The organism is Algihabitans albus, assembly GCF_003572205.1.
Classification (GTDB): Bacteria; Pseudomonadota; Alphaproteobacteria; order Kiloniellales; family DSM-21159; genus Algihabitans; species Algihabitans albus.
This window is the reverse complement of sequence record NZ_QXNY01000011.1, coordinates 56,247-144,830: the sequence shown is the minus strand read 5'-3', so window position 1 is coordinate 144,830 and position 88,584 is coordinate 56,247. Positions and strand designations below refer to the sequence as shown.

Sequence of the window (88,584 nt, the reverse complement as noted above, 5' to 3'; positions counted from 1 at the left end):
CCAGCCACGTCGTCCCAGTGATGGTGGGCGACCCCGTCCTCTTCTAGCAGGACACGGCGCCCACCGAGATCTACACGCGTTCCCTCCACCACCCGCTCCCGATCTTCTACGGCCCGCGCGGCAGCGAGCGCCTACGCATCACACCCGGACCGCTCCACAGCGACCAGGACCTCGACAATCTCATAACAGCCCTCACAACCATCTGGAAACAGATGGACGTGATGCGGAAGGTCGCCGCCGAGTAAGTTTTCCCCGACGTCCCGCCGCGATCTGCAGGATCAAACGTGAGGCCTCTCGCGCCGTCTTGCAGTGATGTCTGACCTGTTGCCCTTGTCTAACCGCGGCGCTTTCCGGGCGCGTCTCTTGGCGTCCCGAGTACAGCCCTCTGCACATTTTTTGACCATAAGTAGATTAGTTCTCGAAATCTTCCCGCATTAACTGCCGGTTCACATAAACCTCCGATCATAAATGTGCGCTGAATCAGCGGTGTCGCAGCTGTAGGACAGTCGTGCCTCTGCTGTCTTCCCGCTGTTCTCCGGGCAACGAATTACCCCGAGGTGAGGTGTCGCCTCTTTCCGGTCAATTTTGGGACTTGCGATGTCGAAGCTGCAAGATTTGCGGGTTGGTCTCAAACTCGCAGCCGCTCTCACCTGCATCTTGATGATTGTCATGCTTCTCGGCGGCAAGTCGCTGTGGAGTCTGGATCGTATCGACACCGGTTTTCGGAACTACGAGTCGGCCGCCGAGCAAGCCATGGCGACGGAGGAGCTTCGGCTCGCCGTCTTCGACTTCGTAGGTGCTGCGCGCGAGTATGTCGCGCGCGATTCCGGCGCGCGCCTTCAGGTCGCATTCGATCTCTACGATGAGATACAGACGCAGGTTCTAGGCGCAGTCGATCAGAGCAGAGATCGTTACGGCGATGCCGTCAAGGCAACGGCGGAGGAGATCGATGCCTTCCGAACCTCTTTCGTCCTTTTGACCGAACTACGGACGGAACGGAACAGGCTCGTTGCCGAGCATATTCGCACTCCGGGAACGGAAGCGCGCCGCGGCCTTGCCGACTTCTCCGATCGAGCTTTGCAGGCTGGCCGGGCGGAGATCGCAGCGCGAGCCTCGAAAGCCGCCATGCATCTCTTGCTCGCACGAGACTATGCCGCTCGCTACCTGGAAAGCTTTCGCCAGGCCGACTTGGATCGCGCCCGCCTGGAGATTCGGCAGGCGCAGGCACAGAGCGAACCGCTGGGACTGCGTGGTCTTGATGCCGGCGTTACCGAGCGTTTGGCAATCATGGCGGCGGCATTGCAGGAAATCTCTACTGTCTATGAGACAGAACGTGCCGCGGCAGACCGTTTCTTCGGTTCTGAGCTGGATGTCCTGGAGTCGCGCACCGCCGAGATGCTTGCGGCCGCAGAAGCGGTCGAGGCCGACAGCCGTGATGCACTGGCCGCAGAGAGGCGTGGCGTCTTTTTCACGGTTCCTATCGCAATCGCTTTTGCCGCGTTGGTGGCCTTGCTTGCGGGGCTTTGGCTGACGCGCAGCGTTGCCCACCCAATCCGAGGCATGACGGCTGCCATGGGACGCCTCGCCGACGGCGATACGACCGCGAAGATTCCGGCAATCGGACGAAGAGATGAAGTAGGTCAGATGGCACAGGCCATGCAGGTCTTCAAGGAGTCGATGATAGAGGCCGAGCGTCTGACGGCCGAACGGACCGAGGCACAGGAAGCGCAAATTGCACGGTCCAGGCGCGTCGAGGACCTAACAGGAACCTTCGATGCCGCCGTAGCGCAGGTGCTGCGAGGCGTCTCGGAAGCGGCCGAGGAAATGAATGCGACGGCTCAGTCGATGTCTTCGATTTCCGAGGAGACACGTGTGCAAGCCACATCGGCTTCCGGAGCCTCGACGCAGGCCTCCGCGAACGTTCAGACCGTGGCTTAGGCGGCGGAGCAGTTGAGCGGCTCGATCTCGGAAATTTCACGCCAAGTCGAGCAGTCGGCCAGGAGTTCGCGTGAAGCCGTCAATCAGGCAAATGAGACTCAGGAGACCGTTCATCGCCTGGCGAGCACTGCCGAGAGAATCGGGGAGGTGGTGAGTCTGATCTCCGACATCGCCGAGCAGACCAATCTGCTGGCGCTCAACGCCACGATCGAGGCGGCGCGAGCCGGTGAAGCCGGAAAGGGTTTCGCGGTGGTTGCCGCGGAGGTGAAGTCACTGGCAACCCAAACGGCAAAGGCAACCGAGGAGATCGGTGAGCAGATCGCGGAGATCCAGGGTGCCACCGGCGGAGCCGTCGAGGCGATCGAAGTGATCGCGAAAACCGTGGAGCAGCTCTCCGGCATAGCCGGGTCGATTTCGGCTGCGGTCGAGGAGCAGACGGCGGCGACGGGCGAGATTGCGCGCAACGTGCAGGAAGCGGCAAGCGGTACCGGTGAGGTGACCCGAACCTTGGCAGGCGTCAACGAAGGCGCCGACGAAACCAGCCGGGCCGCCGGCCAGGTGCTCTCGGCGGTGGAGGAGTTGACCCGCCAGACCGAGAGTTTGCGCTGCGAGGTCGATGGCTTTCTGGAGGGTGTGAAAGCCGCATAGAGCGAGACCGCGGGCGGGCTCGACCGCTCCGGCTCACCGCTTCACGGACTCAGTCGAGCCGCCGGTCGATTCGGCCGAGACGCTCGATTTTCTCGAGACTCTGCCGATCGAGACGTGGGGTCATCACGAGAGTCGGCCCTGCCTGAAGTGCAGCGAAAAGGGCCGTCAGTCCAGTGCGACTGGCCAAGGGGGTAGCTAGCAGCCAGCGCTCCTCCAAACCGGCCTGCGCTCTCAGCGAACTGCTATCCGCGACCAATTCGGCTTGTTGGATCTCACCGGTCGGCAGGACCAGCGGACCCGACCAGGTCCGATCCGGATCGGGTGATGTCGCGGGTGCGGTCTCCAGACGTGCGAAGCGGGGGTCGTTCGGCAGGTTTGCCAAACCTCCACCCCGAAGCAATGGGAACAGCAGGTTGCGGGGGAACGGCAACTCGGTGGCGAAGCGAGCGACCCGGATCTCAGCATGAGGCACGGCAGGCTGCAGTTGCAGGAGCTTATCCATCACCGTGCCGATGTCGATGGTGACGATCAGGGCCGGCTGCTGTTCTACGAGCGCCGGCTCCAACTCCTCCGGCGGCCGGCGAGGGTCGACCAGAACGGGCTGTCGTCCTGCCCCGAGCACCGCGAGCAGAACGCGGACCCATACCGGCACGTTCGGCAGGAAGAGCAGTACCTTCGCGCCGGCGGGAACGACCTGCGCCAAACGGCCGCCGAGAGATCCCGCGGTCACCAGCAACTGCTTGCCGGAAACCTGTCGGCCCAGAAAGTCGAGACGGCCGGGCGCACCGTCGGTCAGCAGAGGTCCGAGCAGGGGGCTCAGGAGCCTTTCCCCTCCTCCGAGGTGCGATCGTCGGTCACGTCATCCAGCGGCTCGCAGCCCCCTTCAAAGGCCTCGCCATCCGCACCGACATCGTCGCCCGACTTTCGGGGCGCCGCTTCGGGCGCCCAGCCGGGCAGGGTCAGGCGGATCACGCCTTTGATGGGTTTGCGAGGGTCCTGGCGGGCACCGCGGCGCAGGATGTCGATTCGGCCTTGCCGCGCCAGATGCAGCGCCTGTTGCCGCACGGCCGGCAAGTAGCGGCGCCAGAGATCCGTTGGATCGCTTTTCTTGCGCTTGGTTTCGGCAAAGGCGCGTGCCGCGTCGCTCGGGCAGATCGACTTACCCGACCCCCGCGCGGTCACCAGCGTCAGCAGAGTTTCGGCTACCGGGTCCAGCTTTTCATGATTCTCGCTCATGGCGCCGGTGGTATCACGGTGCCCATCGGCTGTCATGCCGCCGTTGGGATTGGCCCGCTGCAGTTGTGACGTTCGCTCCTGAGCGGGTTGGGTAGCGCAGCTCTAAATATCTGATTCTAAGATGGATTCAGCCTATTCCTCGACTTGACCTCAGTTCTCGGGAATCACGATCCGGTCTGGACGGAATTCCAGGTACGCAAGTAGACTGCGGTTCATGCTGGAGGGGATCAACTCGCTACTCGCCGCCACGGTGGTCTTCGTTGGGGGGCACTTCTTCCTGTCGAGCCTTCCGGTTCGCGCTTGGGTGACGGACCGTCTAGGGGCGGGGGGTTTCCGCGGGCTCTACAGCCTGGTGGCCGGGGGTAGTCTGGTTTGGATGCTAATCGCCTACGGCGCCGCGCCCTACATCGAGATTTGGCCCGAGTTGCTGGCTTTACGCTGGATCGTTCTCGTCGCCATGCCGATCGCTTTCGTGTTGGTTGTCTGTGGGCTGACCACGCGCAGCCCCACTGCAATCGGCGGTGAGGCACTTCTCGATACGCCGCAGGTTCCGATTCCCGGTATCCTGCGCGTGACGCGTCACCCGGCGCTCTGGGGCGTGGCGATCTGGGCCGCCTCTCACCTCATGGTCAACGGCGATGCCGCCAGCGTCATCCTGATGGGCGGTTTCCTGGTGCTGACTTTGGGGGGCATGCAGCACATCGATGCCAGGCGCGAAGCCACTCTCGGTGCTGCCTGGGGACCGATCAAGCTGCGTAGTTCGGCCATTCCCTTCGCCGCCCTGCTGTCGCGGCGGACCGAGATGGATTGGTCCGGCTTCGGCTGGTGGCGTCCGCTGCTGGGTCTCGTGCTCTACGCCGTCTTTCTCGGCGGCCACACCTACTTCTTCGGCGTTAGCCCTTTTCCGCTGGCGCTCATGTAGTCGGGCGCTGGCCGGTTCGGATGTCTTTAGGCTCTGCACCGCTGGATGCTAGGGCAGGGAATCCGGGCTCCGGGGGGGGTGACGACACCGTTAGGTGCATGCTAGCGTCTCACGTCTTCCAACAACTTTTCGTCCGGTCTCTCACGGCCGGCCCTTTCACGGGAGGTGCCGTATGGCCACTCACGCACAACTTGCTGCGCATTTGATGCGCGGCGCCGCCGAGTTTTTCCGCAACGTCGGCAAACAGAATGCCCAGCTCAAGGCCGAGATGGATCAAAACGCCCGAACCTTCGAGCTGGTGGCCGAGCAGGTCGAGGCCGATCCGAACGGAGAGGTGGACGTGGAGCAGTTCGAAGCTCCCTCCTGAAGCTCCGGCTCGGACGCGCCGTTAAATCTCCGCCGCGTCCATCTCGCCGCTTTCCAGACCGTAGAAGACCACCCAAGTCGCGAAATCTTCGGTGAATTCGACGAAGCGGTGGTCCAGGCCGGCCGGAACGAACAGCACATCACCGGGCTCGAAGGTTATGCGCTTGCTACCGCGCTGAAACCGGCTGCTGGCGATCAAGTAGATCTCGTCCTGGTCGTGGGGCGTCTGGTCATCGCACCCTTCGGGAGCGTACCAGCGCAGAGTCTTGCTGCCATGCTTCAGCAGCAGCGTCGACAACCGGCCTTGCTCCGGCGCGCTTGCAGCCGCCAAAGCGGCCGGCCAATGCCAAGGGGACAGGTCTTTCTGGCTCGAAACATCGTGCATTGCCGCCGCCTTCCTTCGCAGGCTGTCGGGATGACGGACTCCAGGCCTGGAGCCAAAGGCCGGACGTCTCCGGATTGCTTGCCTCACTGGTCGAGAGGTTCGCGTAGCGCCATCTCGGTGATATGACGCGCCTACTGCATACTTGGTTCCGCCGAACCGGCTTGATCGCAGTCCTGAGTCTGGCCGCTCTCGGCCTTCTCATCGCTCGGGCGCCCGAGCGAAGTTCCGAAGACCCGGATCCGGCCGCGCTGACTCGAATGGTAGCGGAGCGGGCGGCGACCCTGGCGAATTTACCGGCAGACGCCGGTCCGCTGCGCCGCGCCGAAGCCGAGACCATGTTGGCGGACGCTCAGCGTACCCTGGCGCAGTTGGATGGCGCACCGGGTGCCGCGGAAGCGGCACTCGAACTCTACGTTCTTGCGGGCCGGCGGTTGCGCTCGGCGGCCGGCTCGAGACAGGACTTGCTCGGCCATGTCGAACTGCATCGCGGAGAAGTTCTGACTCTGCTCGGTCGGCATCGCCGTGCCGCGGCCGCATACAGGTCTGCGATCGGGGCCTTCTCGGCCGCCGGTCAGCCTGTGCTGGCGGAGGTGGCGCAACGGCGCCTGTCCGAGCGGTCGCCGTGAAACCTGTCTTGTCTCAAGCGCCCGCCTGACCGTCGGCCGGGGGGGTGGTACTCGGCTGAGCCGGAGCGCCGGTCCCAGTGTCGACCTGCTGGACTCGACGCTGTTGATAGAGTTTCGCGAAATCGAGACCGCCGATCATCACCGGCGGGAAGCCGCCATCTCGAACGACGTCCGAGATTACACGCCGCGCGAAGGGAAAGAGGAGGCGCGCGCCGTCGATGGCCAGGACGGCTTCGATCTCTTCCTGCGGAACGTGGTTGCCGACCGTCATCAGTCCGGCATAGTCCAACTCGATGATGAAGCAGGTCTGCGCCTCGAGCGTCGCGTTCAAGGTCAGCTTCAGTCCCAGTTCATAGAGCCTCTCCTGCATCGCCCGTATCGGCATCTCGATGCGGAGGTCGACCTTCGGGCTGGTCTTCATCTGTGCATAGATCTGAGGGGCGCTGGGGTTTTCGAAGGAGAGGTCGCGCACATACTGGGTATGCACGGTCAACAGGCTGTCTTGTAGGCCGCCGCTCTGTCCGTCGGGCTGTTGGCTCGGCTGCGGTCCGGTCTCGCTGTCGCTCATGGTCTCGGGTCTCTCTCGCATGGCTCCGGGCGGTCGGAAGCGGCGCCCTCGCAGATCTGGTCTGGAAGTTTCAAAAATTGCACGATCTTTGCCTCAAAGAGGCACGGGGACATACTTCGGCCGCCGAGCTAACACGGCGACGGCGCGGGAACAAGCGGCCCTGTCGCCTAACGCGAAGGCCGCCCGTAGGATCATCGTTGCCCGTCGTTCGGCCCAGGGCCCGCCGCGCCATTCGATCCACTGGGGCCATTCGGTTCTCTGGATGGGTCGTCGTCTGAGTTGCGGTCGGGATCAGGGCGCTTTGAGGTTTCGGGGCCGGTCTCTTGCTGGCCGTCGGTCAGGTCGCGGAAATCGCCGTCGATGGTCGTCCCGCCGTTGGGTGAGGGCCCCCAGCCTCGGCCTGGGCGCGGGGGCGGCTTGACGCCCGCGTCGCGATGCGGATCGGGCTGCGCTTGCCGCGCCGGGTCGTACGGGCCGCCCGCCGCGAGGTCGGGATTGACGTAAACACCTGCCGTCCCGTGCGTCTTCACGTAACGAGCAGCAATTCCGCGCAGAGCAGTGCGGACAGCCGGGACAAACAGCGCCAGGCCGACGGCGTCCGTAACGAAACCGGGAGTCAGCAGCAGCGCCCCGGCGAAGACCAGACAAAGGCCGTCGAACAGTTCATGTGTCGGCATCGCCCCCCGATTTATCTGCTGACGCGCCCGATTCAGGGTAGCGATTCCCTGCAAACGCAGCAGCCAGGTGCCGACGACCGCCGTTATCACAACGACGGCGAGGGTCGGCCAGAGGCCGATCAGGCCGCCGACCTGAATGAAAACGGCGATTTCGATCAATGGGACGGCGATGAAGGCCGCCAACAGAAGCAGACCCATTCTTGCCCTTTCTTCTAGGCTCTCCTATGTAGTGGGAGCGAGGCTGCTGCCAGGCAAGGCCTCCGTTTCGCCATGCGACGCGGAAGTCGTTCCAAAAGCTCAGGTGGAGGTTCGTGGTGGGGCGCAACCGCTCCGTCTGAAAAATACACACTGTCCGCCAAATCCGACCCCTCGAGACGCACGGACGACCCTTATGGGCACAGGTCTCCTCGACATCATCATCCTCGGCGCGATCGCCGCTTTCTTGGTGCTGCGCTTGCGCAGCGTGCTCGGTAAACGGACCGGGCACCAGGGCGGACGCGAGTACGATCCTTTTCATCAGGAGCAACTGCGCCGCCAGCGGGAAGAGCAAGCCCGTGCCGGCAAGGAGGGCGGTGAGGAGGAAAAGGTGGTTCAGCTGCCGGACGGTCGGCCCGGGACCCCAGCAGAAGAGGTCCCGGCGGACTTCGCCGAGCGACCTGGCGGCGGCGGTCTGACGCAAATCAAGCTCGCGGACCGCGATTTCGATCCCGATCAGTTCCTGGAAGGCGCGCGCGGGGCTTTCGAGATGGTGGTCGGAGCCTTCGCGCAGGGCGACGTTCAGATCTTGCGACCGTTGTTGGCCGATGATGTCTATGGCGATTTCGCCGGCGCCGTCGAGCAGCGGCAACAGGCCGACGAGCGGCTGGAGACGACGCTGGTGGGCATCAAGTCGGCCGATATCATCGACGCCGACCTGCGAGGCACGACGGCGTTTGTCACGGTCAAGTTCGTGTCCGAGCAGGTTAACGTGACCTACGATGACGAAGGTCGAGTGGTCGACGGCGACCCCAGCGAAGTCGACACGATCACTGACATCTGGACCTTCGCGCGCAACACCCGCAGCCGAGATCCGAACTGGAATTTGGTGGCCACTGCCGCGCCGAACTGAGTTATCCGTAACTCAGCCATGGTGATTCGCCGGCGTCTGTCGGCCGAGTCGACCGATCCAGCGTTACGTCACGAGGGTTAACGTCTCTATGCCGCTCGCCCGTTCGATCGCCCTGCTTCTGAGCGGTGCGGCGCTCGCGTTGGCTCTAAGCGGCTGTAGCGACGAAGACGTGGGCGAGCGGGTGGAGGCGCCAAGCGAGTCCCCCGTCGAAGCACCCGGCGAGGATTTGGCCGGAGCACCGCCGATCCTCTTCGAGCCTGTCGATTTTGCGGATCTGCCGGGCTGGACCGAGGACTCCCATGCGGAGGCTCTGCCGCCTTTGCGGCGCTCTTGCGACCGGCTTCTCAGACGTGACGACACTCTGTCGGTCGGTCCCGACGGCCTGGCCGGCACAGTGGCGGACTGGCGAGGGCCCTGCGAAGCCTTGGCGCTGGTCGATGCCGACTACGCCCCAGGTTTCTTCCAGGACTGGTTCCGTCCCTTTGCCGTCAGCGAGCCGGGCGACGATACGCCCGACGAAGGCCTCTTCACCGGCTACTACGAAGCGGAACTGGCTGCCAGCGAAAGCCCCGGTGACGGCTATGACTACCCGATCTTGGCCTTGCCCGAAGACCTGGTGACCGTGCGGCTGCGGGACTTTCGGGCCGATCTGCCGCCCGAGCGTCTGGTCGGCCGGGTCGAGGGCGGCAGCCTGGTGCCCTACCACGACCGTACCGCGATCGAGACCGGCCGGCTGGATGGCCTGGCAGAGCCGCTGCTCTGGGCGAAAGATCCCGTCGACTTGCATATTCTGCAAATCCAAGGCTCCGGCCTTGCCACGCTGCCGAATGGGGAAACGCTGCGCATCGGCTTTGCCGGCTCCAACGGCCAGCCCTTCGTCGGGTTCGGCCGGGTCATGTTGGACCGCGGGCTGGTGGAGCCCGGCAAGGGCTCGATGCAGGATATGCGCGCTTGGCTGAAAGCCAACCCGGCGTCTGCGACTGAAATCATGCGCGAGAACCCGCGCTACATCTTTTTCAGGCGAATCGAGGGGGAAGGGCCGATCGGGGCGCTTGGCGTGCCGTTAACGCCGCAGCGCTCGCTGGCGATCGATCCCAGGCTGCTGCCGCTCGGCGCGCCGATCTGGCTGGCCACCACCCGCCCCGGTCCGGACGAGACGCCGTTGCGCCGCCTGATGGTCGCTCAGGACACCGGCAGCGCCATCGTCGGCGCCGTGCGAGGGGATTTCTATTGGGGTACCGGCGAGGCGGCTCTCGACGAGGCCGGCCGCATGGCCGAACGCGGCCGCTACTGGCTGCTGCTCCCCAAGACGGTAGCCGAACGCCGCGAGGCGACGGGGTAGCGACCTTTTTCATGTCGCGTCGTGGAAGATCACCCCGAGGGTCAGGCGCTGGCCGCGTGTCAGGCGGCTGACGCCGTGGCGCAGGGTCAGGCGGTAGGGGCCGCGCTGACCTTCGGCGGGGCGGTCGCGGACCGGGAAGATCACCGCATCGCCTTGGGCCAAGGGCACCACCTCGGCGCGGGACTGGCTGCGCGGACGCTGCTCGGTCAGCAGGAAGCTGCCGCCCTCGAAGTCGCCGCCTTCGGCCTCCGGACCCGGTCGGCTGAGCAGGATGGCCATCTGCAAGGGAAAATGCAGAGCGCCGTAGAGGTCCTGGTGCAGGCGATTGTAGTCGCCGGATTGGTACTTGAGCAGGAGCGGCGTGGGACGAGTCTGCCCGGCGGCGTGGCAGTCGGCCAGATAGGCGTCGAGCGTCTCAGGCAGCGCCGCCTCGCCGAGCCGGGCACGCCAACGATTGGCGATGTGGGCCAGCGGCGGATAGGCGGCGGTCCGCAGCGCGGCGATGGTAGCCGGCAGCGGATAGGCGAAGTACTGGTACTCCCCTTCGCCGAAGCCGTGACGGCGCATGACGACACGGCTGCGAAATCGCTCCGGCTGGTCGTAAAGAGCCGCGATTTCGGCGCAGGACCCCGGGTCGAGCAAGCCTGGAAGCCGGGCAGCGCCCCAAGCGTTCAGCTCCGTTTCCACCTCGTTCCAGTCGATCCGTCTCCAGTCCAGAGCTTGCGGCCGACTCGCGACAGCGGTCATGACGGCGCGATTCCCTTGGTTCCAGACCTGAACAATGAAAGGACTTCGACGCGCATGTACATCTCCATGCAACTCCTCCAGCCCCTCATCGCACTCGCGGCCGGCGTGACCGTGCTGCTCTTCCCGCGCATTCTGAACTACGTGATCGGCATCTACCTCGTCCTGATCGGTGTGCTCGGCCTGCTCCCTCACATCGGGTGACTGCGCGACGGAGTATCGCCTACTGGCGCTGTAGCCCCTCCGCGCCCCTTTCCAGTTCTTCGGCCGCACCCTCGACTGCTTCGTCGATGCGCTCACCGGCGCGTTCGAGCGGGCCTTTGTCCTCTTCGGCGACCAGCAGGCCAACGACGAAAGCGGCTATGACGGCGGCGGCTACGAGACCGCCGATGATTACGGGTCGCATAAACAGATGACTCCTTGCCATGACGTGATCCACACCCGGGTCGTCGCGACCCGGGCTGCGGCCTCATTCTCACGGCAAGACGCGACGGTCCAGTCTCCAGCGTCCTAAATGGACTCGCCCTGAGCCTCGCGGGTCAGCAGCTCCGCCTTTCGCGTGACGCCCCAGCGGTAACCGGCCAGGTTGCCGTCTTCACGCAGAGCGCGATGACAGGGAATCACCAGGCTCACCGGATTGATGGCGCAGGCTCGACCGACGGCGCGCCAAGCGTTCGGCCGGCCCAACAGTTCGGCGATCTCGCGGTAGGTGCGGGTTTCGCCATAGGGAATGGCGATCAACTCGCTCCAGACGCGACGCTGGAAGGCGGTCGCGCGGACGTCGAGCGGCAGGTCGAGGTGCGGCGTCGCGCCGGCCAGATATGCCATCAAGACCTCAAGGGAATCCTGGATCGCCGGATCGTCGCGTTCGATCGAGTCGGCGGTCGGGAATTCCGCCCGCAACTCGGCCTCCAGGGTTGTGTCGTCGTCGCCGAGCGCGAGAAAGCAGAGGCCCCTCTCGGTGGCGGCGGCAAGCAGCCGGCCGAGCGGCGAGTCCGCGAGCGAGTAGACGATACGCGCGCCGGCGCCCCCCTTGGCATAAGTCGCCGGGGTCATGCCGAGCGTGCGGTCGGCGTTCTCGTAGACTCGGCTGGAGGACCCGTAGCCGGCGCCGTAGGTGGCCTCGGCCACACGGCCATGGTCGCGCAGCTCGGCCCGGAAGCGTTCGGCGCGGCGCGCGGCGGCGTAGTCGCGCGGGCTGACGCCCAAGGCCTTCTTGAACAGCCGCTGCAGATGCCAAGGACTCAAGCCGACCGCTTCGGCCAGACTGGCCAGCGTCTGACGCGGCCCGTCGCCGTCGCTCTCGGCGTCGATCAGATGGCAGACACGCTCGACCGCCTGAAGCTGTGTCGGAGTCAGCCGCGCACGGCGAGTTTTGGCCAGTGCGGTATCGTTCGGAGGCGCAGGCGTCGACTCTTTGAAGTCCATGCTGTCCGGCCGGGGTGTCAGCTGCTGATCCATTGTTCGTGCTCCACTTTAGCTAGTTCGCTCTCAAAGTGGGCCAGAGCCGGTCATGGGGCTATCCGGATTTTGCACACTGAGCGCCATCGCGTTGGCGCAGCGCCGGAATTCAGCAGAGCCCTTGGGGATGTCTCGAGCGCAATACAAATGTAAAAATTCTGAAATCCTTGGGACGCGATGGCTGGCTAAAAGCCGGCGCAACCGTGCGGCACCAGGGAGGCGGTACGGTTCTTTCGTGCGTTCCGCACAACGACCCACCGGGAGGTTTCATAACGATGTCGCATCACTCGAAGCTGTTGGCAGGCGCTGCCGCCGTAGCGCTGCTGGCCGGCGCCGGCGTGGCGCAGGCGCAGACCGAAGTGCAGTGGTGGCACGCCATGGGCGGCGCGCTGGGCGAGAAGACCAACGCGATCGCCGAAGGCTTCAACGCCAGCCAGTCCGAGTTCAAGGTCACGGCGGTCTATCGGGGCAACTACACCGAGACCATGACCGCGGCCATTGCCGCCTTCCGCGCTGGCGAGCAGCCGCACATCGTCCAGGTCTTCGAGGTCGGTACTGCGACCATGATGGCGGCCGAGGGCGCGATCTATCCGGTCTACGAGCTGATGGCCGATGCCGGTGTCGATTGGAATCCGGACGACTATCTCGATTCGGTGGTGGGTTACTACACGACGCCGGACGGCGACATGCTGTCGATGCCGTTCAACAGCTCCACCCCGGTGATGTACTACAACAAGGAAGTCTTCGAGGCTGCCGGCCTGGATCCCGAGAGCCCGCCGACCACTTGGCCGGAGCTGGAGGAGGCGGCGCGCACCATTATCTCCTCCGGTGCCGCGACCTGCGGTTTCACCACCGGCTGGCAGTCCTGGGTGCAGCTCGAGAACTTCGGCGCCTGGCACAACGTGCCCTTCGCAACCGAGTCCAACGGTTTTGAGGGACTGGGCACGGAGCTGGCCTTCAACAGCGATCTGCATGTCGCCCACATCGGGGCAATGCAGGCCTGGTCCGAAGAGGGCGTCTTCAAGTACGGCGGTCGCCGCTCCGACAGTGCGCCGCTGTTCTATACGCGCGAATGCGCCATGTACATGAACAGCTCGGCCGCCTACGCCGGCGTCACCGCCAACGCCGAGTTCGAGTTCGGGGTTGCCAAGCTGCCCTATTGGCCGGACGCTTCGGGGGCGCCGCAGAACACCATCATCGGTGGGGCGACTCTCTGGGTTCTGCGCGGCCGTGATGCCGAGGAGTACGAAGGCGTGGCCGCCTTCTTCAACTACCTCGCCAAGCCCGAGGTGCAGGCTCAGTGGCATCAGGATACGGGTTATCTGCCGATCACCAATTCGGCCTGGGAGCTGAGCCGCGAGCAGGGCTTCTACGAAGAGAACCCCGGGACCGATACCTCGATCGAGCAGATGACGCTGAACGATCCGACGCAGAATTCCAAGGGTCTGCGTCTGGGCAGCTTCGTCCAAATCCGCGACATCATCAACGAGGAGCTGGAGCGCATCTGGGCCGGTGACGTCACCGCTCAGGAGGGCCTGGATACCGCCGTCCGGCGTGGCAACGAGCTGCTGCGCCAATTCGAGGCCGACAACAGCTAAGGCATACGAACCTCCGAAGGTTCGGGCCGTCTGCCGGGTCTCTGCCGGCGGGCGGCCCGACCTCGTTTCTTAGGTCCTTTTCCGCTTTCAGGTCTTTCCTTGCCCCCATGGAAAAGCGCGTCGTCTTCCGCCACGCTTGGTTACCCTATCTTCTGCTCTTGCCGCAGTTGGCGATCACTCTGGTTTTCTTCATCTGGCCGGCGAGTCAGGCTCTCTACCAGTCGGTGCTTCGCCAGGACCCCTTCGGCCTGCGCACCAGCTTCGTAGGCCTGGAGAACTTCGCCCGACTGTTCCGCGATCCGCTCTATCTCGACAGCTTCCAGGTCACGATCGTCTTCAGCCTGGCGGTCACGGCGCTATCGATGGGACTGGCGCTGCTGCTGGCGGTCATGGCGGACCGCGTCATCAAGGGAGCGACCGGTTACAAGACGCTGCTGATCTGGCCCTATGCCGTCGCGCCGGCCGTAGCCGGCGTGCTCTGGTGGTTCATCTTCAATCCCACCATCGGCATTCTGACCTACGGCCTGGCGATCCTCGGCTACGACTGGAACCATGCGCTCGACGGCGGCGATGCCCTCACCTTGGTCATCATTGCCTCGGCCTGGAAGCAGATCTCCTACAACTTTCTGTTCTTCCTTGCCGGGCTACAGGCGATTCCGAAGTCGCTGATCGAGGCGGCGGCGATCGACGGCGCCGGTCCGGCCCGGCGTTTCTGGACGATCGTCTTCCCGCTCTTGAGCCCGACCACCTTCTTCCTGCTGGTGGTGAACGTCGTCTATGCCTTCTTCGATACCTTCGGCGTGATCCACGCCACGACCAGCGGCGGACCCGGCCAGGCCACGACAATCCTTGTCTACAAGGTCTTCAGCGATGGCTTCATCGGCCTCAATCTGGGCAGCTCGGCAGCGCAGTCCGTCGTCCTGATGTTCATCGTGATCGCCTTGACGGTCGTCCAGTTCCGCTATGTCGAGCGGCGTGTGCAGTACTAGGGGTACGGGACGGCAGGCCATGATCGAAAACCGCCCCTGGCTGATCTGGCTGTCCCACGGCGTGCTGCTGTTGGGGATCCTCATCGTCGCCTTCCCCATCTGGATCGCCTTCGTCGCTTCAACCCATCACGCCAGCGATCTGGTCAGCGGCGTGACCCCGCTCCTGCCTGGCGGATATCTATTCGAAAACTACGCCCAGGCGCTTGGCAGCGGGCATCAGGCCTCCGGTGCCGTGCCGGTCAGTCTGATGATGTGGAACAGCCTGGTGATGGCGCTGGCGATCGCGATCGGCAAGATCGCCATCTCGCTGTTGAGCGCCTATGCCGTCGTCTACTTCCGCTTTCCCTTCCGGATGCTTTGCTTCTGGACGATCTTCGTCACACTGATGCTGCCGGTCGAGGTGCGCATCCTGCCGACCTTCGAGGTCGTGGCCGACCTCGGCCTGCTGAACTCCTACGCTGGCCTGTCGGTTCCGCTGATCGCCTCGGCGACCGCGACCTTCCTGTTCCGCCAGTTCTTCCTGACCGTACCTGACGAACTGGTCGAGGCCGCGCGCATCGACGGGGCCGGACCTTTCCGCTTCTTCAAGGATGTGTTGCTGCCGCTCAGCCGCACCAATATCGCCGCGCTCTTCGTCATCCTCTTCATCTACGGTTGGAACCAATATCTCTGGCCGCTGCTGATCACGACCGACGAGTCTTTCTACACTATCGTCATGGGGATCCAGAGGATGGTCACCGTGGCCGATGCCGAACCGCAGTGGCCCCTGATCATGGCGACTACGATGCTGGCCATGGTGCCGCCGGTCTTCGTGGTGATCGCCATGCAGCGGCTCTTCGTCAAAGGCCTGGTCGAGACCGAGAAATAAAGCGAGTCGAAGACTCAATCGGGGATTTTTTGCAGATGGCCGAGATCGGCTTTTCCCAAGTCAAGAAGCGTTACGGCGGCACGCAGGTGATTCACGGCATCGACATGCAGATCGCCGACGGCGAGTTCATCGTCATCGTCGGACCCTCCGGCTGCGGCAAGTCCACGTTGCTGCGCATGGTGGCTGGCCTTGAGGCGATCAGCGAAGGCGAGATTTCCATCGGCGGCAGGGTGGTCAACGATCTGGAGCCGAAGGACCGGAACATCGCCATGGTGTTCCAGAACTACGCGCTCTATCCGCACATGAGCGTCTACGACAACATGGCTTACGGCCTGAAGATCGCCAAGCTCGATAAAACTCAGATCGAGGAGCGCGTGCAGCGTGCGGCCAAGATGCTGGAATTGGCCCAGCTTCTGCAGCGCAAGCCGCGCCAGCTTTCGGGCGGCCAGCGTCAGCGCGTGGCCATGGGGCGCGCCATCGTGCGCGACCCGGGGACCTTCCTCTTCGACGAACCGCTGTCGAACCTGGACGCCAAGCTGCGGGTGCAGATGCGCCTGGAGATCAAGCAGCTCCAGCGCAGCCTCGGGACCACGTCGCTCTACGTCACGCACGACCAGGTCGAAGCCATGACCCTGGCCGACCGGCTGATCGTGATGAACGCCGGCGTGGCCGAGCAGATCGATACGCCGATGGCGATCTACGACAGACCGGCCAGCCGCTTCGTGGCCGGCTTCATCGGTTCGCCGGCGATGAATTTCCTGACCGGCCAGGTCGACGATGCCGGCAGGGGGCTGATGCTGGAACGGGGGACGGGGCTGCGATCCGGCAATCTCAGACTCGGCCATCTGGCGGGCCGTCCGGTGACTGTCGGCGTCCGGCCGGAGCACCTGCAACTGGCTGCCAAGGACGCGGCGGAAATGCACCTGCTGGTGCGCGTGGTCGAAACTCTCGGTGCCGACATCCTGGCGCATGGCCATCTGGTGCCGGGCGACGGACCGCCGAGCGATGCGGTGAAAGAGATCCTGACGTTGCGGCTGCCGGGTGTGGCCCGCGTTGCGGAGGGCGACCGCCTGCCGTTGCGTGCAGCCGAGGAGACCCTGCATCTCTTCGACAGCGAGAGCGGACGACGTCTGGCTGACGTTTGATCACGACAGATTTGCGGCCGCCGATCTGGTCCTGCGCCAGCCTCGAGCCTATCATCGAAACCGAGAGCCGGTTACGGCCGCCACCTACCATAGGAGTCTTTGCACCATGCCCGACGCCGCTGTCACCGCAGCCACCGCGGCCAAGGAGATGCCGCCGTTCCACCTGGCCTTTCCCGTGGCCGACCTGGAGGCGACGCGGCGCTTCTACGTGGAGCTCTTGGGCTGCGATGTCGGGCGCGAGGCGGAACGCTGGATCGACTTCGACTTCTTCGGTCACCAGATCTCCGCCCATTTGAAGCCGGAAGAGGTGACGCGGGCCCAGACCAACGAGGTGGACGGCGATCAGGTGCCCGTGCGCCACTTCGGCGCCATTCTGGAGTGGAGCGCGTGGCAGGCGCTGGCCGCCCGTTTGGAGGCTGCCGGCACCGTCTTCATCGTCACGCCACATGTTCGCTTCAAGGGCGAAACCGGCGAGCAAGCCACGATGTTTTTCCTCGACCCGAGCGGTAATGCGCTGGAATTCAAGGCGTTCCAGGATCCTGATCAGATCTTCGCGCGCTAGAGCCGGATCGCTTTAGGCGCGGGGCGCGCTGCCGGGTCCCTCAGCCCTTCACCAGTTTTTCGAGCTCGGAGAACATCTCCTCCGGCGGCGTCTGGTGGGTGAAAGAGGTCACGAAGTCGCCCGCGGGATTCATGAAGTAGATAAAGCTCGAGTGATCCATCAGGTAGGTGGAAGCGGAGGCGTCGTCGACACGCTTGTAGTAGGCGCGGTATTCGCGCGCCGCTTGGGCGACCTGTTCGGTCGTGCCTGTGAGACCGAGCATGCGGGGGTGGAAGTGACTGACGTAGCTCTTCATTGCGGCGACGTCATCGCGTTCCGGGTCGACGGTGATGAAGATCGGCACGACCTTCTCGGCCTTGTCCGGATCGGCTTCCTCCAACATGTCCAGCGCCTGCGTCATCTCCCAGAGGGCTGCGGGGCAGACGTCCGGACAGTAAGTGAATCCGAAATAGATCAGCATGTAACGGTCGGAGAAGTCCGCTTCGGTCACGGTCTGACCGTCCTGGTCGACCAGTTGGAAGGGCCCGCCGATCGGCACTTGGCCGCCCGTGTCGACCGCTTGCAGGCGATCGCCGGGCTGAGAGCTGTACCACCAGCCGGCCATACCCATCGCCGCAAGCAAAAGCACTACCGAAAGCGCCATGCCGGCGCGGCCGATCCAAGTTTGCGGCATACAAGCCTCTCCGTCCGTTTGAATCCCTAAAGAGCAGCACACAGATAGGATGCCTTTGCAACCAATGCGAGGCAGCGCGACCTGCCGTCGCAATACCGCAGGCCGCCGAGTTCCGGATGGTGATGTCGCGGAACGCCCCAGGTCGCCAATGAGCTAGATCAGGCAGTCTTCGGTGAGATCGACAATTCGGCGTCACTGCGACGGTTGACCGCAGTTGCAGCGCCGTCGATGCTCGCACTCATGCCGAGCTTGCCGGGGGCCTTCGGCTCCGTCGATCCGCTGATCTTGCTGTTGCTCGCCATGGGGCTGGAGGGCTACCTGGGCGGTGCTTGGCTTACGGGTGTGTTGGCTGATCCAAGGGGACGGTTGGTGCGCGGTGCGCGCGAGCTTCAACGTCGTCTGGATCGCGCCGAACGGGGGGCGACAGCGCGTAGTGTTCGCGGTTGGATCGTTACGCTCGTTTTGCTGCTGCCGCCCCTGGCCGCCGGTATCGCTTTCGAGTTCGTCACGCGCAATCTGCCATATGCCGTTTTGCTCGAGCTTCCGCTGGTTGCCGCGCTGGTGCGGCAGCGCGGGCCTTGGCAGGCGACCGCTGCCGTGCGCGATGGTCTGGCCGTGGGCAGCCCGCAGCTTGCCGAGCAGGCTTTGCAGCGTCTCGATCCCGGCCTTGCGGCGCCTGTCGCTTTGCCGGTTCGCGCCGCCGACGCCCTGGGTGCGCGCTTTGCGGACGGAGCAGTGGGCTCGGCGCTTGCCTATCTGGCGCTTGGCTTGCCTGGGCTTCTGGTTGTCTCGGTGGTGCGGCTTCTGGCACGGCTCTATGGCCCGGACGGTCCCTTCGGACGGGCCGCAGTTCTGCTCGACCGTTTGCTGTTCTGGCCGGCGCAGCGGCTCGCGGCCCTGTTCCTCGCTCTGGCGTCCCTGTTCCAGCCGCAAGGCGACGGCGGTCGGGCTATCGCTCGAGCGCTTGGGGGCGGGGCGCCGGGCGCGGTGTTGCGGATCGGTCTTGGTCCGACTGCTCTGACGGCATCCTCTCCTGGCACGGCCGGAGGCGGATTGGATCGCGCGCTTTGGCTCTACGGTCTCGCTTGTTTGCTGCAGATCGGAACGGTCGCCGGGCTTCTGGTGCTGCGCCTCAATCTGGTTGGTGGCGGCTGACCCTTTGCCTGCCTGCCGATTGGTAAATGCCGGCGATTGAAGCTCAGTTAGGCGATTGCCTAAAGTTCTGTTCTCGCCTCGATAGAAATCGACTCATATACAAACAAACAAATACAAACAAACAAAGATCGGATTTATCTGAGAGATATTAATTCGAATTCAATGATTTTGAGTGAAATTTGCGAAGCTTCACTCATTCAAATTTCAAACAAAGCTCGGGACGTCTCAATGGCTCGCTTCGCATTGTGGATCAACAACATACCGATTGCAGGAAAGCTGGCAGCGATAGTTGCTGTGCCCTTGGTTGTGCTGTTGGCCATCTCGACGATGGAAGTGGTCCTGGAGTGGAGGGTTTCCAACGATCTGAACCGGCTCCAGTCTCTGGTCGGCACCAACGATTCCCTTGGGGCATTGGTGCACGAGCTTCAGAAGGAACGTGGACGTACCAGTGCTTTCCTGGCGTCCGGTCGTGCGGCTCAGCGAGCTGAAGCCCTCACACAACAGCGCCAAGACACCGATGCGGCTTTGCAGGCTTTTGAAGAGGCGATGGCCGGCCTTTCCCTGGATGATCAAGAAAGTCGCGTTGTCAATCAGATCGACGTGTCACGACAGCAGCTGGCTGTCGTTATGCGTGTTCGCGGCGAGATCGACAGCGATGGGATTGCAGGTCCCGACGCCCTTGCGGCCTACACGCGTTCTGTCGACGCACTCATTCGCATCGTCAATGCCATGATCCTCTCGGCAAGCGACAAGCATGTGGAGGAACAACTGCTCCTCCAGCATACGCTGATGCAGCTGAAGGAGTCGGCCGGGCTGGAGCGTGCGATGGGGGCTGCCGCCTATGGAGCCGGCGAGGCGACGTCCGCAGTCCATACGCGAATGCTGCGGCTGATCGGTCGGCAGGAACAAGCGATTCTCGAACTGAGTGAACTGGCACTGCCGGAGCAGGTCCGGGCGCTCGACGAAGTACTGGAGTCGGATCGCCGTCGGGAATTTCGACGTTTGCGCGCTCAGGTCGTCAACGCACCCTTCGGCGGCGTCCTGGATACGGCAGACGGACCGGCGTGGTTCGCAGCCTCGACTGCGCGGATCGACGATTTACGAGGCCTGGAACGCGATCTGATCGCTCAGGTTGCGGCCTTGACTGCTGAGAAGCAGCAAGCAGCGGCCAGTAGTCTGATCTTCTGGATCGTCGAAGAAATCGCGGTCCTGCTGTTCTGCATCGGGCTAGCGATCTACGTTCTGCGCTCCACTGTGCGGCCGCTGACCCGAATGACCTCCGCGATGCGCAGGCTCAGTCAAGGTGATCTCGATATTTCGACCGGCGATACCACCCGTCGTGACGAGATCGGCGCCTTGGCCAAAGCTCTGGAGCACTTTCGATCCGAAGCCGTGGAGGCCGAGAAGACCCGGGCGGATCGTCGTCTCGAGCGAGAGCGCGGCGAGCAGGCGCGCCAGGAGGCACTGCAGGCCATGGCCGATGCGATCGAACGCGAAACCGGCGTTCTGGTTACGACAGCGTCTCAGACGAGCAATCGCATGGAAGCTTCGGCGCGGGAGATGGTGCAGGCCCTCGACGCCGTGCAAAGCGAGTCCAAGACCGTTGCCTCTGCGGCGGAACAAGCCCTTGCAACGGCGCAGGCCGTCGCCAGCGCGAGCGAGCAGCTTACGGCTTCGATTGGCGAAATCGCCCAGCAGGTCGGGCAGGCGACCACGGCGACCACGACGACGGTGGAGGTCGGCGGTCAAGCGCGCAGTCGCCTGGAGGACCTGTCCCAGGCAGTGGAGCAGATCGGCACCGTCGCGGAACTCATCGCCGGCATTGCGGAGCAGACGAACCTGCTTGCCTTGAATGCGACCATCGAAGCGGCACGGGCCGGGGAAGCCGGCAAGGGCTTCGCGGTGGTGGCGGGCGAAGTGAAGGCGCTGGCCAATCAGACGGCCAGTTCCACCGAGCAGATCAATCGCCATATCTCCGAAGTTCAGTCCATGACCGCACAGGCCGTCGAGGCCGTGGGGCAGGTCACAGGGAGCATCGGACAGATCGATGAAGTCACGACCGCGATTGCGGGGGCGATTGAGGAACAGCGCGCGGCGACTGGTGAGATTGCCCGCAACGTCCAGGAGACCTCCGCAGCTGCTCAGAACGTGACCGACTGCATTGCGACGGTCGCAAGCCAGGCAAATGCGTCCGGCGAAAAGGCCCTGGGCGTCGGGACTCTCGCCGGCGAACTCAACACCAGCGTGGCGCAGCTGCAGGAACGGCTTGCCGAGGTCGTGCAGTCTTCCCTGCGCGAGGCGTCCTATGATCAAGCGGCCGGGCAGAGAGACGTCGCGTGATACTTCTGTCAGCGATCCGAGGCGGTCGCGCCGTCGTCACCTCTAGAGCCTGTTTGAATCCAGGCCGGATTCCACCCGATCGCCGGACCCATAAACTAGGTCCGGCCAATCACGGCCCGGTCTAGCGCCGCCTGCTATTCTGCTCCCCGATAAAACCAGAGTGCGATTTAGGTCCCGAATGTAAGCGAGATTGCTTCCATCCACGACGATCGCGCTCTAGGAGCTTCCCCCTTGAGGCTGCGGCAGGGCCTGGCGCAGCCGATCCGCCTGCATATTGTAGAACCGTCGCTCCAGAACGACGGTTTCCGGCGTTGCCTGGGGCGCATTGTAGTAGGCCCGGTTCCACTCGTGGTTCGGAATCAAACCCGCGCCTTCCAGCGCACCGCCGCCGAACAGCCCGACGGTTTTTGAAAAAGCGATAACATCGCTATTCAGGTTTGTCGTCGTGGCTGCCTCGGCGCCCTTGCCGACCGGTCCGACCGCCACCGAAAGCTCCGCACCCAATTGCACCTTGTTGGTCATCATGGCCGAGAGCGCGCCGTCGTTCATGACGGTCATCACCAACTCGCTGACCTGCCCGCCGATCTGCAGGCCGATCGAGCCTGCGGCCAGGGTGTAGAAGGCCGGCGGACTCCAGCTGCCATCGGCACCGCGCACCAAGAGGACCCCGCGTCCCCCCTCGGCGCCAAGAATGAAGCCGGCCTTCAAAATCTGGGGGAAGATCACGATCGCTTTGGCGCGTTGCGAGAAGGACGCCAGCTCGCTGAAGTTGGGGTCGCGCAGCAGGGACTCTGCCGTCAAGGCCGCCTCGTCCACCAGCTGCGCTGCATCCTGGGCTGCGCCGCTTCGGGGTGTGCTGCCTTGAGTCGGGCTGTTTTGAGGCGTGTTGTTCTGAGTTTCGTTGTTCTGAGTTTCGTTGTTCTGGGCTGCGACCCGAGTGGGGGCCAGAGGCACCAGCGCACCAAGCGTTGCGGCGGCACTGGCCATCCCAAGGAAACGACGACGCGAGGGGCGGCGCACAGCGGACATAGGGATCTCCTCTCGGGGAATTCCGACTCGGGCGACTCGAACAGTCTCGGCAGTCTAGCCTATCCGCCGGAGTCCGGCGGAATTGTGACAACCTGACGGCGTCACCGCGGCGGCAGATTGACGGTTGCGACCCGCCAACTGCCTTCGTCGCCCGGCAAATGGCTGCCGGCGGAGCCGGCGAACCAGTCGATTCGGGTCAGCGAACAGTTCTCGATCGAGAAGGCGAGGGCACGCTCCGGCTCGATATCCAATGCGATGGAGAGCGCGGCGCGGATCGTCCCGCCGTGAGCGACACAGATCACGTCGCGGCCCTGCTGCGCTTCGCTGTGGCTGAGCAGAGCCCGACCGACGCGGGCGGTCAGCTCCGTGAAGCTCTCGCCCTCCGGCGGGCGTTCGGTCGCCGGTGCCAGCCAAAAGCGGTGCCATTCGGGATGGCGTTCAGCCCGCAGTTCGGCATGGCCTCGGCCTTGCCAGGTGCCGAAGTGCTGTTCGGCAAAGTCGCGCTCGATCAGGTAGTCGGGCAAGCCCTGCGGCAGGCGCTGACGCAGCGCGTCGGCGGTTTGCCGCGTGCGCTGGAGATTGGTCACCATCCAGACCGCGTCGCCTGGCAGGCGTGTGGCCAGTTGGTCGAAGAGGGAGGGATCATGGCACTCGGCCGGCAGATCGTCCTGGCCGTAGATGACGCCGCCGCTATCGACCGGCGCGTGGCGGATGAACCACCAGCGGGTTTCGCTCATAAGAGACTCGCAAAGGTTTTGAAGGCGGCAATCTCGAGTGGCTTTGGTATACCCGCAAGACCGCCAAAGTGACTGCCGCCGATATAGCCGCCGATCGGGCGGTCGGCAACCGGTCGCTTGCGCGCCCATGGTTTCCCCTGGCCGCTGCTGCTAAAAGCTGCCCTCGAAAATCGCCCCGCTGCTCCCTGTGCCGTCTAAGGAAATGCTTCGCCGATGTCCGATCAGCCGAATCCCTCCGCTGTCAGCCTGACCGAGATTCGGGATATTTTAAAGCGCCTGCCCGGCCCCGACCTGACGGCCGGCAGTGCGGCCGAAGCGCGACAGCGCGATCTCCTGAAACCTCCCGGGTCCTTGGGCCGCCTGGAGGAACTGGCCGTCTGGTTGGCAACCTGGCAAGGCCGCGCCAGTCCGCGAATCGAACGTCCTCACGTGGCGGTTTTCGCCGGTTCGCACGGGGTGGCCGGCCGTGCCGTCTCGGCCTATCCGCCCGAGGTGACGCAACAGATGGTCGGTGCTTTCGTCAATGGTCTCGCCGCCGTCAACCAGCTTGCGAGCGAGGCGGACGCGGACTTGCGCGTCTACGAGATGGCGCTGGAGCTGCCGACTGCCGACATCACCCAAGGTCCTGCGATGGGAGAGGAGGATGCGGCCCATGCCATGGCCTACGGCATGATGGCGATCGAAGAAGGTCTGGACGTGGTCGCGCTCGGCGAGATGGGTATCGGCAATACCACGGCCGCCGCCGCCTTGGCCTGTGGCCTGTTCGGTGGAACGCCGGCCGACTGGGTCGGACCTGGGACCGGTGTCGACGCCGCCGGTATTCAGCGCAAGACGCAAGCGGTGGCGGCGGCGCTGGATGCGAACGCCAGAGCGCTTCCGGATCCTTTGACAGCTCTGGCTGCCTTGGGCGGCCGCGAACTGGCGGCCATAGCCGGGGCCGTTCTGGCCTGCCGGGCCGCCCGCATTCCCGTGGTGCTCGACGGCTATGCCTGCAGCGTCGCGGCAGCCGTGCTCTACAAGGCCGATCCGCGCGCGCTCGATCATTGCCTCGTCGCGCACCGCTCCGCCGAACCGGGGCATGCGCGACTTCTGGAGGCGATTGGAAAGCGTCCGTTGCTCGACTTCGACCTGCGCTTGGGTGAAGGATCCGGTGCGGCACTGACTCTGCCGTTGCTCAAGGCGGCGTGTGCCGTCCATAACGGTATGGCGACTTTCGCCGAGGCGGGCGTCAGCGGCAAGGCGGAGTAGATCTGCGCCGAAGGTCTTTTACCTCTACTCTCCGACCTGGAGAATCAGGCCGCGTGCGCGGGCGACGCGATAGGACCAGAGAAAAAGACCGCAGCCGAGGATCAGATAGACGACGTTGAGCGCCAGGGCATGCAGCAACAGGTCGCCGCGGAAGAGTCCCTCCATCAGCAGCGCGCGCATGCCTTCGAAGGTCGGGGCCGTCGGCAGTGCCCAGGCGATCCACTGCAAAAGCGGAGGCAGAACGTCGACGGGATAGTAGATCGCCGAGACCGGCGCGATCAGGAAGATCGCCAGCCAGGCGGCCGACTCGGCGCCTTGACCGACCCGCAGGATCAAGGCGCAGACCGCCATGCCGATTGCCCAGCCCATGATCAGCAGGCAACTGAAGAAGGCAAGCAGCGGCAGACCCATTTCGAAGATCGAAATCTCGTAGAAGAGGATCGCGAGGCCCGCCGCCGGCAGAACTCCGATCAGGGTTCGCAGCAGTGAAAGAATCATCAGGGCCGTCAGGAATTCCGCCGGTGTGAGCGGGCTGACGGCGAGGTTTGCCAGATTGCGCGACCAGATCTCCTCCAGGAAGGAGAGCGAGAAGCCGAGCTGGCCCCGGAACAACACGTCCCATAGCAGTACGGCGGAAATCAGTACGCCGCTGGCCTGGGCGATCAGCGAGGAGTGTTGCAGCAGGAAGAGCGTAATGAAGCCCCAGAGCACCATCTGGATGGTCGGCCAGTACATCAGCTCGAACACGCGGGGCCAGGAGCTTCGCAGAAGATAAAGATGGCGGAGGACGACGGCGCCGATCCTCTGGCCGCCACCGCCAGGTCCTTGCAGGGCGAGATCGCTCACGCTGCCTCTCCCGCGTTCGGCCGAACGCCTCTGCGCGCGATGTCCAGAAAGACCTCCTCCAGTGTGGCCCTGCCGTATCGTTGAATCAGGTGTTCGGGTGTGCCTTCGTCGGCGATCTTGCCGGCCCGCATCATCAGTACCCGGTGGGCGAGCCGCTCGACTTCCGCCATGTTGTGGCTCGCCAAGAGGATCGTCGCGCCCGTTACCGCCTGGTAGCGCTCGAGGTAGCCGCGCAGCCAGTCCGCCGTGTCGGGGTCCAGGGAGGCGGTCGGCTCGTCGAGCAACAGCACCTGCGGCCTGTTGATCAGGGCTTTGGCGAGCGAGACGCGGGTCTTCTGACCTGCCGAAAGCTGGCCGGTCCGCTTACTCCAAAGCGCCTCCAGATCGAGGTCGCGCGCCAGTTCCGCCAGCCGGGCTTTTACGTCGGTCACGCCGTAGAGCCGGGCGAAGAAGACGAGGTTCTGCTGTACGGTCAGGCGCCGAGGCAGGTCGACGTAGGGGCTGGAAAAGTTGATCCGCTGCAGTACCCCCGATGGCCGCCGCGTCATGTCGGCCCCCAGAATCTCGATCCGCCCGCTGCTCGGCAGCAGCAGACCCAACAGCATGGAGATCGTCGTGGTCTTGCCGGCGCCGTTCGCCCCGAGCAAGGCGACGGTTTCTCCGCGCCCGACCTGAAAGCTCACGTCGTCGACCGCCGCGACCCCGTCGAAGCGTTTGATCAGATTTTCGACATTGATAACAGGTGAGCTCACGGGTCGCACTATGGCGCAGGCTGGGTCTGTCGGCCAGCCCGTCGGGCAGCCTTTCGGGTCGTGCCGCTTGCCTTTGCCGCCGGCAGGGTCGAAGTCTCTAGGCGACATGGCCAGACCCGACCCTCACCAAGAGCCCGAGCCTCAGACCGCCTGGAATGGAACAGCTGCGGGTCCTCCGCGTGCCGTGCCGATACCGGGCGGGCGCATCCGCCTGCGCACGCTCGTTTTCATCCGCTGGATCGCCGTGCTGGGGCAGGTGATCGCCCTGCTGGTCGTCGAGGCCGGGCTGGACTTCACCCTGCCGGTGTTGCCGGCCGCTTTGGCAATCGCCGCGTCCGGCCTGCTCAATCTTTTCGCCTCCATCGGCCATCGTGGGACGGTCTGGCTCGACGACCGGCGGGCTGGACTCTATCTGGCCTTCGATCTGGCACAGCTCGCCGTGTTGCTCGGCATCACGGGCGGCCTCAATAACCCCTTCGTGGTTCTGCTTCTGGCGCCGGTGGTCGTTTCCGCCGCGACCCTGGCCGGCTGGGTCACGGCCTTGCTGGCGGGTGTGGCCGTCTCCTGCGTCACGGCCCTCGGGCTCTGGGCGCTGCCCTTGCCGTGGCGCGAAACCGGTTTCCTGCTGCCGGACATCTACCGGGCCGGTATCTGGATCGCCCTGGTGCTCGCGGTCTGTTTTCTGGCGCTCTACGTCTCTTCCCTGGCCAAGGAGTCCCGCCAGATGGTCGACGCGCTCTCCGCGACGCAGATGGCCTTGGCGCGTGAGCAGAGGTTGAGCGCGCTGGGCGCACTGGCGGCGGCGGCGGCCCATAAGCTGGGCAGTCCTTTGGCGACCATCGCCGTGGTTTCACGGGAGATCGAACGCGAGTTGTCGCCGGACCTGCCGGCTGACAGCCCTTTGCGCAGCGATGTGCGCATGCTGCGCGAGGAAGCGGCGCGCTGCCGCGACATTTTGACCGAACTCGCACGACGCCCGGACGAAGAGGCGTCGGAGCCTGGCGATCCGCTCAACCGGATTCCGGTGACGACCTTGGTCGAGGTGGCGGCGGCGCCTTTCCTGCGTGACGGCGTCGATTTTCAGATTCGCATAGCGCCGAGCCTGGATCTCACCGATGAGCCGCTGGTGCCGCGCCTCCCGGAGACGGTTCACGGGCTCGGCACTCTGATCCAGAATGCCTTGCAGTTCGCGCGTAGCCGAGTGGAAGCAGAGGTTTTCTGGGACGCGACGCGGCTGGTCTTACGACTGAGCGACGACGGTCCCGGCTTCGACGAGGCGGTGCTGGGCGCGCTCGGCGACCCCTATGTCTCGACCGGCCGGCGCGGGCGCAGCAGCGACATCGGCGGCGACGGGAGCGAGAAGCATATGGGGCTGGGGGTCTTCATCGCCCGGACCTTGCTGGAGCGGACCGGCGCTGAACTAACTTTTGGAAACCGAACGATAGCACGCGGCGGACGTGGGGCAGAGGTTGTCGCGGTCTGGTCGCGCGCCCATTTCGAGAGCTAGATCTAACCGCAAGGTCTTGATGTGGCATGACGATCGATATCGCACCGGAAAAGCCGGGACCGACTCAGGAACAACTCGACCGCAAGTTGGCCAATCTCGCCGACCGCAGTCTCTTGATCGTCGACGACGACGACCGGCTGTGCAAGCGGTTGGCGCAGGCGATGGAGCGGCGCGGCTTCGCGGTCGAGGCCGCGACCAGCGTCCGAGAGGGCAAGGATAAGGTCACCATCCGCCCACCGGCTTTCGCGGTGGTCGACTTGCGGCTGGAGGATGGCAGCGGCCTGGATGTGGTCGCCGCCTTGCACGATGCCCGTGCCGACTCCCGCGTGATCGTGCTGACCGGCTACGGCAACATCGCCACCGCGGTTGCGGCCGTGAAAGCCGGGGCCACCGATTACCTGCCCAAGCCGGCGGACGCCGATCAGGTCCTGGCGGCTTTGCTGGCCGACGAGGGCGATCTGCCGCCGCCGCCCGACCATCCCATGTCGGCCGACCGTGTACGCTGGGAGCATATCCAGCGGGTCTACGAGCAGTGCGAGCGGAACGTTTCCGAGACGGCACGTCGCCTGCGCATGCATCGCCGCACCTTGCAGCGCATCCTCGCCAAGTATGCGCCCCGACCATGAGGGCCGCGGGCCGCTATTTCCGTAATCCTGCGGTCACCTTGGCCGAACTGGAGGGCCAGTTCTTTCTGGTCGAGCCCAAGGTCGGTCAGCCTTATCACCTCGATACCATCACCAGTGGGATCTGGCGCCTGCTGGAGACGCCCGTCGCGGGGCCGGAGATCTTCGAGGCCCTGGCCGAGGCTTTTCCAGAAGAGCCACCGGAACAGATCGTCGACGACAGCGCTCGCGCACTGGACGACCTGCTGGCCGCCGGGTTCGTCCGAGAGGGCTGATCGTGGCGCTGCCGGCCTTTGGGCAAATCCTTCCGCGCTCTAAATGAGAATGAAAATCACTTGCAATAATGACCAGGAAGCGGTTAGCGTCAGAGCAAGTGATGATAGCCAATCGAAGAGGTGCCAATGCCGCGCGACGGGTTGTTTCGGAGGCCGGATGCGCCGAGCGATTCGGTTTGCGACTTGGCTGCCGGCGAGCGACTGCTGCTCTGGTCTTACCGTTCCTGGCTGGAGGGGCTCGTTGCGAAGCAGCCGAAGCGACATGAACAGGTCTGGTCGGGCCTGTCGCGCGAACTCGGAACCGAGCCTGCCCGGCGCCTGCTCGGGGCTCTGTCGCGTCTGATCTACCGCTGTGTCCGCGAGGCGCAGGGTGAAATCGCCTACAATCCCAACTGCTGCCGGCGGGTCGGTCCGGACGAATATCGTCTGCTCGCGCTGATCGCTGCGGCAGGTCGGCAGGAAGCGGCGGTTGCGCGCGACCAGGCGAGGCGTCTGCTGCGCGGCGGTCCCGGCGAAGACCTGCTGTCACCGGCAGCCGAGATCGCGACGGTCCTGAGCGAGGCGGGCTACGATTTGCCGCGCCGCCCGGCGGATGAGCGGAGCGAAGCCATCTTGCGTGCCGTCGAGGCGCTTCCTTTGCTGGATCGCAGTCGGCCGAATTGAACGCCGTTCGGTTGCTGCTCAGCGACTCTCTAACGCCGCTAGTTCCGTTCCTAGTATCCCCGCGCCAGGTCCACGAGCCCCGGCGGCGTGCCGCCGGCCTCCAGCGTGCGAATCGCCTCGGCCATGGCCTCCGCCGCCGTCTCCGGAATGGTCATGGAGGCGATGTGCGGCGTCACCACAACGCGCGGGTGGCTCCAGAAAGGCGAGTCGGGCGGCAAAGGTTCGTCGCGGAAGACATCCAGGGTCGCCGAATCGATCTGGCCGGTCTCCAGCGCCGCCAGCAGGTCCTGCTCGACCAGATGCTCGCCGCGGCCGACGTTGATCACGCAGGCCCCTTTCGGCAGTTGTGCGAAAAGTTGCGCATTGAGGATGCTGTCGGTCTCTTCCGTCAGCGGTAGCAGGCAGACCAGGATATCGCTGCGGGCCAGAAAGGCCGGCAGCTCCTCCTGGCCCGCAAAGCAGGCGGCACCTGGCAGGGCGCGGCGGCTGCGTGACCAGCCGGCCACATCGAACCGCAGCCGCACCAGGCGATCCACCGCATCGGCGCCCAACTCCCCAAGCCCCATGACGCCCACCCGCCGCTGCCAGGCGGCGACGGGAGCCAGTTCCCGCCAGACCTTGCGATCCTGCTGGTCGAGGTAATCGAGCAGGCGGCGATGGTGGAACAGGCTCTGCATCACCACGAACTCGGTCATGCCGGAGGTCAGGCCCGGTTCGACCATGCGCACCAGCGGCAGGTGGCGCGGCAGTTTCGGGTCGCGCGTCAGATGGTCGATGCCGGCACCGATCGAGAGAATCGCCTTGAGATGGGGTAGGGAGGCGAGGAACCCCTCCGGCGGCTGCCAGACCAGCGCATAGTCGATCTCGGCCGGATCGCCCACCTCCGGCCATTTGCGCACCTCCATGCCGGGGAGTGCGGTCCGGAGAGCGGGGATCCAGCTGTCCGGGCGGTCGACATCGGATTTGAACAGAAGCGCCATAAGCTCCGCTTCTACATGCTGACAACGCCGCTTTCCACCGCCTCCAGCTCGAAGGCGGCCTTCATCAAAGCTTGGGTGTAGGCCTCGCGGGGGGCGTCGAAGATCTGCGCGGCGGTGCCCTGTTCCACTATCTTGCCGTCTCTGACCACCAGAACCTCGTCGGCCAGGGCGCGGACCACCTTGAGATCGTGGCTGATGAAGAGGTAGGCGAGCTTGTGTTTGGCCTGGAGGTCGCGCAGGAGATCGACGATCTGAGCCTGTACCGACATGTCGAGCGCGCTGGTTGGCTCGTCCAGCACCACGAAGCGCGGTTTCAGCACCATGGCGCGGGCGATGGCGATGCGCTGGCGCTGGCCGCCGGAGAATTCGTGCGGATAGCGGTGGCGGGCGGAGGGGTCGAGTCCGACTTCGTCGAGCGCTTCGACGATACGCCCCTCACGAACTTCCGGGGCTTCCCCGGGTTCGTGGATGCGCAGCCCTTCGCCGACGATTTCGCCGATCGACAGGCGCGGCGAGAGCGAGCCGTAAGGGTCCTGGAAGACGACCTGCATTTCCCGACGTAAGGGCCGCATCGCCTTGGAGCGGAGGTCCTCGATCGCGCGGCCCTCGAAGGCGATCCGCCCCTTGCTCGAGATCAGCCGCAGCAATGCCAGGCCCAGGGTCGTCTTGCCCGAGCCGGACTCTCCGACCACGCCGAGGGTATGGCCTTCACGCACCGTCACGTCGATGCCGTCGACGGCCCGCACGTGGTCCACGGCGCGGCGCAGCACGCCTTTCTTGATCGGGAAGTGAACCTTCACGTCGCTGCCTTGCATCACCACGGGAGCGTCCGCCGCGGCGCGCAAGGGATTGCCCTTCGGCTCGGCTGCCAGCAGCTTGCGGGTATAGGCGTGCTGCGGAGCCTGGAAGATTTCCGCAACCGGTCCCTGCTCGACGATCCGCCCGCCGGTCATCACGCAGACCTCGTCCGCCACCTTGCGCACGATCCCCAGGTCGTGGGTGATCAGCAGCACGGCCATGCCGAGTTTTTGCTGCAGGTCCTTCAACAGCTTGAGGATCTGTGCCTGGATGGTCACGTCCAGCGCGGTCGTCGGCTCGTCGGCGATCAGGATATCGGGGTCGTTGGCCAAGGCCATGGCGATCATGACGCGCTGGCGCTGGCCGCCCGACAGTTCGTGCGGATAGGCCGTCAGCCGCCGCTCGGGCTCGCGGATGCCTACCAGATGCAGAAGCTCCAGCGTGCGGCCGCGCGCCTGTTCTCTGGTCATGCCCTTGTGCAGGATCAGGACTTCGCTCACCTGCTTCAGCACGGAGTGCAGCGGGTTCAGGGATGTCATCGGCTCCTGGAAGACCATGGAGATCTCGTTGCCGCGAATCTGCCGCAAGCGACGGTCGCCGGCCCCCATCAATTCCTCGCCACGGTACTTGACCGAGCTGCCGTCGGCATGGCTGGCCAGCGGATAGGGCAGGAGCTGCAGCAGCGACAAGGCGGTGACGGACTTGCCCGAGCCGGACTCGCCGACCAGCGCCAGGGTTTCGCCCTTGTCGAGGGTGAAGGAGACGCGGTCAACGGCCGTCACCATCTTGCCCGGCAGGCTGAAAGTGGCGCTCAGGTTCGTAACCTGCAGCAGCTGAGCTTGCGTGTCCTCCGGCATGGTTTCTACCTGCAACCCCGTTCGATCCGGACTCATTCGGCACCTGCCGGCGCTTGCTTGGGTTGCGCGACCGGTTCGCTTTCTTCGGGTGGCGGCGCGCTGCCGGCCCAAACCTTGCGCGGGTCGAAGGCGTCGCGCACGGCCTCGCCGATGAAGATCAGCAGGCTCAGCAGCAGGGCGATGGTGAAGAAGCCGGTTAGGCCCAGCCAGGGTGCATTGAGATTGGCTTTGCCTTGGGCCAGCACTTCCCCTAGCGAGGCCGAGCCCGGCGGCAGTCCGATACCGAGGAAGTCCAGCGAGGTCAGGATGGTGACCGAGCCGGCCAGGGCGAAGGGCAGCATGGTCAGGGTCGCCACCATCGCGTTTGGCAGCACATGGCGAAAGATCACCACGCTGTCGGGCGCTCCCAGCGCGCGGCTCGCGCGGACGTAGTCGAAGTTACGGGCGCGCAGAAATTCGGCGCGCACGACTCCCACGAAGCCGATCCAGGCGAAGAGCAGCAGGACGATCAGAAGCCACCAGAAGTTCGGCTCCACGAGACTTGCCATGATGATCAGAATGTAGAGCTGCGGCATGGACGACCAGATCTCGATCAGCCGCTGACCGAAGAGGTCGAGCCGTCCTCCGTAGAAGCCCTGCAGAGCGCCGACGGTGACGCCGACGACGGCCGAAACCACGATCACCGCGAAGCCGAAGAGTACCGAGATGCGAAAGCCGTAGATCACCCGTGCCACCACGTCGCGCGCCTGGTCGTCGGTGCCGAGCCAGTGGGCGGCCGAAGGCGGCGAGGGCGCCGGGTCCGGCAGGTTCCAGGCCACCGTCGTGTGGTCGTAGGGGATCAGTGGCCAGATCATCCAGCCCTTCTCGGCGATCAGCGCCTGGACCGCCGGGTCGGTGTAGTCGGCCTCGGTCGGCAGCACGCCGCCGAAGGCGGTCTCGGGATAGCGTTCGAAAACTGGCGCGTAGGCCCCGCCATCGTACCAAACCAGCAAAGGCCGGTCGTTGGCGACCAGCTCTGCGAAGAGCGTCACCAGGAACAGCGCCAGAAAGATCCAGAGGGACCAGAGGCCGCGCCGGTTCGCCTTGAAGCTCTCGATCCTGCGGCGGTCGAGCGGAGTCAGCGGGATGCCCAGGAAGCGGTCCTGTGCGCGGTCCGAGGTGAGCGCTCCGGTCATCGGCCTCAGGTCTCCCGACTCTCGAAATCGATGCGCGGGTCGATCAGCGTGTAGGTCAGGTCCGTAACCAGACCCAGGATCAGGCCGAGCAGAGTGAAGAAGTAGAGCGTGCCCAGAACGATGGGGTAGTCGCGGTTGAATACCGCCTCGAAGCCCAGTAGCCCGAGGCCGTCGAGGGAAAAGATCGTCTCGATCAGCACTGCCCCGGTGAAAAGCATGCCGACGAGGGCCGCCGGGAAGCCCGAGACCACGATCAGCATGGCGTTGCGGAAGACATGTCCGTAGAGCACCCGCTTGTCTTCCAGGCCCTTCGCCCGTGCGGTGACCACGTACTGCTGATTGATCTGATCCAGGAAGGAGTTCTTGGTCAGCATGGTCAGGGCTGCGAAGCCGCCGATCGCCATGGAGACGGTCGGCAGCACCATGTGCCACAGATAGTCCAGGATCTGCTGCCCGAGCGGCAGTTCCTCCCAGTTGTCGGAGACGATGCCGCGCAGCGGAAAGATCGAAAAGTATTCCCCGCCCGCGAAGACGATCAGCAGGAAGACGGCGAAAAGAAAGCCTGGAACCGCGGTGGCGACCACCACGATACCTGAGGTCCAGATGTCGAAGCGTTGCCCGTCGCGCACCGCCTTGGCGATGCCGAGCGGGATCGAGACCAGGTAGATCAGCAGCGTCGACCAGATCCCCAGAGAGATCGAGACCGGCATCTTGTCGAGGATCAGATCGACGACCGGCTCGTCGCGGAAGAAGGAGTCGCCGAAGTCGAAGACGGCATAGTTGCCGACCATCAGGAAGAAGCGCTCGTGCAGCGGTTTGTCGAAGCCGAACTGCCGTTCCAGTTCGGCGATGAACTCGTCGTCCAGGCCCTGGGCGCCACGGTAGGTCGACTGGTTGCCCTCGCCGACGGGCAGGGCGACCTCGCCGCTCTGGCCCTGGGTGATGCGCTCGGTGATGCCTGGTCCGGTCTGGGTGATCTGGGCGATCACCTGCTCGACCGGACCGCCGGGCAGGAACTGCAGCACCACGAAGTTGATCAGCATGATCACGAAGAGCGTGGGCACGATCAGTAGCAGGCGGCGAATGATATAGGCGGTCATGAGGTGCTACCCTGGCTCAGGCCGTGCGGCGGCGCAATGCGCCACGCAGCAGGAACCAGACGACGAAGCCCAGGCCCGCAACCACCAGCAGGGTGGTTCCCCAGCCCGGAGTTCCGCTCTCGCCGCTGCCTTCTTCGATGCCGGCCTCGAGTATCTCGGGGTTGGCCCGCTCCCGCGCGAGCAGTTCGTCGGCCTTGGCCTGCACATACCACCAGCGATCTATCGCGGTGCCGTTGTTGGACAGGCCGTCGGTCTCCGGTCGGGCGAACTTGTCCCAGTAAAGCAGGTTGAGGCTTCGGGAATGCCACTGAGGGATCGTGTAGTGGCCCCATTGCAGAACCCGGTCGAGCGCCCGGGTACGCGCCACCAGGGACTCGCGGTCGGGGGCCGTTATGACTTGGCTGATCAACGCGTCGATCACCGGGTCCTTGATGCCGGCGAGGTTGCGGCTGCGCGGCTGGTCGGCCGCTTCGCTGGACCAGAAGTCGCGCTGCTCGTTGCCGGGCGAATCGGACTGGGGCATGACGCTGACGATCATGTCGAAGTCGAAGCTGCGCAGTCGGTTGATGTACTGAGACTGGTCGACCAGACGCACCCGGGCGTCGATTCCCATGCGGGTCAGATTGCGGACGAAGGGCAGCACGATCCGTTCGAAGGCCGGGCTGACCAACAGGATCTCGAACCGCATCGGCTGGCCGGTCTCGACGTTGACGAGTTGCAGATCGCGGACCTCCCACCCGGCTTCTTCGAACAGCTCCAGACCCTGGATGATGTTGTCGCGTGGCCATCCGCTGCCGTCGGTGCCCGGCACCCAGAACGGCGTCGTGAAGACCTCATCGGGGATCTGCCCGCGATGGCCTTCCAGAATCTCCAGCTCTTCGCCCTCCGGGAGGCCGCTAGCGGCGAGCTCGGAGTTCGAGAAATAGCTCGAGGTGCGGGCGTAGAGGTCGAAGAAAAGCGCCGAGTTGGTCCATTCGAAGTCGAAGGCGAAGGCCAACGCGCGGCGCACCCTGGCGTCCTGGAACAGCGGACGCCGAGTGTTCATCACGAAGGCCTGCATGCCGGTCGGCAGGTTGTGCCGGACCTCTTCCTGGCGCAGCCAGCCTTGCTGGACGGCGGGGATATCGTAGTCGAGCGCCCAGGCCTTGGCCTGATTTTCGCGCCGGAAATCCAGTGTTCCGGCTTTCAGCGCGGTGCGGATGACCGTGTCGTCGCGAAAGAACTCGCTGCGCATACGGTTGAAGTTGTGGCGGCCGACGTTGATCGGCAGATCGGCCCCCCAATAGTCTTCGACCCTCTCGCGCACAACGTAGCGGCCGGGCTCGAACGCCGAGATTCTATAGGGACCGCTGGTCAGCGGCGGGTCCAGCGTTGTGGTCGTGAAATCGCGCTCTTCCCAATAGTGCTTCGGCATGACCGGCATCTGGCCGATGATGAGCGGGAGTTCGCGGTTGTCGCGTTCGTTGAAGATGAAGCGGACTTGTCGTGGGCCAACTTCCTCGACAACCTCCACGGCGCCGAAATAGAAGCGGTAGAAGGGCTGGCCGTCGTTCACCAGCGTATTGTAGGACCAGATGATGTCCTCGACCGTGATCGGTTGCCCATCGTGCCAGCGGGCTTCGTCACGCAGCTTGAAGGTGACCCAGGATCGGTCCTCCGGCCATTCCACCCACTCGGCGATCAGCCCGTATTTGGTGAAGGCCTCGTCGTCCGAGGACTCCAGCAATGATTCGTAGCCGGCGCCGACCGGATTGCCCCGGCCGTTCTCGGCATTGAACGAATCGAAAGTGCCCTGGCTTCCCACCGTCATCTGGCCGCCTTTGGGTGCGTCCGGATTGACGTAGTCGAAATGCGTCCAGTTGGCTGGATACTTGGGTTCGCCGTGCATCGCGATGGCGTGCGAGCGGTAGACTCTCTGGCCGGCCTCCAGGCGCACCACCTCGTAGATTTGATACTCGGCGCTCAGGGCTGTCAGGTCGGCTTGCGCCAGTGTCGCGTCGCTTATCGTTTCGGATGCGTTCTGAGCCAGGCTTGCTGGCATTCCGGTCAAGCCAAGAAGCGCAAAAACCAGACAAAAGAGCGCACTGCGCACGGCCAACTCCCGATGGCGAGATCTTTCGGAACGGGTGATGGCTCTTCCCGGCCAAGCTGGTCCCGCCCATTCCGGCTCGCTATTAGGTATGCCAGAGGGGTGGGCACGCAACTGCTTTGGGCCCCGAAGACGCGGAGATTACGAAGATTTCAGACAACGCGAGGCTGCCGCGATCAATTCGGGATCGCCGGTTGCGAGCATGTAGCCGTCGCTGTCGAGAGTCAGGGGCGCTCCATTCCAATCGGTCGCCCGGCCACCCGCTCCCTCGACCACTGGCAGGAGTGCCATGAAGTCGTAGGGTTGCAGACCGGCTTCGACCACAAGGTCGATGAAACCGCTGGACAGCTGCCCGTAGCTGAAGCAATCCCCGCCGTAGCGCGTCATTGCGACCTCACGGTCGAGCCGAAGGAAGGCCTCCAGGTCGGGGCCGGCGAACATGTCGGGGTGCGTACTTTGCAGGACGGCCCCGTCCAGCGACGGGCAGGCGCGGGAGCGTGCGGGGCGACGGCCCGAGGCATCGATGTGCTCGGCTGTGCGCCCGTCGGCGCCGAGCCACCGCTCGCCGAGAATCGGCATATCGATGACGCCCAGGATGGAGCGCCCGCCGCGTGTCAGGGCGATCAAGGTGCCGAACAGAGGGTTGCCGGTGATGAAGGCCTTGGTGCCGTCGATCGGGTCGAGCACCCAGACGAACTCGGCGTCGCGCCGGTCGCTGCCATGTTCCTCGCCGACGATGCCGTGATCCGGGAAGCGCCGGGCGATCAAATCCCGCAACCGCGCTTCTGTTTCGCGATCGGCAATCGTGACCGGGCTCTCGTCGGCCTTGCTGTCGACCGTCACGGCTGTCCGGAAGTAGCGACGCGTCACGACGCGCGCTGCATCCGCCAACTCTTCGGCGAAGGCGGCGAAGAGATCGAGGCCGTCTTGGCTGCCGGTCACCGCAGGCTACTGCAGCGGTTCGAGCGGCGCCGGCTCGCTGGACAGGCTGCGCAGATAGGCGATGATCGCCGCCTTGTCGTCCTCGTCGCGCACGCCGGCATAGGTCATGCGGTTGCCGGGCGCCCACTCGCGCGGGTTCTTCAGGAACTCCCACAGCGCCTCGTAGGTCCAGATCTCACCGGCCTCATGCTTCTCTTGGAAGACGTTGGAGTAGTTGAAGTCGTCCAGATGCGCGACCGAAGCACCAACGGTATTCCACAGATTCGGCCCGACCCGATTGGCGCCGCCTTCGTCGAAGGTGTGACAAGCGGCGCAGGCGCGCACGGCCCGCTGGCCGGCGGCGGGATCGGCCGCGGCGATCCGCTCGACGATGGCGCCTGCGGTTCCGGCGTCTGCGGCGGCTTCCTGCGTCTCGCCGGCAGTTCCCGAGGTCTCGGCCTCGTCCGAGGTCGCTTCCGATGCCTGCTCTTCGGTCGGCGCTGCTTCCGACGCGTCCTCTTCGGCCGGCGCTGCCTCGGCGTCCGCTTCACCGCCGCCGGTCACGGCCTCGATTTCCTCCGCCGTCGGCAAGGGGGCAGGGTCCTCCGAAAGACTGCGCAGGTAAGCGATCAGGTTCGCGCGGTCCTCGACACTGCGCATGCCGGCATAGCTCATTTTGGTGCCTGGGGCATAATCGCGCGGGCTTGCCAGGAAGGCGTTCAGGTCCTCATAGGTCCAGGGCTCGTCGGCCATGGCCATCAGCGCGTCCGAGTAAGCAAACTCGGCGATGTGCGCATGAGGCGCGTTGACGATGTCCCAGAGATTGGGACCGACCTTCTGCGCACCGCCCTGGTCGAAGGAGTGGCAAGCCGCGCAGGCGCGCGTCAGGGATTCGCCTGCTGCCGGGTCGGCGGACGCCAGCAACGGCAAGACAGGCTCGAGACCCGGTTCTTCCTCGGCCATGGGAGCCGATCCCGCATCGCCCTCGGCAAGCTGGATCGGGTAAGCGTCTTCTTCCGCTTCGCCATGACCGCCCACCAGAAGATCGGCGATGAATCCGCTGGTCATGACCACCAAACCGGCGGTCAGGACTGCCGCTGCGATCTTGTTGATTTCGAGAGAAGACATGAGCCGTCGAGAACCCTGATTATTAACGAATCCTAACGTTTTAGCGCTTTAGGCGGCGGGACAATAGCTGTCGGTTCCGCCCCGTTCAATGGAAACTGCGGCAGACACTCTGGCGCAGACTCTCTCGCGGACTGCGACAGCGTTTGCGGCAAAGCGCCTCCAGCCGCTCACGACTTGCCGCTCTGCAGGTCCATGACCTAATGATGGTGGCGCCAGCGCCAGCGTGGCGCAGCGTCGCAGCCCCATTCCTGCAGTTCCACCGCATCCCAGAAGTTCCATCTCATCTGAGAGCCGCCATGGCCTTGCCGCAGTCTCCCCTTGTCCTGATTCCCGCTCGTTTGGCTTCGACGCGCCTGCCCGACAAACCGCTGGCCGATATCTGCGGCGAGCCGATGATCCTCCATGTTTGGCGCCGGGCCGTTAAGGCCGACATCGGACCGGTGGCGGTCGCTGCCGCGGAACCCGAGATCGTCGCGGTCATCGAAGCCGCCGGAGGCCAGGCGGTACTGACCGATCCGGACCATCCCTCCGGCTCCGACCGGATCTTCGAGGCGCTGCAAAAACTCGACCCCGAAGGTCGCGTCGATGCCGTGGTCAACGTTCAGTGCGATGTCCCGACGCTTGAGCCTGCCGCCATTCGGGCCGTAATTCAGCCTTTGGCGGAGCCGGCCGTCGATATCGGCACCATCGCGGCGGAAATCGTCGATGCGGCCGAGCGGTCCGATCCCAACGTGGTCAAGGCTGCGGTCGCCTTTCCGGACGGGCAGCGGATCGCACGGGCCCTCTACTTCAGCCGGGCGCCGGTGCCCTGGGATGGCGGTGACGCCACTCGGCCTCTCTACCACCATATCGGGCTCTATGCTTTCCGACGCGCCGCCTTGGAGCGTTTCGTCGAACTGCCGCACGGCCCGCTCGAGCAGCGCGAGAAGCTCGAGCAGCTACGTGCCATGGAAGCGGGGTTACGCATCGACGTGGCCCTCGTTGACACCTCTCCGCTCACTGTCGATACTCCGACCGATCTAGAGCGTGCGCGTTCTTTCCTATCCAATTGATCTTTCTGGACAATCCGAAGATGCACGAGCCCGAGGCGCTGCCCGGCGGTCCGATCGCCTTCCAAGGCGCGCCCGGCGCCTACTCGGACCTGGCCTGCCGAACCGTTTTCCCGGGCCGAGAGACCCTGCCGTGCACCTCGTTCGAGGATACCTTCGCGGCCGTGGTCGAGGCACGCGCGGCTCTCGCCATGATTCCGATCGAGAACTCCAGCGCGGGCCGGGTGGCGGATATCCATCATCTGTTGCCGGAGTCCGGGCTGCACATCATCGGCGAGCATTTCCAGAGAATTCGTCACCAGCTTCTGGCTCCCGCGGGTGCGACTCTCGAAAGCCTGTCACTGGTGCGCAGTCATGAGCAGGCGCTCAGCCAATGCAGAAAGTTTCTGCTCGAACGCCGGCTCAGTCCCGTGGTGCATGCGGACACGGCCGGCGCGGCGGCGGAGGTCGCGGCGCTCGGCGATCCGACGCAAGCGGCGATCGCCTCGTCCCTGGCAGCCAACACTTACGGTCTCGAAACGCTGCTGCCGGACGTCCAGGATGCGGCACATAACACGACGCGTTTCATCGTCATGGCGCGGGAGCCGCGCGATCCGGAGCCCGATGCCGGTCCGGCGATCACCTCCTTCGTCTTCCGGGTGCGTTCGGTGCCGGCGTCGCTGTACAAGGCCCTGGGCGGCTTCGCGACCAACGGCGTCAACATCACCAAGCTGGAAAGCTACATCATCGATGATGCTTTCACAGCCGCCCAGTTTTACGCCGACATCGAGGGGCACCCCGAGCAGCGCCTGGTACGTCTGGCGCTCGAGGAACTCGGGTTTTTCTCCCGCGAAGTGAAGATTCTCGGCGTCTATCCGGCCAGCACGTTCCGGCAGCAAGACGACTGAGCGGGCCGACCGGCCCGCCCTCCGGAGAATTCCTCAGGCTGAGTGGTCTCAAGTCAGATGCGGCTTCGCGATGTAGTCGGCAGCCTGCATTTCGTTGAGCCGGCTGACCGTCCGGCGGAACTCGAAGGCGCCATCCTCCCCGTTGTAGAGGGTTTCGGGTGGGGCATCGGCGGCCATCACCAGATTGACGCGGTGTTCGTAGAGCGCGTCGACCAGTGTCATGAAGCGCCGCGCCTCATTGCGTTGCGCTCCGCTCAAGCGCGGAACGCCATCGAGGACGAGGGTATGGAAGTGGGTGGCCAGCGCCAGATAGTCCTCGGCGCCGAGAGGGCGCGCGCAAAGCGCCTCGAAGTCGCTCCGTGCCACGCCCTGTGCCGCGGCGGGCAGAACGATCTGCCGGCCTTTGACGGTGAGGCTGACGGGCTGCGCTTCGGCACCTTCGGTCAGACGTTGAAAGGCTTCGTCCAATTCCGCCGTTGCCTCTGTGCCGAGCGGTTCGTGAAAAACCGCCATGTCCTTGAGCCGGGTCATGCGGTAGTCGGTGCCTTCGCCGAGATCGAGCAGGTCGAGCTTCTGTTTGAGCAGAGCGATGAAGGGCTTGAAGCGCTCGCGCTGCAGGCCGCCCTCGTAGAGCCGGTCCGGCGGGAAGTTGGAGGTCGCTACCACCACAACGCCCCGCTCGAAGAGCGATTCGAACAGGCGGCCCAAGATCATCGCATCTGCGATATTGACCACCAGGAATTCGTCGAAGCAGAGCAAGCAAGCCTCGCTGGCGATCTCGCCGGCGATCTCCGGCAAGGGATCCGCCTTGCTGCCCTTGCTCACTTGCCGCCAAGCATGCAGGCGGTCGTGGGTCTCGGCCATGAAGGCATGAAAATGGACGCGGCGTTTCCGCTCCAGCGGCACACCCGCGAAGAAGATGTCCATCAGCATCGACTTGCCGCGCCCGACGGAGCCGTAGAGATAAAGGCCTTGCGGCGCCTCGGTTTTGGGCCGCCGGCTAAGTCCCAGGCGTGCGCGCCAGTTGGCAAGCGGGAAGGCGCCGGGCGCAGTGCTCTGGAGCCGGTAGCCCTTGAGAGCGTAGGCTAGGGCTTCGAGCTTCTCGGCGGCGAGCGCCTGGGCCGGATCGGGCCTCAGACCGCCGGTTCGGCGCGCCTCCCGATAGGCTGCGAGCGGCCCCAAGCCGGCTCTGGCAGTGGTGGAGTCCTCGGCGGCCTGCGGCTTGTGCGGCAGGGTCTGGTCAGCGATCTCAGATGGAGCGGTCATGACGCGCCACTGTCTACCCAAGCTGGCGTCCCCCGCCAAGCGGCACGACGGACTGCAGTCCTTCTCAAGGCACCTTTCAGGACTGGGCGACGCGGTCGCTTGCCTTCAGGCGATCCCGCCAGAACTGTTGACAAGCCTTGTGGTCCAACGCCGTTGGAAAGCCCTCTTTCAGGTAAGCCTCGCAGGTCAGCCCAAAGCCGCTGGGTAGAAGCTCGAAGCTGTAGCCGCAGCGGGTTTCTTCCAGACCACTGGGATATCCGGTATAGGCCCAGAGCAAGCACTGGCGAAATTCCGGATCAGCCGCATCTCGCGCGCGGCGGCGCTCCAGATCGGCTTGTTCTTTCACGGCTTGCGCCTTGCGGAGCTTCCCGCCGCGAAAGGGACTGGCTTCCGGCAGGCCCAAGCATCCCGTTGAGATTGCCGCCTGCAGCAACTCTTCCCTGCGCTCCAGATCCACAGCGCTGCGGGTCATGCTGTTCAGCAGAAAGCAGGCCAGGGTGCGTGCTTCGGCAGGTTTCTCGGTAGACGCTCCGGCGGCGGCCCGCGTCTCTGCCGGCGCCAAACTCAAGCCGGCCGCCGCGAATAGACCAAAGAAGAGCAAGCACATACGGAGCATCGAGCGTCTCCCGTCGCACAAGCGGCACGGCCGCTGGATTATGGAAACGGCCAAGTGTCGTCGGATATTCCTTAATCAAACTGTAATAGAGATCCTTCGAGTCGATCGAGCAGAAAATGCGCACAGAGTGCGCTCCATCACACGCCGCTCTCACCCCTTGGTGATTTCCTTGTGACAGGAGTCCAAGGCTAGTCTGGCGGCATGCTGACTTTGCACAAGACCGCCGTTCTCGCCGCCGTGCCGGGCCTGCTCCTGCTGCTGACGGCAGGGAGCTCCGCCACCGCAGAAACGCGGGCGCCGGTGGTGGTGGAGCTCTACACCAGCCAAGGCTGCAGCTCCTGCCCGCCCGCAGACGCGCTTCTGGCTCAATTGGCCGACCGCGACGATGTCATCGCGCTCTCGTTGCACGTCGACTATTGGGACTACATCGGTTGGGAAGATCCCTTTGCGCTCGCATCGCTCACGAAGCGCCAGCGTGCCTATGCGCGGTCGCTGGACCGGCGCACCGTCTACACGCCGCAGATCGTCGTCGACGGTACCTATGACGTTATCGGCTCGCGGTCCCGCTCGGTTGCCAATGCAATCGCCATGGCCCGCGAACGGCCGTCCGACGTTGCGGTCGATCTCTCCGAAGACGCTGTGCGCCTGGGTGAGGGCGCCGCGCCGCCCGAAGGCGCCACCGTCTGGCTGCTGCTGTACGACCGTTGGCATGAAACCGACGTCCGGCGAGGCGAGAATGCAGGTCGTCTGCTGGGCTATGCGCATGTGGTGCGCGACTACCGTCGTTTGGGAACCTGGAGCGGCAGGTCGACCGAGCTGTCTCTCGATCTCGCTGCGGCCCGCGCGGCAGGCCGTTTCGGTGTGGCCGTAGTCGTTCAGACCGAGGGGCTGGGGCGGGTTCTTGGAGCGGCAGCTCTCCGGCTTGAGTAGAGGCGGGTGGCCCGGAACTGGCTGCCGGGACCGAAGTCGAACCACCGAGGTTCGATCTAGCGCGCGCGCCGTTCTTCCGCGCGCCGGCCTTCCTCGGCGATCACGCGCATCAACTCCTTGCGATCGACCTCGAGCATTTGGGTATCGATGTCGACACGTTTGCCGTCCTCCAGGGTCAGTCGGATACCACGGACGATCGAGGCGCGCTTGATTTCCGCCCCCGCGATTCGATCCCAGCGGATCAAGCCTTCTTGGGTTCGAAGGTCCAGCACGCCTTCCGGTCCGACTTCCACGACGGTTCCGGCCCGCTTGAGATCGCGAGCGAGGAAACTGGCCATCCCGAGGCAGAAGACCATCAGCACGCCGCCGACCAGCGTGTCGCCGGTGGGCGTCTCGGCCTGCATGAGGGTCCAAGTCCCGAAAACAACGAATGCAAGCAGCAGCAGAATCGCGAAGACCACTTTGCGCTTGTCGATGCGGTAGCCTCTCGTCTCGATGCGGCGGCCGGTCCGACTGTGTTCGTGTTTGGGGATCTTGCTCATCGACGGCGATGCAGTCTTTTTCGCTGGAGGGACAGCGCCCAGGTTATAGGCGCGGCGGAGCGGAGGGAGAAGTCATGACGGAGCAGAACGCCTACACCCGCTTGGAAACGCGCTTCGCGCGCTTGGGGGCCTTGAACGAAGCCATGGCGGTGCTGCACTGGGACAGCTCGGCCATGATGCCTTCGGGTGGTGCCGAGGCGCGTGGCGAGCAACTGGCTCACCTGAGCCTAATGGCGCATGAGCTTTTGGTCGATCCCGCAGTGGCTGACTGGCTCGCGGCCGCTTCCGCCGAGGCGGACGACCTGGACGATTGGCGTCGCGCCAATCTGCGCGAGATGCAGCGTGCCCATCGCCACGCCACCGCCCTGCCGGCCCGGCTGGTCGAGGCGCTGCGCCGTGCCTGCCATGCTTGCGAAGGCCTGTGGCGCGAGGCCCGGCCGGCCAACGACTACAGCAGGGTGAAGCCGGCGTTGCAGGAAGTGCTGACTCTGACCCGTGAGGCCGGTCAGGCGAAGGCGGAGACCTTGGGCAAGTCGCTCTACGACGCATTGCTCGATCAATACGAGCCCGACGGCAACGCGGCCGCCATCGAGCGGCTGTTCGACGAGCTGGCGCAAAGCTTGCCCGGACTTTTGGGCGAGGTGTTGGAACATCAGAAGCGCCAGCCGGCTCCGGTTTTGCCGGCCGGACCCTTCCCTGTCCAGGCCCAGGCCGAGCTCGCCCGTCAACTGATGCAGGCCGTGGGGTTCGACTTCCGCCACGGTCGGCTCGATACCTCGGCGCATCCCTTCACCGGCGGCGTGCCGGAGGATGTGCGGCTGACCACCCGTTATGACGAACGCGACTTCGTCAGCGGTCTGATGGGCGTGCTGCACGAGACCGGTCATGCGCTCTACGAGCGCGGCTTGCCGAAGGAATGGCGTCGCCAGCCGGTGGGGGAGGCCCGTGGAATGTCGATCCATGAAAGTCAGTCGTTGCTGATGGAGATGCAGGCCTGCCGTTCGCGCGATTTCGTCGATTACCTGGCGCCGCTGGCCCGAAGCGCCTTCGCCGGGTCGGGCCCCGAGTGGGAGGTGGACAACCTCTATTGCCTCTACACCCGGGTCGAACCCGACTTCGTTCGGGTCGACGCCGACGAGGTGACTTATCCGGCGCATGTGATCCTGCGCTTCCGGCTGGAAAAGGCGTTGATCGAGGGACAACTGACCCTGGACGATCTGCCGGGGGCCTGGGCCGAGCAACTGCAGGCGCTGCTGGGCATCACGCCGCCGGACGATCGCCGGGGCTGCCTGCAGGATATCCACTGGTTCGACGGCGCCTGGGGCTACTTTCCGACCTACACCCTCGGCGCCATGACCGCGGCCCAGCTCTTCGCTGCTGCCTGCGCCGCTCACGAGGACATTCCGGCCCAACTCGGCCGGGGCGATTTCTCGACCCTGCTTGCCTGGTTGCGCGGCCATGTGCACGAACAGGGATCGCGCTTTTCCTCCGAAGAACTGCTGGTGCGCGCTACAGGCAAGCCGCTCGATCCCAAGATCTTCGAGGACCACCTACGCCGAAGATATCTGGGCGATCGCTAGGAACGCGCGGATCGCTTGAGCACGAGCGAAGCGGTGGTGTTCCTTGTTTCGGGCCAGGGCAAAGCCTTAAGGTGAGGGCGGTTTAACGGAACGGCTCAACGAGGCTACGGCAGCCGATGCGCTACAGATCAACCCGGGGCACCGCGCCGACTTTGGGATTCGACGACGTCTTGCTGACCGGGCTGGCGCGCGACGGCGGACTCTATCTGCCGGAGAGCTGGCCGCAGGTCTCGGCCGAGACCTTGCGGGCGCTGCGCGGCAAATCCTATGCGGAGCTCGCCACGGCGGTGATGCAGCCCTTCGTCGCCGGTTCGGTGATCGAGCGGGACTTCGCGCGGATCGTAGCCGACACCTACGCCACCTTCGACCATGCGGCCGTGACCCCGCTCAAGCAGCTCGATGCCGACTTGTGGCTGCTGGAGCTTTTTCACGGTCCGACGCTCGCTTTCAAGGATGTAGCGCTCCAACTGCTCGGCCGCCTGTTCGATGCTGTACTGGCGCGGCGCCAGCGGCGGCTGACCATCGTCGGTGCGACCTCCGGCGACACCGGATCGGCGGCTCTGGAGGCCTGCCGCGACCGCGACAACCTCGACATCTTCGTCCTCTTTCCGAAGGGACGGACCAGTGAGGTACAGCGCCGCCAGATGACGACCATCGCGGCGCCGAACGCGCATGCCATCGCCGTCGAGGGCAGCTTCGACGACTGCCAAGATCTGGTAAAGGCGCTTTTCGCCGACGAAGCCTTCCGTGACGAGTTCGGCCTGTCGGCGGTCAACTCGATCAACTGGGCCAGGATCATGGCCCAGATCGTCTACTACTTCGCGGCCGCCCTGGCGCTTGGTGCGCCCGATCGCCGGATCGGCTTCTCCGTGCCGACCGGTAATTTCGGAAACGTTTATGCCGCCTACGCCGCGCGGCAGATGGGCTTGCCGGTCGCCCGGCTGCTCGTCGCCTCCAACCGCAACGATATCCTCGCGCGTTTCTTCGAGGGCGGAGAGATGCGGATCGGTGCTGTGGAACCCAGCCTTTCGCCCTCCATGGACATCCAGGTTTCGAGCAATTTCGAGCGGTTGCTGTTCGACCTGACCGGCGGCAACGGTGCCGAGGTCGCCGGGTTGATGACCGCCTTCCGAAGGGACGGCACCTATCGGCTGACGGCCCAGCGCATGGCTCAAGTGGTCGAGATCTTTCGCGGCTTTCGCCTCGACGATCCGGCGACGATCTCTGAGATCCGGAACACCCATGCGGCTACCGGCGAGATTCTGGACCCCCATTCGGCCGTCGGGCTGGGCGCCGCCCGAGCTCTGGCCGAGCCGGGCTCCGCGACCGTATCCTTGGCCTGCGCCCATCCCGCGAAATTTCCGGATGCGGTGGAGCAGGCCACCGGCGTCCGCCCATCGCTGCCGGATCGCTTGTCAGATCTCTACGACCGACCCGAGCGGATGAGCGAACTGCCGAACGATTTGAACGCTCTGCGCGATTACGTCCGCGCGCATGCAAAGGGATTGACTGTCGTATGACCGTGACCGTGACCAAATTGCCCAACGGCCTGACCGTGGCAAGCGACGCCATGGCGGAGGTGGAGACCTGTTCTCTTGGTCTTTGGGTCGGTGTCGGCGCACGGCATGAATCGGCCAAGATCAACGGTGTCGCCCACCTCTTGGAGCATATGGTTTTCAAGGGCACGGGTCGGCGCAGCGCGCGCGCCATCGCCGAGGAAATCGAAGCGGTCGGCGGTCACCTCAATGCCTACACGGGCCGCGAGACGACGGCTTTCTATGCCAAGGTGCTGGCCGAAGACGCGCCGCTGGCCCTGGATATCGTCGCCGACATGCTGCTGCATCCCCGCCTCGACGCGGGTGAGTTGGAGCGCGAACGGCAGGTCGTGCTGCAGGAGATCGGCCAGGCCGTGGACACCCCGGACGACATCATCTTCGACGATTTCCAGTTGGCCGCTTACCCCGACCAAGGGCTCGGGCGACCGGTGCTGGGCACGCCGGAGACGGTCGGCGGTCTCTCCGCGGAAGACCTGCGTGGCTATCTGACCGGCAGCTACGCGGCCGATTCATCGGTTTTGGTGGCGGCTGGACGGATCGAGCACGACCGGCTGCATCGTCTTGCCGAAGAACTGTTCGGCGATCTGCCGGCACGGACGGCCGCAACGCTGGAACCGGCGCGCTATCTGGGTGGCGAGCATCGGCAGACGCGGGATTTGGAGCAGGCGCATCTGCTGATCGGCTTCGATTCGGTCGGCTTCCAGGATTCTGACTACTACGCCGTTTCGGCGCTCTCAACGCTCCTCGGCGGCGGCATGTCCTCGCGCCTCTTTCAGGAAGTCCGCGAAGAGCGCGGGCTCGTCTACTCGATTTACTCCTTCCTTTCGGCGGCTTCGGACAGCGGTTTGTTCGGGGTCTATGCCGGGACCGGTGCGGGCGAGGCGCAGGAGGTTCTCGATACCGTCTGCCGGGAACTCGAGCGCTCCGCCGCAGATATCACATCCGAGGAGGTCGATCGCGCAAAGGCCCAACTCAAGGCTGCGATTCTGATGAGCCGGGAGCGCACAGGCGCGCGGGCCGAGCAACTGGCCGGCCATCTCCTGGTGTTCGATCGTGAGGTCCCAGTGGCGGAAATCGTAGCCGAGTTGGACGTACTCGATGCCGCACGGCTGCGGCGCTGCGCGGCCGCTCTTTTGGAGAGCAAGCCGACGCTGGCGCTACTGGGGCCGGTTGCCGAATTGACGCCCTACGAGACCTTCGCTGCACGCTTCGGCGGCGCCGCGGCGGCAGCCCAGTAGGCGCTCTGCGTCATGTTGTTCCCAGTCCTGATCGGCGACGCGGGCCCACGGGGGCCAAAGCTGACCGGGACAAGGGTTCTGTTGCGCCAACCGACATCTCGGGACTGGCGGGCCTGGGCCGCTCTGCGCCATGCCAGCCGCCAATTCCTCATGCCCTGGGAACCGGCCTGGCCACACGATGCGCTGACGCGCGCCGCGTACCGCCGTCGTCTTCGTCAACAGGCCGCCGAGTGGCGGCAGGGTTTGGGCGTTACCTTCTTCATCTTCGACCGACGGAGCGAGCGGCTGCTGGGCGGCATCAGCGTCACCAACCTGCGCCGTGGTGTCGCGCAGACGGCGAGCCTCGGCTACTGGGTCGGCGAACGGCAAGCCCGTCAGGGGGTGATGACCGAAGCGCTGTTGCTCACGTTGGATTATCTTTTCAGCGGTCTCGGACTACATCGGATCGAGGCTGCCTGCCTGCCGCACAATGCCGCAAGCCGCCGGCTGCTGGAGAAAATCGGTTTCCGGCAAGAAGGCCGCGGCCGCGACTACCTGCGCATCGCCGGCCAATGGCAGGACCATCTTCTTTACGGGCTGCTGACCGACGATCCGCGCGGTGTCGCCTCGCCGGCCTGGACACCGGAGGCCGAAGAGAGGGCCGTGACGGTCGACGCGGCGGCGAAGTAACGTCTTGTTTGCAAGCCCTGGCGCCATCGTGACGGCGGAGTATATTCTGCAGCTATGCAGACCACGATGCTCGTACTGATCGGGATCGCCATGCTGATGACGCTGGGCGTTCTCTTCACCGGCCTTTTGGTCATGGCGCGCGGCGGTAGCTTCAATGCCAAGTGGGGCAACAAGCTGATGCGCTACCGGATCGTCTGTCAGGGCGTTGCGCTTGCGCTCTTTGCCGTCGCCTTGCTCGTCGGCAAGGGCGGCTGACGCTATGGTGCAGTTGACCCGAATCTATACGCGCGGTGGCGACAAGGGCAAAACGTCCCTGAGCAGCGGCAAGCGAGTCGTCAAGCACGATCCGCGGGTCGAAGCCTATGGTACGGTCGACGAGGCCAACGCAACGCTCGGACTTGTACGGCTGCACTGCGGCCCCGACGCCGACACCGTGTTGGCGCGAATACAGAACGACCTCTTCGACCTCGGTGCCGACTTGGCGACGCCGGAAGATCTGGACCTGGAATACGAGCCGCTGCGCATCGTCGAAAGCCAAGTGGCGTGGCTCGAGCAACAGATCGACCGTTTGAACGCCGAACTGGAACCTTTGACCTCTTTCATCCTGCCGGGCGGCTCGCCGGCCTCGGCCTACCTTCATCTCGCACGCACCGTGACCCGCAGGGCGGAGCGCGAAGTCACTGCCTTGGCCGAGTTGGAAGCCGTCGGTCCGCAGACGGTGCGCTACATCAACCGGCTAAGCGACCTGCTGTTCGTGATGGCTCGGCACGAAAACGATCAAGGCCGTAAGGACGTGCTCTGGGTCCCCGGCGCCAATCGCTGAGCGACCTTCCCAAGAGGTGCTGCCTCAACTCTAGTCCCGCGACTTTGGCTCCGGCCTTTGTCCGCCCCCGTTCTGATCGTATTTGCAGGTGTTGGTATGGTTGGATTGCGCGGATCGATCTTGAAGGGTCCCTGAGATACCCCGGCTATGATTGTGAGATTTAGAGAGATTCCCGCCCCCGGTGGCGAGATTGACTCACCTCGGACCCACTTCTATGTTGCGACCGCGAAGAGTCGGAGGATGCCGGCGCTTCGGCCTCGATCTCAACGCCTTTCACCTTGGTCGAAAGCGAGATGCGGGCGTGCCGGACATCCGTCCGGCCGCAGATTTCTCATCCAGCAGACAGTGTAGATAAAAAGCGGAAGCGGAACGCCGATGAAGGTCTTGGTCCCGGTCAAGCGCGTGATCGACGCCTACGTTAAAGTTCGCGTCAAAGCGGACGGTTCTGGAGTCGAAACCCAGAATGTGAAGATGTCCATGAATCCCTTCTGCGAGATCGCCGTGGAAGAGGCGGTACGCCTGAAGGAGGCGGGAACAGCCAGCGAAATCGTTGTGGTGTCTTGCGGACCGCAGCCGAGTCAGGAAACGATTCGCACGGCCCTGGCCATGGGCGCCGATCGCGGCGTCCTGATCCAAAGCGACGAGATGCTCGAACCGCTCGGTATCGCCAAGCTTCTGAAGGCGGTTGTCGAGAAGGAGCAGCCCCAACTGGTGCTGCTCGGGAAGCAGGCGGTCGATAGCGATCACAGCCAGACCGGTCAGATGCTGGCGGCTTTGCTCGGTTGGTCTCAAGGGACTTTCGCCAGCAAGATCCAGGCGGTCGATGGGAAGCTGACCGTGACCCGCGAAATCGATGGCGGGCTCGAAACCGTCGACCTCAAGCTGCCTTCCGTCGTTACCGCCGATCTGCGGCTCAACGAACCCCGCTACGCAAGCCTTCCGAACATCATGAAGGCCAAGAAGAAGCCGATCGAGACGACGACGGCAGCCGATCTGGGCGTCGACGTGACGCCGCGCACCAAGATCCTGAAGGTGTCCGAGCCGCCGGTGCGCGAGGCCGGTGTCAAGGTCTCCAGCGTGGCCGATCTGGTCGAGAAGCTGAAGGCCGAAGCGAAGGTCATCTAGAACATATGCGAGGGAGTTCCGGATCATGACTGTTCTGGTCGTCGCCGAGACGGAAAACAATGCCCTGAAGGGCCCGGTTCTCAACACCGTTGCCGCCGCCAAGGCGCTTTCGGCGGCAGGGGCCGGCGAGATTCACATTCTGGTCGCCGGCGCGGCCTGCGACGGCGCGGCCAGTGAAGCCGCCAAGATCGAGGGAATCGCGAAGGTCGTGAAGGCGGAAGCGCCAGCCTACGCCCATAGCCTCGCGGAAGCCGTGGCGCCGCTGATCGCCGAACTGGCGGGGGACTACAGCCACGTTCTGGTCGGTCACACGACCTTCGGCAGGAACGTTCTGCCGCGCGCCGCTGCCCTCTGCGATATGCAGATGGTTTCCGATGTCTCCGCGGTGGAAGGCACCGACACCTTCGTGCGCCCGATCTACGCCGGCAATGCACTCGCCACGGTGCAGAGCCACGATAAGATTGTTTTCCTGTCGGTCCGCGGAACGGCTTTCGATGCCGCGGCGGGCGAGGGCGGCGGGGCTGAGATCGTGGCCGCCGAGCCGGCCGAGGATCCCGGGCTCTCGAGCTTTGTCGGCCACGAGCTGACGGAGTCGGAGCGTCCCGAGCTGACCTCGGCGCGCGTGGTCGTGTCCGGCGGTCGGGGTATGCAGAACGGCGAGAATTTCGCGATGCTGGAGACGCTCGCCGACAAGCTCGGGGCCGCCGTCGGCGCCAGCCGGGCCGCTGTCGATGCCGGTTACGTGCCCAACGATTACCAAGTCGGACAGACGGGCAAAGTGGTGGCGCCGGATCTCTATATTGCCGTCGGAATCTCCGGCGCGATCCAGCACCTCGCCGGCATGAAGGACTCCAAAGTGATCGTCGCAATCAACAAGGACGAGGAGGCGCCGATCTTCCAGGTCGCCGACTACGGTCTGGTTGCCGATCTCTTTCAGGCCGTGCCCGAACTGGAAGCCGAACTCGATAAATCGGCGTGAGCCGGCGGCTCTCAACCCAACTAAGGACCCAGCAGCCGATGTCCGATACCGCTAACGCGCCGCTTTATCCCGAGAAGATCAGCACCATCGGAATTATCGGTGCCGGGCAGATGGGGAGCGGTATCGCCCAGATCTGTTCGCTGTCCGGCTACGACGTCCGGCTGCAGGACGTCGCCGAGGAGGCGCTAGAGAAGTCGGTGGCCGGCATTACCCGGCAAATGGACCGGCAGATCTCGAAGCAGCGGATCAGTCAGTCCGACCGCGACGGGGCGCTGGAGCGAATCAAGACCGGTACCGAATTGGGTCTGTTCGAAGACTGCGAGCTGGTCATCGAGGCGGCGACCGAGAACGAGGAACTCAAGCGCAGTATTCTGGTAAAGCTCTGTCCGGTTTTGAAGCCCGAGGCACTGATCTGCTCCAACACCTCCTCTATCTCGATCACCCGTCTTGCCGCCATTACCGACCGGCCCGAGCGCTTCATGGGCATGCATTTCATGAACCCGGTCCCGGTGATGCAGCTGGTCGAGTTGATCCGCGGTATCGCCACCTCGGACGATTGCTTCCAGCGTGTGCGGGAGGTGACGGAGGTCCTGGAGAAGACGCCCGTAGCGGCCGAGGATTTTCCGGCTTTCATCGTCAACCGCATCCTCCTGCCGATGATCAACGAAGCTGTCTATACCCTCTACGAGGGCGTCGGAACGGTCGAGGCGATCGACGTTGCCATGAAGCTGGGCGCCAATCACCCCATGGGGCCGCTGGAGCTGGCGGATTTCATCGGTCTCGACACCTGCCTGGCGGTGATGTACGTGCTCTACGAAGGCTTGGCCGATTCCAAATACCGGCCCTGCCCATTGCTCGTTAAGTACGTCGAAGCCGGCTGGGTCGGTCGGAAAGCCGGCCGCGGGTTCTACGACTACAGCGGCGACAAGCCGGTTCCCACGCGATAGCGCGAAGGCCGCCGGATAGGTGACGGCTGCCTATACCCGCTCGCTAAACGCAGCGGCCGCCGTCGACCTCCATCAGCACGCCGGTTATGAAGGCCGCCTCGTCGCTGGCGAGGAAGACCGCCGCCGTCGCGATGTCCTGCGGCGTCGAAAGGCGCCCGAGCGGAATGGTCGCGACGAACTTGGCGCGTGCATCGGGTGTATCTGCAACGCCCATGAAGGTCTCCAGCAGGCCTGTCTCGCCGATCACCGGACAGATCGCGTTGACCCGTATGCGGTCGGGCGCCAACTCCACGGCCAAGGATTTGGTCAAGGTGTTCACGGCGCCCTTCGTCGCGTTGTACCAGGTCAGACCGGGGCGAGGGCGCAGGCCGGCGGTCGAACTGGTGTTGACGATCACGCCGCCGCCCTGTTCGCGAAAGACCGGTACGGCAAGCTGGGCGGCATGGAAGATCGCCTTGACGTTGACGTCGAAGCAGAGGTCGTAATCGGCCTCCGTGATCTCCAGGAGCGGTGCGTTGCGATGACTGTAGCCTGCGTTGTTGACCAGAATGTCCAGCTTGCCGAACTGGTCGACCGCCGTGTCGATCATACGCGCGACCTGGTCGCGCTGAGTCACGTCCGCTTCGACGGCGACGGCGTTGCCGCCGATCTCGCGCAGTACCGATTCCGCCGCCGCCCGATCGATGTCGGCGACGATCACTTGAGCGCCTTCGATCGCGAAACGGCGAGCGATTCCCGCTCCGAATCCCGAGCCGCCGCCCGTGACAATCGCTACCTTATCGGCTAAACGCATCGCTTCCGCCTTCTGTAGTGTTTTGTTGCGGATCGAATGAAATCATACGGCTGCGCGCCGGGCAAAGCCGGCAACGGCAGGGCTGTTAAAAGAGAAAGAGGATGCGATGCCCGCTTACATCGTCGGTTTGGTTCATGTCGACGATTCCGAAACCTACGATCGATATCGTGTCCGAACGCCGGCGGTGATCGCTCAGTACGGTGGACGTTTCCTGGTTCGCGGCGGAGACCCTCAGGTGTTGGAGGGCGACTGGCCGGCTCCGCGCGTGGTGGTGATTGAGTTCCCCGATGAGGCAGCGGCCCAGCGCTTCTACGAATCGCCTGAATATCAGGAGATCCTGCCGATCCGGCAGCAGGCATCCCGCGGTACGCTTGCCATGCTGCCTGGTGCGCCGCAGTCCTGATCGACTTAGAGGAGCGTCCCTGTGACTCCTCCCGCGTTTGGCAGCCATCTCGATCCCTACCGTCAGGCCGAGGATCTGTTACGGCCCGTCTCGGCTACCCTTTTCGCTGCTGCCGCCAGCAGTGATTCGGGACTGCTCCAATTGCTCGAGGCTTATGAGGCGGAGGCGATGCTGCACGCGCCGGGCTTGCCCCCGCTCGAGTCGTTCGGGCCCGAACGACTCCTGGCTTTCGGTATGACGGCCCGTGCTTGGATGCTGACCTCGGACCAAAGAGGACAAGCGCCTGCGGCGGCGGCCCTGCTTCGGGCCGCCGCCGGACCTCGGCTTCATCGCCGAGCGTCACGCTATCGCTTGCGGACGGGAGGGGTTATGCAGCTTGTGGCGCTGTTGCCCCTGTTTTCAAACAAGCAGAGCGAGGTCGTCGAGGTTCTGGCGACCGTCGGCCGCAAGCCGCGCCACATTGTCGGCGAGTTGCCGGCGAAATTCCATTCGGCTTAACTCAACCAGGAATAGGGTCTGACGCTGGGTCCTTTCGGGAATCGTCAGAGCGTCCAGACAAGGTATGACGCGCTGGAAACCGTAAGGTTTCGGAGGCAGCTCGCTCGTGCGGGTATGGAAGATCGTTCCTGTGTGCCAGTCGGCGCGGAAAAAGCGCTCGCCCATCAGTCGCACCAGCCGGGTCGTCAACAGTGCCAGTCGCCGTCCACGCATGGCGGGATCGACCAAGGTACCGCCAGAGTAGGAAATCCGGCCGGAAAGGTCGTAGCCCTCGGGCAGGATCGTCTGCAAAGCGGTTCTGTTTCTGTGCCCTGGGCGGTGGAACAGTCCACCGCTCTGTATGAGCGAACTGAAAGTCTCGGTTTCGAACAAGCGCACGGCGTTGCAGGCCAGGAAGCGCCCCTCCTCATCTCGAATTACCACCGAGCCGCTATCGCTTTCGTCGAGGTCCGAGCAGTCCGGATCGAAGGTGGGGTTAAGCCAGCCTCCCTGCTCGGAAATTGCCTCGATCCAGGCCTGCGGCCCCAATTGGATGTCGAGCAGCAGGCCGGCCTTCTCACAGATCCGCGCGAGTTGCTCGGCGAGCACCGGAGCATTGGGATCGATCGGCGACCAGGGTTGGGGGAGGCGCGCGCGCTCGCGCGTCTTCACACCAGGGGCAGCAATGGCTGCTCCAGCTCTCGCGTTTGCCGTGGGCGCTCGACCACCGGGGTGGAGATCGGATGGCAGTGTCCGTCCATATGCGATCATGGTCATGGCACTTTCCTTTCGTCTTTGGTCAGCGGTATCGATCGATGCTTCTTTGCGTTTTGCGCCGAGCTACCATCCTAAATTGCACCCAATAGTGGCGGTGGAGTCATATAAATCGCGCTTTTGTCGAAAAGCTGTTCTATCGGCCCTGAGCCTGTGAAACCAGAGCTAGTCCGGTGGCTTTCTTCGCAAACCAAATCGATCGTCATCGACCGGTCAGACAGAGACGTTAGATTGTCGGCGATGCTGCATCTGCGAAGGAGAGATTATGTTTTCGTTGAATGGTAAACGCGGTCTCGTGATTGGGATCGCCAACGATCAGTCGATCGCTTACGGCTGTGCCCGGCAGTTTCGCCGGCAGGGCGCCGAACTTGCGGTGACCTATCTCAATACCAAGGCCGAACCCTATGTGCGGCCTCTCGCCGATGAGCTGGAGGCTGGAATCGTCTTTCCCTGCGACGTGCGCGAGCCCGGTCAGTTGGAGGCAGTGTTTGCGGAGATTGAGGCACGCTGGGGGCGCCTCGACTTTCTGCTGCATTCCATCGCCTACGCTCCGAAGAACGATCTGCACGGCCGTGTCGTCGACTGCAGCCAGGCCGGTTTCCTGCAGGCGATGGACGTCTCCTGTCACTCGTTCCTCCGGATGGCCAAGCTGGCCGAGCCTTTGATGGAAAAAGCCGGCGGCGGGTGCCTCATGACCGTGACCTTCTACGGGGCAGAGAAGGTGGTGCAGCACTACAATCTGATGGGGCCGGTCAAGGCTGCCTTGGAAGCTGCCACGCGCTACATGGCTGCCGAGTTGGGCGAGAAGGGCATTCGGGCCCATGCCATTTCGCCGGGTCCCCTGCTGACGCGGGCTGCAAGCGGACTCGATCGATTCGAAGCCTTGATGGATCAGGCGCGTGATCAGGCTCCGGGACGGCGACTCGTCACCATCGACGAGATCGGGGCTCTGGCCGTGTATCTCGCAAGCGACGAAGCGGCCGCCTCAACGGGCACCTTGGCCTACATCGACGGCGGCTACTCGATCATGGATTGAGCCGACGCGGATCGGGCGGCGACCGTCAGCCGGGTCAGGCCGCCGCCGGCATCACATAGGTGGCCACGGCGGTGAAGTGCGCGCCACTGGCGATCAGGACTAGGGTATGCCAAACCGCATGATTGAAGGGGAAGCGCCGCCATAGATAGAAAACCACTCCACCCGTGTAGAGAACGCCGCCCAGGACCAGGAGCTCCAGGCCCGTCGGCGGCAAGGAAGCAACGATCTCCTCACCGGCGACCGCCAGACCCAACCAGCCGATACCGAGATAAAGCGGCACGGACAGCCAAGCGATGCGCCGTCCACGCGGCAGCAGTCGGGTGATGATTTCCAGTCCGATACCGGCCAAGGCGAGCGCCCAAACCGCAGCGAACAGCGCGGTGCCGATCGGTGGGTCGAGGGCGAGTAAGGTGAAGGGTGTGTAGGTGCCGGCGATCAGTAGATAGATGGCGCAGTGGTCGCACAGCAGGAAGAAGCGTTTCGCAGGGCCCGGCGGTAAGCCGTGATAGAGCGTGGACGCGAGGTAGCAGAGGACCAGGCTGGTCCCGTAAACCGCAGCCGCCAAAGTCGCGGCTCCGCTGTCTCGCTCCAGTGCCAGCCAGAGCAGAACGACCAAGCCGCCGACGCTGGCCACCGCGCCGAATCCGTGCAGCGCGGCATGCACGACCTCTTCAGTTTGCGTGTAGCGGTTATCTTGGCTCTGAGCGTTTGTCATGGCGAGGACCTTAGCCGCCGCCCTTGACCTCGGTGAAATCACTAAAGGTTTCAGCTGATGGCCCCGACGCGTCCGATGCGGTGGGCTGGTTGACGCCCGTTAGGAGGCGTGCCGGACGGGATTCTCTCGGTGGATTTTCATAGGCCGGTGGATTGTCATAGACCGGTTACGTGCAGGCGCGCACTTCGTCTGGCATACTTGAATCGAAGTTGGGGGGAGTCCGAATCGCCAGTTCGGATGATGACAACCGATAAGGAGACCGCCGAGATGTCGCCTAGTCCCGCCCTTCAATCAGACGTTTATCCTTCCCCTCTCGCACGAAACCGCGAGCGCGGTGCCTTTCGTCGAGAGGCTTGGGATCGTTATCGCGCCGCAGCTCATCGCTTTGCCTGTGAACCGGAGGACCCGGCCGCGGCCGTCGAACTGGAACAAGCTGCCGATGGTTTGCGCCGGGCCGCCGCGATCGCTGCTTGGCGGCGCGCTTAGATCGGCAAGACAACCCTGTACGGATGCCGATGTCGCAGATCCAACTTCCGGCCCGTTTGCCCGGGGGACGATGTGGGATGGTCCGTCTGGACGCGGATCTTCGGAGTAAAGCTGCGCGGTCTCACACATCGTGAAACGCTTTTGCCAGCTCGCGATCCTTTTTAGGCGCGTCTGCCGTACACTCTCTGTGTGTCTAGCGCCGGCGAAGTCGTTGCATCGCTGATGAAGCGACGAAGCAGACAGAGCAGCACGCGCGCGCCGCCCTTGGACTGGCCAGATAACGGCAGGAAAGCACCCTCGTAGCGATAGAGGCTGCCAAGCTGATCGTCGTCGTCACGGAAGGTTGCGAGCCGGCCCTCGCTCTCCGTGGCCATCTTCTTCCGGCCGGCTGCGCGGCCTTCGTCTGCGCAAAGCTCTTTCCAGGAGTCCAGCAGGAAGTCGCGCAACGGCCCCTCGATAGCTGCGACGGGCCGACCTGTCGGTTCTTGGCCGAAGAGTTCCACGACACCGGTGCCGGCCAAGCGGTATCGCGGAGCTCCAGTGGGGGCTTGACCATCGGGGGCTTGAGCGTCCAGCAGTGCGAGGCACGGCAGAAGCGTCCGGATTTGCGCGGGATCGATGTCGGCCCGACTGGGTAGCTTTCCGCGCCGATGCAAGGACCGCCAGTAGGCGACGGTATCGACCATTTTCGTGTGAAAGCCTGCCTCCAAGAGCTGGCGGCGCAGGCCTGTCTCGTTCGCCATGATATCGGCGCTAAGGCGCGCAACCGAGACTTCGGCCTTAGCCGGCATAGCGATGCGGCCTTGTCTCTGCGCCGACATCGCTATGGGATTCTGCTTGTGTAGCGTTAGCCGCCGCGTTGCGAAACTCGGTGCGTTCACGGACTTGCCCCCTGTGTCACTTCAGATGTGTCACGTCAGAACAGACACAAACGCCGCAGGTTACAGCCCCTCCTGCCTTATCCTGCTGCTATCCAGTCCGACTCAAGGCCGTTCCTCTGTCTTCCTGCCCACCAACTCGATTGAGTCCCCTTGCGGCAATTCCCGCAATGCGGAGCTACGTTCCTAATCTTTAGGTTAATTTATAGTTAAAGATCAGTGGTCGGCAAGGCTTAGATTGACTCATCTCATATGAATATGGATTTGTTTGGGGGATGCATTGATGTGATGATAAATTTAACAGCTCAAATCTTTTTGATTGTTGTATGAATAGCTGAGCATAGGAAGGTCGGATAAATTTTGCTCATCCAGGTTGAAACCAAAATCATTCACTCTTTTACTTTGAGTATTCCGACATCGGCGCAAGAGTTGTCCCGAGCTAAATTGAGATTCCCGTGGATTTAACATAATCGTAATAAAATATTTCAATCCAACACTTATGAAATACAATCGCATGCTCGGTTTGCGCGGCGATGAGCTTTTGATCGCGAGGTGAGGCCCAAACGGCGCAGCGCTCTATTTCCGCTGACGTCGCGACTTCCTTCTGACAATCCGCCTCCGGATTTGGAGTCAGCCGAACTTGGATTCAAAAGGCCGCGCGCTGAACAACTCCTGTTCGACGGCAGTTCGATCCCTATTCCGGAGCGGCGCATCATTAGGGAGCTCTGACGGCAGTCCGGCTTGTGCTTCCTCGGTCTCGATTGTAGGGGCATGCGATTGTGCGGAGCGCGAAATAAAAGCTTCACGATATTGTAACTTATGGTCGTGTTTCTTCCGTCAATTCTATCTTTAGATATAGTCTCTAGACCCGCAGAAGACGCAGCCCTTGAGGGCGGTTCTGTAAAAGGGTCGAGAAGTATGGCAAGCCTGCAGCGGCGATTGGGTACTGCCATCGTGTGGCGTTACGGTTTGGCTTTAGCGCTGATCGCTTTGCTCTCCGCCAGTGCCTTCGCGATTCTGGTGATCACCATCTCGGCCGAGGAAAAGCAGGCCGATCTACTTCGACTGGTGACGCAGCAGCAAGCCGAGAGTCAGCGCCTCGCCTTCTTCGCCAACGCTATTGTCTCCGCGACCAATGACCTGGATCGGTCTGACTATCGGCGCGAGCTTCACCGCAGTATCGAGGCAATGGAGCGCCGTCAGGACCTGCTGGTGCACGGCGATGTTGCCGGGGAATTTGCGCCAAAAGACGTTGAACGGGTGCGCCGTCTGTTTTTCATGGGCGGCAACCCCTTTGATCAGCAGGTTCGGCGTTTTATCGCCCATGCGCGGGCTTTCTACGAGTTGCCCCCCGACCAGGTGAAGCGAGATCGTGCCGAGCTGCTGGCACTCAATCTCGCGGGTATGAATTTCATCCCGCAGGGCTACGATCTGATATCGGATTTACTTGCGAGTGAGCGCGACGGCACGATCGGCTGGCTGAAGAAGTTCGAAATCGGGCTCTTCACCGCGATGCTGACGCTTCTGCTGCTCGAGGCCGTTTTCATATTCTGGCCGTTGGTCCGGAAGATCGTTCAGTCGATCGATGAAGTGGAGGCATCGCAAGAAGAAACCCGTCGAATGGCGGAGAAGGCCGAGAAGGCGAGTCGCGCGAAGAGCAACTTCCTCGCTTCCATGAGTCATGAGCTGCGGACACCGCTGAATGCCATCATCGGATTCTCCGATACTCTGGAACGAGAACTATTCGGCCCGCTCGGAAGTCAACGCTATCGCGGTTACGCTGGGGACATTCGAAAGAGCGGCGAGCATCTGTTGAACCTCGTGAACGATTTGCTGGATCTCTCCCGGGCGGAGGCTGGCCGCATGACGCTGGAGGAGGGGACTGTAGATCTCGTTGCGACGACGGAAGCGACTCTGGCGATGATGCGCGGGCGGGCCGATCAAGCGGGTGTAGCCTTGGTCTGCGATCTTCCCAAGGGTCTGCCGGGTCTGAGTGGCGATGCTCTGAAGATTCGGCAAATTCTGATCAACCTGCTGTCCAACGCCGTAAAGTTCACCCCGGCCATGGGCACAATCCGCATTGCCGCGCGATGTCAGCAGGACGGCGTGCTGAGTCTGACTGTTACCGACACCGGTTCTGGAATTCCAGAGGCCGAGATCGAGCGACTGATGCAACCCTATGAGACTCTCAGCCCAGCAGTCGCGGATAATCGAGACGGTACCGGTCTGGGCCTTGCCATCGCCAGCGACTTGATGCGTCTTCACGGCGGTCGGCTCGAGTTGACCAGCCAGCTGGGTCGAGGAACCGTGGCAACGATGTTTTTTCCGGCAGACCGCATGATCGCGCTGGAGCGCGCTAAGGTCGCGATCGAAAGAGTGGCCTGACGCTGCTGCGATCAAGTGTGAGTCTGTAATCAAGTTTTCTCTGCTAGATCGAAAATTAATGAAATTGGGATGCCATCCACTGAATGTGAAAATATAGTATCGGGTTTTCCTAAAATAGATCATCCATTTTTATTTGAATAAAGATCGACGTCTGGACGAGATTTTCATGATCGGCAGACGTCGTGTTGAAAGGGTCAAGGTTTTTAGCGATTGCCGCACGTTCCGCGGTCCTGGCGCTGTGCGTCGCGGCAACTGCGGAGGCCCCCGCACCGCTGATGTGTTCGGTACCGCCCCTCGATCCGGTACCAAAGATTAGCAGTGGTTTCGGTCCTCGCGGCAGTGGCTGGCATGCCGGAATCGATCTGCCGGCTCCCGTCGGCACCCCGGTTCAAGCGGTAGCATCCGGAGTGGTCGTCCGCGCTTCGGCACACCCTGTCTTCGGCCGCGTCGTTCTGCAGCGTTTGGGATCGGGCAGCGGCCCCGGCTTGGGGGTCTATGCAGTCTACGCACATCTGGAAATCTTCGCCGTGCGGCCCGGCGAACTTATTGCAGCCGGAGACAGAATTGGTACGGTCGGCAGCACGGGTCGAAGTACGGGGCCTCACCTTCACTTCTCGCTCTTACGGGACGTGCCGGACGCCAAGATACGACGGAGCGGGCCTATCGGGGTTCGTGAGCTCGACTATGCCATCGACCCGACAGGCGTCTCGGGTTGTTCGTCCGTGCAATGAAGCCCTCCAGCTTCCTGCGCGGTCTAGGCCAATCGCTGGACAGCGGCACTCTCCCACCGGGCAGGAAGGGAAGGTGTCGCCGTCCAGCGAGATGAGGAGTGGGTCAGGCGGCGTTCAGGCGATCCAGGACCTGACGTGCTGCCTCATCACTATCTTGAATCAACTCCTCCCACCACGACGGTTCGATCGTCTGAGGATCGTAGTGGATCGTGAGCGTGAACATGAGGGGATTCACGCTGGCCTTATGAACACCTTCGATCGCATCGAGCAGACGGCCGCCTGTCGAATTCTCTATCTGTCTGAAGATACTCACGGCGCCGATCCGGTATCGGAGTTTAACCTTTCCTTTATTATGCGACACGATCCGCAAATGCTGACGCAGATTCATCACGAGATTCTTGTCGATATCCGGCATTCGTTTCTCCATGTATGATGACTTTCCAGGCGAGGTCTAATAAATCGAGTATTCAGTCCGATTTGAGACTTCGCAATTTGGGGAAAACCGAACTACGGGATAGGAAAATTTGAGATGCCGACTGCCTGTCTGGCGGACTCTCCAGGTGTTACTTGGCTTGGCTTTCGGCTTGATTCTCGGCTTCCAGATCCTGGATGCTCCCGAGGTCCAACCGAAGATCGGCATCGGTCAGGTCGAATGCCTTTTTCAGTTCCTGCATGCGTTGATCGAGGCGCATCAGGGTCTCGCCAAGACGCTCGACGTCGGCGTCACCGAGATGTCCCGCCTCCACGCGGCGAAGAGCCTGGCGTTCGAGCAGTTGGCGGATCAGATCGACAATGCTCAGGACGAGTTTGGTCAAGCCCCGGTCCACGGAATCCGGGTCCAGATCGATCCGTGAAGGCTGGGTCACACTCTCTGACAGAGCCTCGCTGGCTGCGTCCAACGCCTCATCCCGTTCCGGCGCCCAGAGCAACTTGTCGGCCGGTGCCCAATCGGTCATTGCCGCGACCCGCCGGTTTCGAACTCCAGAAGCCCGGATTTCACGAAGGAGTAGGGAGGCCAGGGACCGGACGCCAGCAGAGCGGGCATGCCGGCTTCGCTTTGTGCGGCTTTGACTTCCGACCGAAAGGCCGGCATGGCGTTCCAGGGAACCAGGTAGGCGAAGCGGAGCGGAAGCTCGGGCTGTTCGGATCTTATCACGTGGCTGCAGCGTGACAGTTTCTGCAGCCTGACGTTCAGGCCCTCGACGCGCGTGCGCAGCTTACGGGCCTCTGCCGCGCGCCTTGCTTCCGCGCGGCGCAGTTTCTCCAGGTAGGCCTGTCCGGGTTGGCTGCTCTGTGGAGGATGTACGTCGGCGGCACCGTGGTGCAGGTGGGTGGAAGGCACCGCGGAGAGACCAAGCTCGACGCACCCGGTGACGCGATCTAAATTTGCGAGGATCGCGGTCAGTCGGGATCGGATTGCGCCGGCCAACCGCTCCAGGTCGGATACCGCAGTGCCGAAGCGAAACGGCAGGATCGGACGTGTGGCCGATAGTCTCTCGACGACCGCCTCGTGTTGACAGAGCGACGAGAGCTCGTAGGCGGGTGTCGATGTCGTATCGCTTACCGCAAGCGTGACATCGCCCAGCGGAACGGATCGCACAATTGCATCCTCGAGTCCGAAGATTTTTGGAAACGGGAAAAAATCCGTTTCACAGAGAGCGTAGAGATAGATCACGCTCCTCTCCTTTAGCGTCACTGAGAAACGTGTCGAGGGTGTCGGTTGAAGCGAGTACCGCCTTCAAACCCAGATAGAGCAAATCGATGCCGGCGACGGAGATAACGGCATCGCCTCTCAGGACGACGCCTTTCGTCAGGGCGCGATCGAGAAGCTCTGCCAGGACAAGGCGTTGTGCGGGTGTCTGAATATCCGAGACGACAGGCATGGCTATAGCTCCTTGTCGCCGGAACCGACGGCGGCCCCCGTCCCGTCTGCGGAGATCATCGCGAAGCTGTAGGGTGGTAGCGGTCCGACGACATCGAACGAGAGACCTGCCGCCATGTGGTGGCGCGCGAGTTTTGCGATGACATCCTTAAAGTGGGACTCGGCATCGCGAGGCACCAAATAGGCAACGTTCGACAACATGTCCTTCGTCTTGCCGTTTGGGTCGTGAGATTGAACAGGTTGTACCTTGTCGGCTCGCACTGTCTTGGCGATCGTCTTGTGGATCGCCCTGGCGCGCTCGCCGGCGGCATTGCGTGCCGCCTCTCCGGCCATGGTTTCGAGTTTGCGTTTCAAGAAGAAGGCCGTGCCCGGGCTGACGGTAGCGCTACGTCGTGCAAGCTGTGTCAGATGCGGAGCCGTTGCCTTGAGATGAGTGCTGAGTGTTCCATAGTCGACGAAGAGTTTGACGCCCCATTCGCGTGCGCTCTGGATGGCCGCGAAGGCTGTCTGCAGGTCCGTGTGATGGCTCTCGAGCGCGCGCAGCAGGGCCGTTTCGTCTGCGAAAAGAGTACAGAACTTGAATGGAAGAAGCGGCACCGGCGGCAGCGATGTCAGGACCCGATGATGATCGAGTGCGCGCGCCTGCACCCAGTCGTGATCCTGAAACCGCTCCTTCAACGATTCCTCGGAAAAGACGGAAAGCGGCACCTTGCTGACCAGGGCGACCAAATCTTCGAAGGGAACGAGGTAGAGGGGGCGATCCGGGACCAGTCCCTTAACCTTCAGGCAGCGAGTCAGATCCGTCGCCTGGGCGCTGACGACGCCGTAGAGATAGATCAGCGCGCTTTTGTCGCCCTTCGTTCTGCGCCTCGACGTGGCGGCGGCCAACATTTGTCTCATTCGCTCGTCTCCCGCCGCGTCGCTTCGAGCGCACCATCGAAATCGGCACGGGTCACCACAGCCGGACCGGCTGCATCGGGGTTGAGACGCCGGCGAATCGTGCGCACCGCCGCGTTGCGGCAGAGTGCGGCTAGGGCGGCTCCGGACCAGTCCGCCGCTCTCTGGGACAGGTCACGCAGGGAGACGTCGTTTGCGAGCGGCATGCGGCTGGTGTGAATGCGCAGAATCGCCTCGCGTTGTGCTTCGTCGGGCAGTGGCAGCTCGATCAGGCAGTCGAAGCGGCCAGGGCGGATCAAGGCCGGATCGAGACGATCTACCCGATTGGTAGCGGCGATGACGGTGATGTCCTGGAGTTGCTCCATGCCGTCGAGTGCGACCAGGAACTGCGCGACCAAACGCTCGGAGACTGGATCCTCGCCCGATCCCCGGCGTGGCGCTACGGCATCTATTTCATCGATGAACATGACGCAGGGCCTGGCTTGCTTGGCCTTTCGGAAGAGTTCGCGCACGGCGCGCTCCGACTCGCCCACCCACATGCTGACAAGCTGAGGCCCCTGGACGGCGATGAAGTTGGCTTCGCATTCGCCGGCAAGAGCGCGCGCCAGCAGCGTCTTGCCCCGTCCCGGTCCTCCATGCAGCAGAATCCCCCGCGGCGGTCGCACGCCCATGCGCGTGAACAGCGGTCCGTGGGTCAAAGGCAATACGGCTGCTTCGTGAAGGGTTTGCTTGATCTCCTCCAGACCACCGACGTCACTCCAGCGCGTCTCAGAGATGTCCGCCGCGATCTCGCGAAGCGCCGAGGGGCCGACTTCGTTGAGGGCTTCCTCGAAATCGCTGCGCTCGACGCGAAGCTCGCTGACCTTATCGACGGGCAGCGTGCCCTCATCCAGGTCGATGTCGGGCAGCAGGCGTCTGACCGCCGCCATGGCCGCTTCGCGGCAGAGCGCGGCGAGATCGGCACCGACGAAGCCATGGGTCGTACCCGCAAGATGGTCGAGCGTCACGCCTTGGCCGAGAGGCATGCCCCGACTGTGTATCTCCAGGATCTCCTGTCGGCCGTCCCGGTCGGGGACACCGATTTCCGTCTCCCGATCGAAGCGGCCGGGTCGACGCAGGGCCGGGTCGATGCTGTCGGGAATGTTGGTCGCCGCCGCAACGATAACCTGACCGCGTGTGTTCAGGCCGTCCATCAGTGCCAGCAGTTGAGCCACGACCCGCCGCTCCATCTGACGGTCGCTGTTCATCTGCGTGCGGTTGGGGGCAATGGCGTCGACCTCGTCGATGAAGATGAAGGCAGGCGCGTGCTGCTTGGCTTCCTCGAAGATCTTGCGCAGATGCGCTTCGCTGGCGCCGTAAACCTTGTCGATGATCTCGGGCCCGTTGATGTGAATGAAGTACACACCCGCTTCATGCGCGACGGCACGTGCGATCAAAGTCTTGCCGGTACCCGGCGGTCCGTAAAGCAGTACGCCCTTGGGCGGATCGATCCCGAGGTGTTCGAAGACCTCCGGGTGCTTCAGAGGCAGCTCGATGATCTCCCGAACGCGGCGCACCTCCTTGTGCAAGCCGCCGATATCCTCGTAGGTCACCGCGCTCGGCGCCTCGGCCGTCCCCTCGCAGCGCACCTGAGTGGTTCTGTCGAAGATCACCTGGCCCGGCGGATCGGTCCGTTGAACCACGAAGGTGTGAGGTTGAGGTCCGAAGGGTGTCACACGTACGCGGTTGCCGCGCTGTACGGGAATACCGTCCAGCAGTTTGGTCAGGTAACGGGAGGGCAGGCTGCGTCCCGACGACTCGACGGTCGCGAGGACGACGGAGCGCGCCCGGCGCGTCACGCCACGACGTATGGTGACATGCTGGTCCAGTCCGGTTCCGGCGTTGGCGCGCAGGATTCCATCGATCTGGATCACGCGTTGTCCGCGCTGGTCGGTATGGGCCGGCAATACTCTGCAGAGGGCGGCTCTTTTCCCGAGCACTTCGATGACATCGCCGATTTCCAAGCCAAGCTCGCGCATGTCCCGTGGGTCCAACCGCGCGATCCCACGCCCGGTGTCTTTGGCCATCGCCTCGACGACACGCAGGTTGTCGCTGTGGATGTCGGCGCCGCTTTCGGCAAGGGAAACGTCTGCCGTTGGAGTCATGACTTGCTCTCCTTCTCGGGTTCGCCCGTCAGGCGGGTGGCGTGCGTCAAGGACTCCAGCTCGTCCGTTTGCGGTCCCGTCAAGCGTTCCAGCCGCTCAATCCGTTCCCGCAAATCTTGGTTTTCCGTCTGAAGCTGCTGTGCGCCGGTGGAGAGAGCCGGGTCGCTTTCCCACCAGTTGATACCGATCTCCCGGGCGCGATCGACGGAGGCGATGACCAGCCGTACCTTGATGGTCAGAAGTTCGATTTCGACAAGGGAGACAGTGATGTCACCGGCGATCACCACGCCTCGGTCGAGGACGCGTTCCAGAATGTCGGCGAGGTTGGTTCCTCCGGTGGCGTACTGCATCGATCAAGCCTCCCTAGTCGTTGACCTGGCCGCGCAGGAATCGCCGAAGCCGCTTGTAGGTCTCCAGTTCTCCCTGGGCATCCAGGACCGCTTCGTAGGTGGCCAACACATCGCTGGTCGTCGGGACGCGGCGAAGCTCGACGAGATTGACGTAGGCGCGCCAACCACCCTCGTACTCCTCCATCGCCGAGACGGTGGCCACCTCGAGACCGGTGATTTCCTGAAGCTGCTGCTTGGCTCGGCGCGCCGCCTGTACGACGGTCAACAGGGGTTTCGCCGGTGGAGCGGGTTCCGGTGTCGGTTCCGGTTCGGCTGGCGGAGTTACCTCCGTCGGTTGGGCCGGCGCCGGCGCGTCAAGCGAAGGCGCCGCCGGCTCGACGTTCGGTTGAGATGCGGCGGAGTCCGGGAGTGCCGAAGCCGTCGTCGGATCTGGCATGCTCGTTGTGTCGGTCATTGCGTGTCACTATCTCCGTTGGCTTTCGCGAATCTGTTTGAGACGTTCCAAGAGAATCGTTTCTCCCTCCTCCAATTCGGCCTCCGTAATCTGATTGAGATCGAAACGAAGCTGGAGATCTTCCATTTCCTGCTGGATCTTCTTGGGATCGAAGACTTCGGCCTCGAGCTTTTCGGCCAACTTTCCGGCAATCCACATGAATCCCTTGGCGGGCGCTGTAACTGGGCCGGTCAGTAACGTTTTCAGAAGACCCATCGAAAAAGGATTTCCTTTCCAGTGGTCTAAAGCCTATGGAGTCGGCATCAGATCGACGAAGTTGTAAGGGGCCGTCGGGCCGACCAACTTGAACAGAAGCCGTTCGGCGTGGGTGCCATCCAGCTTGGCGATGGCTTCCTCCAGTGCCTCGATCTTGGAACGGTCGATGAGCAGGGCAACGTTGAGAACCATCTGTTCGCCGAGGGCGTCGAGCCGCTTCACGCGATGAGCCAGCGGTGCGATGCAGTTGAGAAGTTCCTCCGCCTCGCGTGCACGTTTTTCGGTGACTGCGGACTCGAGTAACTCCCCGATCTTGACGCGCTCGTAATAGGACTCGTCGGGCGACCGGCCCATGAGCGAGTCTCGGAGCTGGGCGATGTCCGGCCGAACCGCGAGAACCTCGGCATAGAGCACGCCTTCCATCCAGAAGACCTTGAGCCCCATTTCCGCGCGTCCCTCGAGTTCCGAGAGAACCTGTCGGATGGTTTCGTGCTGTGGCTTTATAAGCGTCTCATTGACCGCTTCCGGTGTCGGCGCCACGCTGCCGAAACGGATTGGCACGATCGTATGATCCGCCATGACGGTCTCCAGGACACGCATATGAGCTGTCAGATTGCGGCGTGTGCCGTCGTATTCGGCCTCTGGCGAGGCACTGACGACAGCGGAGAGCCCGTCGAAGGGCAAGCTGTAGACCTTGTCGCCGGCGCCACCGATACCGTCGACGTCGAACGTGAGAGGGTCGTCGCCGGCAATGACGCAGTAAAGATATTGGCCCTGTTCCGAAGTTGCGTTATCTAGAAGCGGTGCCGTGCCGTTGGGAAGTTGTGAGGTCATCGCTTGGAACACTCCTATCTTTGGGTAGAGACCGGGCTCCTCGTGAGCTTCGAGTGCGGTGGAGAACGATGATCTCCTTGCACTCGGCCAGCAGGGGGCGTCGCCACCGCTGCCGCGTGGCGTAAGCTCGCACTTCGGAGCGCAACTGAAAGGTTTAGGGTGTGGGCTCGGGTTCCGAGCTACGTTTGCTCAGCCGAACGTTGAGCATGCCGTTGTTGCAGCTCTTCTCTATCGGCTCGAGTTCGATCGAAGCAGGCAGAATGAGATGCCGGCGGTAACCGCGAACACCCTTGGCCGTCAGTGTGAGACCGCGTCCATCCACATCGATCGAAACGTCGACGTCGTCGATGCCGCACCCCGGTACTTCGGCGGCAACGACGATCTCCTTGTCCTCGTCGAAGACATCCACGAGCGGTTCGCGCAGGCGTGATGCCGGTCCGGGTTCCTTGCCGCGTGCCGGTGTGCTCTCCAGATTGCCGCCGGCGGCCTCGCTGCAGGTTCGAACGCGCAGATTGGCATTGATGACACCGGGGTTGTCATCGGTCGAACCCGATGCACCGCTCAGCGGAACCTGAACCGTTCGGGAGAGTTCCGTGGTGCCTTGCTCCAAGGCCTGGCCGGCCATCTTCGCAAGCAGCGTCAGGCCTTCCAGCAGGAGGCTCGATTGGGCGGCATTTCCGCGCGCGGCTGGCATGCTGGACGGAGGCGTTCGTCTATTTGCCATGGCGTCGTCTCCTTTTCTCAGGATCACCCGCAACGGGGCGATATACATTTGTCTAGGTACGTCTGGTGGGACTTCCGGCCGGCGCCGGATTGACCGGCCCCGTCGGCATGGACACGCCGGTCGCTGCGTGAATGGCCTCAATCTGAGTATTGAGTCGCTGCAGACGGGAAAGGGTCGTCTGCTGCTGTTCGATCCAAACGCGATTGAGACGCTCCAGAAGCATCTTCTGGTGATTGAGCCTGGCCAGCTTCGTAATGAGCCGACCGCGATTCTTTGCCAGAAGTGGGTCCGCTCGCTCGCTCGGCGTGATGATGCTGTGCATGCCGCGTGCTTTCGAATATTCGTTCATGCCATACCTCCGATTGCCGTGATCTCCGGAGCCGCTGCTCCGGCGGAAGGGTCGTCGGGTCTTGAAAGTCTGGCGGTCTCACCGGCGAAGATGGGACGAGGAGCGCCGTCGAAATGGTGCCGTGCGAGTTCCGTCATGAAGTTGCTTCGAGCTTCCCGAAGACCGGCGTCCTTGCCACCGCCGCACCTGGCCTGCAGCACATCGGCACAAATCTTCTCGATTAGCGGGTCTCTCATAGTCAGTTCGAGTGCGCCGGCTTCGACGATTTTGGCGATCATGATCGATGCGCGCATCGTCGGCGTCTGCTCGTAGGCGCCGGAGCTCCGATACGCCCGCACGAAGTCGACGATCCGTTCGGCTAAACCTCTCGATACGCCCGAGCGAGCCAAGGTGATGTCGATCTCTGTCTCGCGATCCTGATGATCCAGCTCGATCGTTATCATCCGGTCAGCCAGCGCATCCTGAACCGCATGGGTTCCGGCATACTCAAGCGGGTTGCTGGTAAGGATGAGGGTGAAATTGGGATGTACCTTCAGATACTCCTCGCGTTTGTTGTGTGCGGGCAGAATGAGAACCCGCTCCTCCAGCACACCCAGAAAAACGTTGTTGGCCGAAGCCGGCGAGCGATTGAACTCGTCGTAGATGAAGGTGTGACCCTCGCGGCAGGCAACGGTCAGGCGGTGGTCCTGCCAGCCTTGGATCGCATTCTCCTCGACCTTCGTGACGGAGTTGACGAAATTGTCGACCACGCGCGTTGTCTGATACCCGGATTTGGCGCCGACAAGATCCGCTGTGGTCATGTTCTTATCGCCGACGACCATGGATATGGGGCGGCCGAGGCTGCTCGCGACGTGCATGGCAATAGAGGTTTTGCCACAGCCGGCGGGACCACGCAGATGGACTGGAATGCTGGCCCGCAAGTAGGCGCGTATGCGGTTCGACAGTTCAGCGAGACGATCGGTTTCAACGAAGCCCGACTTCGGTTGATTCTGCAGTCTCTGAGACGATAGCTGGGCTTTTGCCTGGCCGACGGCGTTCATGTCGCTCTCCTCGGTACGCCTCTTCTCTCGCAAGAACTCTAGCCGTGGCCGTCTCTCTTGGCCGCTGCCCGGTTCGGTGGTTGAGCGGTCGCTTCACGGGCACCGCTCATCTCTGTCGGGCTTGGCGGATTACTTGAGAGGAAGGTTTGCGCGATTGCCGCGTCCTGTGCCGGATCGGTCAAGGTGAGCGGGATAGGCGGTGTTGCGCGCAGTTCTCGGCGCCGCTTGATCTCTGCCCAACTGGCACTCAGTCGGGCTCGTTCGGCACGGTGCGCCGAAAGTACGTCCGCGGTGATAGTGCGCAGTTCGCTGAGACCGTCCGAGAGCCTTGCGCGCGTCCTTGCGGCCTGCTCCGCGCGAGCGTCTCCGAATTGTGTGAGAAGACGCTGCGTATCTTGCCGGCGCTGCGCAATCTGTTCACCCAGACTCGCCCGAAAGGCAGCAGTCTGCTGCCGTCTTTCGGCCGCAAGAGTCCCGGTACTGTTCTTCAGTGATCTCACGGTCTCTTGTACGTGACCGCGCAGTCTGTCGACATCGGCGTTGAGATTCATGAGCTGAGCGCGCATTTCGTCGCGGATACGGCGCCGGACGAAGCTGCGTTGACTCTTGAGACCTTGCAGTTCTCCGCGGATCTGCGTGAGCTGTGATTTGGCGGCCGCGCGCAATTGAGCGACTGCATCGCGGCGTGCGGAAGACTCCAAGGCCCGAACTTCGGTGTCGATCTCTCGCTGGCGAGTGGCCGCGTCAATCGTCTGGATCAGGTCGTGAAAGTCTCGATAGCTTGTCATCACACTAGGTTCCTTAGACGCCTACCTGCGGTGATCCTCTCGCGGGGGAGAGCCGCACGATTGGTCTCGACGAACAGATGGGGGGAAGGGCCGCTGACAGGGGAGAGGCAAGCCCAGCATCTGCCGTCGAAGAGCCAATCGTGCGGCCCCTGAGCCGGTGTTACAGGTACGCCGGCTCAGGATTGGCACCGAGTCCCACGGTGACGGCTTCGGAGGCGTTGGACGTGAGGCCGATCGCCTCTGCGTACTTCAGGTAGGTGTCTACGCCGGCGACAACGACGCGGGCTTCGATTGCGAGCAATTCGATGCCGACCAGTGAGACGCGGGCCCAAGCGTCGACGACGATTCCCTTGTCGAGAATTCGGTCGATCACCTCGGCAAGACTGTTTGAAGCGGCAGATTTCTCAATAGCCATGTGTTTTTCCTCTATGTCGTACGAATTAGAAGTCACGTCAAACGGCAGAGATAGAAGAACACCTAATTGACCAAGTAGAAATATACTGGAAACCGGCCAATCATTTCGGGTTCTCCCTATGAGCACTCAATATCTTGACCGACCAAGGGCGGTCAGGCCGGAATTCGGGGGCTCTGCGAGATCGGTCCTGCAACACACCCTGGGCATTGCGAAACCCAAGCCGCCATCACCACGGAGGAACGCTGGCCGAGCTTGCGCATCATTCCGGCGCGATAGATCTCTATGGCCTTGGGGCTGACCTTTAGGACGCGTGCTGTCTCCTTGTTGGACAGGCCCTGTAGGACGAGATCCAGCACCTGCCGTTCACGCCGGGAGAGGGCGGCGATACGGTTACGTCGGTCGACGCAGGCCTGTTCGGCGGCGATCGTCTGTCGGTCCTCCGCAATGAGCTGCAGAATACGCGTTTGAAGCAGATGCGGATCGAATGGAGTTTCCACGACATCCTTGGCGCCGAGCCGCATCGCCTCCACGGCTGCGCGCGCGCTTGGTGCGTCGCCGACGATCAGGACCGGTGCGGTTGGCCGCCGGAGGCGAAGTTTTGCGAGAATATCGAGACCGCCGGATGGCGGCAGGAGCATGTCGACCAAGGTGCAACTGGCGATATCTGGCCTGAACAGGTCCAGGGTTTCTGTTCCAGAGGTCGCGGTGACCCACCCGATCCCCGCCGCGCTCAAATCCTCACGGAGTTTCCCGGAGATCGCTTGGGGATCGGCGAGGGCCGCCAATACCTGTGCTTCGTTTATTGTGCCTGAGTCGTCGATCTGCATTTTGATTTCCATTTTGCAACTTAATGGAGATTTACCGTACTTCGGCAAACGCGAGACGACGGTAACAGAATCAGATAAAGAGCGACTTCGGTCGCGCGTTAATATTTTGAATTTACTAATGAAAATAAGGTAGTATCGTATATTAGTGGGAATTCTCTCAAATTAATAATAAATAATATATTTAAAATCATAAGCCACTCCATACAAATACGACAAAATTGCGGGTGGTTGGCTTTTTACCTGAGATTGCATTTCGTTTGAAAATCAAATAGTTGCAATGAATTTCTAGGACTTTGCATTGTGAAGTCAAAATTCGGAGCCCTGATTTTGCTTGAAACCATATATCTGAAAGGGTTGCATCTCAAAAAATTCAACCAATAATACCAATGATGTCCGCCAAGCCACTACAAATTTTGGGGAGTTTTTAAATGAATTATGGTGTGTCGGAGATTTATAGAAGTAAATCCTGGCCTCGGCCGAATATATTTGTGCGGCAAAGGCTCTATGATCTTGATGGAGGGCGTAAGTACATCACGGCGACAGAGCGAGATGCGGCTCTCGCGGTTGCACGTTCGCGCCGGCCAGAGATCTACACACTTTATGCAACTCTCGCTTACTCCGGCTGCCGTCTCTCCGAAGCTTTGGAACTGGATGTATCGCGCATCGACTTCCAGCAAAGCGGCCTCATCTTTCGCACCCTCAAAAACCGTAGTGGTTGTGTCTTTCGCCTAGTGCCGGTTCCGGATCGCCTCCTGGCGGATCTTGATCGGGTGCATGCGATTCGATCGCGGCAGGACGATCTTCGCCGAGCCAAGCAGCCGCTATGGAACTGGTCCAGAACGCATGCTTGGCGTCTGATCAAGAGCATTCTGAGCGAAGCTGGCGTCCAAGGCGCGGCGGCGACACCTAAAGGCCTGCGGCACGGGTTCGGTGTCACGGCCGTCACCAAGGGCGTCCCCCTGAACCTGGTACAGCGCTGGCTTGGCCACACCCAGCTTGCCACCACCGCGATCTACGCAGATGCCTTGGGCGACGAGGAACGCCACATCAATACAAGGATGTGGAGTTGATCGTTGCCGTGATCGTGAGTGCTTGCTTGACCGGGCGACGATCTGCGACCGCGAACCCATCGCACGGGTGCCAAGCCCGGTTAGCTTGTCGTGGCTTTGGGCGATGTCGATGATCGGTTGCCCCACGAGCGAGCGATGAGGCACGACCGGCCGTCCGCCGGATCTAGACAGATAGAATGGCTCTATGAACGCTCCGGAGCAGACGCTGCCGGGACATATGTCAAGATATAAGTCAGACTCTGCTCATCGACCTCCCGATGAGGAGCATAGACAAGAGCTTTGCGGAAGGAGAAGTGAGTGGTGCCGACGGCAGGATTTGAACCTGCGACCTACTGATTACGAATCAGTTGCTCTACCCCTGAGCTACGTCGGCGAGGTGAAGCGCTTCAAAAGACTGCGCGACCTCGAACACGAACCCGATCATCCAAAAGCGGAGGCGCATAGGTAATCCAGGGGCTGGACCGCGTCAATCCGCTGGCACAGAACTGTGAGGCGCCGAGCGGTCCGGAGGCGCTGACCTGTCCCTGGTATTCTCCAGCTGCGGTCCTATAGACGGATCGCCTTCGACATCGCCGCGATTGCCTTGAGATGAAAGGCCGCACTGTTTCACGCCGCCGGGGCCGGCGTGCGGCTTTCACCCACGACGACCGCTTGGCCGGTGACGATCGCCGGGCGGCCGTTGCCCTCGCCGGGTGTCTCCGCAGTCTCTGAGGGAGATTCGGGCTCGGCGAGAGTCTGAAGCGGGCTGCGCCACGCGAGCTTGTCGAAGCTGCCGCAATGGCTGCAGTGAGCGGTCCAGTGACGTGCCGCTGCGCCGCAGGAGTCGCAGACCCACATCGGCTCCAGATCCGCCTCTTCTGCCTTGCGCAGCCAGTCATGCGCCGCTTCGCGGTCGTCATGCTCCCGCTGCTCCAGTTCGGCCATCAGCTGGTAGACTCTCCGGTCCGGCTGTTCGGCAGTCGCACGTTGCAAGTACTTGCGCGCTTCGCCCCAGAGTTCCGCCGCCAGCGCGACTCGGGCACGGGCCAGGCGCGACTCGAGATGATCGACGCTGTTGGTCGTCAGCTTCTCGATTCGTTTGACTTGTGAGAGCGGCGGGTCGTTGGGTCGGAGTGCCAGATAGGCTTCGGCCAGTTCCGGATGCGGCTGACGCTTCCAGACCGCCTCCAGCAGCTTCGCCCCCCGGCGCTCCCGCTTGCGGCCCGCCTCCAGCCGAGCTTGTAGAACGGCGGCAGCCACAAGGTCCGGCGCGCTCTTAAGGGCTTCCTCTAGGTCCGCGATCGCAGTTGCTTCGTCGTTGCTGGCGGCGGCTCGTTGAGCCCTGGCCGTCAATACGACGGCGCGCTTGCGATAGGCCTCCTCACGCGGCCAGACCGCGTAGCGGGCGGCTGCGAGGGCGGCCTGCTCGGCGGTTTTGAGGTCGCCGCGGCGTTGCGCGACCTCGAAGAGATGGTCGATCACCCAGGGCGTCTCCGGCCGCAGGTCCTTGGCTTGGCGCAGATAGTCCAGAGCTGCCGCGTCGTCGCCGTCGCGCAGGGCCTGCATCAGCAGCCCGCGCAGCCCGAGAAAGCGGGTTTCCTCCGCCTCGAGCATTTTCTCGAAGTGCTCGCGGGCAGCCTGAGCTTCGCCCGACAACTGTGCGGCCTGAGCCGAAAGCAAGCGCGACAGAGGTTGATCATCCAAAAGCTTCTGAGCCTTCTTGGCCCAGCGTCTGGCTTCATGCGGATCGCCGGCGGCGACGGCGACCAGACCGTGGCTGAGCGCGCGGTAGCCCCGGTTGCGCCGCTCCTGACCGTGCTGGTTCCAAAAGTCCTTGGGTGCATGGCGCACCAAGCGCCAACCGTAGTAGCCTACCGCGGCAAGAACACAGAGAAAGATCAGGGCCAGGATCGCAACGGCGATCGAGGTTTGAAGCTCCCAGCCGAGCCATTGCACAGCGACCTCGCCGGGCGCCACGATCACCAGTAGATAGGCGATGGCAATCGCAACGGCGACGAGGCCGAAGTAGACCAGCGCGCGAATCATGGTCGGCCTTCCCCTTTACTGTTCATTTGCCGCAGGCGCTCCCACAGCCGGTGCCAAGCGCGCCAGGCTTCGGCGAGTCAACGCGCCGAGGGCCTGTTCGCCGGCCAGGCGCGCCTGGGCGTCGGCCATCCAGGTCGCAACCTCCGCCGCCGCCGGTCCCTGAAGGCCTGACAGCGCTTCGACCGCTCCGGCTAAATCGTCGTTTGCAAGTCGTGCGTCGGCGCGTGCGACACGCGCGCGTGCACTGTCACCCTCGACCTCGCCGACAGGGCGAAGGCTCACCGCTTCCGATACACGCGACATCAGCCGGCCACTCCAGCTGTCGTCATAGCTGGCGGCAACGGCGCTCCGTGCCATCGGTTCGAAGCGTGCCGCCAACTCTTCGCGCGTCGGCACGCCGCGATCGGCATGGGTCTCCAACGGGGGCAGCAGTTCAAGCACGGGGTCGCCAGTGGGGATCAGGCTGCGTATCGCTTGCAGTTCCGTCTGGAACGGCGTGGAGAAGCGCAGCGCGTCCCGCAGTTGCCCAAGAGCCAAAGCGAGGCCGCTGTCGCCGGCGCCGGCGGTCAAGGCCTGCTGTGCCTGGCTCTCGACCTCTTGTAGTTCCGCTCGCAGTTCGGTCAGTTCCGTCTGCAATTCCGAGAGCGCTGCGGCATCGGCAGTAGCGGCCTCGGCTGCTGCGCCGGCCGCTGTTGCCGCGGCGGCACTGGTCTCGGCCAAGGTTCCGCGCAATTCGTCCAGCTCGTCCCTTACGCCGACGATCTGATCCTCCAGCCTGCTGACCGCGGCGGGGCTCGCACTCGTCGGGGCGGACGAACCGTTGCCTGCGCCGCCCGTCACCGACATCGTTTCAATTTGCGCGGCCAGCTCGTCGACGCGCTGCTGCAGCCCAGCCAGCGGTTCACGCGTGCCCATCTCGCCTGGAAGTTCCGCGACCTGCTGCGCCAGCTCGTCGAGCCGCTGCGACAGATCATCCAAGCGGGCCGGATCGACGGCTGGTGGGGCCGCCTCCAGACTGGCTACGCGGTCGCCTAGCTCCGTCATTTCCGCTTGCAGAGACGTATCCGGGCTTACGGGTAGAAAAGGCTCCCAATAGTCGCGTGTGTAGATTGCGGCGATCGCTCCGCCGACGAAAATCGGGATCGCCAATCCCAGTCCCAGCAGCAGACCGCCGCTGCGCGATGCGGCAGGTGCGTCCGCCTCCCGCCCGTGGTGCCCACCTTCGTTTGTGGTGTCGTCTCCCGTATCCTCGTCCTCGCGGATATCTCTGCCCTGGTTTCGGTTATCCACAGCGGCCTCAATGGATGATGGCGCGCTTTCGATCTTGGACGCGCCGCCGACCTTCGATGACGCGTTGCCGCGCAGGGGAGATGCGCCGCCGTCGCCGCCCGCCGGCTCGGCCCAGGGATTCAGGGGAATGGCAGGTGTCGATGTTCCGGCTGTCGGCGTCTCTGGCGTAGCAGGCTCCTGCGTCGTAGCCAAATCTATGTCGCCGATCTCAATGCCGTGTGTCTTGGCGGCGGCGCGCAGGTCGTCGTGCCGTGTTTCCGGAATGTGGCCGCGCGCCTTCCAGCCTTGGACGGTCGAAACGGCCACGCCGAGCTTGGTCGCCGTCGGTCTTAGACCGCCGAAACGGGCGATGACGTGCTCCGCGGCCGAACCTTTGGTCGAGCCTGCGGCCGAACCAGAAACGGAGCGCTCTCCGAGCCGCTCTGGGTCACTTTCTGAGGTCGCGCCCTCCGCTTCGCTTTTGCTTGCCTCGCCGCGGCCCGACACGGTGGCGGATGCGGCCTCTTCAGCCTTCAGACCCTTTTCGATCTGGTCCTTTTTGGGCGTTTCGCCGTTCTGCGCCATGCCTGCGTCCTCTTGCGCTGTCTGCTGGCTCCCGGCGAGCGCCGTGAGTAGGGCCGCTTGAGTCGGGTGTGCGGCAACCCGTACGTTTGCCCAGGTCACGGCCCTCGCCTCGGCCGCGACGGCGGGGCTTAGACAGAAGGCCGTCAAGCTCTCTGTGGATCGCTCCAGCCCGGACGCGCGTACGAGCCTAGCAAAGCTAGCGGCTGTACGTGGAGAGAAAAAGGTAACCCCGTCAAGACGACCGGTTTGAAGAGCCGTACGCGCAGAGTCCGGCAGGCGGCCGACCGGACGGGCTTCGTACAGAACGGCACGCCGCACCGTAAAACCCTGGCTGGAGAGCTTTCCGCTCAGATCGCCGGCAACGTGAACCCCGGTCACATGCAGAACCGCACCAGCGGCAGCTTGCCGGCTCGTAGCGATCTGAGCCGCCAAGGCGTCCACGTCACCGGCTGCCGACCGCACGTCTTTGAGACCCGCCGCCCGAGCCGCCTCGGCCGTCCGGGATCCGACGGTATGGACTGGCAATCCGCGCTCGGAGCTATTGGCGACGAACGCGCGGACACCATTCAAGCTAGTGAAGGCCAGAGCCTGGACACCGTCCAAGTCCAGGTCTTCATGGCGGATATCGATGGTCAGCAAGGAGGCTATAACCGCCTCATGCCCCCGAGACGTCAGGTCCTCTGCGAAACGCTCCGCCTCTTCGCGCGGCCGCGTGACCAGGAGGCGCATCAGAAGAGGTCGGCCAGCCGCTCGAAGAAAGCTTCGCCGGCCGACCTACGCAGTTCGGCGCCTGCATCCCGAGCCAGAGGCAGGGCATCGCCGAGCGGCCCTTCGCGTTCGGTCCGCCAGGCGGCCGAGCCATCCGGTTCGGCGAGCAGGACCCGTAAATGGAAGCGCTCACGTTCGCCGATCTCGGCCAAAGCGGCGATGGGCGTACGGCAAGATCCTTCCAGAACCTCCAGGCAGGCCCGCTCCGCGGAGACCCTGGTTTCCGTCGCCACATCGTTCAGCGTGCGTATGTACTTGTACGTATCTTCGTCGTCCGAACGAATTTCCAGGCCGACGGCGCCCTGACCGACGGCCGGCAGCATCTCGTCGGTCGAAAGACGCGTCTGGATCGCGGCGGCGCGGCCCAGGCGGTTGAGGCCAGCGACCGCCAGCAGTGTGGCGTCGACCTCACCGGCGGCCAACTTGCGCAGCCGTGTCTCGACGTTTCCTCGAATCAGCCCGACCTTCAGGTCTGGCCGGACCAGAAGAAGCTGTGCTTGGCGACGCAGCGAGGCGCTTCCGACACGCGCACCCTCAGGCAAGGCGGCGACGGAGTCGGCATGCGGCGAGAAGAAGGCATCGCGCACATCTTCCCGCGGCAGGTAAGCCGCCAACTCGAGGCCATCGGGCAGCCAGGTCGGCACATCCTTCATGGAGTGGACCGCAACGTCGATCTCGCGCGCAGCCAAAGCCGCCTCGATTTCTTTCGTGAAGAGGCCTTTGCCGCCGATCTCCGCGAGCGGACGATCGGTGACACGGTCGCCGGTGGTTTTGATTTCGACCACGCGTACGGCACCGTCTTCGGACAGGTCCGGGTGAGCGGCGATCAGGCGACGCTGTACCTCGGTCGCCTGTGCAAGGGCGAGCGGGCTGCCTCGGGTTCCGAGGCGGATCATCGGAGTGTCTAAGGTCATGACAGCTCAAGGGTTACGCAGCCTGCGCGAGCATTGCAAGCGGCCCCGACCCGAAGCCGGATGTTTGGAGCGGATCGCGACCTGACGAGCTCGCTTTGCGGGTTTCCGAGGCGCGGTCTTCTCGAGCGGCTCTGCGAGCTATTTTAGCGGTTCTGCGGGCCGCGTTGATCCGACCCCTGGAGGCTTTGCTCCAAGTAGGCGGCTATGCGGTCGACCTGGGTGTCGGAAAAGCAGTCACGGTAGATCAACTGATGTGGGCTGCCAGCTTCGCAGGGACGTCCTTCGAGTTCGTCGCTGGACAGGCCGATCAGACGGACGCCCGGGATTTGTGCAAGGAAAGCGAGGTCCTGAGGGCGGTTGTAGGGATCGCCTTGGACGGCGACGACCAGAGCTTGCAGCCGCTCGGCCTCGCTCAGGCGGGTAATCATCTCGCGGCGCAACCGGCTCCAGCTTTCCGTGCGCGTGGCGCGCGGTCCCGTGAAGGCCGGAGCGAAGGCAAGAACCGCATTGATTTCGAAAGGACGATCCCGCTGCAGCAGAAGCGCGGCCCAGCCCCCGGCCGAATGACCGGCGAGAAACAGCTGCTCCGCCGGCAGACCGGCGGCGCGGAGGGCCTCGACCAGGGTGCGCAAGTCGTTTTTTCGGCCGATGACCTTCGGCTCGCCGGCATAGCGGTCCTTGCGGAAGCTGCCGAGCTTCGTTTCGCTGCAGAATCCGAAAACGGCAAGGGTTTTGCCGGCCAGCGTCCGCCCGGCGAGGCGCTGAAAGGCCTGAGGCGTGGTTCCGAGGCGAGAGTCCAGCGGGCGACAGATGTCGGGCCGACCTTCTGTTGAACTGCCGGGCAGGAAGATCAGCACTGCCGTTCCCTGCGGATCGGCAAGCGCCAGAGGGTTGTCGCCAGTCAAGGCCGGGGTCGGTGCAAGCCAGGCACCGCTGCCCCCAGGGACCCGCGCCAGGTTTGATTGCGCCAGACTCGACCCACTGGCGGCGACCATGAAGGCCAGCAATGCAAGGCACGGCAGCGCGCGCTTGCCAAAGGCAGTCTGACTTGCCCATGTAAGGAGCATGCTGGTCCTCGGTCTGGAGTCTTCTTGCGACGAGACGGCGGTCGCGTTGGTGAACGACGCGGGCGAGGTCCGTGCCAATCTCGTCCTTTCGCAACTGGCCGAACATCGACCCTACGGCGGCGTGGTTCCGGAAATCGCCGCCCGCAGTCATCTGGACCACCTCGACGGCCTTATCGTCAAGGCGTTGCAGGAGGCCGGCGTCGGCTTCGACGATTTGGACGGCGTCGCCGCCACGCTCGGACCCGGCTTGATCGGCGGCGTGCTTGTCGCGGCCATGACCGGAAAGGCGATCGCCGCTGCGCGCGCGCTGCCCTTCGTCGCCGTGAATCACTTGGAAGGCCACGCTCTCACGGCCAGGCTGACCGACGGTCTGGATTTCCCCTACCTGCTGCTGCTGGTATCCGGCGGTCACTGCCAGTTGCTCGCGGTCGAAGGAGTCGGTTGCTACCGTCGTTATGGCGGCACCATCGACGATGCGGTCGGCGAGGCTTTCGACAAGACAGCCAAGCTGCTTGCGCTCGACTATCCAGGAGGTCCGGCGGTGGAGCGGGCGGCGCAGGAGGGCGACCCGGAACGCTTCGTCTTGCCGCGCCCCTTGAAGGGACGCCCCGACTGCGACTTTTCGTTCTCCGGCTTGAAGACGGCCGTGCGTCAGCAGGCCGAACGGCTGGGCGATCTCTCGCCTCGGGATCGCGCCGATCTGGCGGCCAGCTTCCAGGCTTCCGTGGCCGACGTCCTGGTGGATCGCAGCCGCAACGCCCTCGCCCGTTTTCGCCGGGACACCGGCCAGCCCGGACCCCTCGTCGTGGCCGGTGGCGTGGCGGCCAATCGCAACCTGCGTCAAGCGCTCGCGGCCCTGACCGAGGCCGAGGGCACGGTGCTGGTTGCGCCGCCTCCGAAGCTCTGTACCGACAATGCGGCGATGATCGCCTGGGCCGGGCTGGAGCGGTTGCGCCTGGGACAAAGCGATCCTCTGAATGCCCGCGCGCGGCCGCGTTGGCCTTTGGAGGAGCTGCGGACGCCGGAAAGTGAATTGGAGGCCAGATCATGACGACTCCACTCCCGCAAGGCGACCCGCGCCGACCGGCTGGAGGCCAAGCTCAGGTTCAGCTGCGTCTGATGTTTCCAACGCCCGTCGCTTTGGCGCAGCTCCCGAACGCCGAACCGCTGAACGCCGACCTGAAGCGAATCGTGCTCGAGCGCGAGCGGAACCATGCCGGCAGCGCCCATTCCAACTTGGGCGGCTGGCAATCGAACTGGGACTTCGCCGAGTGGGGCGGCAAACCGGCGGCCGCCCTGCTGACGGGCGCCAAGCGACTGGCCGACGACCTGACCTGCGATCGCAAGGGCGAGAAAGTTCGCCCCGACTGGCAGGCGAACGCCTGGGCCAACATCAACCGAAGCGGCCACGGCAACGAGTTCCACACGCACCCGGGCTGCTTCTGGTCGGGGGTCTACTACGTCGACGACGGCGGGATCGCGGCCGATCCCTCGCTCGGCGGCGAATTCGAGATCCAGGATCCGCGCGGCGTCGCCCCGGCCATGTACGCGCCGCGCCTCACCGTGGCGGCAACCGGTGGTGCCGCGATGGGGGCCAGTGAGACCATCAGCCCGCGCGCCGGACTGATGGTGCTGTTCCCCTCATGGCTCAGTCATGCCGTGCGGCCTTATTTCGGCACGGCCACGCGTATCTCCATCGCCTTCAATCTCAGTCTCTAGACGCGACCGCCGCGAATCGGCTTGGCCCCTATGCGTCGGCTGGTCTAGGCTTTGAACAGCAAAAACTGAAAAAACTGCGGTGGAGACGGAAACGATGCTGTTTGCGCTTGTCTGTACGGACAAGCCGGGCACGGTCGAGGTTCGCAAGGACAATCGGCCCCGGCACCTGCAGTTCCTGGAACGGCATTCCGACCAACTGGTCTATGCAGGACCTTTGATCGGCGAGGACGGTGACACGCCGGCCGGCAGCCTGATCATTCTCGACGTGCCCGACCGCACCGCCGCCGAGGCTTTCGCCCAGCAAGACCCCTACGCGGAAGCCGGACTGTTCCAGTCCGTCAGCATCAAGCCGACGCGCCGGGTTTACCCCAAGCTCTGAGATCTCTCCGACCGCCGCTCACCATCCCATCGTGCCGGGCGCGCCCTTGAAGGGGCCGACGATGCGGCCGGTGATCCAACCGCCGTAGAAATCGCCCGCCTGGGACTGAACGCTTTCGCCGGCGACGCGGCACTCGTCGACCCGGCTGGCGTAGAAGCAGTAGTGCTTCTTCAAGACTTCGAAGGGCCGCCAGGGCGCTGGATAAGACCAGGCAGCCCGTTCGGACACACGGCCCGAAACGGTCAGAGTCCAGTAGGCGGCTTCACCCTTGAACTCGCAGAGCGATCGCCCCGGTGCCGGTTTCAACAGCTTGGTCTGCACGTCTGCCGGCGGAATGTAGTAGGTGGGCGGATGGCTGGTCTCCAGAACCCGGAAGCCCTGGGTCGTATCCGCCACCAGGACGCCGTTGAAGAGGACCTGTAGCCGCTCGGCCACTGGCTCGAGCCGCGGCGGGCGAGGGTAGTCCCAGACCGATTCCTGGCCCGGACCGGGCTCGAGTCTTCGCAAAGGACCGTTCTCCTCTAAGTTTGCCGGGCGATTGATCTCAAGCCGGGCGGGGACACATTACCGACATGACACGAGGGAACGACACACGAGGCGCCTACCGGCGCGCCGTCATCACCGGTGCCTCCAGCGGCATCGGCGAGGCCTTCGCACGGTCTTTGTCCGACGGAACCGATCTGCTGCTGACCGGCCGGAACGAAGCGGCTTTGGAGGCCCTGGCCGATGAGTTGTCGAGGGACGGTCGCCATATCGAGAGGCTGGTGGCCGATCTGGCGGAAGACAAGGGCCGCGACTCTTTGGTCGCGGTGTCCCAGGCTTTCGCTCCGGATTTGCTGATCAACAATGCCGGTCTCGGGACTTTTGGCCGCATGATCGACAATGAGCCCATGAGCGAGCGTGCCATGGTTGAGGTCAACGTGGTGGCGCCGACGGTGATCACGCGCGCGCTTCTGCCCGGTATGCTGCAGCGCGCCCGGGAGGACGAACGCCGGGCCGGTCTGGTGATGATCGCGTCGACCGCGGCCTTTCAGCCCTTGCCCTACTTCGCAACCTACGCCGCGACCAAGGCCTTCGACTATTTCTACGCGCAGGGGTTGGCCAGCGAGCTGGAGTACGAGCCGATCGATGTGCTGACGGTCTGTCCCGGCCCCACGAAGACCCGCTTTTTCGAGCGGGCCGGTAACGGCAAGGAACCCTCCGGTCCGCGGATGAGCTCGGCGACGGAGGTCGCACATCGGGCGCTGCGCGCTCTCGGCCAGCAGGATGTGGTCACGATCGGGGCAGGCAATCGCGCCTACCGCGGCATCGCGAAGTTGCTGCCCGAGCGGGTGTTGCGCGGACCGACCCGCCGGGTTTTGCGCAGCAGCATGAAGGGGAGGTAGTCTCGGATGGCCGGAACGAAGGGAACGGAGAGGGGGATGTCCAGCGTTGCACGGGCGGCTTACGCCCTTGGACAAACCGCGCGGGTCGGCGTTTACTTCGGCCAGTACGCGCTTTCGGCCCGCTTGACCCGGCCCGTCAAGCCGAAGCGGCCGATCCGAGGGCCCTTCGCAGGACAGGAGGAGATCCTTGCCGATCTGCGCGGGCTGCTCCAGCGCGACTGGGCGAACATCGAGGCCGGTCTCTATCGCATGCCCTATGACTTGCTGGAGGAGCCGGTCGGCGCGCTGCGCCGCGCTTCGCGCTATTTCCGCGATCTCCGCTCGGTCGAACGGCGGCGGCATAGCGGCGGGCATGACGAAGTGCTGACCCAGGCGGATCGAGCACGTTATCCGCGCTACTACCTACAGAACTTCCACTTTCAGTCCGATGGTTGGCTGTCGCCCGATTCGGCGGCGATCTACGATCATCAGGTGGAGGTGCTCTTCACCGGCGGTGCCGATGCCATGCGCCGCCAGGCCCTGGTGCCGCTGGGCGAGTTCCTGCACCACCGCCGCTCGGCCGCGACCCGGATGATCGATATCGCCTGCGGAACCGGCCGCTTCCTGACTTTCGTCAAGGACAACTACCCGCGGCTACCGGTGACTGCGTTGGATCTCAGCCCGGACTATCTCGCTCAAACGGCGCGCAACCTGCGGCGCTGGCGCGGGGTCGAGACGCATCAGGCCGCCGCCGAAACCACCGGTCTGCCGGATGCCAGCTACGACCTGGCGAGCTGCATCTTCCTGTTCCACGAGTTGCCGCCGAAGGTGCGGCCGCAGGTTGCCGCCGAAATCGCCCGCATTCTCAAGCCCGGCGGGCGGCTGCTCTTCGTCGACTCGATCCAGAAGGGCGACCAGTCGTCCTACGACGGCCTGCTGGACTACTTCCCGGTCGCCTTCCACGAACCTTACTACAGCAGCTACGTCGAAACCGACCTGGAGGCGCTCTTCGGCCAGGCCGGGCTGAAAACCCTGTCGGTCGAACGCGCCTACTTCTCGCGCGTCATGGTTTTGGAGAAGTCCAGGTAACGTCTCGGACGGGTCGTGGGCCCGCGCGCCACAGCGAGATGATTCAATCGTGCTAGCTGCTCACCCATCGACCCAGGGATACTTCTGACTGAAGGGACGGTCGAGACTCAGCTCCACGATCCAGGCGGCGATGCGCGCGCAGTCGAACAACTCTCGGGCCCGGCGCCATCCGGCTTCTGCGATCTGCTGCCGCTGTTTGCTGTCCGTCGCCAGCCGCCGAACAGTTTCGATCACATCGTCGGCGCCGTTGAACCAGGCGACCTCCCGGTCGGTGAAGAAGCGCTCGAACCCTTTGCCGCGCTTCACGAAGGTCAGCAGGCCGTTGCCCAGGTAGTGCGACATGCGGTCCGAGGCGTAGAGCGGATTCTCGTCTTCCCGGTCGAGCGAGAGGCCCATGGCCGAGTCCGCCAGCGCATCGAGGTAGTCCTGTCCGTAGAGAGACGACCGGCCCACGGCTGAGCCGAAGAAACCGAGCCTCAAATCGCCGAGCTCGCGCTGCAGTCGGCCGAGGATCGCGGGCCGGCTGTCCGTCTGGTCCCGGATCGCCTGGCCTGCGAAAAAAAGATCGTAGCGCGGGCGCGCTATCTCGAAGGCACGGCCGCGGTCGAGGCTAGGGTCGATCGGATTGGGCATGAAGGCGAGTTTCGTGCGGCCGCTCGGATCCTGCAGCCCGGTCACGCTCGACGTCAAAAAGATCGTGTCCACGACCCCAAGGCGGCGCTCAACCTTCTTGCGATTCCCGCTCATGTTGAGGCTGTCCACATTGCGGTAGGCGACCCGGACCTCCGGCAGGATCTCCCGCAGGGCATGAACCGCTTCGTTCGAGACCATTTCGCAGTTCGAGAGTACAACCAGGTCCGGGCGATAGTCACGGCAGACCGCGAGCAGCTTGCCGTCGACTTTGCGCGCGCCGAAGGCCCGGCTGCGAAAGGGGTTGGCGTAGCGCGCGAAGTCGCGGTCGTTCAGGGCATAGACCATATGGCCGCACCTGGTGAAACCGTTCACGAGCCGCTGAGGTATCAAATAGAATTTCTGATGACCGAAGAGCCCCTGAACGTTTCCGAAATACAGGATCCTGATGGGCGGATGCATCTCAGTCACTTCAGACGTCGTTCGGGGTCTGCGGCCTTCGCGCAGGACGCGATGATAAGCTCATGGATGGACGTTCTATTGCGCTTACGCGCAAAGATCAAAGCGGGGCTTAAGTGCGGCGCGTGGCTTCCGCGCATCTGACGGTAGCGATAGCGCGAAAACCTGCTCCGAGAAGCCGGCAAAGCTCAAGTCGCTCCGGTTCTCGCCGCGTTCCTCCAGCGGATCCTCCGGACTAGAGCCTGTTGTGATCGTATGGAATCGCTTTGCGGTTCCGCCGATCATAAGAAACAGACTCTAACACTTTGAATCGAGACTACATTTAACCTAATCGCCGGACCCAATACGTGGGTCCTACTGATCACTATCTGGTCTAGAGCTCCAACAGCAGCGTTTCCGGATCTTCGATGGCTTGCTTGACCTTGACCAGGAAGCCCACAGCCTCGCGGCCGTCGACCAGACGGTGGTCGTAGGACAGCGCCACGTACATCATCGGACGGATCGCGACCTCGCCCTTCAGAGCGATGGGCCGCTCCTCGATCTTGTGTAGCCCGAGGATCCCGGCTTGCGGCGGATTGAGGATCGGGGTGGAGAGCAGAGAACCGAAAATGCCGCCGTTGGTGATGGAAAAACTACCGCCCTGCAATTCCTCCATCTTGATCTTGCCGTCGCGCGCGCGGCCCGCTACGTCGCCCAGTTCTGCTTCCACAGCGGCAAAGGACTTGGCGTCGCAGTCGCGGATAATCGGAACCATCAGGCCTTGCGGCGTGGAGACGGCCATGCCGATGTCGAAGAACTTGTTGTAGACGATCTCATCGCCGTCGATCCTGGCGTTGACCGCCGGGAAGGCCTCCAGCGCCGCGACACAGGCCTTGGCGAAGAAGGACATGAAGCCGAGCTTGACCCCGTGCTTCTTCTCGAAGGCCTCCTTGTGCCGGCTGCGCAGCGCCATGACGCCGCCCATGTCGATTTCGTTGAAGGTCGTCAGCATCGCCGCGGTGTTCTGTGCTTCCTTCAGGCGGCGGGCGATGGTCTGGCGCAGCTTGGTCATCTTGACCCGCTTTTCACGCGGGCCGTCTTCGCCGGAGAGGGGCGGTGCCTTGGCTGTGGGCGCCGAAGTCGGGGCCGGCGCTGCGCGGCTGCGCAGGGGCTTGCGGCCCTCGATCACGTCGAGCACGTCTTCCTTGGTGATGCGTCCCCGCGGCCCGGTCGCTTCGATCAGACCGGCATCGAGTGCGTGCTGTTCCACCAAGCGCTGAACGGCCGGGGAGAGGTGCTGCGCTGATGGTGGCGTCTGATCCGACAGCCAGCCGCGCAGATCCGAAGCGGTGATCTTTCCGCCGGCGCCGCTGCGCGCCACGGCGGCAGGGTCCAGCCGGTCAGCGGTTGAGGGTGCGGTTGCCGTCGCCGCGACTACTGGTGCCTTGGCGTCCGTCGTCGTGTCCGTAGCTGGTGCTGGCGCCGTGGCAGCACCTGCTCCGCCGCCGGCAGAGATGCGAGCCAGCAGTCCGCCTGCTTCGACGGTCGAGTCCTCCTCGGCCAGGATCTCGCTGAGCACGCCGTCGGCCGGTGCGTTGACTTCCAGCGTCACCTTGTCGGTTTCCAGCTCGGCGATCGCTTCATCGGCCTTCACGGCTTCACCGGCATTCTTGAGCCACTTGGCAACGGTCGCCTCGGTGACCGACTCGCCAAGGCTGGGCACCGGAACGTCGATGCTTTGCCCGTTGCCGCCGGTCGCTGCCGGCGGTGTCGTTGACGGGGCCGCTGGAGCTTGCGCTTCGGCCGTTGTGGGCGCAGGCGCAGACGGCGCCTTGTCGGCCGGCATCTTGGCGGCCGTGCCGTTGCCTTCGCCGATGCGGGCCAGCAGTGCGCCGACCTCGACATTGTCGCCCTCTCCGGCCAGGATCTCGCTGAGGACGCCGGCTTCGGGCGCATTCACCTCCAGAGTGACCTTGTCGGTCTCCAGTTCCACCACCGCCTCGTCGGCCGCGACGTCGTCGCCGACCTGCTTCAGCCACTGGCCGATGGTGGCCTCGGTCACGGACTCGCCGAGGCTGGGGACCTTGATCTCGCTCGCCATCTTCCACCTTCTCCTACGCGGCTTCCCGGTTGGCCGCCCAACGTGTCCAGGACCGCTAACGGGCAGTTGCCTCAGGGCCCGTTAGCGGCCCAGGATCAACTTACTCAGCCGCCTGTTTGGTCTTCCCGCCCTGCTTGGGCGAACTGTTCGCTGCCCCTGTCTGTCCGGCTTCGTCCGCTTTGCGCGAGGCGATCCGGCCGAGATGCGGCAAGCCGACGGTCAAGGCTTTGTCGACCAGTTCGGCTTGTTGCTCGACGTGGCGCGAGTGCTGGCCGGTCGCAGGGGAAGCGGCCACGCGGCGGCCCGCGTAGCGCGGGCGCGGCTGCTTGAAGCCCAGGTCCGCGGCGATCTCCTCGATGAACTCCGCCGCGAAGGACCAGGCGCCCATGTTGCGCGGCTCCTCCTGGCACCAGACCAGCTCGCAATGCTCGTAACCTTCCAACTCCTGAACGAGGGCGTCGGCGGGGAAGGGGTAAAGCTGCTCCAGCCGCAGGATGTGGACGTCGTCCTGACCGCGCTTCTCCCGCTCTTCCAGAAGGTCGTAGTAGACCTTGCCGGAGCAGAACACGACCTGCCGCGCCTTCGACTTCTTGCTGGGCAGCTTCGGTTCGGTGAGGATGCGATGGAAGGAACTTTGACCGGCCATATCGGCCAGGCTGGACACCGCCCGCTTGTACCGCAGCAGCGATTTCGGTGTGAAGACCACCAGCGGCTTGCGGAAGTTGCGATGAATCTGCCGGCGCAGGGCATGGAAGTAGTTGGCTGGGGTGGTGCAGTTGACCACCTGGATATTGTCCTCGCCGCAAAGCTGCAGGAAGCGCTCGAGGCGTGCCGAGGAATGCTCCGGCCCCTGACCTTCGTAACCGTGAGGCAGCAGCATCACCAGCCCTGACATGCGCAGCCACTTCGCCTCGCCCGAGGCGATGAACTGATCGATGATGATCTGCGCGCCGTTCACGAAGTCGCCGAACTGCGCCTCCCAGAGCACCAGTGCCTGCGGTTCAGCCAAGGAGTAGCCGTACTCGAAACCGAGAACGGCGAGCTCGCTCAAGGGGCTGTCGATGATCTCGACCTTGCCCTGGTCTTCACTGATGTGCTCCAGCGGCTTGTAGGTCGCCTCGGTCTTCTGATCGATCCAGGCGGCGTGCCGCTGCGAGAAGGTGCCTCGGTTTGAATCCTGGCCCGTAAAGCGCACCGATTGGCCTTCCTGCACCAGCGTGCCGAAGGCCAGGGCCTCGGCCGT

At 63.7% G+C, this 88,584-nt stretch carries 93 protein-coding genes and 1 tRNA gene (1 of these 94 cut by a window edge); 42 read left to right on the top strand and 52 right to left on the bottom strand.

The annotated features are described in order from the left end of the window. The first annotated feature begins 597 nt into the window (after nt 1–597). Both DBZ32_RS21895 and DBZ32_RS21890 read left to right on the top strand, forming a co-directional pair. Nucleotides 598–1,938 carry a HAMP domain-containing protein gene (locus tag DBZ32_RS21895; protein ID WP_119169400.1) on the top strand — a complete coding sequence of 447 codons (1,341 nt, stop codon included), beginning with the start codon at nt 598–600 and terminating at the stop codon, nt 1,936–1,938. A gap of 12 nt (nt 1,939–1,950) precedes the next feature. After that, complete coding sequence (locus DBZ32_RS21890; protein WP_119169399.1) at nt 1,951–2,586, top strand: methyl-accepting chemotaxis protein; 636 nt, start codon at nt 1,951–1,953, stop codon at nt 2,584–2,586. A gap of 49 nt (nt 2,587–2,635) precedes the next feature. On the opposite strand, the gene DBZ32_RS21885 is transcribed toward DBZ32_RS21890, so the two are convergent. Beyond that, nucleotides 2,636–3,349, bottom strand: a complete 714-nt coding sequence (locus DBZ32_RS21885; protein ID WP_268877967.1) for an AMP-binding protein — start codon at nt 3,347–3,349, stop codon at nt 2,636–2,638. 53 nt (nt 3,350–3,402) lie between these two features. Beyond that, nucleotides 3,403–3,822, bottom strand: coding sequence for a DUF3253 domain-containing protein (locus DBZ32_RS21880; RefSeq protein WP_119169397.1), 420 nt, complete (start codon nt 3,820–3,822; stop codon nt 3,403–3,405). 214 nt (nt 3,823–4,036) lie between these two features. On the opposite strand from DBZ32_RS21880, the gene DBZ32_RS21875 reads away from it, so the two are divergent. Beyond that, complete coding sequence (locus DBZ32_RS21875) at nt 4,037–4,744, top strand: NnrU family protein (RefSeq protein WP_119169396.1); 708 nt, start codon at nt 4,037–4,039, stop codon at nt 4,742–4,744. Between the two features lie 172 nt (nt 4,745–4,916). Beyond that, entirely contained in the window at nt 4,917–5,111 is a 195-nt protein-coding gene (locus tag DBZ32_RS21870; protein WP_119169395.1) for a hypothetical protein, read from the top strand. Nucleotides 5,112–5,132: 21 nt separating this feature from the next. Here DBZ32_RS21870 and DBZ32_RS21865 read toward each other — a convergent pair whose 3' ends face one another. After that, the gene (locus DBZ32_RS21865) at nt 5,133–5,495 is read right to left on the bottom strand and encodes a cupin domain-containing protein (protein ID WP_119169394.1); all 363 of its coding nucleotides are present in this window, start codon (nt 5,493–5,495) and stop codon (nt 5,133–5,135) included. Nucleotides 5,496–5,617: 122 nt separating this feature from the next. Between DBZ32_RS21865 and DBZ32_RS21860 the strand changes: the two genes are divergently transcribed. Continuing rightward, a complete protein-coding gene (locus DBZ32_RS21860; protein ID WP_119169393.1) occupies nt 5,618–6,121 on the top strand; it encodes a hypothetical protein in 504 nt (167 codons plus the stop codon). A 13-nt stretch (nt 6,122–6,134) separates the two neighbouring features. Here the strand turns inward: DBZ32_RS21860 and secB are convergent, their stop codons facing one another. Continuing rightward, complete coding sequence (secB, locus tag DBZ32_RS21855; protein WP_162906919.1) at nt 6,135–6,689, bottom strand: protein-export chaperone SecB; 555 nt, start codon at nt 6,687–6,689, stop codon at nt 6,135–6,137. A 191-nt stretch (nt 6,690–6,880) separates the two neighbouring features. Further along, a complete protein-coding gene (locus DBZ32_RS22945) occupies nt 6,881–7,549 on the bottom strand; it encodes an FxsA family protein (RefSeq protein ID WP_235830306.1) in 669 nt (222 codons plus the stop codon). Between the two features lie 208 nt (nt 7,550–7,757). Between DBZ32_RS22945 and DBZ32_RS21845 the strand changes: the two genes are divergently transcribed. Together DBZ32_RS21845 and mltA are read left to right on the top strand one after the other, a co-directional pair. Continuing rightward, entirely contained in the window at nt 7,758–8,474 is a 717-nt protein-coding gene (locus DBZ32_RS21845; RefSeq protein WP_119169391.1) for a Tim44/TimA family putative adaptor protein, read from the top strand. An 88-nt stretch (nt 8,475–8,562) separates the two neighbouring features. Further along, nucleotides 8,563–9,816: a murein transglycosylase A gene (gene mltA / locus DBZ32_RS21840; protein WP_119169390.1), complete on the top strand. Its 1,254-nt coding sequence runs from the start codon at nt 8,563–8,565 to the stop codon at nt 9,814–9,816. A 9-nt stretch (nt 9,817–9,825) separates the two neighbouring features. Here mltA and DBZ32_RS21835 read toward each other — a convergent pair whose 3' ends face one another. After that, on the bottom strand, nt 9,826–10,563 hold the full coding sequence (locus DBZ32_RS21835; protein ID WP_119169389.1) for a 2OG-Fe(II) oxygenase: 738 nt from the start codon (nt 10,561–10,563) through the stop codon (nt 9,826–9,828). A gap of 54 nt (nt 10,564–10,617) precedes the next feature. On the opposite strand from DBZ32_RS21835, the gene DBZ32_RS21830 reads away from it, so the two are divergent. Continuing rightward, the gene (locus DBZ32_RS21830; protein ID WP_119169388.1) at nt 10,618–10,764 is read left to right on the top strand and encodes a DUF3096 domain-containing protein; all 147 of its coding nucleotides are present in this window, start codon (nt 10,618–10,620) and stop codon (nt 10,762–10,764) included. A gap of 19 nt (nt 10,765–10,783) precedes the next feature. Here DBZ32_RS21830 and DBZ32_RS21825 read toward each other — a convergent pair whose 3' ends face one another. Further along, a complete protein-coding gene (locus DBZ32_RS21825; protein WP_119169387.1) occupies nt 10,784–10,966 on the bottom strand; it encodes a hypothetical protein in 183 nt (60 codons plus the stop codon). Nucleotides 10,967–11,070: 104 nt separating this feature from the next. Further along, the gene (locus DBZ32_RS21820; RefSeq protein WP_119169386.1) at nt 11,071–12,021 is read right to left on the bottom strand and encodes a methylated-DNA--[protein]-cysteine S-methyltransferase; all 951 of its coding nucleotides are present in this window, start codon (nt 12,019–12,021) and stop codon (nt 11,071–11,073) included. 275 nt (nt 12,022–12,296) lie between these two features. Between DBZ32_RS21820 and ugpB the strand changes: the two genes are divergently transcribed. From ugpB to DBZ32_RS21795, 5 genes are all read left to right on the top strand, one after another. Continuing rightward, nucleotides 12,297–13,619 carry a sn-glycerol-3-phosphate ABC transporter substrate-binding protein UgpB gene (ugpB, locus tag DBZ32_RS21815; RefSeq protein WP_119169385.1) on the top strand — a complete coding sequence of 441 codons (1,323 nt, stop codon included), beginning with the start codon at nt 12,297–12,299 and terminating at the stop codon, nt 13,617–13,619. Between the two features lie 107 nt (nt 13,620–13,726). Further along, nucleotides 13,727–14,608, top strand: a complete 882-nt coding sequence (gene ugpA, locus DBZ32_RS21810; RefSeq protein ID WP_119169384.1) for a sn-glycerol-3-phosphate ABC transporter permease UgpA — start codon at nt 13,727–13,729, stop codon at nt 14,606–14,608. A 19-nt stretch (nt 14,609–14,627) separates the two neighbouring features. Then, entirely contained in the window at nt 14,628–15,476 is an 849-nt protein-coding gene (ugpE, locus tag DBZ32_RS21805; RefSeq protein ID WP_119169383.1) for a sn-glycerol-3-phosphate ABC transporter permease UgpE, read from the top strand. Nucleotides 15,477–15,511: 35 nt separating this feature from the next. Next, a complete protein-coding gene (locus tag DBZ32_RS21800; protein ID WP_119169382.1) occupies nt 15,512–16,621 on the top strand; it encodes a sn-glycerol-3-phosphate import ATP-binding protein UgpC in 1,110 nt (369 codons plus the stop codon). 106 nt (nt 16,622–16,727) lie between these two features. After that, nucleotides 16,728–17,183, top strand: a complete 456-nt coding sequence (locus tag DBZ32_RS21795; RefSeq protein ID WP_235830305.1) for a VOC family protein — start codon at nt 16,728–16,730, stop codon at nt 17,181–17,183. 40 nt (nt 17,184–17,223) lie between these two features. On the opposite strand, the gene DBZ32_RS21790 is transcribed toward DBZ32_RS21795, so the two are convergent. After that, nucleotides 17,224–17,856 (bottom strand): SCO family protein, encoded by a 633-nt coding sequence (locus tag DBZ32_RS21790; RefSeq protein WP_235830304.1) that lies wholly within the window; start codon nt 17,854–17,856, stop codon nt 17,224–17,226. A gap of 228 nt (nt 17,857–18,084) precedes the next feature. Between DBZ32_RS21790 and DBZ32_RS21785 the strand changes: the two genes are divergently transcribed. Both DBZ32_RS21785 and DBZ32_RS21780 read left to right on the top strand, forming a co-directional pair. Continuing rightward, nucleotides 18,085–19,011 (top strand): cobalamin biosynthesis protein, encoded by a 927-nt coding sequence (locus tag DBZ32_RS21785; RefSeq protein ID WP_119169381.1) that lies wholly within the window; start codon nt 18,085–18,087, stop codon nt 19,009–19,011. Between the two features lie 294 nt (nt 19,012–19,305). Further along, the gene (locus tag DBZ32_RS21780) at nt 19,306–21,351 is read left to right on the top strand and encodes a methyl-accepting chemotaxis protein (RefSeq protein ID WP_162906918.1); all 2,046 of its coding nucleotides are present in this window, start codon (nt 19,306–19,308) and stop codon (nt 21,349–21,351) included. Nucleotides 21,352–21,567: 216 nt separating this feature from the next. Here the strand turns inward: DBZ32_RS21780 and DBZ32_RS21775 are convergent, their stop codons facing one another. Together DBZ32_RS21775 and DBZ32_RS21770 are read right to left on the bottom strand one after the other, a co-directional pair. Further along, on the bottom strand, nt 21,568–22,380 hold the full coding sequence (locus DBZ32_RS21775; RefSeq protein ID WP_119169379.1) for a lipid-binding SYLF domain-containing protein: 813 nt from the start codon (nt 22,378–22,380) through the stop codon (nt 21,568–21,570). A 101-nt stretch (nt 22,381–22,481) separates the two neighbouring features. Further along, entirely contained in the window at nt 22,482–23,117 is a 636-nt protein-coding gene (locus DBZ32_RS21770) for a histidine phosphatase family protein (RefSeq protein ID WP_162906917.1), read from the bottom strand. Nucleotides 23,118–23,330: 213 nt separating this feature from the next. Between DBZ32_RS21770 and cobT the strand changes: the two genes are divergently transcribed. Then, the gene (cobT, locus tag DBZ32_RS21765; RefSeq protein WP_119169377.1) at nt 23,331–24,365 is read left to right on the top strand and encodes a nicotinate-nucleotide--dimethylbenzimidazole phosphoribosyltransferase; all 1,035 of its coding nucleotides are present in this window, start codon (nt 23,331–23,333) and stop codon (nt 24,363–24,365) included. Nucleotides 24,366–24,389: 24 nt separating this feature from the next. On the opposite strand, the gene DBZ32_RS21760 is transcribed toward cobT, so the two are convergent. Both DBZ32_RS21760 and DBZ32_RS21755 read right to left on the bottom strand, forming a co-directional pair. Beyond that, nucleotides 24,390–25,211, bottom strand: a complete 822-nt coding sequence (locus tag DBZ32_RS21760) for an ABC transporter permease (RefSeq protein ID WP_235830303.1) — start codon at nt 25,209–25,211, stop codon at nt 24,390–24,392. Continuing rightward, the gene (locus tag DBZ32_RS21755; RefSeq protein ID WP_235830302.1) at nt 25,208–25,963 is read right to left on the bottom strand and encodes an ABC transporter ATP-binding protein; all 756 of its coding nucleotides are present in this window, start codon (nt 25,961–25,963) and stop codon (nt 25,208–25,210) included. Before DBZ32_RS21755 ends, DBZ32_RS21760 begins: the two co-directional genes overlap by 4 nt. Nucleotides 25,964–26,069: 106 nt before the next feature. On the opposite strand from DBZ32_RS21755, the gene DBZ32_RS21750 reads away from it, so the two are divergent. The 4 genes from DBZ32_RS21750 (at nt 26,070) to DBZ32_RS21735 (ending at nt 29,031) form a co-directional block, all read left to right on the top strand. Continuing rightward, nucleotides 26,070–27,470: an ActS/PrrB/RegB family redox-sensitive histidine kinase gene (locus DBZ32_RS21750; RefSeq protein WP_162906916.1), complete on the top strand. Its 1,401-nt coding sequence runs from the start codon at nt 26,070–26,072 to the stop codon at nt 27,468–27,470. 26 nt (nt 27,471–27,496) lie between these two features. Further along, the gene (locus tag DBZ32_RS21745) at nt 27,497–28,096 is read left to right on the top strand and encodes an ActR/PrrA/RegA family redox response regulator transcription factor (protein ID WP_119169375.1); all 600 of its coding nucleotides are present in this window, start codon (nt 27,497–27,499) and stop codon (nt 28,094–28,096) included. Continuing rightward, on the top strand, nt 28,093–28,368 hold the full coding sequence (locus tag DBZ32_RS21740) for a PqqD family protein (RefSeq protein WP_119169374.1): 276 nt from the start codon (nt 28,093–28,095) through the stop codon (nt 28,366–28,368). Before DBZ32_RS21745 ends, DBZ32_RS21740 begins: the two co-directional genes overlap by 4 nt. Nucleotides 28,369–28,494: 126 nt before the next feature. Continuing rightward, on the top strand, nt 28,495–29,031 hold the full coding sequence (locus DBZ32_RS21735) for a hypothetical protein (RefSeq protein WP_119169373.1): 537 nt from the start codon (nt 28,495–28,497) through the stop codon (nt 29,029–29,031). A 50-nt stretch (nt 29,032–29,081) separates the two neighbouring features. Here DBZ32_RS21735 and DBZ32_RS21730 read toward each other — a convergent pair whose 3' ends face one another. The 7 genes from DBZ32_RS21730 to DBZ32_RS22765 all read right to left on the bottom strand — a co-directional run bounded on the left by DBZ32_RS21730 (nt 29,082) and on the right by DBZ32_RS22765 (nt 38,079). Beyond that, nucleotides 29,082–30,011: a 2-hydroxyacid dehydrogenase gene (locus DBZ32_RS21730; protein WP_119169372.1), complete on the bottom strand. Its 930-nt coding sequence runs from the start codon at nt 30,009–30,011 to the stop codon at nt 29,082–29,084. Between the two features lie 11 nt (nt 30,012–30,022). Next, nucleotides 30,023–31,666, bottom strand: coding sequence for an ABC transporter ATP-binding protein (locus DBZ32_RS21725; protein WP_119169371.1), 1,644 nt, complete (start codon nt 31,664–31,666; stop codon nt 30,023–30,025). 32 nt (nt 31,667–31,698) lie between these two features. After that, nucleotides 31,699–32,841, bottom strand: coding sequence for an ABC transporter permease (locus DBZ32_RS21720; protein WP_119169370.1), 1,143 nt, complete (start codon nt 32,839–32,841; stop codon nt 31,699–31,701). 5 nt (nt 32,842–32,846) lie between these two features. Next, complete coding sequence (locus DBZ32_RS21715) at nt 32,847–33,941, bottom strand: microcin C ABC transporter permease YejB (RefSeq protein WP_119169369.1); 1,095 nt, start codon at nt 33,939–33,941, stop codon at nt 32,847–32,849. A gap of 16 nt (nt 33,942–33,957) precedes the next feature. Next, the gene (locus DBZ32_RS21710; protein WP_162906915.1) at nt 33,958–35,982 is read right to left on the bottom strand and encodes an extracellular solute-binding protein; all 2,025 of its coding nucleotides are present in this window, start codon (nt 35,980–35,982) and stop codon (nt 33,958–33,960) included. Nucleotides 35,983–36,171: 189 nt separating this feature from the next. Continuing rightward, nucleotides 36,172–36,972, bottom strand: a complete 801-nt coding sequence (hisN, locus tag DBZ32_RS21705) for a histidinol-phosphatase (RefSeq protein ID WP_119169367.1) — start codon at nt 36,970–36,972, stop codon at nt 36,172–36,174. A 6-nt stretch (nt 36,973–36,978) separates the two neighbouring features. Continuing rightward, a complete protein-coding gene (locus DBZ32_RS22765) occupies nt 36,979–38,079 on the bottom strand; it encodes a c-type cytochrome (protein WP_162906914.1) in 1,101 nt (366 codons plus the stop codon). A gap of 296 nt (nt 38,080–38,375) precedes the next feature. Between DBZ32_RS22765 and DBZ32_RS21695 the strand changes: the two genes are divergently transcribed. Then, nucleotides 38,376–39,131 carry a 3-deoxy-manno-octulosonate cytidylyltransferase gene (locus tag DBZ32_RS21695; protein WP_119169366.1) on the top strand — a complete coding sequence of 252 codons (756 nt, stop codon included), beginning with the start codon at nt 38,376–38,378 and terminating at the stop codon, nt 39,129–39,131. Between the two features lie 20 nt (nt 39,132–39,151). Beyond that, entirely contained in the window at nt 39,152–40,015 is an 864-nt protein-coding gene (locus DBZ32_RS21690) for a prephenate dehydratase (RefSeq protein ID WP_119169404.1), read from the top strand. 48 nt (nt 40,016–40,063) lie between these two features. Here DBZ32_RS21690 and zapE read toward each other — a convergent pair whose 3' ends face one another. Further along, nucleotides 40,064–41,281: a cell division protein ZapE gene (gene zapE, locus DBZ32_RS21685; RefSeq protein WP_119169365.1), complete on the bottom strand. Its 1,218-nt coding sequence runs from the start codon at nt 41,279–41,281 to the stop codon at nt 40,064–40,066. A gap of 76 nt (nt 41,282–41,357) precedes the next feature. Further along, complete coding sequence (locus DBZ32_RS21680) at nt 41,358–41,897, bottom strand: hypothetical protein (protein ID WP_162906913.1); 540 nt, start codon at nt 41,895–41,897, stop codon at nt 41,358–41,360. Nucleotides 41,898–42,098: 201 nt separating this feature from the next. On the opposite strand from DBZ32_RS21680, the gene DBZ32_RS21675 reads away from it, so the two are divergent. Further along, nucleotides 42,099–42,827 carry a DUF1223 domain-containing protein gene (locus DBZ32_RS21675; protein ID WP_119169363.1) on the top strand — a complete coding sequence of 243 codons (729 nt, stop codon included), beginning with the start codon at nt 42,099–42,101 and terminating at the stop codon, nt 42,825–42,827. Between the two features lie 56 nt (nt 42,828–42,883). Here DBZ32_RS21675 and DBZ32_RS21670 read toward each other — a convergent pair whose 3' ends face one another. Next, nucleotides 42,884–43,369: a hypothetical protein gene (locus tag DBZ32_RS21670; protein ID WP_119169362.1), complete on the bottom strand. Its 486-nt coding sequence runs from the start codon at nt 43,367–43,369 to the stop codon at nt 42,884–42,886. A gap of 74 nt (nt 43,370–43,443) precedes the next feature. Between DBZ32_RS21670 and DBZ32_RS21665 the strand changes: the two genes are divergently transcribed. The 9 genes from DBZ32_RS21665 to DBZ32_RS21625 all read left to right on the top strand — a co-directional run bounded on the left by DBZ32_RS21665 (nt 43,444) and on the right by DBZ32_RS21625 (nt 52,286). Next, entirely contained in the window at nt 43,444–44,949 is a 1,506-nt protein-coding gene (locus tag DBZ32_RS21665; protein ID WP_119169361.1) for a carboxypeptidase M32, read from the top strand. A 116-nt stretch (nt 44,950–45,065) separates the two neighbouring features. After that, nucleotides 45,066–46,469 (top strand): threonine synthase, encoded by a 1,404-nt coding sequence (gene thrC, locus DBZ32_RS21660; protein WP_119169360.1) that lies wholly within the window; start codon nt 45,066–45,068, stop codon nt 46,467–46,469. Next, the gene (locus DBZ32_RS21655) at nt 46,466–47,743 is read left to right on the top strand and encodes a M16 family metallopeptidase (protein WP_119169359.1); all 1,278 of its coding nucleotides are present in this window, start codon (nt 46,466–46,468) and stop codon (nt 47,741–47,743) included. Before thrC ends, DBZ32_RS21655 begins: the two co-directional genes overlap by 4 nt. Nucleotides 47,744–47,755: 12 nt before the next feature. Beyond that, nucleotides 47,756–48,412 carry a GNAT family N-acetyltransferase gene (locus tag DBZ32_RS21650; RefSeq protein ID WP_119169358.1) on the top strand — a complete coding sequence of 219 codons (657 nt, stop codon included), beginning with the start codon at nt 47,756–47,758 and terminating at the stop codon, nt 48,410–48,412. A gap of 54 nt (nt 48,413–48,466) precedes the next feature. Next, nucleotides 48,467–48,667, top strand: a complete 201-nt coding sequence (locus tag DBZ32_RS21645; protein WP_119169357.1) for a twin transmembrane helix small protein — start codon at nt 48,467–48,469, stop codon at nt 48,665–48,667. 4 nt (nt 48,668–48,671) lie between these two features. After that, nucleotides 48,672–49,235 (top strand): cob(I)yrinic acid a,c-diamide adenosyltransferase, encoded by a 564-nt coding sequence (locus tag DBZ32_RS21640; RefSeq protein WP_119169356.1) that lies wholly within the window; start codon nt 48,672–48,674, stop codon nt 49,233–49,235. 375 nt (nt 49,236–49,610) lie between these two features. Continuing rightward, nucleotides 49,611–50,360 (top strand): electron transfer flavoprotein subunit beta/FixA family protein, encoded by a 750-nt coding sequence (locus DBZ32_RS21635; protein ID WP_119169355.1) that lies wholly within the window; start codon nt 49,611–49,613, stop codon nt 50,358–50,360. 25 nt (nt 50,361–50,385) lie between these two features. Beyond that, a complete protein-coding gene (locus DBZ32_RS21630) occupies nt 50,386–51,339 on the top strand; it encodes an electron transfer flavoprotein subunit alpha/FixB family protein (protein ID WP_119169354.1) in 954 nt (317 codons plus the stop codon). A 38-nt stretch (nt 51,340–51,377) separates the two neighbouring features. Further along, entirely contained in the window at nt 51,378–52,286 is a 909-nt protein-coding gene (locus tag DBZ32_RS21625; protein WP_119169353.1) for a 3-hydroxybutyryl-CoA dehydrogenase, read from the top strand. A 43-nt stretch (nt 52,287–52,329) separates the two neighbouring features. Here DBZ32_RS21625 and DBZ32_RS21620 read toward each other — a convergent pair whose 3' ends face one another. Further along, entirely contained in the window at nt 52,330–53,079 is a 750-nt protein-coding gene (locus DBZ32_RS21620) for a glucose 1-dehydrogenase (protein WP_119169352.1), read from the bottom strand. A 106-nt stretch (nt 53,080–53,185) separates the two neighbouring features. On the opposite strand from DBZ32_RS21620, the gene DBZ32_RS21615 reads away from it, so the two are divergent. Then, nucleotides 53,186–53,482 (top strand): DUF1330 domain-containing protein, encoded by a 297-nt coding sequence (locus DBZ32_RS21615; RefSeq protein ID WP_119169351.1) that lies wholly within the window; start codon nt 53,186–53,188, stop codon nt 53,480–53,482. A gap of 399 nt (nt 53,483–53,881) precedes the next feature. Here DBZ32_RS21615 and DBZ32_RS21610 read toward each other — a convergent pair whose 3' ends face one another. Next, nucleotides 53,882–54,736: a hypothetical protein gene (locus DBZ32_RS21610; RefSeq protein WP_162906912.1), complete on the bottom strand. Its 855-nt coding sequence runs from the start codon at nt 54,734–54,736 to the stop codon at nt 53,882–53,884. Between the two features lie 262 nt (nt 54,737–54,998). On the opposite strand from DBZ32_RS21610, the gene fabI reads away from it, so the two are divergent. Further along, nucleotides 54,999–55,769, top strand: a complete 771-nt coding sequence (gene fabI, locus DBZ32_RS21605) for an enoyl-ACP reductase FabI (protein WP_119169349.1) — start codon at nt 54,999–55,001, stop codon at nt 55,767–55,769. A 34-nt stretch (nt 55,770–55,803) separates the two neighbouring features. On the opposite strand, the gene trhA is transcribed toward fabI, so the two are convergent. Next, a complete protein-coding gene (gene trhA / locus DBZ32_RS21600) occupies nt 55,804–56,484 on the bottom strand; it encodes a PAQR family membrane homeostasis protein TrhA (protein ID WP_119169348.1) in 681 nt (226 codons plus the stop codon). Between the two features lie 647 nt (nt 56,485–57,131). Continuing rightward, the gene (locus DBZ32_RS21590) at nt 57,132–57,791 is read right to left on the bottom strand and encodes a PAS domain-containing protein (protein WP_119169346.1); all 660 of its coding nucleotides are present in this window, start codon (nt 57,789–57,791) and stop codon (nt 57,132–57,134) included. A gap of 975 nt (nt 57,792–58,766) precedes the next feature. On the opposite strand from DBZ32_RS21590, the gene DBZ32_RS21585 reads away from it, so the two are divergent. Together DBZ32_RS21585 and DBZ32_RS22915 are read left to right on the top strand one after the other, a co-directional pair. Beyond that, nucleotides 58,767–60,233 (top strand): sensor histidine kinase, encoded by a 1,467-nt coding sequence (locus DBZ32_RS21585; protein ID WP_162906911.1) that lies wholly within the window; start codon nt 58,767–58,769, stop codon nt 60,231–60,233. A 275-nt stretch (nt 60,234–60,508) separates the two neighbouring features. Beyond that, nucleotides 60,509–60,964 (top strand): M23 family metallopeptidase, encoded by a 456-nt coding sequence (locus DBZ32_RS22915; protein ID WP_119169344.1) that lies wholly within the window; start codon nt 60,509–60,511, stop codon nt 60,962–60,964. A gap of 103 nt (nt 60,965–61,067) precedes the next feature. Here DBZ32_RS22915 and DBZ32_RS21575 read toward each other — a convergent pair whose 3' ends face one another. The 16 genes from DBZ32_RS21575 to DBZ32_RS21500 form a co-directional block, all read right to left on the bottom strand. Further along, nucleotides 61,068–61,379: a hypothetical protein gene (locus DBZ32_RS21575; protein ID WP_119169343.1), complete on the bottom strand. Its 312-nt coding sequence runs from the start codon at nt 61,377–61,379 to the stop codon at nt 61,068–61,070. A gap of 148 nt (nt 61,380–61,527) precedes the next feature. Beyond that, nucleotides 61,528–61,920, bottom strand: coding sequence for a gas vesicle protein K (locus DBZ32_RS21570; protein ID WP_119169342.1), 393 nt, complete (start codon nt 61,918–61,920; stop codon nt 61,528–61,530). Beyond that, complete coding sequence (locus DBZ32_RS21565; protein ID WP_162906909.1) at nt 61,917–62,639, bottom strand: GvpL/GvpF family gas vesicle protein; 723 nt, start codon at nt 62,637–62,639, stop codon at nt 61,917–61,919. The genes DBZ32_RS21570 and DBZ32_RS21565 overlap by 4 nt, the downstream gene beginning before the upstream one ends. Next, on the bottom strand, nt 62,614–62,847 hold the full coding sequence (locus tag DBZ32_RS21560) for a gas vesicle protein (protein ID WP_119169340.1): 234 nt from the start codon (nt 62,845–62,847) through the stop codon (nt 62,614–62,616). The genes DBZ32_RS21565 and DBZ32_RS21560 overlap by 26 nt, the downstream gene beginning before the upstream one ends. A gap of 2 nt (nt 62,848–62,849) precedes the next feature. Beyond that, complete coding sequence (locus DBZ32_RS21555; RefSeq protein ID WP_119169339.1) at nt 62,850–63,746, bottom strand: GvpL/GvpF family gas vesicle protein; 897 nt, start codon at nt 63,744–63,746, stop codon at nt 62,850–62,852. Continuing rightward, entirely contained in the window at nt 63,743–65,887 is a 2,145-nt protein-coding gene (locus DBZ32_RS21550) for a CDC48 family AAA ATPase (RefSeq protein ID WP_119169338.1), read from the bottom strand. The genes DBZ32_RS21555 and DBZ32_RS21550 overlap by 4 nt, the downstream gene beginning before the upstream one ends. After that, complete coding sequence (locus tag DBZ32_RS21545; RefSeq protein ID WP_119169337.1) at nt 65,884–66,237, bottom strand: gas vesicle protein; 354 nt, start codon at nt 66,235–66,237, stop codon at nt 65,884–65,886. The genes DBZ32_RS21550 and DBZ32_RS21545 overlap by 4 nt, the downstream gene beginning before the upstream one ends. A gap of 13 nt (nt 66,238–66,250) precedes the next feature. Then, on the bottom strand, nt 66,251–66,691 hold the full coding sequence (locus tag DBZ32_RS21540; protein WP_119169336.1) for a gas vesicle protein GvpO: 441 nt from the start codon (nt 66,689–66,691) through the stop codon (nt 66,251–66,253). A gap of 9 nt (nt 66,692–66,700) precedes the next feature. After that, nucleotides 66,701–66,946, bottom strand: coding sequence for a gas vesicle protein GvpG (locus DBZ32_RS21535; RefSeq protein ID WP_119169335.1), 246 nt, complete (start codon nt 66,944–66,946; stop codon nt 66,701–66,703). A gap of 33 nt (nt 66,947–66,979) precedes the next feature. Beyond that, nucleotides 66,980–67,780, bottom strand: a complete 801-nt coding sequence (locus tag DBZ32_RS21530; RefSeq protein ID WP_119169334.1) for a GvpL/GvpF family gas vesicle protein — start codon at nt 67,778–67,780, stop codon at nt 66,980–66,982. A gap of 154 nt (nt 67,781–67,934) precedes the next feature. Further along, a complete protein-coding gene (locus DBZ32_RS21525; protein WP_162906908.1) occupies nt 67,935–68,504 on the bottom strand; it encodes an Hsp20 family protein in 570 nt (189 codons plus the stop codon). Nucleotides 68,505–68,556: 52 nt separating this feature from the next. Then, complete coding sequence (locus DBZ32_RS21520) at nt 68,557–68,853, bottom strand: hypothetical protein (protein WP_119169332.1); 297 nt, start codon at nt 68,851–68,853, stop codon at nt 68,557–68,559. Next, nucleotides 68,850–69,893 (bottom strand): gas vesicle protein GvpN, encoded by a 1,044-nt coding sequence (gvpN, locus tag DBZ32_RS21515; protein WP_119169331.1) that lies wholly within the window; start codon nt 69,891–69,893, stop codon nt 68,850–68,852. Before gvpN ends, DBZ32_RS21520 begins: the two co-directional genes overlap by 4 nt. Before the next feature lie 38 nt (nt 69,894–69,931). Then, entirely contained in the window at nt 69,932–70,558 is a 627-nt protein-coding gene (locus DBZ32_RS21510; RefSeq protein WP_162906907.1) for a hypothetical protein, read from the bottom strand. A 283-nt stretch (nt 70,559–70,841) separates the two neighbouring features. Beyond that, nucleotides 70,842–71,096 (bottom strand): gas vesicle structural protein GvpA, encoded by a 255-nt coding sequence (gene gvpA, locus DBZ32_RS21505; protein WP_119169329.1) that lies wholly within the window; start codon nt 71,094–71,096, stop codon nt 70,842–70,844. A gap of 152 nt (nt 71,097–71,248) precedes the next feature. After that, on the bottom strand, nt 71,249–71,971 hold the full coding sequence (locus DBZ32_RS21500) for a response regulator transcription factor (protein WP_162906906.1): 723 nt from the start codon (nt 71,969–71,971) through the stop codon (nt 71,249–71,251). A gap of 380 nt (nt 71,972–72,351) precedes the next feature. Between DBZ32_RS21500 and DBZ32_RS21495 the strand changes: the two genes are divergently transcribed. Continuing rightward, complete coding sequence (locus DBZ32_RS21495) at nt 72,352–72,993, top strand: tyrosine-type recombinase/integrase (protein WP_119169327.1); 642 nt, start codon at nt 72,352–72,354, stop codon at nt 72,991–72,993. Between the two features lie 298 nt (nt 72,994–73,291). Here DBZ32_RS21495 and DBZ32_RS21490 read toward each other — a convergent pair. The 5 genes from DBZ32_RS21490 to DBZ32_RS21470 all read right to left on the bottom strand — a co-directional run bounded on the left by DBZ32_RS21490 (nt 73,292) and on the right by DBZ32_RS21470 (nt 79,621). Beyond that, nucleotides 73,292–73,366: transfer RNA gene (locus DBZ32_RS21490), tRNA-Thr, on the bottom strand. 233 nt (nt 73,367–73,599) lie between these two features. Continuing rightward, nucleotides 73,600–75,018, bottom strand: coding sequence for a heme biosynthesis protein HemY (locus tag DBZ32_RS21485; protein ID WP_119169326.1), 1,419 nt, complete (start codon nt 75,016–75,018; stop codon nt 73,600–73,602). A 15-nt stretch (nt 75,019–75,033) separates the two neighbouring features. After that, nucleotides 75,034–77,601: a uroporphyrinogen-III synthase gene (locus DBZ32_RS21480; protein ID WP_119169325.1), complete on the bottom strand. Its 2,568-nt coding sequence runs from the start codon at nt 77,599–77,601 to the stop codon at nt 75,034–75,036. After that, nucleotides 77,601–78,554: a hydroxymethylbilane synthase gene (gene hemC, locus DBZ32_RS21475; protein ID WP_119169324.1), complete on the bottom strand. Its 954-nt coding sequence runs from the start codon at nt 78,552–78,554 to the stop codon at nt 77,601–77,603. Before hemC ends, DBZ32_RS21480 begins: the two co-directional genes overlap by 1 nt. A gap of 143 nt (nt 78,555–78,697) precedes the next feature. Further along, complete coding sequence (locus tag DBZ32_RS21470) at nt 78,698–79,621, bottom strand: serine aminopeptidase domain-containing protein (RefSeq protein WP_119169323.1); 924 nt, start codon at nt 79,619–79,621, stop codon at nt 78,698–78,700. Here DBZ32_RS21470 and tsaD point away from each other — a divergent pair. From tsaD to DBZ32_RS21455, 3 genes are all read left to right on the top strand, one after another. Beyond that, a complete protein-coding gene (gene tsaD, locus DBZ32_RS21465) occupies nt 79,620–80,672 on the top strand; it encodes a tRNA (adenosine(37)-N6)-threonylcarbamoyltransferase complex transferase subunit TsaD (RefSeq protein ID WP_119169322.1) in 1,053 nt (350 codons plus the stop codon). The genes DBZ32_RS21470 and tsaD overlap by 2 nt on opposite strands. Then, nucleotides 80,669–81,340 (top strand): TIGR02466 family protein, encoded by a 672-nt coding sequence (locus tag DBZ32_RS21460; RefSeq protein WP_119169321.1) that lies wholly within the window; start codon nt 80,669–80,671, stop codon nt 81,338–81,340. The genes tsaD and DBZ32_RS21460 overlap by 4 nt, the downstream gene beginning before the upstream one ends. 94 nt (nt 81,341–81,434) lie before the next feature. Further along, nucleotides 81,435–81,719 (top strand): YciI family protein, encoded by a 285-nt coding sequence (locus tag DBZ32_RS21455; protein WP_119169320.1) that lies wholly within the window; start codon nt 81,435–81,437, stop codon nt 81,717–81,719. An 18-nt stretch (nt 81,720–81,737) separates the two neighbouring features. Here the strand turns inward: DBZ32_RS21455 and DBZ32_RS21450 are convergent, their stop codons facing one another. Continuing rightward, a complete protein-coding gene (locus DBZ32_RS21450) occupies nt 81,738–82,226 on the bottom strand; it encodes a DUF427 domain-containing protein (protein ID WP_119169319.1) in 489 nt (162 codons plus the stop codon). Between the two features lie 65 nt (nt 82,227–82,291). On the opposite strand from DBZ32_RS21450, the gene DBZ32_RS21445 reads away from it, so the two are divergent. Beyond that, nucleotides 82,292–83,104 carry an SDR family NAD(P)-dependent oxidoreductase gene (locus DBZ32_RS21445; RefSeq protein ID WP_119169318.1) on the top strand — a complete coding sequence of 271 codons (813 nt, stop codon included), beginning with the start codon at nt 82,292–82,294 and terminating at the stop codon, nt 83,102–83,104. Nucleotides 83,105–83,140: 36 nt separating this feature from the next. Further along, nucleotides 83,141–84,172, top strand: a complete 1,032-nt coding sequence (locus DBZ32_RS21440) for a class I SAM-dependent methyltransferase (protein WP_235830301.1) — start codon at nt 83,141–83,143, stop codon at nt 84,170–84,172. A gap of 60 nt (nt 84,173–84,232) precedes the next feature. Here the strand turns inward: DBZ32_RS21440 and DBZ32_RS21435 are convergent, their stop codons facing one another. The 3 genes from DBZ32_RS21435 to DBZ32_RS21425 all read right to left on the bottom strand — a co-directional run. Further along, nucleotides 84,233–85,264 (bottom strand): glycosyltransferase family protein, encoded by a 1,032-nt coding sequence (locus DBZ32_RS21435; RefSeq protein ID WP_119169316.1) that lies wholly within the window; start codon nt 85,262–85,264, stop codon nt 84,233–84,235. Nucleotides 85,265–85,634: 370 nt separating this feature from the next. Further along, the gene (gene odhB, locus DBZ32_RS21430) at nt 85,635–87,341 is read right to left on the bottom strand and encodes a 2-oxoglutarate dehydrogenase complex dihydrolipoyllysine-residue succinyltransferase (RefSeq protein ID WP_119169315.1); all 1,707 of its coding nucleotides are present in this window, start codon (nt 87,339–87,341) and stop codon (nt 85,635–85,637) included. A 100-nt stretch (nt 87,342–87,441) separates the two neighbouring features. Beyond that, nucleotides 87,442–88,584 carry the 3' end of a 2-oxoglutarate dehydrogenase E1 component gene (locus DBZ32_RS21425; RefSeq protein ID WP_119169314.1) on the bottom strand. Its footprint extends 1,845 nt past the window's final position, so 1,143 of the gene's 2,988 nt are visible here — the last part of the coding sequence; its start codon lies off the right edge, out of view — the gene reads right to left on this strand; the stop codon is at nt 87,442–87,444.

Excerpts from the sequence above, each read along its gene's own strand:
- DBZ32_RS21635 (WP_119169355.1), top strand. The coding sequence starts at position 49,611 with ATGAAGGTCTTGGTCCCGGTCAAGCGCGTGATCGACGCCTACGTTAAA.
- DBZ32_RS21575 (WP_119169343.1), bottom strand. The coding sequence starts at position 61,379 with ATGCCGGATATCGACAAGAATCTCGTGATGAATCTGCGTCAGCATTTG.
- DBZ32_RS21785 (WP_119169381.1), top strand. The coding sequence starts at position 18,085 with ATGCTCGCACTCATGCCGAGCTTGCCGGGGGCCTTCGGCTCCGTCGAT.
- DBZ32_RS21655 (WP_119169359.1), top strand. The coding sequence starts at position 46,466 with ATGACCGTGACCGTGACCAAATTGCCCAACGGCCTGACCGTGGCAAGC.
- DBZ32_RS21740 (WP_119169374.1), top strand. The coding sequence starts at position 28,093 with ATGAGGGCCGCGGGCCGCTATTTCCGTAATCCTGCGGTCACCTTGGCC.
- DBZ32_RS21535 (WP_119169335.1), bottom strand. The coding sequence starts at position 66,946 with ATGGGTCTTCTGAAAACGTTACTGACCGGCCCAGTTACAGCGCCCGCC.
- DBZ32_RS21745 (WP_119169375.1), top strand. The coding sequence starts at position 27,497 with ATGACGATCGATATCGCACCGGAAAAGCCGGGACCGACTCAGGAACAA.
- DBZ32_RS21675 (WP_119169363.1), top strand. The coding sequence starts at position 42,099 with ATGCTGACTTTGCACAAGACCGCCGTTCTCGCCGCCGTGCCGGGCCTG.
- DBZ32_RS21795 (WP_235830305.1), top strand. The coding sequence starts at position 16,728 with ATGCCCGACGCCGCTGTCACCGCAGCCACCGCGGCCAAGGAGATGCCG.
- DBZ32_RS21640 (WP_119169356.1), top strand. The coding sequence starts at position 48,672 with ATGGTGCAGTTGACCCGAATCTATACGCGCGGTGGCGACAAGGGCAAA.
- DBZ32_RS21880 (WP_119169397.1), bottom strand. The coding sequence starts at position 3,822 with ATGAGCGAGAATCATGAAAAGCTGGACCCGGTAGCCGAAACTCTGCTG.
- DBZ32_RS21445 (WP_119169318.1), top strand. The coding sequence starts at position 82,292 with ATGACACGAGGGAACGACACACGAGGCGCCTACCGGCGCGCCGTCATC.
- DBZ32_RS21590 (WP_119169346.1), bottom strand. The coding sequence starts at position 57,791 with ATGTCGGCGCAGAGACAAGGCCGCATCGCTATGCCGGCTAAGGCCGAA.
- DBZ32_RS21860 (WP_119169393.1), top strand. The coding sequence starts at position 5,618 with ATGACGCGCCTACTGCATACTTGGTTCCGCCGAACCGGCTTGATCGCA.
- DBZ32_RS21735 (WP_119169373.1), top strand. The coding sequence starts at position 28,495 with ATGCCGCGCGACGGGTTGTTTCGGAGGCCGGATGCGCCGAGCGATTCG.
- DBZ32_RS21620 (WP_119169352.1), bottom strand. The coding sequence starts at position 53,079 with ATGCGTTTAGCCGATAAGGTAGCGATTGTCACGGGCGGCGGCTCGGGA.
- DBZ32_RS21845 (WP_119169391.1), top strand. The coding sequence starts at position 7,758 with ATGGGCACAGGTCTCCTCGACATCATCATCCTCGGCGCGATCGCCGCT.
- DBZ32_RS21570 (WP_119169342.1), bottom strand. The coding sequence starts at position 61,920 with ATGACCGATTGGGCACCGGCCGACAAGTTGCTCTGGGCGCCGGAACGG.
- DBZ32_RS21555 (WP_119169339.1), bottom strand. The coding sequence starts at position 63,746 with ATGAGACAAATGTTGGCCGCCGCCACGTCGAGGCGCAGAACGAAGGGC.
- DBZ32_RS21790 (WP_235830304.1), bottom strand. The coding sequence starts at position 17,856 with ATGCCGCAAACTTGGATCGGCCGCGCCGGCATGGCGCTTTCGGTAGTG.
- cobT (WP_119169377.1), top strand. The coding sequence starts at position 23,331 with ATGTCCGATCAGCCGAATCCCTCCGCTGTCAGCCTGACCGAGATTCGG.
- DBZ32_RS21710 (WP_162906915.1), bottom strand. The coding sequence starts at position 35,982 with ATGCCAGCAAGCCTGGCTCAGAACGCATCCGAAACGATAAGCGACGCG.
- DBZ32_RS21480 (WP_119169325.1), bottom strand. The coding sequence starts at position 77,601 with ATGCGCCTCCTGGTCACGCGGCCGCGCGAAGAGGCGGAGCGTTTCGCA.
- DBZ32_RS21825 (WP_119169387.1), bottom strand. The coding sequence starts at position 10,966 with ATGCGACCCGTAATCATCGGCGGTCTCGTAGCCGCCGCCGTCATAGCC.
- DBZ32_RS21435 (WP_119169316.1), bottom strand. The coding sequence starts at position 85,264 with ATGCATCCGCCCATCAGGATCCTGTATTTCGGAAACGTTCAGGGGCTC.
- DBZ32_RS21830 (WP_119169388.1), top strand. The coding sequence starts at position 10,618 with ATGTACATCTCCATGCAACTCCTCCAGCCCCTCATCGCACTCGCGGCC.
- DBZ32_RS21690 (WP_119169404.1), top strand. The coding sequence starts at position 39,152 with ATGCACGAGCCCGAGGCGCTGCCCGGCGGTCCGATCGCCTTCCAAGGC.
- DBZ32_RS21520 (WP_119169332.1), bottom strand. The coding sequence starts at position 68,853 with ATGAACGAATATTCGAAAGCACGCGGCATGCACAGCATCATCACGCCG.
- odhB (WP_119169315.1), bottom strand. The coding sequence starts at position 87,341 with ATGGCGAGCGAGATCAAGGTCCCCAGCCTCGGCGAGTCCGTGACCGAG.
- ugpB (WP_119169385.1), top strand. The coding sequence starts at position 12,297 with ATGTCGCATCACTCGAAGCTGTTGGCAGGCGCTGCCGCCGTAGCGCTG.
- DBZ32_RS21540 (WP_119169336.1), bottom strand. The coding sequence starts at position 66,691 with ATGACCGACACAACGAGCATGCCAGATCCGACGACGGCTTCGGCACTC.
- DBZ32_RS21720 (WP_119169370.1), bottom strand. The coding sequence starts at position 32,841 with ATGACCGGAGCGCTCACCTCGGACCGCGCACAGGACCGCTTCCTGGGC.
- DBZ32_RS21440 (WP_235830301.1), top strand. The coding sequence starts at position 83,141 with ATGTCCAGCGTTGCACGGGCGGCTTACGCCCTTGGACAAACCGCGCGG.
- DBZ32_RS21560 (WP_119169340.1), bottom strand. The coding sequence starts at position 62,847 with ATGCCTGTCGTCTCGGATATTCAGACACCCGCACAACGCCTTGTCCTG.
- DBZ32_RS21485 (WP_119169326.1), bottom strand. The coding sequence starts at position 75,018 with ATGATTCGCGCGCTGGTCTACTTCGGCCTCGTCGCCGTTGCGATTGCC.
- trhA (WP_119169348.1), bottom strand. The coding sequence starts at position 56,484 with ATGACAAACGCTCAGAGCCAAGATAACCGCTACACGCAAACTGAAGAG.
- DBZ32_RS21695 (WP_119169366.1), top strand. The coding sequence starts at position 38,376 with ATGGCCTTGCCGCAGTCTCCCCTTGTCCTGATTCCCGCTCGTTTGGCT.
- DBZ32_RS21725 (WP_119169371.1), bottom strand. The coding sequence starts at position 31,666 with ATGCCGGAGGACACGCAAGCTCAGCTGCTGCAGGTTACGAACCTGAGC.
- DBZ32_RS21470 (WP_119169323.1), bottom strand. The coding sequence starts at position 79,621 with ATGCTCCTTACATGGGCAAGTCAGACTGCCTTTGGCAAGCGCGCGCTG.
- secB (WP_162906919.1), bottom strand. The coding sequence starts at position 6,689 with ATGAGCGACAGCGAGACCGGACCGCAGCCGAGCCAACAGCCCGACGGA.
- tsaD (WP_119169322.1), top strand. The coding sequence starts at position 79,620 with ATGCTGGTCCTCGGTCTGGAGTCTTCTTGCGACGAGACGGCGGTCGCG.
- thrC (WP_119169360.1), top strand. The coding sequence starts at position 45,066 with ATGCGCTACAGATCAACCCGGGGCACCGCGCCGACTTTGGGATTCGAC.
- DBZ32_RS21530 (WP_119169334.1), bottom strand. The coding sequence starts at position 67,780 with ATGACCTCACAACTTCCCAACGGCACGGCACCGCTTCTAGATAACGCA.
- fabI (WP_119169349.1), top strand. The coding sequence starts at position 54,999 with ATGTTTTCGTTGAATGGTAAACGCGGTCTCGTGATTGGGATCGCCAAC.
- zapE (WP_119169365.1), bottom strand. The coding sequence starts at position 41,281 with ATGACCGCTCCATCTGAGATCGCTGACCAGACCCTGCCGCACAAGCCG.
- DBZ32_RS21585 (WP_162906911.1), top strand. The coding sequence starts at position 58,767 with ATGGCAAGCCTGCAGCGGCGATTGGGTACTGCCATCGTGTGGCGTTAC.
- DBZ32_RS21870 (WP_119169395.1), top strand. The coding sequence starts at position 4,917 with ATGGCCACTCACGCACAACTTGCTGCGCATTTGATGCGCGGCGCCGCC.
- DBZ32_RS21835 (WP_119169389.1), bottom strand. The coding sequence starts at position 10,563 with ATGACCGCTGTCGCGAGTCGGCCGCAAGCTCTGGACTGGAGACGGATC.
- ugpA (WP_119169384.1), top strand. The coding sequence starts at position 13,727 with ATGGAAAAGCGCGTCGTCTTCCGCCACGCTTGGTTACCCTATCTTCTG.
- DBZ32_RS21615 (WP_119169351.1), top strand. The coding sequence starts at position 53,186 with ATGCCCGCTTACATCGTCGGTTTGGTTCATGTCGACGATTCCGAAACC.
- DBZ32_RS21750 (WP_162906916.1), top strand. The coding sequence starts at position 26,070 with ATGGCCAGACCCGACCCTCACCAAGAGCCCGAGCCTCAGACCGCCTGG.
- DBZ32_RS21550 (WP_119169338.1), bottom strand. The coding sequence starts at position 65,887 with ATGACTCCAACGGCAGACGTTTCCCTTGCCGAAAGCGGCGCCGACATC.
- DBZ32_RS21800 (WP_119169382.1), top strand. The coding sequence starts at position 15,512 with ATGGCCGAGATCGGCTTTTCCCAAGTCAAGAAGCGTTACGGCGGCACG.
- DBZ32_RS21875 (WP_119169396.1), top strand. The coding sequence starts at position 4,037 with ATGCTGGAGGGGATCAACTCGCTACTCGCCGCCACGGTGGTCTTCGTT.
- DBZ32_RS22765 (WP_162906914.1), bottom strand. The coding sequence starts at position 38,079 with ATGTCTTCTCTCGAAATCAACAAGATCGCAGCGGCAGTCCTGACCGCC.
- DBZ32_RS21715 (WP_119169369.1), bottom strand. The coding sequence starts at position 33,941 with ATGACCGCCTATATCATTCGCCGCCTGCTACTGATCGTGCCCACGCTC.
- DBZ32_RS21680 (WP_162906913.1), bottom strand. The coding sequence starts at position 41,897 with ATGCTCCGTATGTGCTTGCTCTTCTTTGGTCTATTCGCGGCGGCCGGC.
- DBZ32_RS21650 (WP_119169358.1), top strand. The coding sequence starts at position 47,756 with ATGTTGTTCCCAGTCCTGATCGGCGACGCGGGCCCACGGGGGCCAAAG.
- DBZ32_RS21645 (WP_119169357.1), top strand. The coding sequence starts at position 48,467 with ATGCAGACCACGATGCTCGTACTGATCGGGATCGCCATGCTGATGACG.
- DBZ32_RS21460 (WP_119169321.1), top strand. The coding sequence starts at position 80,669 with ATGACGACTCCACTCCCGCAAGGCGACCCGCGCCGACCGGCTGGAGGC.
- DBZ32_RS21665 (WP_119169361.1), top strand. The coding sequence starts at position 43,444 with ATGACGGAGCAGAACGCCTACACCCGCTTGGAAACGCGCTTCGCGCGC.
- DBZ32_RS21730 (WP_119169372.1), bottom strand. The coding sequence starts at position 30,011 with ATGGCGCTTCTGTTCAAATCCGATGTCGACCGCCCGGACAGCTGGATC.
- gvpN (WP_119169331.1), bottom strand. The coding sequence starts at position 69,893 with ATGAACGCCGTCGGCCAGGCAAAAGCCCAGCTATCGTCTCAGAGACTG.
- DBZ32_RS21630 (WP_119169354.1), top strand. The coding sequence starts at position 50,386 with ATGACTGTTCTGGTCGTCGCCGAGACGGAAAACAATGCCCTGAAGGGC.
- DBZ32_RS21775 (WP_119169379.1), bottom strand. The coding sequence starts at position 22,380 with ATGTCCGCTGTGCGCCGCCCCTCGCGTCGTCGTTTCCTTGGGATGGCC.
- DBZ32_RS21770 (WP_162906917.1), bottom strand. The coding sequence starts at position 23,117 with ATGAGCGAAACCCGCTGGTGGTTCATCCGCCACGCGCCGGTCGATAGC.
- DBZ32_RS21625 (WP_119169353.1), top strand. The coding sequence starts at position 51,378 with ATGTCCGATACCGCTAACGCGCCGCTTTATCCCGAGAAGATCAGCACC.
- DBZ32_RS21895 (WP_119169400.1), top strand. The coding sequence starts at position 598 with ATGTCGAAGCTGCAAGATTTGCGGGTTGGTCTCAAACTCGCAGCCGCT.
- DBZ32_RS21610 (WP_162906912.1), bottom strand. The coding sequence starts at position 54,736 with ATGACCATGATCGCATATGGACGGACACTGCCATCCGATCTCCACCCC.
- DBZ32_RS21495 (WP_119169327.1), top strand. The coding sequence starts at position 72,352 with ATGAATTATGGTGTGTCGGAGATTTATAGAAGTAAATCCTGGCCTCGG.
- ugpE (WP_119169383.1), top strand. The coding sequence starts at position 14,628 with ATGATCGAAAACCGCCCCTGGCTGATCTGGCTGTCCCACGGCGTGCTG.
- DBZ32_RS21545 (WP_119169337.1), bottom strand. The coding sequence starts at position 66,237 with ATGCAGTACGCCACCGGAGGAACCAACCTCGCCGACATTCTGGAACGC.
- DBZ32_RS21670 (WP_119169362.1), bottom strand. The coding sequence starts at position 43,369 with ATGAGCAAGATCCCCAAACACGAACACAGTCGGACCGGCCGCCGCATC.
- DBZ32_RS22915 (WP_119169344.1), top strand. The coding sequence starts at position 60,509 with ATGTGTTCGGTACCGCCCCTCGATCCGGTACCAAAGATTAGCAGTGGT.
- DBZ32_RS21455 (WP_119169320.1), top strand. The coding sequence starts at position 81,435 with ATGCTGTTTGCGCTTGTCTGTACGGACAAGCCGGGCACGGTCGAGGTT.
- DBZ32_RS21820 (WP_119169386.1), bottom strand. The coding sequence starts at position 12,021 with ATGGATCAGCAGCTGACACCCCGGCCGGACAGCATGGACTTCAAAGAG.
- DBZ32_RS21525 (WP_162906908.1), bottom strand. The coding sequence starts at position 68,504 with ATGGCAAATAGACGAACGCCTCCGTCCAGCATGCCAGCCGCGCGCGGA.
- hemC (WP_119169324.1), bottom strand. The coding sequence starts at position 78,554 with ATGACCTTAGACACTCCGATGATCCGCCTCGGAACCCGAGGCAGCCCG.
- DBZ32_RS21865 (WP_119169394.1), bottom strand. The coding sequence starts at position 5,495 with ATGCACGATGTTTCGAGCCAGAAAGACCTGTCCCCTTGGCATTGGCCG.
- mltA (WP_119169390.1), top strand. The coding sequence starts at position 8,563 with ATGCCGCTCGCCCGTTCGATCGCCCTGCTTCTGAGCGGTGCGGCGCTC.
- gvpA (WP_119169329.1), bottom strand. The coding sequence starts at position 71,096 with ATGGCTATTGAGAAATCTGCCGCTTCAAACAGTCTTGCCGAGGTGATC.